Source organism: bacterium, assembly GCA_019637795.1.
Lineage (GTDB): Bacteria > Desulfobacterota > Binatia > HRBIN30 > CADEER01 > JAHBUY01.
The window spans coordinates 1-113,752 of the sequence record JAHBUY010000006.1; the positions used below are offsets into that span (position 1 = coordinate 1).

General features: G+C 73.0%; 103 protein-coding genes, 2 tRNA genes, 1 other RNA gene and 2 pseudogenes (1 of these 108 cut by a window edge). 42 read left to right on the forward strand and 66 right to left on the reverse strand.

Annotated features, from left to right (window positions below; translation table 11 throughout):
• The 11 genes and pseudogenes from KF840_19885 to KF840_19935 all read right to left on the reverse strand — a co-directional run.
• Positions 1-474, reverse strand: a 474-nt coding sequence (locus KF840_19885) for a nucleoside deaminase (protein ID MBX3027167.1), incomplete at its 3' end; no start/stop codon positions are given.
• A 92-nt stretch (positions 475-566) separates the two neighbouring features.
• Positions 567-1,382 (reverse strand): hypothetical protein, encoded by an 816-nt coding sequence (locus KF840_19890; protein ID MBX3027168.1) that lies wholly within the window; start codon positions 1,380-1,382, stop codon positions 567-569.
• Positions 1,383-1,414: 32 nt separating this feature from the next.
• Positions 1,415-1,825, reverse strand: coding sequence for a hypothetical protein (locus KF840_19895; GenBank protein MBX3027169.1), 411 nt, complete (start codon positions 1,823-1,825; stop codon positions 1,415-1,417).
• Between the two features lie 18 nt (positions 1,826-1,843).
• Complete coding sequence (locus KF840_19900; protein ID MBX3027170.1) at positions 1,844-2,260, reverse strand: hypothetical protein; 417 nt, start codon at positions 2,258-2,260, stop codon at positions 1,844-1,846.
• A gap of 24 nt (positions 2,261-2,284) precedes the next feature.
• Positions 2,285-3,385 (reverse strand): integron integrase, encoded by a 1,101-nt coding sequence (locus KF840_19905; GenBank protein MBX3027171.1) that lies wholly within the window; start codon positions 3,383-3,385, stop codon positions 2,285-2,287.
• A gap of 593 nt (positions 3,386-3,978) precedes the next feature.
• A complete protein-coding gene (locus tag KF840_19910; protein ID MBX3027172.1) occupies positions 3,979-4,353 on the reverse strand; it encodes a four helix bundle protein in 375 nt (124 codons plus the stop codon).
• A 64-nt stretch (positions 4,354-4,417) separates the two neighbouring features.
• Positions 4,418-7,102, reverse strand: a pseudogene (locus KF840_19915) (error-prone DNA polymerase).
• A 17-nt stretch (positions 7,103-7,119) separates the two neighbouring features.
• The gene (locus KF840_19920; protein ID MBX3027173.1) at positions 7,120-7,524 is read right to left on the reverse strand and encodes a GxxExxY protein; all 405 of its coding nucleotides are present in this window, start codon (positions 7,522-7,524) and stop codon (positions 7,120-7,122) included.
• A 38-nt stretch (positions 7,525-7,562) separates the two neighbouring features.
• Positions 7,563-9,041: a DNA polymerase Y family protein gene (locus tag KF840_19925; GenBank protein ID MBX3027174.1), complete on the reverse strand. Its 1,479-nt coding sequence runs from the start codon at positions 9,039-9,041 to the stop codon at positions 7,563-7,565.
• A gap of 187 nt (positions 9,042-9,228) precedes the next feature.
• On the reverse strand, positions 9,229-9,960 hold the full coding sequence (locus tag KF840_19930; protein MBX3027175.1) for a hypothetical protein: 732 nt from the start codon (positions 9,958-9,960) through the stop codon (positions 9,229-9,231).
• A 15-nt stretch (positions 9,961-9,975) separates the two neighbouring features.
• A complete protein-coding gene (locus tag KF840_19935) occupies positions 9,976-11,355 on the reverse strand; it encodes an MFS transporter (GenBank protein MBX3027176.1) in 1,380 nt (459 codons plus the stop codon).
• A 150-nt stretch (positions 11,356-11,505) separates the two neighbouring features.
• On the opposite strand from KF840_19935, the gene KF840_19940 reads away from it, so the two are divergent.
• The 3 genes from KF840_19940 (at position 11,506) to KF840_19950 (ending at position 19,502) form a co-directional block, all read left to right on the forward strand.
• Positions 11,506-17,184, forward strand: a complete 5,679-nt coding sequence (locus tag KF840_19940; GenBank protein MBX3027177.1) for an alpha-2-macroglobulin — start codon at positions 11,506-11,508, stop codon at positions 17,182-17,184.
• Positions 17,181-19,292: a penicillin-binding protein 1C gene (gene pbpC, locus KF840_19945; protein ID MBX3027178.1), complete on the forward strand. Its 2,112-nt coding sequence runs from the start codon at positions 17,181-17,183 to the stop codon at positions 19,290-19,292. The genes KF840_19940 and pbpC overlap by 4 nt, the downstream gene beginning before the upstream one ends.
• A gap of 69 nt (positions 19,293-19,361) precedes the next feature.
• Complete coding sequence (locus KF840_19950; protein MBX3027179.1) at positions 19,362-19,502, forward strand: hypothetical protein; 141 nt, start codon at positions 19,362-19,364, stop codon at positions 19,500-19,502.
• A 221-nt stretch (positions 19,503-19,723) separates the two neighbouring features.
• Here the strand turns inward: KF840_19950 and KF840_19955 are convergent, their stop codons facing one another.
• The 5 genes from KF840_19955 to KF840_19975 form a co-directional block, all read right to left on the reverse strand.
• On the reverse strand, positions 19,724-19,990 hold the full coding sequence (locus KF840_19955; GenBank protein MBX3027180.1) for a hypothetical protein: 267 nt from the start codon (positions 19,988-19,990) through the stop codon (positions 19,724-19,726).
• Positions 19,987-20,595: a hypothetical protein gene (locus KF840_19960; GenBank protein MBX3027181.1), complete on the reverse strand. Its 609-nt coding sequence runs from the start codon at positions 20,593-20,595 to the stop codon at positions 19,987-19,989. Before KF840_19960 ends, KF840_19955 begins: the two co-directional genes overlap by 4 nt.
• Before the next feature lie 114 nt (positions 20,596-20,709).
• Positions 20,710-22,056: a sigma-54-dependent Fis family transcriptional regulator gene (locus tag KF840_19965; GenBank protein MBX3027182.1), complete on the reverse strand. Its 1,347-nt coding sequence runs from the start codon at positions 22,054-22,056 to the stop codon at positions 20,710-20,712.
• The gene (locus tag KF840_19970; GenBank protein MBX3027183.1) at positions 22,056-23,573 is read right to left on the reverse strand and encodes a HAMP domain-containing histidine kinase; all 1,518 of its coding nucleotides are present in this window, start codon (positions 23,571-23,573) and stop codon (positions 22,056-22,058) included. The genes KF840_19965 and KF840_19970 overlap by 1 nt, the downstream gene beginning before the upstream one ends.
• 94 nt (positions 23,574-23,667) lie before the next feature.
• On the reverse strand, positions 23,668-24,249 hold the full coding sequence (locus KF840_19975) for a riboflavin synthase (protein ID MBX3027184.1): 582 nt from the start codon (positions 24,247-24,249) through the stop codon (positions 23,668-23,670).
• 62 nt (positions 24,250-24,311) lie between these two features.
• Between KF840_19975 and KF840_19980 the strand changes: the two genes are divergently transcribed.
• Positions 24,312-25,658 carry a sodium:alanine symporter family protein gene (locus KF840_19980; GenBank protein ID MBX3027185.1) on the forward strand — a complete coding sequence of 449 codons (1,347 nt, stop codon included), beginning with the start codon at positions 24,312-24,314 and terminating at the stop codon, positions 25,656-25,658.
• Between the two features lie 57 nt (positions 25,659-25,715).
• On the opposite strand, the gene KF840_19985 is transcribed toward KF840_19980, so the two are convergent.
• Positions 25,716-26,591 (reverse strand): alpha/beta hydrolase, encoded by an 876-nt coding sequence (locus tag KF840_19985; protein ID MBX3027186.1) that lies wholly within the window; start codon positions 26,589-26,591, stop codon positions 25,716-25,718.
• A gap of 142 nt (positions 26,592-26,733) precedes the next feature.
• Between KF840_19985 and KF840_19990 the strand changes: the two genes are divergently transcribed.
• The 3 genes from KF840_19990 to xylA all read left to right on the forward strand — a co-directional run bounded on the left by KF840_19990 (position 26,734) and on the right by xylA (position 30,348).
• Positions 26,734-27,318: a DNA-3-methyladenine glycosylase I gene (locus tag KF840_19990; GenBank protein MBX3027187.1), complete on the forward strand. Its 585-nt coding sequence runs from the start codon at positions 26,734-26,736 to the stop codon at positions 27,316-27,318.
• Between the two features lie 250 nt (positions 27,319-27,568).
• Positions 27,569-29,035, forward strand: a complete 1,467-nt coding sequence (gene xylB, locus KF840_19995) for a xylulokinase (protein ID MBX3027188.1) — start codon at positions 27,569-27,571, stop codon at positions 29,033-29,035.
• Positions 29,032-30,348, forward strand: coding sequence for a xylose isomerase (gene xylA / locus KF840_20000; protein MBX3027189.1), 1,317 nt, complete (start codon positions 29,032-29,034; stop codon positions 30,346-30,348). Before xylB ends, xylA begins: the two co-directional genes overlap by 4 nt.
• Positions 30,349-30,417: 69 nt before the next feature.
• Here the strand turns inward: xylA and KF840_20005 are convergent, their stop codons facing one another.
• The 3 genes from KF840_20005 to KF840_20015 form a co-directional block, all read right to left on the reverse strand.
• Positions 30,418-31,059 (reverse strand): alpha/beta hydrolase, encoded by a 642-nt coding sequence (locus KF840_20005; protein ID MBX3027190.1) that lies wholly within the window; start codon positions 31,057-31,059, stop codon positions 30,418-30,420.
• The gene (locus tag KF840_20010; GenBank protein ID MBX3027191.1) at positions 31,056-31,949 is read right to left on the reverse strand and encodes an alpha/beta hydrolase; all 894 of its coding nucleotides are present in this window, start codon (positions 31,947-31,949) and stop codon (positions 31,056-31,058) included. Before KF840_20010 ends, KF840_20005 begins: the two co-directional genes overlap by 4 nt.
• Before the next feature lie 67 nt (positions 31,950-32,016).
• Positions 32,017-33,498: an FAD-dependent monooxygenase gene (locus tag KF840_20015; GenBank protein MBX3027192.1), complete on the reverse strand. Its 1,482-nt coding sequence runs from the start codon at positions 33,496-33,498 to the stop codon at positions 32,017-32,019.
• A 932-nt stretch (positions 33,499-34,430) separates the two neighbouring features.
• Between KF840_20015 and KF840_20020 the strand changes: the two are divergent.
• The 3 genes and pseudogenes from KF840_20020 (at position 34,431) to KF840_20030 (ending at position 38,302) form a co-directional block, all read left to right on the forward strand.
• Positions 34,431-34,505: pseudogene (locus KF840_20020) on the forward strand (DUF4215 domain-containing protein).
• Between the two features lie 1,798 nt (positions 34,506-36,303).
• Positions 36,304-36,981 carry an HAD family hydrolase gene (locus KF840_20025; protein ID MBX3027193.1) on the forward strand — a complete coding sequence of 226 codons (678 nt, stop codon included), beginning with the start codon at positions 36,304-36,306 and terminating at the stop codon, positions 36,979-36,981.
• A 109-nt stretch (positions 36,982-37,090) separates the two neighbouring features.
• Complete coding sequence (locus KF840_20030; GenBank protein MBX3027194.1) at positions 37,091-38,302, forward strand: CoA transferase; 1,212 nt, start codon at positions 37,091-37,093, stop codon at positions 38,300-38,302.
• A 55-nt stretch (positions 38,303-38,357) separates the two neighbouring features.
• On the opposite strand, the gene KF840_20035 is transcribed toward KF840_20030, so the two are convergent.
• The 3 genes from KF840_20035 to KF840_20045 form a co-directional block, all read right to left on the reverse strand.
• Positions 38,358-40,226 (reverse strand): beta-propeller fold lactonase family protein, encoded by a 1,869-nt coding sequence (locus tag KF840_20035; protein ID MBX3027195.1) that lies wholly within the window; start codon positions 40,224-40,226, stop codon positions 38,358-38,360.
• 101 nt (positions 40,227-40,327) lie between these two features.
• Positions 40,328-40,747 carry a VOC family protein gene (locus KF840_20040; protein MBX3027196.1) on the reverse strand — a complete coding sequence of 140 codons (420 nt, stop codon included), beginning with the start codon at positions 40,745-40,747 and terminating at the stop codon, positions 40,328-40,330.
• Between the two features lie 23 nt (positions 40,748-40,770).
• Entirely contained in the window at positions 40,771-42,309 is a 1,539-nt protein-coding gene (locus tag KF840_20045; protein MBX3027197.1) for an AMP-binding protein, read from the reverse strand.
• 130 nt (positions 42,310-42,439) lie between these two features.
• Here KF840_20045 and KF840_20050 point away from each other — a divergent pair, with 130 nt between their 5' ends.
• On the forward strand, positions 42,440-43,939 hold the full coding sequence (locus KF840_20050; GenBank protein ID MBX3027198.1) for a multicopper oxidase domain-containing protein: 1,500 nt from the start codon (positions 42,440-42,442) through the stop codon (positions 43,937-43,939).
• Between the two features lie 21 nt (positions 43,940-43,960).
• On the opposite strand, the gene KF840_20055 is transcribed toward KF840_20050, so the two are convergent.
• The 9 genes from KF840_20055 to KF840_20095 all read right to left on the reverse strand — a co-directional run bounded on the left by KF840_20055 (position 43,961) and on the right by KF840_20095 (position 55,123).
• Positions 43,961-45,715, reverse strand: coding sequence for a DUF1446 domain-containing protein (locus KF840_20055; protein MBX3027199.1), 1,755 nt, complete (start codon positions 45,713-45,715; stop codon positions 43,961-43,963).
• 30 nt (positions 45,716-45,745) lie between these two features.
• On the reverse strand, positions 45,746-46,516 hold the full coding sequence (locus KF840_20060) for an enoyl-CoA hydratase/isomerase family protein (GenBank protein ID MBX3027200.1): 771 nt from the start codon (positions 46,514-46,516) through the stop codon (positions 45,746-45,748).
• A gap of 94 nt (positions 46,517-46,610) precedes the next feature.
• A complete protein-coding gene (locus KF840_20065) occupies positions 46,611-48,593 on the reverse strand; it encodes an ATP-grasp domain-containing protein (GenBank protein ID MBX3027201.1) in 1,983 nt (660 codons plus the stop codon).
• Positions 48,594-48,621: 28 nt separating this feature from the next.
• Positions 48,622-50,217 (reverse strand): acyl-CoA carboxylase subunit beta, encoded by a 1,596-nt coding sequence (locus tag KF840_20070; GenBank protein MBX3027202.1) that lies wholly within the window; start codon positions 50,215-50,217, stop codon positions 48,622-48,624.
• Between the two features lie 100 nt (positions 50,218-50,317).
• Positions 50,318-51,088, reverse strand: a complete 771-nt coding sequence (locus KF840_20075) for a DUF1365 domain-containing protein (protein ID MBX3027203.1) — start codon at positions 51,086-51,088, stop codon at positions 50,318-50,320.
• Positions 51,085-52,365 carry an FAD-dependent oxidoreductase gene (locus KF840_20080; protein MBX3027204.1) on the reverse strand — a complete coding sequence of 427 codons (1,281 nt, stop codon included), beginning with the start codon at positions 52,363-52,365 and terminating at the stop codon, positions 51,085-51,087. The genes KF840_20075 and KF840_20080 overlap by 4 nt, the downstream gene beginning before the upstream one ends.
• Before the next feature lie 7 nt (positions 52,366-52,372).
• Positions 52,373-53,623: a class I SAM-dependent methyltransferase gene (locus KF840_20085; protein ID MBX3027205.1), complete on the reverse strand. Its 1,251-nt coding sequence runs from the start codon at positions 53,621-53,623 to the stop codon at positions 52,373-52,375.
• 111 nt (positions 53,624-53,734) lie between these two features.
• Positions 53,735-54,148, reverse strand: a complete 414-nt coding sequence (locus tag KF840_20090) for a hypothetical protein (GenBank protein ID MBX3027206.1) — start codon at positions 54,146-54,148, stop codon at positions 53,735-53,737.
• A gap of 33 nt (positions 54,149-54,181) precedes the next feature.
• Positions 54,182-55,123, reverse strand: coding sequence for a MerR family transcriptional regulator (locus KF840_20095; GenBank protein MBX3027207.1), 942 nt, complete (start codon positions 55,121-55,123; stop codon positions 54,182-54,184).
• A 232-nt stretch (positions 55,124-55,355) separates the two neighbouring features.
• On the opposite strand from KF840_20095, the gene KF840_20100 reads away from it, so the two are divergent.
• The 4 genes from KF840_20100 to KF840_20115 all read left to right on the forward strand — a co-directional run bounded on the left by KF840_20100 (position 55,356) and on the right by KF840_20115 (position 59,201).
• Positions 55,356-55,700, forward strand: coding sequence for a hypothetical protein (locus KF840_20100; protein ID MBX3027208.1), 345 nt, complete (start codon positions 55,356-55,358; stop codon positions 55,698-55,700).
• Positions 55,701-55,771: 71 nt separating this feature from the next.
• A complete protein-coding gene (locus KF840_20105) occupies positions 55,772-56,776 on the forward strand; it encodes a class I SAM-dependent methyltransferase (protein ID MBX3027209.1) in 1,005 nt (334 codons plus the stop codon).
• Positions 56,777-56,845: 69 nt separating this feature from the next.
• Complete coding sequence (locus KF840_20110) at positions 56,846-57,901, forward strand: hypothetical protein (protein ID MBX3027210.1); 1,056 nt, start codon at positions 56,846-56,848, stop codon at positions 57,899-57,901.
• Positions 57,902-57,905: 4 nt separating this feature from the next.
• Complete coding sequence (locus KF840_20115) at positions 57,906-59,201, forward strand: MFS transporter (GenBank protein MBX3027211.1); 1,296 nt, start codon at positions 57,906-57,908, stop codon at positions 59,199-59,201.
• A 155-nt stretch (positions 59,202-59,356) separates the two neighbouring features.
• Here the strand turns inward: KF840_20115 and KF840_20120 are convergent, their stop codons facing one another.
• The 3 genes from KF840_20120 to KF840_20130 form a co-directional block, all read right to left on the reverse strand.
• The gene (locus KF840_20120; protein MBX3027212.1) at positions 59,357-59,752 is read right to left on the reverse strand and encodes a type II toxin-antitoxin system VapC family toxin; all 396 of its coding nucleotides are present in this window, start codon (positions 59,750-59,752) and stop codon (positions 59,357-59,359) included.
• Positions 59,749-59,988 (reverse strand): hypothetical protein, encoded by a 240-nt coding sequence (locus KF840_20125; GenBank protein MBX3027213.1) that lies wholly within the window; start codon positions 59,986-59,988, stop codon positions 59,749-59,751. Before KF840_20125 ends, KF840_20120 begins: the two co-directional genes overlap by 4 nt.
• 107 nt (positions 59,989-60,095) lie before the next feature.
• Positions 60,096-61,034 (reverse strand): 2-dehydropantoate 2-reductase, encoded by a 939-nt coding sequence (locus tag KF840_20130; protein ID MBX3027214.1) that lies wholly within the window; start codon positions 61,032-61,034, stop codon positions 60,096-60,098.
• A 49-nt stretch (positions 61,035-61,083) separates the two neighbouring features.
• Between KF840_20130 and KF840_20135 the strand changes: the two genes are divergently transcribed.
• From KF840_20135 to KF840_20145, 3 genes are read left to right on the forward strand one after another with little or no spacing between them, the layout of a single operon-like run.
• Positions 61,084-61,701 (forward strand): DUF1614 domain-containing protein, encoded by a 618-nt coding sequence (locus KF840_20135; protein ID MBX3027215.1) that lies wholly within the window; start codon positions 61,084-61,086, stop codon positions 61,699-61,701.
• Positions 61,701-62,582, forward strand: coding sequence for a rhomboid family intramembrane serine protease (locus tag KF840_20140; GenBank protein MBX3027216.1), 882 nt, complete (start codon positions 61,701-61,703; stop codon positions 62,580-62,582). The genes KF840_20135 and KF840_20140 overlap by 1 nt, the downstream gene beginning before the upstream one ends.
• A gap of 32 nt (positions 62,583-62,614) precedes the next feature.
• Positions 62,615-63,283: an EthD domain-containing protein gene (locus KF840_20145; protein MBX3027217.1), complete on the forward strand. Its 669-nt coding sequence runs from the start codon at positions 62,615-62,617 to the stop codon at positions 63,281-63,283.
• A 51-nt stretch (positions 63,284-63,334) separates the two neighbouring features.
• Here KF840_20145 and KF840_20150 read toward each other — a convergent pair whose 3' ends face one another.
• On the reverse strand, positions 63,335-64,177 hold the full coding sequence (locus KF840_20150) for a tetratricopeptide repeat protein (GenBank protein ID MBX3027218.1): 843 nt from the start codon (positions 64,175-64,177) through the stop codon (positions 63,335-63,337).
• Between the two features lie 52 nt (positions 64,178-64,229).
• On the reverse strand, positions 64,230-65,114 hold the full coding sequence (locus KF840_20155; protein ID MBX3027219.1) for a Ku protein: 885 nt from the start codon (positions 65,112-65,114) through the stop codon (positions 64,230-64,232).
• 85 nt (positions 65,115-65,199) lie between these two features.
• Here KF840_20155 and ligD point away from each other — a divergent pair, with 85 nt between their 5' ends.
• Both ligD and KF840_20165 read left to right on the forward strand, forming a co-directional pair.
• The gene (gene ligD / locus KF840_20160) at positions 65,200-67,722 is read left to right on the forward strand and encodes a DNA ligase D (GenBank protein ID MBX3027220.1); all 2,523 of its coding nucleotides are present in this window, start codon (positions 65,200-65,202) and stop codon (positions 67,720-67,722) included.
• Between the two features lie 32 nt (positions 67,723-67,754).
• On the forward strand, positions 67,755-68,261 hold the full coding sequence (locus tag KF840_20165) for a sigma-70 family RNA polymerase sigma factor (protein ID MBX3027221.1): 507 nt from the start codon (positions 67,755-67,757) through the stop codon (positions 68,259-68,261).
• 31 nt (positions 68,262-68,292) lie between these two features.
• On the opposite strand, the gene KF840_20170 is transcribed toward KF840_20165, so the two are convergent.
• Both KF840_20170 and KF840_20175 read right to left on the reverse strand, forming a co-directional pair.
• A complete protein-coding gene (locus KF840_20170) occupies positions 68,293-69,759 on the reverse strand; it encodes an SLC13/DASS family transporter (protein MBX3027222.1) in 1,467 nt (488 codons plus the stop codon).
• A 55-nt stretch (positions 69,760-69,814) separates the two neighbouring features.
• Positions 69,815-70,021, reverse strand: a complete 207-nt coding sequence (locus KF840_20175) for a hypothetical protein (GenBank protein ID MBX3027223.1) — start codon at positions 70,019-70,021, stop codon at positions 69,815-69,817.
• Between the two features lie 347 nt (positions 70,022-70,368).
• Here KF840_20175 and KF840_20180 point away from each other — a divergent pair, with 347 nt between their 5' ends.
• Positions 70,369-70,929: a hypothetical protein gene (locus KF840_20180; protein ID MBX3027224.1), complete on the forward strand. Its 561-nt coding sequence runs from the start codon at positions 70,369-70,371 to the stop codon at positions 70,927-70,929.
• A complete protein-coding gene (locus KF840_20185) occupies positions 70,926-71,363 on the forward strand; it encodes a hypothetical protein (GenBank protein ID MBX3027225.1) in 438 nt (145 codons plus the stop codon). The genes KF840_20180 and KF840_20185 overlap by 4 nt, the downstream gene beginning before the upstream one ends.
• Before the next feature lie 84 nt (positions 71,364-71,447).
• On the opposite strand, the gene KF840_20190 is transcribed toward KF840_20185, so the two are convergent.
• Positions 71,448-72,587: an MFS transporter gene (locus tag KF840_20190; GenBank protein ID MBX3027226.1), complete on the reverse strand. Its 1,140-nt coding sequence runs from the start codon at positions 72,585-72,587 to the stop codon at positions 71,448-71,450.
• 162 nt (positions 72,588-72,749) lie between these two features.
• On the opposite strand from KF840_20190, the gene KF840_20195 reads away from it, so the two are divergent.
• The gene (locus KF840_20195; GenBank protein ID MBX3027227.1) at positions 72,750-73,697 is read left to right on the forward strand and encodes an MBL fold metallo-hydrolase; all 948 of its coding nucleotides are present in this window, start codon (positions 72,750-72,752) and stop codon (positions 73,695-73,697) included.
• Positions 73,698-73,734: 37 nt separating this feature from the next.
• Here the strand turns inward: KF840_20195 and dinB are convergent, their stop codons facing one another.
• Complete coding sequence (gene dinB, locus KF840_20200) at positions 73,735-75,018, reverse strand: DNA polymerase IV (protein MBX3027228.1); 1,284 nt, start codon at positions 75,016-75,018, stop codon at positions 73,735-73,737.
• A gap of 85 nt (positions 75,019-75,103) precedes the next feature.
• On the opposite strand from dinB, the gene KF840_20205 reads away from it, so the two are divergent.
• On the forward strand, positions 75,104-75,490 hold the full coding sequence (locus KF840_20205) for a GFA family protein (GenBank protein ID MBX3027229.1): 387 nt from the start codon (positions 75,104-75,106) through the stop codon (positions 75,488-75,490).
• A 124-nt stretch (positions 75,491-75,614) separates the two neighbouring features.
• Here KF840_20205 and KF840_20210 read toward each other — a convergent pair whose 3' ends face one another.
• From KF840_20210 to KF840_20235, 6 genes are all read right to left on the reverse strand, one after another.
• A complete protein-coding gene (locus KF840_20210) occupies positions 75,615-76,541 on the reverse strand; it encodes an OmpA family protein (protein MBX3027230.1) in 927 nt (308 codons plus the stop codon).
• Between the two features lie 264 nt (positions 76,542-76,805).
• Positions 76,806-77,405: a recombination mediator RecR gene (gene recR / locus KF840_20215; GenBank protein ID MBX3027231.1), complete on the reverse strand. Its 600-nt coding sequence runs from the start codon at positions 77,403-77,405 to the stop codon at positions 76,806-76,808.
• A gap of 43 nt (positions 77,406-77,448) precedes the next feature.
• Complete coding sequence (locus tag KF840_20220) at positions 77,449-77,769, reverse strand: YbaB/EbfC family nucleoid-associated protein (protein MBX3027232.1); 321 nt, start codon at positions 77,767-77,769, stop codon at positions 77,449-77,451.
• Positions 77,766-79,424, reverse strand: a complete 1,659-nt coding sequence (dnaX, locus tag KF840_20225; protein ID MBX3027233.1) for a DNA polymerase III subunit gamma/tau — start codon at positions 79,422-79,424, stop codon at positions 77,766-77,768. Before dnaX ends, KF840_20220 begins: the two co-directional genes overlap by 4 nt.
• A 33-nt stretch (positions 79,425-79,457) precedes the next feature.
• Positions 79,458-79,556: signal recognition particle sRNA small type (gene ffs, locus KF840_20230), an RNA gene on the reverse strand.
• A gap of 88 nt (positions 79,557-79,644) precedes the next feature.
• Positions 79,645-79,730 (reverse strand) — tRNA-Ser (locus tag KF840_20235).
• Between the two features lie 128 nt (positions 79,731-79,858).
• Between KF840_20235 and KF840_20240 the strand changes: the two genes are divergently transcribed.
• From KF840_20240 to KF840_20250, 3 genes are all read left to right on the forward strand, one after another.
• On the forward strand, positions 79,859-80,548 hold the full coding sequence (locus KF840_20240; GenBank protein MBX3027234.1) for an RDD family protein: 690 nt from the start codon (positions 79,859-79,861) through the stop codon (positions 80,546-80,548).
• A gap of 44 nt (positions 80,549-80,592) precedes the next feature.
• On the forward strand, positions 80,593-81,471 hold the full coding sequence (locus KF840_20245) for a TIGR03620 family F420-dependent LLM class oxidoreductase (protein ID MBX3027235.1): 879 nt from the start codon (positions 80,593-80,595) through the stop codon (positions 81,469-81,471).
• A 62-nt stretch (positions 81,472-81,533) separates the two neighbouring features.
• Positions 81,534-81,809 (forward strand): hypothetical protein, encoded by a 276-nt coding sequence (locus KF840_20250; GenBank protein MBX3027236.1) that lies wholly within the window; start codon positions 81,534-81,536, stop codon positions 81,807-81,809.
• An 11-nt stretch (positions 81,810-81,820) separates the two neighbouring features.
• On the opposite strand, the gene KF840_20255 is transcribed toward KF840_20250, so the two are convergent.
• Entirely contained in the window at positions 81,821-82,969 is a 1,149-nt protein-coding gene (locus KF840_20255; GenBank protein ID MBX3027237.1) for a hypothetical protein, read from the reverse strand.
• Complete coding sequence (locus KF840_20260) at positions 82,966-83,310, reverse strand: hypothetical protein (GenBank protein MBX3027238.1); 345 nt, start codon at positions 83,308-83,310, stop codon at positions 82,966-82,968. The genes KF840_20255 and KF840_20260 overlap by 4 nt, the downstream gene beginning before the upstream one ends.
• A gap of 845 nt (positions 83,311-84,155) precedes the next feature.
• Here KF840_20260 and KF840_20265 point away from each other — a divergent pair.
• The gene (locus KF840_20265) at positions 84,156-84,488 is read left to right on the forward strand and encodes a hypothetical protein (protein MBX3027239.1); all 333 of its coding nucleotides are present in this window, start codon (positions 84,156-84,158) and stop codon (positions 84,486-84,488) included.
• Positions 84,489-84,558: 70 nt separating this feature from the next.
• On the opposite strand, the gene KF840_20270 is transcribed toward KF840_20265, so the two are convergent.
• From KF840_20270 to tadA, 3 genes are all read right to left on the reverse strand, one after another.
• Positions 84,559-85,425 carry a hypothetical protein gene (locus KF840_20270; GenBank protein MBX3027240.1) on the reverse strand — a complete coding sequence of 289 codons (867 nt, stop codon included), beginning with the start codon at positions 85,423-85,425 and terminating at the stop codon, positions 84,559-84,561.
• A 129-nt stretch (positions 85,426-85,554) separates the two neighbouring features.
• Positions 85,555-85,641: transfer RNA gene (locus KF840_20275), tRNA-Ser, on the reverse strand.
• A gap of 42 nt (positions 85,642-85,683) precedes the next feature.
• Positions 85,684-86,163, reverse strand: a complete 480-nt coding sequence (tadA, locus tag KF840_20280) for a tRNA adenosine(34) deaminase TadA (GenBank protein MBX3027241.1) — start codon at positions 86,161-86,163, stop codon at positions 85,684-85,686.
• Between the two features lie 210 nt (positions 86,164-86,373).
• Here tadA and KF840_20285 point away from each other — a divergent pair, with 210 nt between their 5' ends.
• Positions 86,374-87,804 carry a hypothetical protein gene (locus KF840_20285; protein ID MBX3027242.1) on the forward strand — a complete coding sequence of 477 codons (1,431 nt, stop codon included), beginning with the start codon at positions 86,374-86,376 and terminating at the stop codon, positions 87,802-87,804.
• A 19-nt stretch (positions 87,805-87,823) separates the two neighbouring features.
• Here the strand turns inward: KF840_20285 and KF840_20290 are convergent, their stop codons facing one another.
• Both KF840_20290 and KF840_20295 read right to left on the reverse strand, forming a co-directional pair.
• A complete protein-coding gene (locus tag KF840_20290; protein ID MBX3027243.1) occupies positions 87,824-88,501 on the reverse strand; it encodes an NnrU family protein in 678 nt (225 codons plus the stop codon).
• Between the two features lie 7 nt (positions 88,502-88,508).
• Complete coding sequence (locus KF840_20295; GenBank protein ID MBX3027244.1) at positions 88,509-89,012, reverse strand: flavin reductase; 504 nt, start codon at positions 89,010-89,012, stop codon at positions 88,509-88,511.
• 139 nt (positions 89,013-89,151) lie between these two features.
• Between KF840_20295 and KF840_20300 the strand changes: the two genes are divergently transcribed.
• Positions 89,152-90,537: a hypothetical protein gene (locus tag KF840_20300; GenBank protein MBX3027245.1), complete on the forward strand. Its 1,386-nt coding sequence runs from the start codon at positions 89,152-89,154 to the stop codon at positions 90,535-90,537.
• On the opposite strand, the gene KF840_20305 is transcribed toward KF840_20300, so the two are convergent.
• From KF840_20305 to KF840_20325, 5 genes are all read right to left on the reverse strand, one after another.
• The gene (locus tag KF840_20305; protein ID MBX3027246.1) at positions 90,476-91,180 is read right to left on the reverse strand and encodes a hypothetical protein; all 705 of its coding nucleotides are present in this window, start codon (positions 91,178-91,180) and stop codon (positions 90,476-90,478) included. The two genes, KF840_20300 and KF840_20305, sit on opposite strands and share 62 nt — an antisense overlap.
• 9 nt (positions 91,181-91,189) lie before the next feature.
• On the reverse strand, positions 91,190-91,822 hold the full coding sequence (gene can, locus KF840_20310; GenBank protein MBX3027247.1) for a carbonate dehydratase: 633 nt from the start codon (positions 91,820-91,822) through the stop codon (positions 91,190-91,192).
• 80 nt (positions 91,823-91,902) lie between these two features.
• Positions 91,903-92,358, reverse strand: coding sequence for a hypothetical protein (locus KF840_20315; protein MBX3027248.1), 456 nt, complete (start codon positions 92,356-92,358; stop codon positions 91,903-91,905).
• A gap of 6 nt (positions 92,359-92,364) precedes the next feature.
• The gene (locus tag KF840_20320; protein MBX3027249.1) at positions 92,365-92,736 is read right to left on the reverse strand and encodes a carboxymuconolactone decarboxylase family protein; all 372 of its coding nucleotides are present in this window, start codon (positions 92,734-92,736) and stop codon (positions 92,365-92,367) included.
• 28 nt (positions 92,737-92,764) lie between these two features.
• Positions 92,765-93,109 (reverse strand): transporter, encoded by a 345-nt coding sequence (locus KF840_20325; GenBank protein ID MBX3027250.1) that lies wholly within the window; start codon positions 93,107-93,109, stop codon positions 92,765-92,767.
• A 135-nt stretch (positions 93,110-93,244) separates the two neighbouring features.
• On the opposite strand from KF840_20325, the gene KF840_20330 reads away from it, so the two are divergent.
• The gene (locus KF840_20330) at positions 93,245-94,198 is read left to right on the forward strand and encodes a PDZ domain-containing protein (GenBank protein ID MBX3027251.1); all 954 of its coding nucleotides are present in this window, start codon (positions 93,245-93,247) and stop codon (positions 94,196-94,198) included.
• Between the two features lie 17 nt (positions 94,199-94,215).
• On the opposite strand, the gene KF840_20335 is transcribed toward KF840_20330, so the two are convergent.
• From KF840_20335 to zwf, 3 genes are read right to left on the reverse strand one after another with little or no spacing between them, the layout of a single operon-like run.
• Entirely contained in the window at positions 94,216-95,034 is an 819-nt protein-coding gene (locus KF840_20335) for a methyltransferase domain-containing protein (GenBank protein MBX3027252.1), read from the reverse strand.
• 48 nt (positions 95,035-95,082) lie between these two features.
• Positions 95,083-96,069, reverse strand: coding sequence for a glucokinase (locus KF840_20340; GenBank protein MBX3027253.1), 987 nt, complete (start codon positions 96,067-96,069; stop codon positions 95,083-95,085).
• A gap of 6 nt (positions 96,070-96,075) precedes the next feature.
• Positions 96,076-97,692, reverse strand: coding sequence for a glucose-6-phosphate dehydrogenase (zwf, locus tag KF840_20345; GenBank protein MBX3027254.1), 1,617 nt, complete (start codon positions 97,690-97,692; stop codon positions 96,076-96,078).
• A gap of 109 nt (positions 97,693-97,801) precedes the next feature.
• Here zwf and KF840_20350 point away from each other — a divergent pair, with 109 nt between their 5' ends.
• The 3 genes from KF840_20350 (at position 97,802) to KF840_20360 (ending at position 99,584) form a co-directional block, all read left to right on the forward strand.
• Complete coding sequence (locus tag KF840_20350) at positions 97,802-98,884, forward strand: hypothetical protein (GenBank protein MBX3027255.1); 1,083 nt, start codon at positions 97,802-97,804, stop codon at positions 98,882-98,884.
• Between the two features lie 150 nt (positions 98,885-99,034).
• Complete coding sequence (locus KF840_20355; protein MBX3027256.1) at positions 99,035-99,322, forward strand: BrnT family toxin; 288 nt, start codon at positions 99,035-99,037, stop codon at positions 99,320-99,322.
• 58 nt (positions 99,323-99,380) lie between these two features.
• Entirely contained in the window at positions 99,381-99,584 is a 204-nt protein-coding gene (locus KF840_20360; GenBank protein ID MBX3027257.1) for a hypothetical protein, read from the forward strand.
• 208 nt (positions 99,585-99,792) lie between these two features.
• Here KF840_20360 and KF840_20365 read toward each other — a convergent pair whose 3' ends face one another.
• A complete protein-coding gene (locus tag KF840_20365) occupies positions 99,793-100,662 on the reverse strand; it encodes a VOC family protein (GenBank protein ID MBX3027258.1) in 870 nt (289 codons plus the stop codon).
• Positions 100,659-101,618 (reverse strand): MBL fold metallo-hydrolase, encoded by a 960-nt coding sequence (locus tag KF840_20370; GenBank protein MBX3027259.1) that lies wholly within the window; start codon positions 101,616-101,618, stop codon positions 100,659-100,661. The genes KF840_20365 and KF840_20370 overlap by 4 nt, the downstream gene beginning before the upstream one ends.
• A gap of 130 nt (positions 101,619-101,748) precedes the next feature.
• On the opposite strand from KF840_20370, the gene KF840_20375 reads away from it, so the two are divergent.
• Positions 101,749-102,372: a hypothetical protein gene (locus KF840_20375; protein MBX3027260.1), complete on the forward strand. Its 624-nt coding sequence runs from the start codon at positions 101,749-101,751 to the stop codon at positions 102,370-102,372.
• Between the two features lie 73 nt (positions 102,373-102,445).
• The gene (locus KF840_20380; GenBank protein ID MBX3027261.1) at positions 102,446-103,057 is read left to right on the forward strand and encodes a superoxide dismutase; all 612 of its coding nucleotides are present in this window, start codon (positions 102,446-102,448) and stop codon (positions 103,055-103,057) included.
• A gap of 13 nt (positions 103,058-103,070) precedes the next feature.
• On the opposite strand, the gene KF840_20385 is transcribed toward KF840_20380, so the two are convergent.
• Complete coding sequence (locus KF840_20385) at positions 103,071-104,558, reverse strand: TolC family protein (protein MBX3027262.1); 1,488 nt, start codon at positions 104,556-104,558, stop codon at positions 103,071-103,073.
• 34 nt (positions 104,559-104,592) lie between these two features.
• On the opposite strand from KF840_20385, the gene KF840_20390 reads away from it, so the two are divergent.
• The 6 genes from KF840_20390 to KF840_20415 all read left to right on the forward strand — a co-directional run bounded on the left by KF840_20390 (position 104,593) and on the right by KF840_20415 (position 112,263).
• The gene (locus KF840_20390) at positions 104,593-104,865 is read left to right on the forward strand and encodes a hypothetical protein (protein ID MBX3027263.1); all 273 of its coding nucleotides are present in this window, start codon (positions 104,593-104,595) and stop codon (positions 104,863-104,865) included.
• Between the two features lie 79 nt (positions 104,866-104,944).
• A complete protein-coding gene (locus tag KF840_20395; GenBank protein MBX3027264.1) occupies positions 104,945-105,886 on the forward strand; it encodes a biotin/lipoyl-binding protein in 942 nt (313 codons plus the stop codon).
• A gap of 1 nt (position 105,887) precedes the next feature.
• Entirely contained in the window at positions 105,888-108,206 is a 2,319-nt protein-coding gene (locus KF840_20400; GenBank protein MBX3027265.1) for an FUSC family protein, read from the forward strand.
• Between the two features lie 61 nt (positions 108,207-108,267).
• Positions 108,268-108,645, forward strand: a complete 378-nt coding sequence (locus KF840_20405; protein ID MBX3027266.1) for a hypothetical protein — start codon at positions 108,268-108,270, stop codon at positions 108,643-108,645.
• A 284-nt stretch (positions 108,646-108,929) separates the two neighbouring features.
• Positions 108,930-111,269 carry a hypothetical protein gene (locus KF840_20410; protein MBX3027267.1) on the forward strand — a complete coding sequence of 780 codons (2,340 nt, stop codon included), beginning with the start codon at positions 108,930-108,932 and terminating at the stop codon, positions 111,267-111,269.
• A 19-nt stretch (positions 111,270-111,288) separates the two neighbouring features.
• Complete coding sequence (locus tag KF840_20415) at positions 111,289-112,263, forward strand: LLM class flavin-dependent oxidoreductase (GenBank protein ID MBX3027268.1); 975 nt, start codon at positions 111,289-111,291, stop codon at positions 112,261-112,263.
• A 139-nt stretch (positions 112,264-112,402) separates the two neighbouring features.
• On the opposite strand, the gene KF840_20420 is transcribed toward KF840_20415, so the two are convergent.
• On the reverse strand, positions 112,403-113,752 hold the 3' portion of the coding sequence (locus tag KF840_20420) for a cation-translocating P-type ATPase (protein ID MBX3027269.1). It continues 1,224 nt past the right edge of the window; 1,350 of the gene's 2,574 nt are visible here — the last part of the coding sequence; the start codon falls outside the window, past its right edge; the stop codon is at positions 112,403-112,405.

The following is a 113,752-nucleotide window of genomic DNA, read 5'->3' on the forward strand; positions in this document are numbered from 1 at the left end:
GGCGGCGCCCCACCAGTTGAGCCTGCGGTGAAGTGCCAACCCATCTTCCTCGAGGAGAGGCCCGAGAACCTCAACCAGATGATGGGGTCGCTGGAGGATCTGCCGACAGGGGACTGCCATGCCGCCACCGATCAAGTCGCGAAGACCCTGACCGGAGCACGCGTAAACGACCTTCGACACGCGCGTACGGCAGATGGCGCCGGCACACATGGCGCAAGGTTCGGTGCTGGCATACAACGTCGCGACGCGCAACGTTTCTCGAGGCAGCGATCGTGCCGCTTGACTGACGAGGTTGAGTTCCGCGTGGCGAGTTGGGTCGTGCTCCCGAGTCACGGTGTTACTGGCCGACAGGACGATCGCGCCGCTGACGACGAGCACGGCACCAAAGGGCTCGTCGCCCTGGGCATGCGCCTGCTCGGCGAGTGCAAGAGCCTCGCGGAGAAACGTTTCGTGAGTACCGTGGCTAGCGCTCATCGTTTCGGCCGCCTAACGCCAGCGGTCAGCCGCGCGGGCCGCAGGCCCGCGTCGGCTGCACCGCGTTGTTAGCCTGTCGTCAATCATCTTGCCTACGTCCCTCTCTCGCAATTGGCCAAGAGCAACTCACCAGCCTCAGCTAAGATCGCCTCAGAAAACGGAATCGGATGCGACGAAATCGCGAAGTGCGTGTCGTCGAAATTATGCGCGTTCACCAGCCAACACCCCAGTTGCCAGACAAGGTATCGATTCGCGCCATCTCCGTTGAAAGGGATCTGCCAATAGGCGGCAGGAAGATCGTGGAACGCTACCAGGGCACCTGGTTGGCTCTTATCAGCGAAGGCCTCCGCGGCTGCACTGCTCGACGGATAGAGGAGCAGGTCGGCGTCCGAGTCGTGTCCTGTCGCGGCGTCGCAGTAGATCCTGTACCCGTTCTCCCTGGCGTACGCGCCCCGCAAGAATGGACCGGGACTGTCCCACGTGCACTTCGCATCGACGACTCGGTCGAGCGCCGCCACTACCGGGTCCGGGTCCGGGGTACGGGTCACCGTAGGTGTTCTCGTAAAGCTGGGCGAGGGAGCCGGCTCGGTCAGTGTCGGCGTCGCGGGGCATCCGCGCAGTGCGTTCCCGACGGAGCGCAAGATGAGCACCACCGGCACGCACTCTGGCAGAGAACAGGCATACTCGGGGCAGGCCGCAACTGGCTCGCGCTCCAACGCAATATTCACAGCCAAGAGCAACTCGGCGATTTCAACCACGCCGTCGCTGTCGCAATCGCCGTGACAGGTCTCGCTTGCCCACAGAGGCGGCGCGGCGGCGACAATTGCAGAGGCAAGGAGCATGGCGCTCAGCGGGCGGGCGGCCCCAAGCAAGTTCAACGCAACTGAACTACGGAAGAACAGTGTCATGGCAGCATCTGGAGAAGGGCTAACGCCAGCGGTCAGCCGCGCGGGCCGCAGGCCCGCGTCGGCTGCACTGCGTTGTTAGACGCTTCCTCGGCCGCAATCTCGACCCGCTTCACGGTTCGGGTCTCAAGATCCACGCAAAACATTCGGCTGTGCTCGTCGGTGATCACGAGGCTGTTGCCCTCGAGCACCATCGAACGGATGAAGATCCACTGAACATCCTCCTCGGTGAACGGCCAGGTCCATACGCGATAGATGGTGAGATCCCAGAGCTTGCGGCCGGTGGCTTCGCCGTACGCTTCGATATACCCGCGAGTGCCGTCATCATTGGGAACCACTATGTGAGCGCCTTGATAGATCGCCGGCTCGATCACCGGGGGCGGGGCGTGCTTCGCAACGGCGGCAGTGGCGACGACGATCGCAGCGAGCGAGATGACAGTGCGCATGGCGTCTAACGCCAGCGGTCAGCCGCGCGGGCCGCAGGCCCGCGTCGGCTGCACCGGTTTGTTAGACGCTGCCTCGGCCGCAATCTCAACCCGCTCCACGGTTCTGGTCTCAAGATCCACGCAAAATACGCGGCCATGCTCGTCGGTGATAGCGAGGCTGTTGCCCTCGAGCACCATCGAGCGGATGAAGATCCACTGAATGTCGGTCTCCATGAATGAGAACGGCCAGATCCACACCCGATAGATCGTGAGATCCCAGAGCTTGCGGCCCGTGGCTTCACCGTACGCTTCGATGTAGCCGCGAGTGCCGTCATCATTGGGAACCACTATGCGGGCGCCTTGGTAAACTACCGGCTCGATCACCGCGGGCGAGGCGTGCTTCGCAGCCGCGGCAGTGGCTACGACGATCGCAGCCAGCGAGAGAAACGTGCGCATGGCGTCTAACTACATTTATCCAGACTAACGGTTTTCATGACCCCCGCCTGTGCGGGGCGGGATAACGGGATCGGACCGTGTGGGAGAATAGCGCCGAATTCGACGCTGGTCCAACAACTTCCGTGGCGCTGGTGCAGGTGGCGCTGGAGATGGCATAGCCGCCTGGCCAGGCGGCATAACGGGCGAAGCGCAGAGTCGATCGGCCGGGCTCGAGACGCCGCGACCGCCGCGGTTGAGAACGTGCGTGTAGATCATCGTGGTCTTCACATCGCGGTGGCCGAGCAGCTCCTGCACGGTGCGGATGTCGTAGCCGTCCTCCAGCAGATGGGTGGCGAAGCAGTGCCGGAGCGTGTGCGGCCCGACGGCTTGCGCCAGGCCCGCACGGCGCGCGGCGGCGTGGATGGCCTTCTGGATCGCGGTCTCGTGCAAGTGATGGCGGGTCGGCGGGCCAAAGCGCGGGTCGGTACAGATGCGGGCGGCCGGGAAGACCCATTGCCAGCCCCATTCGCGGCCCGCACCCGGGTACTTGCGCCCCAGGGCATTCGGCAACCTGGCCTCGCCATAGCCAGCGGCAAGATCGGCGGCGTGGCGGCGGCGCACGGCATCGAGGTGCGTCGCCATGGGTCCCGCCAGAGCGGCCGGCAGTACCGTGACGCGATCGCGGCCACCCTTGCCGTGGCGAACGAGGATCTCGCCACGCTCGAAGTCGAGGTCGTGCACACGCAATCGGAGGGCCTCGATGACCCGCAGGCCTCCGCCGTAGAGAATCATGGCGGCGATCCACATCGTCCCGTCGAGCGCGGCGAGCAGTCGGGCAACCTCAGCCCGCGTGAGGACGACCGGCAGGCGCTGCGGCCGCTTCGCCCGCACGACCTCGTCGATCCAGCCGGGATCGCGGCCAAGCACCTCGCGGTACAGGAACAGCAACGCCGCCAGGGCCTGGTTCTGGGTCGAAGCGCTCACCTGCCGTTCCACCGCCAACGCGGTCAGGAAGCGGCGGATCTCGCCCTCCCCCATCTCCGCCGGGTGACGCGTGCCATGGAAGAGGATGAACCGCCTGATCCAGGCGACGTAGGCCTGCTCGGTGCGATAGCTGTAGTGGCGCACCCGCACCGCGTCGCGCACCTGGTCGAGGAGGCGCCGCGGCCGTTCGGGCGGCGCCGGGTCGGTGCGGAGCGTCGACACGGTCTCCTCCCTCCCCCATCACCGGAAGTCGTGCGACTTCGGCAGCGGCGGCGGCTCGTCCTCGGGGGTGAGGCGCATGCGGTAGCCGCGGCCGGTCTGATCGATGCGCTGCTCGGGCAGTTGCAGCGGGGCGAAGCGGCGGGCGCGGACGTGGACGACGTCGTCGACGCGCTGCACCGGACCCTCGACGAGCAGCAGCGAGGCGGTGTGGACGAGGCTGCGATGACGCTCGAAGACGTCAGGCGTGACGACGGCGTTGCCGATCCCGGTCTCGTCCTCGAGGGTGAGGAAGCAGACGCCCTTGGCGCTCCCGGGGCGCTGGCGGACGATGACCAGGCCCGCGATCCTCACCACCGTGCCGTGTCGGGCGCGCCCCAGGTCGCGGGCGGAGAGGACGCCCCGTGCAGCGAGGTCGGAGCGGAGGTATTGCATCAGATGCGGGCCAGCGGTGAGGCCGAGGGTGGTGTAGTCGGCGAGGGTGCGGTCGAGCGGCGACATTTCAGGCACGTTGTTAGTTGTTAGGTTGTTAGTTGTTAGGCTCGAGGGCGTTGCAGAGACTGGATGAGCCGGTTCAGGAGTCGCGCGATCGAGTCCACCTGGCGAAGAAGCGGCAGCACTTGCGCGCTCGAGGCGAGGTGGACGGTCGGAAGCAGGAGCAGATATGTCTCCAGCTCCCTCAGGCTGCCCTGAGCGATGCGAAGGAAGTTCACGAAATCCTTCCGCGTCCCCCTTCCGCTCCCCTCCGCGATATTCGCCGGCACCGATATGGCCGCTCGCCACATCTGGCTCGCGAGCCCGTATCGCTCTTCTTTCGGCAGACCGCGCGTCAGGTGATAACACGCCTGTGTCAACCGCATCCCCTGCTGCCACACGAGAAGTCCGCGGTACGATCTGAGATCGCGCGCCATGGACAGCTTCAGTACCTTCTGTCTCCGGCACTGCGTAGGCTGCTCGACTCGTCTCGCGGAATCGAAGCAATGCACCCTTGGGGATGGCAGCAGCTTGCCACATGGCCTGACGGCGGGTGAGGCCGAACGGCGCCAACGCACCGGCATGTGCCAGTACTTGAAGCTCGTCGTCGCGCAGATCCGCGCGAATGGCGACGTCGGCCACCGATTCGAACGGCGCACACTGACGGGCAGCCACGATGCGGTGGCCGGCCTCCTCCCGCAACCCCGACACGTAACGCAGCCCCAACCTGAGGGCGGGGTTCGGCGCGGCCCTGTCCATCGGCGGTTCGTCGGCCGTACCCCGTTCACCTCCTTCTGACCTACCAACGTAACAACCTAACAACCTAACAACCTCGCTCTCCAGCGTGCACGTCCACTCCGACCGCGTCACGTCCACCGGGCGCACGCGCAGGCCGTGGCGCTGGGCGTCCTTCACCAGGGTGGCCGGGTGGTAGAAGCCCATCGGCCAGTTGTTGAGCAGGGCGCAGGTAAAGGCGGCGAGGTGGTGGCGGCGCAGGTAGGCCGAGGCGTAGGCGAGCAGCGCGAAGCTGGCGGCGTGCGATTCGGGGAAGCCGTAGAGCGCGAAGGAGGTGATGCTCTTCACGATCGACTCCTGCGCCGCGCCGGTGATGCCGCGGGCGGCCATGCCGGCGCGCAGGCGCGCCTCGATCTCGCGCATGCGCGCCAGCGAGCGCTTGAAGCCCATGGCGCGCCGCAGCTCCTCGGCCTCGCCGCCGCTGAAGCCGGCGACCGCCATCGCCATGCGCAGCAGTTGCTCCTGGAAGAGTGGCACGCCGAGCGTGCGCTCGAGGATCGGCTCGAGGTCGGGATGCGCGTAGGTCACCGGTTCGCGCCCCTGGCGGCGGTTCAGGTACGGGTGCACCATCTGGCCGACGATCGGGCCGGGGCGGATGATCGCCACCTCGACCACCAGGTCGTAGAAGCGCTCCGGCTTCAGGCGCGGCAGGGTCGCCATCTGCGCCCGGCTCTCGACCTGGAAGACGCCGATGGTGTCGGCGCGGCGCAGCATGTCGTAGGTCGCGGGATCGTCGGGCGGCAGGCGCGCCAGGTCGACCTCGATCCCCTCGTGCTCGCGGATGAGCGGGATCGCGTCCTCCAGCACGGCCATCATGCCGAGGCCGAGCAGGTCGACCTTGATGATGCCGAGGTCGGCGCAGTCGTCCTTGTCCCACTGCACCACGACCCGGCCCGGCATTGCCGCCGGCTCGAGCGGCACCACCTCGTCGAGCCGCCCGGCCGCGATCACCATGCCGCCCGAGTGCTGGCCGAGATGGCGCGGCAGGTTCTGGATGCGGGCCACCAGATCGACCAGCAGGCGCACCCGCGGCGCCCGCGGATCGACGCCGCCGGCGCGAAGCTGCTCCGGCAGCTCGTCGAGGTCGTCGCGAAACTCGAAGCGGCGCAGCAGCTTCGAGAGCCGGTCGACCTGCGACTCGGCGAAGCCCAGCACCTTGCCCACCTCGCGCACGGCGCTGCGCGTCCGGTAGGTGATGACGTTGGCGGTCATCGCCGCGCCGCGCGCCCCGTAGCGCTGGTAGACGTACTGGATCACGCGCTCGCGCTGGTCGCCGCTCGGCAGGTCGAGGTCGATGTCCGGCCACTCGCCGCGCTCGACCGACAGGAAGCGCTCGAAGAGCAGCTTCATGCCGATGGGATCGACGGCGGTGATGCCGAGCGCGTAGCAGACCGCCGAATTGGCCGCCGAGCCGCGCCCCTGGGCGAGGATGCCGGCCTCGCGGCAGAAGCGGACGATGTCCCAGACGATGAGGAAGTAGCCGGCGAGATCGAGCCGACCGATCACCGCCAGCTCGTGCTCGAGCTGACGGCGGACCGGGTCGGTGAGGCGGCCATAGCGCTGCACGGCGCCGGCCTCGGCGAGGGCGCGCAGACGGCCGAGCGGCGTCTCGCCGGGCGGCAGCGGATAGTCGGGAAAGCGATAGCCGAGGTCGGCGAGCGTGAAGGCGCACTGCTCGGCGATGCGGCGGGTGTTGCGCAACGCTTCGGGGTGGTCGCGGAAGAGCGCCGCCATCTCGCGCGCCGGCTTGAGGTGGCGCTCGGCGTTGGCGAGCAGGCGGCGGCCGGCGGCGTCGAGCGTGGTCTTCTCACGCAGGCAGGTGAGGACGTCGAGCAGCGGCCGGCCGTCGACGGCGGCGTGGCGGACGTCGTTGGTCGCCACCAGCGGCAGGCCGTGCCGCGCCGCCGCGGCGACGAGGACGCGGTTGTGCCGCTCCTCGGCGGGATCGAGATGGCGCTGCAGCTCGAGGTACAGGCGGCCGGGGAAGAGCGGCGGCAGGCGATCGAGCGCCGCGACGTCGCGAGCGAGGCAGACGAGGCCGTCGCTGCGGCCGTCGAGGTCGTCCCAGGCGACGGTCGCCTGGCCCTTGGGCGCCCGCAGCTTGCCGTCGGTGAGCAGGCGGCAGAGGTTGCGATAGCCGGCGCGCTCGCCGACCAGCACGTAGAGCGTGCCGCCGCTCTCCATGGTCAGCGTGCAGCCGACGATGGCGCGGATCCCGGCCTTCACCGCCGCCTGATGGAACCGCGGCGCGCCGTAGACCCCGTCGCGGTCGCCCATGCCGATGACGCCGTGATCCAGCGCCGCCGCCCGCGCCACCAGATCCTCGGGCAGCGAGGCGCCGGCGAGAAACGAAAAGGCGCTACAGGAACGCAGCTCCACGTACTCAGCCAACCGTGCCTCCGGATTTTTCACACGGAGGGAACAGAGGAACGGAGAAGAAGAGGATTGAGATACCGGCGGATCCCATCCTTCAGAAGTGGAACATTGAAGTTGATGAGGAGTCCAAAGGGCTTCTGGGTGAGGCGGAGATACGTGACGACCTGCGCTGCATGAATCGGCAGAATCTTCCCGATAGCCTTCAATTCGACGACTACGAGATCATCGATGAGAAGATCGACCCTCAGATCCGCTCCAAGGCATCGTCCCTTGTAGACGAGCGGCACCGCATATTGCCGTTCGACAGAAAACCTTCTGAGGCCGAGCTCTTCGGCCAGGCATTCCTCGTAAATACTCTCCAGTAACCCTGGCCCGAGCGTGCGATGCACTTCGATCGCAGCTCCAATGATTCCCTCCGTCACCTCTGTTCCCATCATCTCCGTTCCTCCGTTCTCCGTGTGAAAAACACCTGTGGTCAGTCGTACACGCCATCGAGGAACCATCCGTTCGCGGGGTAATCGAAGTAGAGGCGGTAGACGCCGCCGTCGGTGAGGTGGGCGTCGTAGTAGTCGCGCTGGAGGAGGTCGCCGGGGCGCCACCAGTCGCCGGCGAGGCGCCAGGGGCCGGCGAGGGAGACGACCCGCCCCTGGCAGGCGTCGCCGCGCACGAACTCCGGCTGGTCGCGCTGGCAGAACACCTCCAGCGGCCGCGGCGGACGGACGGCGCGCAGCGCCAGCGGCAGCGCCAGCGGCGCCGGCGTGCTGGCCGGCGCGCCCGTCGGGGCGGCGAACGGCGCGACGCCGTACGCGTCCGGGCGATGCGAGTCGGCGACCTGCGGCGCGCCCACCGCCGCGTCGCCGCACAGCGCGCCGAGCCGCGCCAGCGTCGCCGCGAGCTGCGCCGGCGGCGGCCCGGCGGGGCGGAACAGGTCGAGCTGCGCGGCGCGCAGGCGCTCGGGGACCGCCGCCAGGCGCACGATCTCGACCGCGGCGCGCGGCGGCCGCGCCTCCAGGTGCACGCGCACCAACGTCAGCAGCGCCTTCAGCGCGTTGCTCGGCGCCGCCACCGTGACGGTGCGCTCGTCGCGGCCGCGGTCGGCGAGGCCGAGTGACAGGCGCAGATCGCCGCACACCAGGCCGCGCACCGCGAGCCGCGCCAGCAGGCGGTCGAGCAGGCCGCGCACCACGAACAGGAACGGCTCCAGCGCGTCGACGCCCCATTCGAGCTCGGCGACCTCCTCGAACTGCAGCGGCAGCGGCCGCGGCGCCAGCGGGTGCGCGTCCTCGCCGCGGGCCCGCCGCGCCAGCGCCGCCGCCTCCGGCCCGAGGCGGGTCGCGAGCGCGCTGGCCGGCAGCGCCGCCAGATCGCCGAGGGTGCGGATGCCCCAGCGCCGCAGCGTCGCGCGCAGCCGCGGCGGCGGCGCCAGCAGGTCGAGCGACAGCGGCGCCAGCACCCGCCACTCCTCGCTCGCCGGCACCACGGCGCACCCGCCGCCGCCGCGCGCCGCCAGCTCGGCGCTCACCTTGCTGCCGGCGATGCCGATCGCCGCCTCGAGCCCGAGCGCCGCGGCGCGGCGCAGCGCCGCCTGCGCCAGCTCGCGCTCGCTGGCGAAGCGCTCGCCGAGGCCGCCGGCGTCGAACCAGACGGTGCCCGGCGCGCCGTCCTCGACCCGCGGCGAGAACGAGTAGGCGACGTCGCCGAGCGCCGCCTGCGCCGCCCGCTCCGCCTCCACCGACGCGGCGCGCAGCGTGAGATCGCTGGCGATCGCCTGCGCCTGCGCCGCGGTCATCCCGATGTCGACGCCACGTCCGCGTGCCGTTGCCGACACCGCGACGATGCGGGCCCGCGGCGTCGCGCCATCGGCGATCGCCACCGCACCGCCGCGCAGCTCCGGATCGGCGCGCAGCCAGGCGGCGAGCGGGACGTCGAGCACGTGCAGGCAGGCGATGCGCATCGGCAGCCTGTCGCGCTCACGCCCGATCCACGGATGAGCACCGCACCGCCCCACGCCGCTCCCCGATGCACGCCACGCCGCCCCACCCCGCTGGCCAGCACGGGACGCATTGCCCTGGGGAGGCGGGAAGATTCGCACGCGTCGGGGCGCGGCGGGTGGGGTCGGTGTTCATCCGTGGATCCGTTCGTCACCGCGCCGCCGACGACCAGCGCCGGCTGACGATGGCCAGCTCGCGTTCGAAGCCGGCGATCTCGTCGCCGACGCTGATCGTCGCGATGCGCTCCGCGCCGCCGAAGCGGCTGCGGCGCACGGTGGCGGTGGTGGTGAGGCCGTCGAACAGCCGATCGTGCCAGTGGACGCGGCGGGCGCGCAGGCGCAGGGCGACGGCGGCGGCGGCGCCGGTGTGGCGGCGGCCGGCGAGGACGAGGGCAGCGGCGTCGGCGCGGCGCGCCGCCTGCGCCAGGCGCAACCAGGCGGCACGCGGCACCGGGCGGGTGGTGGCGGCGGCGCGATCGAGATCGAGCGCCACCAGCGCGAAGCCGCCGGCGGCGAGGATCAGCTCGGCGCACTGCAACGCCGGGCGCGGCCCCGGCGGACGCACCCAGAGGATGCGCTCGAGCACCGCCCCGGCGCGCGCCAGGCTGGGCGGATCGAGCGCGTCGGGCAGATCGACCAGCGCCGCCACCGCGCCGGCGCGCGTCGTCGCGGCGAGCAGCGCGTGCAGCACGGCGGTGCGGCCGCTCGACGGCGCGCCGCTGATTTCGCTCAGGTGCCCGCGCGGCAGCCCGCCGTCGAGCAGCGCGTCGAGCGCGGCGATGCCGATCGGTAGGCGGCGCACCGGTTCGATCGACGGCGCGCCGAAGCGCACCGTCCCCGGCAGCGTCAGGGCGGCGAGGCGTTCCCGTGCGGTGAGGGGCACGGGAGGGATCTTCGCCTAATTTTCGCCTGCCGGCAATTCGGAAATCGTTTCCGCCGCCGCGCGCCGCGCCGCCAGTGCCGCCTGCACCGCCGCCACGTCGGCCTCCTCGAAGCGGATGCGGCGGAAGACCAGCAGGCCGAGCAGCGTCACCAGGCTCTGCAGCGGCCCGACCAGCATCACCAGCCACCACAGGGTGGTCGGATCCTGGGTCGCCTCGGGGACGTAGCCGACGCCGTCGAGCAACACCCCGGCGAGAAACTGGCCCACCGCCACCGCCAACTTGAGCCCGAAGGCCCAGATGCCGAAATAGGCGCCGGCGCGCTGCTCGCCGGTCCGCAGCTCGTCGACGTCGACCACGTCGATCGCCTGCGACCCGAACAGCGTCAGGCACCCGGTGGCGACGCCGGCCACCACCATGAACGCCAGCATCGCCGCCAACTGTCCCGGCTGCACGAGCACCCAGCCGAACGGCGCCACGCAGCCGCTCAGCAGCCCGATGCGCATCGCCCGCGTCTTGCCGATGCGCCGCGACAGGCCCAGCCAGAAGGGAAACGACAGCGCGAAGGCGATGCCGAAGGTCAGCGCGATGAGCGGAAACTGCGCCTCGAGGTTCAAGCGGTACTTCACCACCACGATCTGGATGGCGGTGCCCATCGCCGCCGACACGGTCATCAGACAGAAGGTGATGAAGATCAGGCGGAAGTCGCGGTTGGCGAAGGTGTGCCCGAGGCCCTGGAGGAAGTGGGCGAAGCTCGCGGCCGGCAGCCGCTCGCGGCCGTCGTCGGACACCGTCAGCCCCGGCACCAGCGCCGCGGCGGCGACCGCCGCGCCGAGCAGCAGGCCCATCTGCGCGAAGCCGGAGCGCGGATCGGCGGCGCCGGTGACGAACATCAGCGGCACCGAGGCGCCGGCGACGCCGCCGACCAGCCCGAGCAGCGACCGCACCTGCACCACCGCGGTGCGCTCGTGGTAGCCACGCGCCAGCTCGGCGCCCCAGGCGAGGTAGGGAATCGTGAAGACGGTGAAGCAGGTGTAGAGCGCCAGGCAGACGGCGAGCAGGTACCAGAGCAGCCCGCCCTGGCTCAGCGTCGCCGGCGGCGCGAACAGCAGGTAGAAGCAGGCGCCCATCGGCACCGCCCCGAGCAGCACGTACGGCCGCCGCCGGCCCCAGCGCGAGCGGGTGGTGTCGGAGAGGTAGCCCATCGCCGGATCGGTGAAGGCGTCCCAGCCCTTGCCGAGCAGCATCATCAACCCGACCGCCGTCGGGCTGACGTGCAGCGTGTCGGCGTAGAAGAACATCAGGTAGCGGTTCACCACCTCGTTCTTGAGGCTGGTGCCGAGCTCGCCGAAGCCGTAGCGGACCTTGGTGCCGACCGGCACCTCGCGGACAGACATGAGCGGTCACTTCTAGCGGAGCGGCAGGAGGAGAAAAAAGACACACCGCCGATTGCGCGGATGGCGCCGATCCGCAGGCGCGATCATCCGTGCACCCTTCCTTGCGGTTTTTCCCGCGCCGGGACAGTGTGCCGCGACGTGGGGAGAGCGATGCGATACGCGGCAGGCTGGCTGGCGATGGCGCTGGTGGCGGGAGCGGGCCCGGCGCGGGCGGTGACGGTCGAGCGCTTCACGCCGCAGGGGGTGGTGAAGCCGGTGCGGCAGGCGACGGCGCTGTTCTCGGAGCCGATGGTGCCGTTCGGGGATCTGCGCGCCGTGGCGCCGCCGTTCAGCGTCGCCTGTCCGGTCGCCGGCAGCGGCCGCTGGGTCGACGCCCGCACCTGGGCCTACGACTTCGAGCAGGACCTCCCCGGCGGACTGCGCTGCACCTTCACGCTCCGTCCGAATCTGACCAGCCTCGCCGGCGAGCCGTTTTCCGGCGGCGAGACCTTCGAGATCTCCACCGGCGGCCCGTCGGTGACCGCCGCGGTGCCCGGCGACGGCAGCGAGAACATCGACGAGCGGCAGGCGTTCGTGCTGTCGCTCGACGGCGAGGCGACGCCGGAGTCGATCGCCGCCCACGCCGGCTTCGAGGTCGAGGGCGTCGCCGAGCGCATCGGCGTCGACGTCCTCGACGAGCCGACGCGCGACGCCGTCGTCGCCGGCCTGCCCTACTGGCTGAAGCCGGCGGCGCCGTTCGTCGTCATCCGGGCGCGCCAGACCTTCGCCAACGACGCCAAGGTGCAGCTCGTCTGGGGCGCCGGCATCGCGGCGCCGAGCGGCGTCGCCACCGACACCGACCAGCGCTTCGACTACCAGACCCGGCCGCGGTTCACGGTCGAGAGCCGCTGCGAGCGCGAGAACGCCAAGGCCGATTGCACGCCGCTGACGCCGCTGCGCCTGCTGTTCTCGGCGCCGGTGAGCTGGGCCCAGGCGCAACAGGTGCGCCTGGTGCCGGACCGCGGCGCGAGCCTGGCGCCGGCGGCGCCGGACGAGCCGAGCCCCTACGTCAGCCAGCTCACCTTCGCCCCGCCCTTCCCGCCCGACACCACCTATCGCGTCGAGCTGCCGGCCGATCTGCGCGACGACGCCGACCGCCCGCTCGCCGCCACCCAGCCGCTGACCCTGACGACGGCGCCGTTCCCGCCGCTGGCGAAGTTCGCCGCCCGCTTCGGCCTGCTCGAGGCGCACGCCGATCCGGCGCTGCCGATCACCATCCGCAACCTCGACGCCGACACCGCCGGTCAGGAGGTGCGCACCACCCGCCAGCGGCCCGGCCCGTGGCGCGCCGCGGCGCAGGATCTCTACGCCCGCCTCAGCGGCTCGGTGACCAAGATCGACGCGCCCGAGGACGTGCTGCCCTGGCTGCGCCGCCTCGCCTTCGCGCGCCGCGGCCGCTCGATGTTCGCCGATCTGCCGGCGGGCGCGACGCCGCGCCGCTTCACCCTGCCGCAACCGGACGGCCCGCAGGCGATGCAGGTGGTCGGCCTGCCGTTCGACGGCCCCGGGCTCTACCTGGTCGAGATCGCCAGCCCGCGGCTCGGCGCCGCGCTGCTCGCCAGCGACGAGCCGATGTACGTGCCGGCCGGCGCCCTGGTCACCAACCTGTCCGTGCACTTCAAGTGGGCGCGCGAGAACGCCCTCGCCTGGGTGACCACGCTCGCCACCGCGGCGCCGGTGGCCGGCGCGCAGGTGACCGTCCAGGACTGCCACGGCACCGTGCTCGCCACCGCGACCAGCGACGTGCGCGGCATCGCCCGCTTCACCGGCCTGCCGAAGCCCGATGCCGCCCCCGCGTGCGACGACGCGGACAACCCGTTCGAGGGCTTCGACACCCTCGACTACCGCGACTACTACTCGGCGCCGGCGCTCACCAGCCTCGACGGCGGCCTGCTGGTCGTCGCCCAGACCACCGGCGACATGAGCTTCGTGCACTCGTCGTGGCAGCGCGGCATCGAGCCCTGGCGCTTCAACCTGCCCGCCGAGCGCTGGGACGGCCCCGCCATCGCCCACACCGTGCTCGACCGCGCCCTCTTCCGCGCCGGCGACACGGTGCACATGAAGCACGTCCTGCGCGCCCAGGTGCTGGCCGGCTTCGCCGCGGTGCCCGAGGAGGAGCGACCGATCAAGACCGTGATCCGCCACCTCGGCAGCAACGAGACCTACGAGCTGCCGCTCGCCTGGGACGACCAGGGCCTCGCCGAACAGGAGTGGCCGATCCCCGCCGGCGCCAAGCTCGGCACCTACGACATCTCGCTGGTGCGCCGCAACGATCGCAGCATGCCGTCGGGCAGCTTCCGCCTCGAGCAGTTCCGCGTGCCGCTGATGCGGGCGACGGTCACGCTGCCGCCGACGCCGCTGGTCGCCGCCCGCGAGGCGCCGGTCGACATCGCCGTCCAGTATCTCGCCGGCGGCGCCGCCGCCGACCTGCCGGTGGTGCTGCGCAGCCAGATCCGCGATCGCGCCCTGCCCGACAACGACGCCTACGAATCGTTCACCTTCGCCAACGGCCCGCAGGCGGTGGGCATCGAGCGCAGCAGCGAGTCGGACGACCGCGAGGCGAGCGAGAGCGGCGCGGCGCCCGCGGTGCATGCGAAGCAGACCCTGACGCTCGACGGCTCGGGCACCGCGCGAGCGACGATCGGCGACCTGCCGGCGGTGCAGACGCCGCGGCAACTGCTGGCCGAGATCGAGTACCGCGACCCCAACGGCGAGGTGCAGACCGCCGCCGCCACCGTGCCGCTGTGGCCGGCGGCGCTGGTGCCGGGCATCGCCGCCGAGAGCTGGGCCGGCGTCAGCGACGGCCTGACCGCGAAGGTGGTGGTGCTCGACACCGCGCTGGCGCCGGTCGCCAACGCGCCGGTGACCGTCGAGGCGCTGCGCCGCGTCTACTACTCGCACCGCAAGCGCCTGGTCGGCGGCTTCTACGGCTACGAGCACGTCGAGGAGACCACCGCCATCGGCACGCTCTGCACCGGCACCACCGACGCCCAGGGTCTGCTCGTCTGCCGCGTCGCGCCGCCGGCGACCGGCAACCTGATCGTGCAGGCGCGGGTCACCGACGGCGAGGGCCGCAGCGCCGTGGCGCACGCCGACGTCTTCGTCGACGCCCCCGATCCGCTCGGCTTCCCGGTGGAGGCGAGCGATCGCATGGACGTGCTGCCCGAGCGGCGCACCTACGAGCCGGGCGAGACGGCGCGCTTCCAGGTGCGCATGCCGTTCCAGCAGGCGACGGCGCTGGTCACCGTCGAGCGCGAGGGCATCGCCGAAGCGCGCGTGGTGCCGCTGTCCGCCGGCGCGCCGCGGGTCGAGATCCCGGTCGACGGCGCCTGGGCGCCGAACACCTTCGTCTCGGTGCTGGCGGTGCGCGGCCGCGTCGCCGGCACGCAGCCGACGGCGCTGGTCGACCTCGGCAAGCCGGCGTTCAAGCTCGGCGTCGCCGAGATCCGCGTCGGCTGGCGCGACCACACGCTGGCGGTCGACGTCAGCGCCGACCGCGACATCTACCACGTCCGCGACACGGCGCAGGTGAAGGTGGCGGTGCGCACGGCCGGCGGCGCGCCGCCCCCCGCCGGCAGCGAGGTGGCGATCGCCGCCGTCGACGAGGGCCTGCTCGAGCTGCAGCCGAACCCCACCTGGAACCTGCTCGAGGCGATGATGGGCCGGCGCGGCTACGACGTCCGCACCGCGACCGCGCAGATGGAGGTGATCGGCAAGCGCCATTACGGCCGCAAGGCCATCCCCTCCGGCGGCGGCGGCGGCCGTCAGGCGACGCGCGAGCTGTTCGACACCCTGCTGCTGTGGGCGGGGCGGGTGCCGCTCGACGCCGACGGCAACGCCACGGTCGAGGTACCGCTCAACGATTCGCTCACCGCCTTTCGCATCGTCGCCGTCGCCACCGGCGGCCTCGGGCTCTTCGGCACCGGCTCGACGGAGATCCGCTCGACCCAGGAGCTCATGCTGCTCTCCGGCCTGCCCCCCCTGGTGCGCCACGGCGACCGCTTCCCGGCGCAGTTCACGCTGCGCAACACGACGCCGCAGTCGCTGTCGGTGCGCGTCGCGGGGCGCATCGTCCCCGCGGGACAGGACGAGGGCACGCCGCTGCCGGAACAGGAGGTCGAGCTGCCCGGCGGCACCGCGCTGGTGGTCGACTGGCTGCTCGAGGTGCCGTCATACGGTGACACCCTGCGCTACGAGATCGAGGCGAGCGCCGGCGGGGCGACCGACCGGCTCGCGGTCACCCAGCAGGTGCGCGACGCGGTGCCGGTCCGCACCCTGCAGGCGACGCTGCTGCGCGCCGAGCAGCCGATCGCCATGCCGATCCAACGCCCGGCCGATGCCGAGCCCGATCGCGGCGGGATCGACGTCGCCGCCGCCGCGTCGCTGGGCGGCCTGAGCGAGGGCGTCCAGGAGTACCTGCGCGGCTATCGGTACGGCTGCCTCGAGCAACAGACCTCGGTCGCCGTCGGCCTCGACGACGACGCGCGCTGGAAGACCATCGCCGCCAGCCTGCCCTCGTACACCGACGGCGACGGGCTGCTGAAGTACTTCCCCGACATGAGCGCCGGCAGCGAGGTGCTCACCGCCTACGTCCTCTCGGTGGTCTCCGCCCAGGGCTGGGAGATCCCGACCGCCAGCCGCGACAAGATGATCGAGGGGCTGGAGGGCTTCGTCGCCGGCCGCATCAGCCGCGACAGCGTGCTGCGCGCCCCCGATCTCAGCCTGCGCAAGCTGGCGGCGATGGAGGCGCTGGCGCGCGTCGGCCGCTTCGCCGCGGACCAGCTCGACAGCATCACCATCGAGCCGGCGCTGTGGCCGACGTCGGCGGTGCTCGATTGGTGGAGCATCCTGCTGCGCAGCGCGGACGTGCCGGGGCGCGAGGCGCGGCTTGCCGCCGCCGAGCAGGTGCTGCGCGGCCGACTGAACCTGCAGGGCACGACGATGGGCTTCTCCAGCGAGCGCGGCGACCAGCTCTGGTGGCTGATGGTGTCGGGCGACGTCAACGCCACCCGCCTCCTGCTGCTGCTCTCCGAGTTCCCGCGCTGGCCCGACGACGTCGGCCGCATCGCCCGCGGCGCCCTCGGCCGCCAGCAGCGCGGCCACTGGGACACCACGCCGGCCAACGCCTGGGGCGCCGTCGCCCTGCGCCGCTTCGCCGCCGCCTTCGAATCCCAACCGGTGACCGGCACCACCCGCGTCGACCTCGGCGACCAGTCGCGGCCGCTCGACTGGTCGGGCGCGCCGCCGGCGCCGGCCCGCTTCGAATGGCCGGAGCGCCAGGAGCAGCTCGAGATCGCGCAGCAGGGCACCGGCGCCCCCTGGATCACCGTCGCCTCGCGCGCCGCCATCCCGCTCGCCGCGCCGCTGTCGAGCGGCTACCGCATCACCCGCAGCGTCACCCCGATCGATCCCCGCCAGCCCGATCAGTTGAGTCGCGGCGACCGGCTGCGCGTCCGCCTCGAGATCGAGGCGCAGACCGACATGAGCTGGGTGGTGGTCGACGATCCGCTGCCGGCCGGCGCGTCGCACCTGGGGACCGGCCTGGCGCGCGACAGCCAGCTCGCCGCCGGCGACGGCGGCGCCCTGGCGACGCCGACGTTCGTCGAGCGCCGCTTCGACGCCTGGCGCGCCTACTTCGACTGGCTGCCCAAGGGCACCACCGCGGTCGAGTACGACATCCGCCTGAACCAGAACGGCCGCTTCGCGATGCCGCCGACGCGGGTGGAGGCGCTGTACGCGCCGGAGCTGTTCGGCGAGATCCCGAACGCCATGGTGGAGGTCAGACCCTGAGCCGTCGCCAGCCCGATCGGGGCGGCGCCGGGCGCGCGCCCGCCGCGCTGGCGGCGCTCGCCGTGATCGCCGTCCTCGCCTGGCGTTCCGCGCCCGGCGCGCCGCCGCCGCCGGCCTTCGCCGACGTCCGCGCCGCCGCCTGCCCGTCGGAGGCGCGGCTGCTCGACCGCCACGGCGACGTGCTGCACGAGCAGCGCGTCGATCGCACCCGGCGGCGCCTCGCCTGGACCGCGCTGGCCGACGTCTCGCCGGCCCTGCGGCGGGCGGTGATCGCCTCCGAGGACCGCCGCTTCCAGGCGCACGCCGGCGTCGACCTCCGCGCCCTCGGCGCGGCGCTGTGGCAGCGCCTGCGCGGCGGGCCGCCGCGCGGCGCCAGCACCATCTCGATGCAGCTCGCGGCCCTGCTCGATCCCGCCCTGGCGCGCGCCGGGGCGCCGCGCACGCTGGCCGACAAGTGGGCGCAGATGCGCGCCGCCTGGGCGCTCGAGCGCGCCTGGAGCAAGGACGAGATCCTCGAGGCCTACCTCAACCTCGTCAGCTTCCGCGGCGAGCTGCAGGGAGTGGCCGCGGCCGCCGAGCTGCTCTTCCACAAGGCGCCGCACGGCCTCACCATCGCCGAGGCGAACGTCCTGGCGGCGCTCCTGCGCGGTCCCAACGCCGACCGCGCCACCCTGGCGCGGCGCGCCGCGGCGCTCGCCGCCGCCGACGACCCGGCGCTCGACGCCGCGGTGCGCCGCGCCGTCGACGCCCCGGCGACGGCGCCGCGCCGCACCACGCTGGCCCCGCACGTCGCCCGCTACCTGCTGCCCGCCGACAGCAGCGGCTGTCGGGCCGCCGAGACGACGCTCGACGGCGCCGCGCAGCGCGCCGCGCGCGACGCGGTGCAGCGGCAGATGGCGGCGCTGCGCGGGCGCGGCGTGCGCGACGCGGCGCTGCTGGCAGTGGACAACGCCAGCGGCGACGTCCTCGCCTACGTCGGCTCGAGCGGCGCGCTCAGCAGCGCCGCGCAGGTCGACGGCGTCCGCGCCCGCCGCCAGGCGGGATCGACGTTGAAGCCGTTTCTCTACGGGCTCGCCATCGAGCGCCGCCTGCTCACCGCCGCGACCCGGCTCGACGACGCCCCGCTCGAGATCCCGGTCGCCGGCGGCCTCTTCCGGCCGCGCAACTACGACGACGTCTTCCGCGGCCCGGTCGCGGTGCGCACCGCCCTCGCCGCCTCGCTCAACGTGCCGGCGGTGCGCGCCCTGCAACTGGTCGGCGCCGACGACTTCGCGCAGCGCCTGCGCGACTTCGGATTCGACGGCATCAACCGACCCGGCGGCTACTATGGACCGGCGCTGGCCCTCGGCGCCGCGGAAGTCACCCTCTGGCAGCTCGTCGGCGCCTACCGGACGCTGGCCAACGGCGGCGCCTGGTCGCCGCTGCGCCTCAGCCAGGGCGCCGCCGCGGCGCCCGCCGCGACGCGCCAGGCCCTCACGCCGGCGGCCGCGTTCATCGTCGGCGACATCCTCGCCGACCGCGACGCCCGCGCCGTCACCTTCGGCCTCGAGAGCCCGCTCGCCACCCGCTTCTGGACGGCGGTGAAGACCGGCACCAGCACCGACATGCGCGACAACTGGTGCGTCGGCTTCTCGCGCCGCTACACCGTCGGCGTCTGGGTCGGCAACAGCGGCGGCGCACCGATGCGCGATGTCAGCGGCGTCACCGGCGCGGCGCCGATCTGGGCGGAGATGATGGACTGGCTGGGCGACGATGGCGGCGCCGCCGCGCCGGCGCCGCCGGCCCCGGCCACGGTCGAGCGCGTCGGCGGCGACTGGTTCCTCCCCGGGACGGCGCCGCTGCCCCTCGCCCCGCCGGCCTCGCGCCCGCGCATCCTCTCGCCAACCGACGGCGAGATCATCGCCCTCGACCCGGACATCGGCGAGGCGCGCCAGCGGGTGTCGCTCGCCGCGGTCGGCGGGGCAGGCCTGCGCTGGCAGGTCGACGGCCGCGAAGCCGGCGCCGCCGCGACCCCGCTGCTGTGGCCGCCCAGCCGCGGCGCGCACGAGGTGGCGCTGCTCGACGCCGCCGGCCGCCGCGCCGCCAGCGCCCGCTTCACCGTTCGCTGAGCCGCCGACCGGCCGCGCGCGCGGCGGGCGACGCGATCGTCAGCGGATCTCCGTCGACGTCCCCGCGGCATGGTCGGGGACAGTGTCGTCTCCACGTCGACCACGCCGTCGACCGTGGGAACGGTCGCCAACCCCCTCGTCCCCAGCCACCTCGACAGCGCCGCCTTCCATGCGGTGACGCGCGCGCTCACCGGGCGCGCCGCTGCGTGATCAGCGCGCCCAACGCGGCGGCGCCGGCACGGGGAGCGCCACGTCAGCCGCCGGCGTGTTGGAGGGGCAACACGCCGGCGGCTGTCCCATCCACCACCGCATTGGCTGGGCGAAACGATGGTCGGCGCCGCGGGCGTGGTGGGGGCCACGCCAACGCGGCGCGACGCGGGCACCCGTCTGGGGGGACGGACGGGTGCGACGCAGACGCACTCAGAGGGGGGTTAGTGCGCCTGCGAGGACGACCGCTGAGGGTGGGCGGTCGATGAGGATGCGGTCTTCTGCTCCTGGCACTTGTGCACGGTCTTGCTCGAGACCTTGAACTGCTTCTCGACCGATTGCATCGACTGGCCGGATTTCAGCGCCGCGTTGATCTTGCTGCAGGTGGACTGGTGGTGGGTGGCCTTGTTGGTCGTCGTGGCGTCGACGTGGCCGGCGGCGAGCATCCAGACTGCCGCCATCAGGGCCGCTGCGGTGACCATGCGTTTCATGCCGGGAACCTCCTTCGTTCGTACGGTTGTTCCCCTGTTTCGAAAGCAATGGCGATGCCACCGCGGCCGCATCGGGGCCTTGGCGCGCCACCGTGCCCCGCGGCACGCGACTGGGTCATTCGGTCCCAGGGAAGCGGGATGTCCGGTCCCAGGTCGGCGGTACGCCGCACCAGTAGCGGCACGCTGCTGCCCAACAGCCAGGCGAGCCGCCGGCGCAGCGCGGAGAGCGCCCGATCGTCGAAGTCGTCCGGGACCGCGACGTCCAGCGTGGCGCCGGTGGGCGCCTGGCGCAGGTCGTCGGCCAGGGCGGCGGCGAAGGTGGGGGTGAGGGCGCCGACGCGGACGACGTTCACCTGCGGGGCGCGCAGGCGGGCGCGGACGTAGAAGTCGGCGCCGCCGGCGAGCTGCTCGTTGAGCGCGTCGCGGGTGGCGCGCAGCAGGTCGCGGTAGGTCCGCAGGTGGCGCAGGCGATAGAGCGGGAAGGCGATGCCGAGGACCTCGCCCAGCGCCAGCGCGAGATCGATCATCGGCAACTGATCGATCAGCGCGGCCGAGACGCCGAGCTGTTGGACCAGCAGGGCGCGGATGTCCTTCTCGGTTGCCATGCGTTGCCACCTCCAGATCGCTGGCGCGGGTAGAGCAATGGCCGCGCCAGCCGCGCGACGCCGGGGGCCGGGGCGCGGGCGCCCGTCGCCGGCGGCCCGCAGTGGGACCGGCGGTCACTCCTCGGTGACCCGATGGGCGATCTCGTAGCGGCGCAGCATCCGGTACAGCGAGCGGCGCTCGATGCCGAGCACGGCCGCGGCGCGACTGACGTTGCCGGCGTGCAGGTCGACGACGTGTTGGATGTAGCGGCGCTTCAGCTCCTCGAGCGTCGGCAGATCGGCGGTGAGATCGGCCGCCGGCGCCGGCGCCCGGCCGTGCAGTGCGCTCGGCAGATCGTCGACGTCGAGCACCGAGCCGCGCGCCAGCGCCACGCTGCGTTCGAGGACGTGCGCCAGCTCGCGCACGTTGCCCGGCCAGTCGTAGGCGCCGAGGGCCGCCAGCGCGGCGGCGGACACGCCGCCCACCGGCTTGCCGCACTGGGCGGCGGCGCGGTGGACGAGGTGGTCGACGAGCAGCGGGATGTCGTCGCGCCGTTCGCGCAGCGGCGGCAGGCGCAGGGTGACGACGTTGAGGCGGTAGAACAGGTCCTCGCGGAAGCGGCCCGCCGCCACCGCCGCCGCCAGGTCGCGGTTGGTGGCGGCGACGATGCGCACGTCGACCGCCCGCCACTGCGTGCCGCCGACCGGCCGCACCTGGCGCTCCTGCAGCACCCGCAGCAGCTTAGCCTGCAGTGGCAGCGTGATGTCGCCGATCTCGTCGAGGAAGATGGTGCCGCCGTCGGCCTCGAGGAACAGCCCGGGCGCGTCCTGCACGGCGCCGGTGAAGGCGCCGCGCACGTGGCCGAAGAGCTCGCTCTCGAGCAGCGACTCGGTGAGCGCGGTGCAGTCGACGGCGACGAAGGGGCGCTCGCGGCGCGGGCTGTGGCGATGGATGGCGCGCGCCGCCAGCTCCTTGCCGGTGCCGCTCTCGCCCAGCACCAGGACCGTGCTCATCCCGGGCGCGACGCGCGCGATGGTGGTGTAGACCTCGACCATCGCCGGCGTGCGGCCGACCATGCCCGTGGCCGGCTCGGCGGCGCCCGCGGCCGCGGCCGCGTCGGCCGGTCGCGCCAGCGCGCGGCGCACCGCGGCGCGGATCTCCTCGACGTTCATCGGCTTGCTGACGTAGTCGATGGCGCCGAGGTTGAGCGCCTCGACGGCGCTGTCCATCGAGCCGAACCCGGTCATGATCATCACCGGCAGCTCGGGCGTGTCGGCGCGCAGCCCCTGCATCAGCGCCAGGCCGTTCATCTGCGGCATGCGCATGTCGAGGATCGCGAGGTCGAAGTGCCGCCGGCGGGCGAGCGCCAGGGCGGCGGTGGGCTCGCTCTCCCACGCCACCTGCACGCCGTCGCCCTGCAGCACCTCGGCCAGCAGCCGGCACGAGACGGCGTCGTCGTCGACGATCAGCACCTGCGCCATCAGACCTCCAGCGGCAGCCGCACGCGCACCGTGGTGCCGCGGCCGGGCGCGCTGTCGACCGCGATCGTCCCGCCGTGCGCGCGGACGATGTGATCGACGATCACCAGGCCGAGGCCGGTCCCCCGCCCCGGCGCCTTGGTGGTGTAGAACGGCTCGAAGGCCTGCCGGCGCTCGCTCTCCGACATGCCGTGCCCGCTGTCGGTGACCGCGATCTCGACGCCGCGCGGCCGCGACCCGTCGCCCTCGAGCAGCGCGGCGCCGACCGTGATGGTGCCGCCGTCGGGCGTCGCGTCGATGGCGTTGGTCAGCAGGTTGAGCAGCACCTGGCGCAGGCCCACCGCCTCCGCCGGGACCGGGGGGAGCCCGGGCGGAACGGTGGCGCGCAGGGTGATGCGGCGTCCGGCGGCGCGGCTGGAGACCAGCGCGATGGCGTCCGCGATCACCGTCTCCACCGCCAACGGCGCCCGCCGCAGGGGCACGTCGCGGGTGCGGTCGAGGATGCCGCGCATCTCCTCGATCATCCGCTGCAACTGCGATTCGATGATCCCCAGCTTCTCCCCCTGGCCGGGGGCGAGCGGCTCGCGCCGCAGCAACTGCACGTAGCCGAGCACGGAATTGAGGGGCGTGCCCAGGCCGTGCGCCAGGGTGCCGGCCATCTGTCCGAGCGCCGCCATGCGGTCGCTGCGGCCGAGCTCGAGCTGTGCCGCCCACAGGCGGTCATTGGCGGTCTGCAGCTCGACGTTGCGCTCCGCCAGATCGGCGGTGGCGCGCCGCACCTGGGCGCCGAGGTCGGTGGTCAGCGCCTCGAGCCGCGCCGCCATGTTGTTGAACTGCTCGCTGACGAACTGGAACTCGTCGTCGGTGCGCGCCGTCAGGCGCGCCGAGAGATTGCCGCCGGCGAGGGCGCGCAGGCCGCCGACCAGGTCGCCGATCGGCCGGCCGACGCGCCGCGACAGGAAGAGCGTCAGGATGCCGGAGATGAGCACGATCGACGCCAGCAGCACGACGGCGTCGATGGTCAGGATGCGCTGCTCCAACCGCGACACCTCCTGCGATCGCAGCTCGACCTGGGCCGCCGCCCGCACCGCGCCGTCGAGCGACAGCGGCACGCTCACCCGCCAGCCGGCCCCCTCCTCCCCGGGAATCGGCCGCGTCACCTCGGCGCCGCGCTCGAGCTGCCGCACCTGCGCGGCGTCGAGCGCGACCGCCTCGTCCAGCGCCTCGGGCCGGGTGGTGAATTCGATCTCCGAGCTGTCGCCGTCGAGGCGCAGGATGTCGATCGCGTCGACCTCGCGGTCGCCATAGACGATCGCCGCCAGCTTGCCCCTCAGGTCGGCCGGCGGCGTGGTCGTCCACAGCAGGCTGACCGTGCGCAGCACCAGCTCGGCGCGCTCGCGCGCGTCCTGCTGCACGGCGCGCGTCGTCAGGTGGCTGTCCACCGCCTGCGACACGGCCAGCACCGCGGTCACGGTGATGACCACGATGGCGATGATGTGGGTGTACAGCGACCGGCGCATCGGGTGGTGCTGGACCCGAGGCTACCGGAATCCCTCCGCCCGCGCGAATGCGCCGCGCGGGTCGGGCGGCCGCCGCGGCACCCGCGGTCGCCGGCTACGCCCGGCTCGCCAGCAGGGTCTCGACGTAGCGGGCCAGGATGTCGGTCTCGATGTTGACCGGGTCGCCGGGCCGCTTGTCGAGCAGCGTGGTGTGCGCCTGCGTGTACTGCACCAGCGACACCGCGAAGCAGTCGGCGGTCTTGTCGATGATCGTCAGGCTGGCGCCGTCGATGCACACCGGCCCCTTCACCACCATGTAGCGCAGCAGCTCCGCTGGGGTGGTGAAGCGGGCGATGATGGCATCGCCCTCGGGGGTGAGGGAATGGACGGTCGCCTGGCCCTCGACCACGCCGCGGACGATGTGGCCGCTCAGGCGATCGGTTGGGCGCAGCGAGCGTTCGAGGTTCACCCGATCGCCGGCGCGCAGCCGGCCGAGGTTCGAGCGCCGGTAGGTCTCCGGCATGACGTGGGCGAAGAAGGTGTCGCCGCGCATCTCGGCGACCGTGAGGTCGACGCCGTTGATGGCGATCGAATCGCCGAGCTTGGCGTCCTGCAGGACGAACGGCGCCTGGATGCGCAGGGCGCCATCCGCCGCCTCGACGACCGTGCCGACCTCTTCGACGATGCCGGTGAACATGCTGCTGCTCGTAGCACGATTCCCGGTCGCGCGGGACCGAGGGGCCCGCTATACGCGGCCGCATGCAAGCGGAGCTGCTCGGCATCCTCACCGCGGTCAGCGACTGGGTCTGGGGGCCGCCGACCCTGATCCTGCTGGTCGGCACCGGCGCCTACCTGACCTGGCGGCTGCGCGGCCTGCAACTGCGCATGCTCTGGCACGCCCTCTACCTGGCGCTGATCGTCCGCCGCGAGGCGGACGACGAGCCGGGCGACATCTCCCACTTCCAGGCCCTGATGACCGCCCTGGCCGCGACCGTCGGCACCGGCAACATCGCCGGCGTCGCCACCGCCATCGCCACCGGCGGACCGGGCGCGCTCTTCTGGATGTGGGTCACCGGCCTGGTCGGCATGGCGACCAAGTACGCCGAGGCGGTGCTGGCGGTGCGCTATCGCCGCCGCGACGCCAACGGCCAGATGTGCGGCGGGCCGATGTACTATCTGAGCGAAGGGCTCGGCCTGCCATGGCTGGGCACGCTGTTCGCGATCTTCACCGCCCTCGCCGGCTTCGGCATCGGCAACATGGTGCAGTCGAACTCCGTCGCCCACGCCGCCCAGGAGACCTTCGGCATCGCCCCGTGGGCCAGCGGCCTGGTGATGGCGGTCGCCACCGCCATCGTCATCCTCGGCGGCATCCGCTCGATCGGCCGCGCCGCCAGCCTGCTGGTGCCGGTGATGATCATCTTCTACCTCGCCGCCTCGCTGGTGGCGCTGGCGATCTTCGCCGACCGCCTGGTTCCCACCGTCGGCCTGGTCCTGGCGCAGGCGTTCACGCCGACCGCCGCCAGCGGCGGTTTCGCCGGCGCGGCGGTGATGCTGACCATCCGCATGGGCGTGGCGCGCGGCGTGTTCTCCAACGAATCGGGCCTGGGCAGCGCGCCGATCGCCGCCGCCGCCGCCAAGACCCGCTATCCGGTGGCGCAGGCGATGGTGTCGATGACCCAGACCTTCATCGACACCATCGTCGTCTGCACGATGACCGGCCTGGTCATCCTGGTCAGCGGCGAGTGGGACAGCGGCGCCACCGGCTCCGCCCTCACCGCGCAGGCGTTCAGTCGCGCGCTGCCGGGCAGCGAAGGCGGCATCGTCGTCGCCGTCGGCCTGATCCTCTTCGCCTACACGACGCTGCTCGGCTGGAGCTACTACGGCGAAAAGGCCGTCGAGTACCTGATCGGCGAACGCGCCATCCCCTGGTACCGCGCCGCCTGGTGCCTGCTCATCGTCGTCGGCGCCGTCGCCCACCTCGACCTGGTGTGGACGTTCGCCGACGTGATGAACGGCCTGATGGCGCTGCCCAACCTGATCGGGCTGCTCGGCCTGTCGGGCGTCGTGGTGAGCGAGACCCGCACGTACTTCGCCGGACGGCGATGAGCGGCGATGGCCAGCGAGCCGAGGGCGCGCCCGCAGCGCGGCGCGGCCCCGCGCTGCTCATCGCGCTCCCAGGAACTCCCGCACCAGCCGCAGGAAGATCGCGAGCTGGTCGTGGTGCACCCAGTGGCCGGCCTTCTCGATGTTGAAGAAGGCATAGTCCCGGAACGCCTTGGCGCGACCGTCCAGCTCGGGATCGGAGGCCCACGACTCGGTGCCGCGCAGCAGCAGCACCGGGCAGGTGATCTGCTTCCAGATGTCGAAGGCGTCGATCATGTTGAAGAGGTACGGCGACGAGGCGCGGACGTAGTTGTCGAACTTCCACAGGTAGGTGCCGTCCTCGTCGCGGTAGGAACCGTAGATGGTCAGGTGGCGCGCCTGCTCCGGCGTCAGCCGCGGGTTGGCCTCCTGCATGCGCGCCACGGCCTCGTCGAGGCTCGCGTAGCGGTGCGGGTGGCGGCGCGCCAGGGCGCGCATCTCGCCGATCCACACCTTCATCCGCTGGTGCGCCGGCGGTTGCTCGCGCAGCATCTCGGGCGGCGGGCCGAGGCCCTCGATCGCCACCACCTTCTCCACCCGCTCCGGGTACGTCCCGGTGTACTGCAGGGCGATCGAGCCGCCGAGCGAATGGCCGATGATGGTGATCCGCTTGATGTCGAGCGCGCGCAGGAGCTGGTCGACGTCGAGCGTGTAGTCGACCATCGCGTAGCTGCCGCCGACCGCCCACTGCGAGTCGCCGTGGCCGCGCAGGTCGGGGGCGATGATGTGGAAGTCGCGCCGCAGGTCCTGCGCCACCCAGTCCCAGTTGCGGGCGTGGTCGCGGCCGCCGTGGATCAGCAGCAGCGGCGGCTTCTCGGGATTGCCCCAGTCGACGTAGTGGAGCTTCAGCCGCTGCGAGTAGAAGTAGTGCGAGGTCGGGCCGAGCAGCGCGTCCATGGTCCTCGGCATAGCGCGCCGCCCCGGGCGACGCCACAAAGCGGACACGGATCGCCGACGCGGACGCGTCGACCGTGCTCGCCCCGGCGCGCCGGCGCGCGCGCCGTGGTTTCTGGTCCGCCGGGTTGCTACACAGCGCCGCATGCGCGCGCGCAGCCGCTGTCCCTGGGCCGGCACGGAGGAAGGGTCCGACTACATCCGCTACCACGACGAGGAGTGGGGCGTGCCGGTGCACGACGAGCGGCGGCTGTTCGAGCTCCTGATCCTCGAGGGCGCGCAGGCGGGTCTGAGCTGGTCGACGATCCTGCGCAAGCGCGCCGCCTACCGCGCCGCCTTCGCCGACTTCGACTGCGAGGCGGTGGCTCGCTTCGGCGCCCGCGACGTCCGTCGCCTGCTCGCCGACCCCGGCATCGTCCGCAACCGCCTGAAGATCGCCGCCGCCATCGACAACGCCCGCGCCACCCTGGCGGTGCGCGAGCGCGCGGGCAGCCTCGACCGCTACCTCTGGCGCTTCGTCGACGGCCGGCCGGCGCAGAACTGCTGGACGTCGCAGCGCCAGGTGCCCGCCGCCAGCGACGCGTCGCGCGCCATGAGCGCCGCCCTGCGCCGCGACGGGTTCCGCTTCGTCGGTCCGACGATCTGCTACGCCTTCATGCAGGCGACCGGCATGGTCAACGACCACCTGGTCGACTGCTTCCGCCACCGCCAGGTGTCCCGCCTGCGCTGAGACCCGGCGGACGGCCCGACGACGGCCGGCGGCGCGGAAACGCGGCCCGCCAAAAGCAAGCGAGGGCCCCGGATTCCCGGGACCCCCGTGCTGGAGCTACCCCCCTCCGAGCTTGGGCACTGAAGGGCTGGGCGAAGAAAGGAAGAGATGATTCATGGCTATTGGCGCCAGTGAAGTTAGTCAACACGAATCCGAATGGCGCCTTCCGGCGCGGCTTTCCCTCTCGGTTCACGCCATCTAAACGACACCCATGTTTCTCGGCCTCGACCTCGGCACCTCCGCCGTCAAGGCGGCGCTGGTGGACGACCAGCAGCGGGTGATCGCGCAGGCGAGCGCGCCGCTGACGGTGCAGCGGCCACGCCCCCTGTGGGCGGAGCAGGATCCCGAGGCGTGGTGGCGGGCGACCGAGCAGGCGGTCGGCGGGGTGCGCGCCGCCGCCGCGGCGCCCTTCGCGACGGTGCGCGCCATCGGCCTCTCGGGGCAGATGCACGGCGCGGTGCTGCTCGACGCCGGCGACCGCGTGCTGCGGCCGGCGATCCTCTGGAACGACGGCCGCGCCGACGCCGAGTGCGGCGAGCTCGAACGGCGGGCGCCGCGCCTGCGCGCCGTCACCGGCAACCTCGCGATGCCGGGCTTCACCGCCCCCAAGCTGCTGTGGGTGGCGACGCACGAGCCGGCGTGCTTCCGCGCCACGGCGCGCGTGCTGCTGCCCAAGGACTGGCTGCGCCTGCGGCTGAGCGGCGAGCACGTCGCCGAGATGTCCGACGCCTCCGGGACGTTGTGGCTCGACGTCGGCGCGCGCGCCTGGTCGGCGGAGTTGCTCGCCGCCAGCGGCCTCGACGAGCGCGCGATGCCGCGCCTGGTCGAGGGCAGCGAGCCGTCGGGGCGGCTGCGCCCGGCGCTGGCCGCGGCGTGGGGACTGGCGCGCGACGTGGTGATCGCCGGCGGCGGCGGCGACAACGCCGCCGGCGCGATCGGCGTCGGCGTCGTCCGCCCCGGCGACGCGTTCCTCTCGCTCGGCACCTCCGGCGTCTACTTCGTCGCCGGCGACCGCTTCGCCCCCGCGCCCGCGACCGCGGTGCACGCCTTCTGCCACGCCCTGCCGAACACCTGGCACCAGATGTCGGTGATCCTCAGCGCCGCCAGTTGCCTGCGCTGGCTCGCCGCCGCCTGCGGCGGGGTCGACGAAGCCACCCTGCTGGCCGAGGCGGAGGCCGCCGCCGGCGACCCGCGCCTGCTCTTCCTGCCCTATCTCTCCGGCGAGCGCACGCCGCACAACGACCCGCACGCCACCGGCGCCTTCGTCGGCCTGACCCATGCCACCGGCCGCGGCGATCTCGCCCGCGCCGTGCTCGAAGGCGTCGCCTTCGCCCTCGCCGACGGCCAGGACGCCCTGCTCGCCTCGGGAACGACGATCGGCAGCGTGTCGGTGATCGGCGGCGGCGCCCGCAGCCGCTTCTGGGGACGCCTCCTCGCCAGCGCGCTCGGCCGGCCGCTGCGCTACCACCCCGACGGCGACATCGGTCCGGCATTCGGCGCCGCCCGCCTGGCGCGCCTGGCGGCGGACGGCGAGGACCCGATCGCGGTCTGCGGCGCGCCGCCGCTCGCCGCCACGGTCGCGCCCGAAACGGCGCTCGCCGACGCGTTGCACGCCCGCCGCCGCCGCTTCCGCGACCTGTACCCGGCGCTCAACCCCCGCCAGAGGACCGAGCCATGAACGACCGCTACTTCGCCGTCGACCACATCGCCTACGAGGGTCCGGAGACCGCCAACCCCCTCGCCTTCCGCTGGTACGATGCCGAGCGCCTGGTGCTCGGCAAACCGATGGCCGAGCACCTGCGCTTCGCCGTCTGCTACTGGCACACCTTCTGTTGGCCGGGCATCGACATGTTCGGCGGCGAGACCTTCGACCGCCCCTGGTTCGGCGGCGGCGAGCCGATGGCGGCGGCGGCGCGCAAGGCCGAGGTGGCCTTCGAGCTCTTCACCGTGCTCGGGGCGCCGTTCTTCACCTTCCACGATCGCGACCTGGCGCCGGAAGGCGACAACCTGGCGGCGACCAACGCCAACCTCGATCGCCTGGTCGAGCAGGTCGCCGCCCACATGCAGCGCACCGGCGTCCGCCTGCTGTGGGGCACCGCCAACCTGTTCAGCCACCGCCGCTATGCCGCCGGCGCCGCCACCAACCCCGACCCGGAGGTCTTCGCCTACGCCGCCGCGCAGGTGAAGAAGGCGCTCGAGGTGACGCACCAGCTCGGCGGCGCCAATTACGTGCTGTGGGGCGGCCGCGAGGGCTACGACACGCTGCTCAACACCGATCTGCGGCGCGAGCGCCGCCAGCTCGCGCGCTTCCTGCGCCTGGTCGTCGAGCACAAGCACGCCATCGGCTTCCCCGGCACGCTGCTCATCGAGCCCAAGCCGATGGAGCCGACCAAGCACCAGTACGACCACGACGCCGCCGCGGTGCACGGCTTCCTGCTCGCGCACGGGCTGGAGGGCGAGCTCAAGCTCAACATCGAAGCCAACCACGCCACCCTCGCCGGCCACAGCTTCCAGCACGAGCTCGCCTACGCGGTCGCCAACGACCTCCTCGGCAGCGTCGACGCCAACCGCGGCGATCCGCAGAACGGCTGGGACACCGACCAGTTCCCCAACAGCGCCGACGAGGCGGCGCTGGCGCTCTATACCATCCTGCGCGGCGGCGGCTTCACCAGCGGCGGATTCAACTTCGACGCCAAGCTGCGCCGCCAGAGCGTGGCGGCGGACGATCTCCTGCACGCGCACATCGGCGGCATGGACGCGATCGCCCGCGGCCTGCTGCGCGCCGCCCGCATGATCGAGCGCGGCGATCTCGCCCGCGCCGTCGAGCAGCGCTACGCCGATTGGGATGGCGCCCTCGGGCGCGCCATCCTCGACGGCGGCGCCTCCCTCGCCGACCTCGAGCGCCTCGTCCTCGATCGCGGCATCGACCCGCGACCCCGTTCCGGCCGCCAGGAGATGCTGGAGAACCTGGTCAACCGCGACGCGCTCTGAGACGCCGATCGGCAGCGATGGCCGCGGAGGCCCGCCGACGCATCGGCGGTCCTCCGTGGCCATCCGCGCTCATCCGCGTCGCAACCGCTCGAGCGCCTGCGCCCAGGTGCCGCGCACGACCTCGCCGTGCGCGCGCGCCGCGTCCCACCACGGCGGGCGCGGGGCATCGTCTTCGAGGAGGAGCAGACGGGACGCGGCGGCGGCGAAGCGCGCGGCGTACTCGGGCGGGCGCGGGTCGAGGTCGAGCGCGCAGCACAGCGGGTCGCAGCCGGCCGGCAGCGGCGGATGCTCCGACGGGGTGAGCCCGGTGAGGAAGGGGCGGTCGAAGTCCGGCTGCGGACCGCCGCCGGCGAGGCCGCGTCCGGGCAGCAGCAGCGCCGCCGGCACCGCCTGCGGCCGGCTGCCGGCGAGCAGCAGCGCGATGTAGGCGCCGAGCCCGGCGCCGGCGACCGCGGCGGGCGCGATCTGCTCGAGCGCGACGTCGGCATCGCCGAGCAGGAGCTCCGGCCAGTAGGCGCCGCCGGGCAGCGGCGGCGAATCGCCGTGGCCGCTGAAGTCGACGCCGATCACCCGCCCCGGCCAGGCCGCGGCGTCCTGGCGCCAGTCGGCGCTGCTGCCGCCGAGCGGATGCAGGACGAGCAGCGGCAGGCCGTCGCCGTGCGCCAGCTCGTGCAGCGCGATGGTGGTGCGGGCGTGGCGCAGGCGCATCATCGGGGCTCGAGGAAGTCGAGGATCAGCCGCGCCGTCGCCGCCGGCTGCTCCATGTGGACGAAGTGCCCGGCGCCGGCGACCGTGGCGCGGTCGAGGCGGCGCACGCCGGCCAGGCGCGGACCGACGATCGCCTCCGGCAGCGGGCCCCAGGTGTCGGGCTCCGAGCCGACGATCGCCAGCATCGGTTGCGTCAGCCGGGCGTAGCCGGGCGCGATCCAGTCCGGCCGCCATGGCCCGAAGCCGTGCGCCAGCAACGGATCCGCCTTCCAGCGCCAGCCGTCCGGCCCCGGACGGGCGCCGTGGAACACGAAGTAGCGCAGCCAGTCGAGCGCCAGGCGCGGGTTCTGCGCCCGCCGCCGCTCCACGAGCTGCTCGAAATCGGGATACGGTCGCCAGTCGCCGCGCTGCGCCGCGAGCCGGCGCGCGTCGAGAAACGCCGCGGCGCGCTGCAGCAGCCCGGCCTCCTCCTCGGCGGTCAAGGGCGGCGGCCCGAAGCCGTCGATGTTGACGATGCGCCGCACCAGCTCCGGCACCGCCCGCGCCGCGTCGGTGACGTGGCCGCCGCCCATGCTGTGTCCGACCAGTTGCACCGGCCGCCCGAGGCGGCGGATGACGTCGACGACGGCGTGGATGCTGGACTGCCACGTGTAGGCGCCCGCCCACTGCGAATCGCCGTGGCCGCGCGCGTCCATCGCCAGGACGCGAAAGCGCGCGGTCAGCAGCGGCGCCAGGCTGGCGAAGCTGCGCGCGTGATCCCAGAAGCCGTGGCAGCAGAGCAGCGGCGGCGCCTCGGGATCGCCCCATTCCACGACGTGGATGCGCAGGCCGAGCGACTCGAGGAACCACTCGCGCTCCGGCTCGCGCGCCGCGGGATGGCTCGGCGGATGCACCGCGCGACCCTATGCAGCGGCCGGCAACGGAGCAACCGGGGTCGACGCGCGTCGCAGGGGATCGCGCCTACGGCGCGCGCACCAGGTACGAATCGAGGTGCGCGATGACGGACGCGGCGCGCGCCGGCCCGAGATAGCCGATGTAGGTGTCGGGGCGGACCACGCCGGCGACGCCGGCGCCGAAGAGCGCGGGCGGCACCTCCCGCGCGTCGCACAGACCCGGGAACGCGGCATCGACCGCGGCGGCCAGCGCGGCGCCGCCGGGCGGCAGCAGGAGCGTGTGCCGGTCGCCGCGCAGCGGCAGCTCGGGCAGGCGATCGCCGGCGCGCCGCCCGCGGCGCGGCGGGCGCGGCCGCTCGTCGCGCACCAACGGGCTGGCGCGGTACCGGATGGCCGTCTCGGTGAGCACGGCGGTCACCGCGTCCAGGGCGCGCGGCAGGCGGCCCAGCGCGCGCAGCGCGAGATCGCGCAGGCCGCGGGCCAGCGGGTGGCGCAGCGTGCCGAGGCGGGTCAGGGCGCCGGCGCCGCGGACGATCATCGCCCCCACCGGGTGGCGCTCGGCGTCGTACGAATCGAGCAGCGCCGGCTTCGCCCGCCCCTGCAGCGTCAGGGCCAGCTTCCAGGCGAGGTTGAAGGCGTCCTGCATGCCGGTGTTCATGCCCTGCCCGCCCGCCGGGCTGTGGATGTGGGCCGCGTCGCCGGCGAGGAAGACGCGGCCGACGCGATAGGTGGGGACCTGGCGATCGTTGATGCGGAAGCCGGACAGCCACAGCGGATCGTGCGCCACGAGACCGCGCGGGCCGCGCCGATCGAGCAGCGCCTGGACGTCGGCCATCGTCGGCTCCGGCGGATGCGCGCCGCGCGCCGGGCCGAGGTCGCCGATCAGCCGGAAGCGATCGGGGGGAATGGGGAAGATCGCCAGCACGCCCTCGGGATGGAGATGGATCGCCACCTCGTCGCGGGCCAGGCCGCCGCCGACGTGCACGTCGGCGAGCATCCAGTCCTCGTTCTCCGCCGCGCCGGCGAAGCCCAGGCCGAGCGCGTGGCGCACGCTGCTGTGGGCGCCGTCGCAGCCGACCAGCCAGGCGCAGGCGAGCTCGCGCGCGCCGCCGTCGGCGGCGCGCAGCGCGATCCGGACGCCATCCGCCGCCGGCGCGATCCGCAGCACCTCGGCGCCGCGCCACAGCTCGGCCCCGGCGGCCAGCGCATCGGTCTCGAGCAGGCGCTCGGTCTCGCTCTGCGGAATCATCAGCGCGCTGGCGAAGGCGCTGTCGGCGCGGGTGAAATCCAGATGCGCCAGCGGCCGCCCGCGGCTGAAGATGCGTCCCCCGACGGCGGGCGAACCGGCGGCCAGGAACGGCGCGACGGCGTCGACGCTCTGCAGCAGCTCCAGGGTGCGCGGCCACAGCACCAGCGCCTTCGACTTGTCGGTGCGCGCGGCGGCGCGGTCGATGGCGAGGCAGCGCGCCCCCTGGCGCGCCAGCAGCCCGGCGAGCGTCAGCCCGACGGGGCCGGCGCCGACGATCACGACGTCATGGACGGGCGACATGGCGCGCAGGGTGCCACGCGACCGGTGGGCCGGCCACCGGAAAACCCTTTCGCGCCGGCGCCGCGCGGCTTCCACTTGCGCCGGCGGATGGCTAGTGTGGCGCATTGTCGCAGGGTCGGGGGGATGCCGTGACGAGACGATCGACGATGAGCGTGCGGGGGATCATGGCGCTGGCGGGGGTGCTCTGCCTCGCCGCGGACGGTGCGTACGGCCACGGGGCGCCGGCCGACCTCGGCGTGTGGGGCGGGTTCAACCCGCAGGTGGCGCGCTGCCAGCGCAGCATCGCGCGCGCCGCCGCGCTGTGCGCCGGCCGCACGCTGCAGGCGCGCACGACGTGCAACGCGGCCGAGCTCCAGGGCGCGCCGTGCGACAACGCCGCCCTCGACGCCGCCATCCAGGCGGCGCGGGCGCGCGCCCGCGACATCGTCGCCCGCGACTGCGACACCGTGCAGCTCACGACGCTCCGCTACGTCGACCTCGGCGACGCGCAGGCCGACGTCATCAACGTCTGCCGCCAGCTCGACATCGCGGCGAGCAGCGCCGCCTTCGCCCCGGCCTCGTTCGGCGGCGCGATCACGGCCATGGCCGGCGACGACCAGCGCTGCGTCGCCGCCACGGCGCGCGCCGGCAACGCGCTGCTGCGCTACGCGATGCGCGCCCGCCAGCGGGCGCTCGACGGCATCGCCGCCACCGTGCTGCCGGCGGAGGCGAAGACCGCCCTGATCGCGCGCAGCGCCGACGCCATCGGCCGCGCCCAGGCGCTGCTGCAATCGCGCCTCGCCGCCGCCTGCCGCGGCGGCACCTTCCGCTCGCTGTACAACCAGGAGATCCCCACCCTGCTCGGCCGCATCGCCGGCCGCGCCGACTGCCTGGCGCAGTCGGTCTACGTGCAGAACGCGGTGAGCTGCCCGCCGGCGCAGTGCGGCGACGGCATGCAGGTGGTGCCCGACGAGGAATGCGACGACGGCAACGACTACGACGGCGACGGCTGCCGCTCCGACTGCACGCGCAGCGAGTGCGACGTCTTCCCGACCACCTTCGACCTGATCCAGAAGGCGATCTTCGACAACCACGGATGCAACGACGACGCCTGCCACGGCAGCGCCCGCTCGGGCGGGCTCGATCTGCGGGCGGGAAATTCGTACGCCAGCCTGGTCGACGTCGCCGCCGGCTCGGTCGAGGGCATGAAGCGGATCGATCCCGGCAGCAAGGACACCAGCCTGCTGTGGATCAACCTCGCCGCCCGCACCCTGCCGAACCAGGTCAAGGCGCCGCTGCGCGGCATGCCGATCGGCGGCGCGGCGCTCTCCGAGGACGAGCTCGAGGCGCTCGGCATCTGGATCGAGAGCGGCGGCGCGGCGCGCGACGCCAACCTGCCGCGCGCCGCCAGCCTGCTCGCCGCCTGCGTCCCCGAGCCCAAGCCGGTGAAGATCGATCCCCTGCCGCCGCCGGCGCCGGGCACCGGCGTGCAGCTCCACATGCCCGTCTACACGCTGAACGCAAAGAGCGAGACGGAGGTCTGCTTCACCAGCTACTACGACTTCAGCGGCCAGATCCCGGCCAACCTGCTCAGCGCCGACGGCAAGCGGTTCCGCTACAAGAGCGTCGAGATCCGCCAGGACCCGCTCAGCCACCACCTGATCGTCGACGCCTACAAGGGCGCCGCGCCGCCCACCGACCCGGCCTGGGGCGCGTACAAGTGCCGCGGCGGCGACCTGGACGGCATGGGGTGCGATCCGCTCGAGCTCGGCGTCTGCGGCAGCGGCGACTGCGCCACCGATCCCGACCCGACCACCATCGCCTGCATCGGCTTCGGCCCGGTCGAGGGCTTCGGCACGCTCGGCAGCGGCGGCTTCGCCTTCGCCCAGGAGACGACCGCCCACTTCCGCTTCCCGGCCTCGGTCTACGACGAGCTGCCGGTGAAGGGGAACATCCTGTGGAACTCGCACGCCTTCAACCTGACGCGGCAGAGCGGCACGCTCGAGGCATGGGTCAACATCTACTTCCCGCAGGACGACGAGCAGGACGACCGGCAGCAGCAGATCTTCGACATCAGCCGCATCTTCTGGAACGAGAACTTCCCCCCCTTTCCGCAGGTCCAGTTGCCGCCGTTCGCCGCCCAGGAGTACTGCAACCTGCACACCTTCGGCGCCACGGGCGGCATGTTCGGCGGCTCGGTGCTGCAGCCCGACGAGACCGCGCACGTCTTCGAGCTGAGCGGCCACATGCACCGCCACGGCAAGCGCTTCCAGATCTACCGCGGCGCCTTCACCTGCGCCGGCGGCAGCCGCGCCGGGCGCGCCTGCAACCCGGCGGCGCCGGAGATGTGCCCGGCGTCGGCCTGTCTCGATCCCACCGGGCGCAATCCGCAGCAGTCGCTGCTCTACACCAACTTCGTCTACAACGACCCGGTGGTGCTGCGCTTCGATCCGCCGCTGCTGCTCGACGGCGCGGCGCCGCTCGCCGACCGCACCTTCACCTACTGCGGCTACTACGACAACGGGGCGGTCGATCCGACCTTCGTGAAGCGGCGCTCCACCTCGCCGCCGGCCGGCGTCATCTTCGGCTTCCCGCTCGGCGGTCCCTGCGCCCAGACCGCCACCGTGTGCATCGGCGGCCCGCGCCACGGCCAGTCGTGCAACGGCGTCGACGCGCTGTGCGAGAGCAGCCCGGGCGCCGGCGACGGCGACTGCGATGGCTGCCCGCTCACCGGCGGCTTCCGCACCGAGGACGAGATGTTCATCCTCTTCGGCAACTACTGGGTGACCAAGACGCCGTGAACGCTCCGCCGGCCGGGGATTCGACGTGACGCGCGCGGTCCTGTTCGACCTCGGCAATACGCTGCACCACCTCGACCACGGCTGGATCGCCGCCTGCCTCAGCGCCCATGGGCACCCGACCACGGGGCGCCAGGTGCACGCGGCGGAGTATCAGGGCAAGGCCGCGATCGACGCCCGCTTCCGCGCCCGCGCCGATCCGGGCAGCGATGCGAGCCGCCAGACCGACTACGTCGGCATCATCCTCGACGCCCTCGGCGTCCCACCCGCCCGGCGGCCGGCGATCGCCGCGGCGCTGCACGCCGAGAACCAGCGCGCCTCCCTGTGGCGGGTGATGCACGACGACACCCCGGCGGTGCTGGCGGCGCTGCGCGACCGCGGCCTGCGCCTGGCCGTGGTGTCGAACGCCGACGGCCGCGTCGCCGCGGCGCTCGCCGCCTCCGGCATCGATCGCCACTTCGCGGCGATCGTCGACTCGCACGTGGTCGGCGTCGAGAAGCCCGATCCGCGCATCTTCCACCTCGCCCTCGCGGCCTGCGACGTCGATCCCTCGGAAGCCCTCTTCGTCGGCGACATCTACGAGATCGACGTCGTCGGCGCCCGCAACGCCGGCATGGAGGCGGTGCTGATCGACCAGCTCTCGCTGTACGGCGAGGTCGACTGCCGCCGCATCGCCCACCTGCGCGAGCTGCTCGCGCTGGTGTGACGCCCCCGCGGGCCACCGGATCGCCTGCCCCGCCGCGCCGCTCCGCGATGGAGGCCCGCGCCGCGGCCCATGGTTGACCCATGCGCCTGACGGTTGGTAGCGCACTCGCATGACGACAGTTCCGCAGGGCGCGCTCGCCGGGGTGCGCGTGATCGACATGTCGCACCAGGCCGCCGGCCCCTGGTGCACCACGCTGCTCGGCGACATGGGCGCCGACGTGATCAAGGTCGAGAAGGCCGGCCGCGGCGATTCGATCCGCCACGCCGACCGCTCGGGCAAGCTGCCGCCGCACATCGGCGGCCCCAACTTCCAGGGCCTCAACCGCAACAAGCGCGGCATCTGCGTCGACATCGGCGAGGCCGCCGGCGTCGAGCTCATCCGCCGTCTGGTGCGGGACGCCGACGTCTTCGTCGAGAACTTCCGCCCCGGCGTCATGGACCGCAAGGGCCTCGGCTTCGAGGATCTGAAGCGCATCAATCCGCGCCTGGTCTACTGTTCGATCACCGCCTTCGGCGAGACCGGCCCGATGGCGCAGAAGCCCGGCATGGACCTCATCCTGCAGGCCACCGGCGGCATCATGGCGCACACCGGCGAGGAGGGCGGGCCGCCGATCAAGTCGGCGCCGCCGGTCGCCGATCTCAACACCGGCATCTACGCCGCCTACGCCATCCTCGGCGCCCTGTTCGCGCGCCAGCGCACCGGCGAGGGCCAGCGGGTCCACGTGGCGATGCTCGACGCGGTGTTGTCGCTGTTCGCCGACAACGCGGTGAACGTGCTGATGGAGGGCACGCACTTCGGCCGCTTCGGCAGCGGGCATCCCGATCTCGTGCCCTACCAGGCCTTCCCCGCCAGCGACGGCTACTTCATCGTCGCCTGCCTCACCAACGCCTTCTTCAAGCGCGTCTGCGTGGCGCTCGGCCGCGAGGACTGGCTCAACGACCCGCAGATGGCCACCAACCCGGCCCGCGTCGCGCGCCGCGCCGAGGTGGTGGAGACGCTGAGCGCGATCTTCCGCCAGAACACCTGCCAGCACTGGATCGACCTCATGGAGCAGCACGACGTCCCGAGCTGCAAGGTCATGGCGCTGCACGAGATCCTCGCCGATCCGCAGATCGCCGCCAACGGCCTCATCCACCGCTTCGACGATCCGACGCGCGGCCCCATCACCACGCTGGGGCCGCCGGTGCGCATGTCGGGCACCCCGACCCAGCACACCCGCGTCGCCCCGATGCTCGGCGAGCACACGGCCGAGGTGCTGCGCGAGCTCGGCCTCGACGACGGCGAGATCGCGGCGCTGCGCGCGGGCAACGTGATCAACTGAGCGCGCGGGAGGGCACCCCCGGCGGGGCGCCCTCCCGCGCGCGACGGCTCGTCGCCTACGGCGTCTTCGCCTTGAAGGTGCTCCCGCTGCTGGTCACCACGTTGCCGGCGGAGAAGCTGGCGGCGACGCAGAAGCCCGAAGCGGTGTTCACGAGTTGCGCGTCGACCGGGAAGGCGAGCGAGCCGAGGGGCGGGTCGGGGAGGTTGTTGCCCTTCCCCTTCAGCACCACCTTGGCCTTGCCGCCGCTGCCGCTCTTCACCAGCGCCTTGAGGATGCCGCCGGGCGAGCCGGCGGGATCGCTGTACTTGTAGCCCTTCCCGCCCCCCGTCCACCTGGCCCCCGCCGGCAGCGCGGCGGAGGCCATCAGCGCGCCGCCGGTGTACAGGCAGAGCGCGTAGTCGGCCGACGCGGTCGGATCGGCGAGCTGCGCCGGGGTGATCGCCCCGCCCTTGATCCACTTCCACAGCAGCTTGTCCTTGCCGCCGCCGTTCTGCTTGAGGAGCAGCAGCGACTGCGGCGCGGCGACGCAGCCGCCGCGCGGCGCGTCGTCGTACACGCAGCCGAGGGCGTCATCGCAACTGTCGGCCGTGCACCCATCGCCGTCGTCGCAGTCGAGCGGCGTGCCCGGCAGGCAGGCGCCGGCGCCGTCGCACGTCTCGTCGCCGTCGCACAGGGTCGCATCGGCGCAGGAGCTGCCGTTCGCCTCGAAGCTGCAGGTGGCGGAACAGCAATCGCCGCCCACCGCGTTGCCGTCGTCGCACTGCTCGCCGAGCTCGACCATGCCGTCGCCGCACACCGCGCCCGAGGCGAAGACGATCCCGGTCGCCGCCGAGGTGACGCCGCGCGCGAACGGCGAGCCGGTGACCGACGTCAGCGCGCCGCTGACGCCGTTGATGCGGTAGACGCTGACGCTGTTGGCGGCGACGTTGAAGAAGCCGTTGGCGACGAACACGTAGCCGAAGGCGCTGGCGACCCCGCCCGGCGACACCGCGTCGGTGGTGAAGGGCGAGCCGGCCACCGGCGCCGGCACGCCGCTCACCGGGTTGACGGCGTAGACGCCGAGCCGGTTGGTGGCGTAGTTGGCGCCGATCAGGAACTCGCCGCCGGCGGTCATCGCCAGATCCGAGGCGGCGGTGGCGAACGGCGAGCCCGCCATCGGGGTCAGGGCGCCGCCGCCGCCGACGGCGTAGCCGCTGATCGAGGCGCCGAGGTTGGCGACGTAGTAGAAGGCGCCGTTGGGGCTGAGGACCGCGCCGTGCTCCATGGCGACGGCGGCGAACGGCGAGCCGGCGACCGGCGTGAGCGCGCCGCTGCCGTCGATGTCGAAGACGCCGATGTTGGCGGAGTTGTCCTGGCTGACGAACAGGCGGCTGCCGGCGGCGTCGATCTCGAGGTCGAACGGACTGAGCGAGCCGATCGGCAGCACGTACGGGCCCGCCGCGTTGACGGTCATCGCGCCGGTCGCCGGATTGACGTCGAAGATGGTGATGGTGTTGGCGCAGAAATCGGCGACGTAGAGATGCTGGGCGTCGGGCGTGCACGCCAGGCCGGTGGGACAGGCGCCGGTCGGATACGGCGAGCCGGCGGCCGGCGTCAGCACGCCGGTGCCGCCGGCGAGCGTGAACACCGAGACCGTGTTGCCGCCGCCGTTGCTGGCGAACAGCAGGTTGCGACAGACGGCGATGCTGTCGATGTCGGCGTTGAATCCGCCGACGCCGCCGGTGGCGAAGGGCGAGCCGGCGAGCGGCGTCAGGGCGCCGCTGCCGAGGTTCACCGCGTAGCCACTGACCGAGTTCACCGTTGCGTTGTTGTTGACGTAGAGAAACTGCGCGCCCGCCGGAGCGGCGAGCACCACGCCGATGGCGGCCCAGCCGAGGCACAGGCAACGCGCCGCGCGGCGGCGCGGCGGACGGTCTCCGATCATTCGCTGGTCCCCCTCCCCGCCCTTCTTAGTCCGCCGCGCCCCCATTTCGGAAGCGGCGGATGTCGCGCCGGGCACCGAGCCGGGGCGCGCGGTGCCGCCTCCTACGCCTCGGTGAGGAGCCCCTTGCCGGGGACGTGGTTGATCTCCAGCCGGATGCCGTCGGGGTCCTCGAACAGCACCGAGTAGTAACCCGGGGCCCAGGCGCCCTCCTCGGGCGGGTGGACGATGGTGGCGCCGCGTTCGCGCAGGAAGGCGTGCGCGGCGTCGACGTCGGCGCGTTCGCGGGCGCGGAAGCAGACGTGGTGCAGGCCGACCCGCTGTTGCACGAAGCGCTCGCCGCGCCGCTCCGGCGCCGCCGGCTGGATGCCCACGGCGGTGCGGCCGCCGACGCAGTACAGCAGCCCGTCGAACTTCATCACCGTCTGCAGGCCGAGGAAGTGGAGCAGCGGCTCGTAGAACGCGACGGCGGCGTCGAAGCTCGACACCGTCAGGAAGATGTGGGCGACGCCGTTGATCTCCATGCTCCCTCCAATGCGCCCGGCCGTCACGCCGGCGGCCGGGCGTAGCGCTCGATCAGCTCGCGCTTGCGCACCTTGCCCTGCGGCTCGCGCGGCAGGCTGGCGACCAGCTCGACGCGGCGCGGACACTTGTAGTGCGACAGATCGCGGCGGCAGAAGGCGATCAGGTCCTCGGCGGTCGCGGTGGCGCCGGACCGCAGCTCGACCACCGCCAGCACCGACTTGCCGAGGTCGGGATCGGGGACGCCGATCACCGCCACATCGGCGACCGCGGGATGGGCGGCGAGCACGCCCTCCACCTCGGCCGGGTAGACGTTGGCGCCGCCGCTGATCACCAGGTCGGTGCGGCGATCGGCGATGAAGAGGTAGCCGTCGTCGTCGAGCCACCCGAGGTCGCCGGCGGTGAACATGCCGTCGCGGAATGCCGCCCGCGTCTGCTCCGCGGCGCCGCGGTAGCGGAACTGCATGCCCGGCGCGCGCACGTAGATGAGGCCGACCTCGCCGCGCGGCAGCGGTCGGCCGGCGTCGTCGAGGATGTGGATCTCGTGCCCCGGCCAGGGGGTGCCGACGCTGCCCGGCTTGCGCAGCCACTCCTCGGCGGTGATGCGGGTGAACCCGCCCTCCGAGGCGCCGTAGAATTCCGTCACCGTGCCGGGCGGGAAGACCTCCAGGATGCCGCGCTTCACCGCCGCCGGACAGGGCGCCGCGGAGTGCATGATCAGCCGCACCGAGGACAGGTCGTGGCGCGCCCGTTCCGCCGCCGCGAGCTGCAGAATGCGGCTGAAGTGGGTCGGCACCATGAAGGCGTTGGTGACCCGGTGGCAGGCGATCAGCTCGAGCGCCGCGGCGGCATCGAAGTGCGGCATGATCACCACCGTGCCGCCGATCAGCAGGTGCACCTGCGCGTAGCTCGCCGGCCCGGTGTGGTAGCAGGGGCCGGCGACGAGGGTGACATCGCCCGGGCCGAGGCCCCACATGCGGGCCATGCCGAACAGGGCCAGGTGCGCCGTCGCCGGATCGGCGGCGCGCTCGATGCCCTTCGGCCGGCCGGTGGTGCCGGAGGTGTAGATCATGGTGTTGAAGCCGCCGCCGACGAAGGCATCGGCGAGCGGCGCCTCGTCCTGCGCCGCCAGCACCGCTTCGTACGGCCGGCCGCGTTCGGCGGCGCCCACCACCCAGCGATGCGCGTCCGGCCAGTCGATCTCCGCCGCGGCGCGGTCGACCTCGGGGGCGAGCGCCGCGGCGGCGAGCAGGACCTTGGCACCGGAGTCGGCGAGCATGTAGGCGATCTCCGGCCCCTTGAGGCGATAGCCGATCGGCACCAACTGGGCGCCGAGCAGGCCGACCGCGTTCAGCAGCTCGAACCACTCGCAGCCGTTCGGCAGCGCCGCGCCGACCGCGTCGCCGACCCCGACGCCGGCGGCGCGCAACGCCCGCGCCAGCCGGTTCACCCGCCCCGCCAGCTCGCCGTACGTGCGGCGCTCGTCGCCGGCGATCAGCGCCACCGCCTGCGGCCGCGCGCGCGCGTGGTACGCCAGGCCGAGCGCGTCGACGGACAGCGACATGCGGCGCTTCTACGCAGGGACCACCCGCCTGTCGAGGACCCGCGACACGGCCGCGCCGGCGCGGCGCGGACCGTCCCCCCTGTTCGCGGGCCGCGCGGTGTGAGATGCACGGCCTGGCGAGGAGGTGGCGATGCGGAGCAGAGCGGGAATGTCGCGGCGCGCGCTGCTGCGGGCGGGCGCCGCCGGTGCCGCCGGGCTGGCGCTGGGAACGACGGCGCGCCGGGCCACGGCGCACTCGCCGGCGGCCTACGTGCCGAGGCCCGATCCCACCCAGTACGTGTTGCGGGTCGGCGCGACGATGCAGAACCCGGACGGCGCGCGGGCGGTGCCCGCGGTCACCGCCGACGGCGCCCTCCCCGGCCCGACCATCCGCGCCCGCGAGGGCGATCTGCTGCGCATCCAGGTCGAGAACCACCTCGCCGATTCGCCGACCAGCATCCACTGGCACGGACTGCTGGTGCCGGCGGCCATGGACGGGGTGCCCGACGTCTCCACCCTGCCGACCGCGCCCGGGCGGGTATCGGTCTACGAATTCCCGCTGCGGCAGAGCGGCACCTACTGGTGGCACTCGCACTGGGGCTTCCAGGAGCAGGTCGGCCTCTTCGGCCCGCTGGTGATCGACGCCGCCGACGCCCCCGCGCCGGCGCACGATCCGGTGGTGATGCTCAGCGACTGGCTGCACCGCAGCCCGGCAGCGGTGTTCGCGGCGCTGCGCGGCGCCGCCGGCGCGGCAACGCCGGACGCCAGGCCGATGGCGGCGATGAAGCAGCCGATGGCGGGCACGGCGGGCGGCAGCGAGGCGATGGCCGGCCGGCCCATGGGCGGCATGGACACGCCCGATCTGTCCGACGTGACCTACGACGCGTTCCTGCTCAACGGGAAGGGCCGCAACGCGCCGTGGAGCTACGCGGCGCCGGTCGGCGAAGCGATCCGCCTGCGCCTGGTCAACGCCGCCGGCTCGACCTACTTCAGGGTTCGCCTGGACGGCCACCCGCTGCGCATCACCCACGCCGACGGGCTGGCGGTCGAGCCGCTGGAGGTCGATCACCTGCTGATGGGCATGGCGGAATGCTACGACGCCGAGGTCGTCCTCTCCACGCCCGGAGCCTACACCCTGCACGCGGTGGCGCAGGACGGCTCAGGCCAGGCGGTCGGCGTCCTGCACACGCCGGACGTCGCGCCGCAGGCGAACCTCGCCATGCCGGCGTTCGACGGCCGGGCGCTCGGCTATGCCGCGCTGCGCGCCGCGGCGCCCACCACGCTCCCCGACGGTCCCCAGCGCGCCTTCGACCTGCCGCTGCAGGGCGACATGGCGCGTTACCGCTGGATGATCGCCGGCCAGGCGTATCCCGACGCCGACCCGCTGCCCATCCGCGAGGGCGATCGGGTGCAGGTGACGATGAGGAACGAGACCGGGATGTGGCATCCCATGCACCTGCACGGCCACTTCTTCCGCCTGCTGCAGGGCGGCGGCGATCGCTGCCCGCTCAAGCACACGGTCAACGTCGCCCCCGGCGAGACCGTGCGCATCGAGTTTCTCGCCGACAATCCCGGCAACTGGTTCTTCCACTGCCACAACGTCTACCACCTCGAAGCCGGCATGGCGCGGCAGTTCCAGTACGCGGTGTAGCCGCGGCCCGCGTGGTCGCGGCTACAGCAGGCTCTCCGGCACCTCCACCACCTTGGCGCGCAGGTACTCGCCGAGGGTCTTCGCCTGCGGGTCGCTGCGCAGCGAGGCGGCGACGCCGTCGCCCAGCAGGCCCCGCACGACGAAGTTGAGCGCCAGCAGGTTCGGCAGCTCGTACCGCTCGACCGGCAGCTCGCGCGCCTCGGCGATCAGCTCCCGCACGCGCGCGACGGTGAGGAACGACGCCAACCAGGCGTAGGCCTCCGGCGTGCGCGCCCAGACGCCGACGTTGGCGTTGCCGCCCTTGTCGCCCGAGCGCGCGCCGCAGAGGACGCCGAGCGGCACGGCGCGCGTCGGCCCGCCGGGCGCGCGCGGCAGCGACGGCGCCGCCGCCGCCGGCGGCGTGAACGCCGCCGGCAGCGTCACCGGCGGAATGGCGATCGCCTCGTCGCCGATCACGACGCGATGCTCGAGGGCCTGCGAGGCCACCAGCGCCGGCCAGAAGACGCCGACCTGCGAGGCGTCTCCCGGCGGGCCCGTGCCGGTGAAGCCCGGATAGCTGGCGAGCGCCATCTCGATGGCGGCGCCGCTGAAGCGCCGGCCGACCTTCTGCTGGTCCGCATCGCGCACCGCGATCGTGAGGTAGGCGAACGCCTCCTCGTTGCTGCCCGGATCGGGGCGATCGCCGCGGCGCAGGGTCACCCGCGACTCGGCGAACTGCGCCCGCCCGCCGAGCAGGTCCCACAGGGTCTCCTCGGCGAGCCGCGCCTTGGCCTCGATGTCGAGGCCGGTGAGGATGAAGGTCATCGCGTTCTTCCAGCCGCCGGCGTGGTTGATGCACACCTTGGTGGTCGGCGGCGGCGGCTCGCCGCGCACGCCGCGCACCAGCACCCGATCCGGGCCCTCCTGCTCGACCGCGATGGTGTCGAAGCGCGCCGTGACGTCGGGGTTGGCGTACGCCGGGCCGCCGATCTCGTACAGCAGTTGCGCCGTCACCGTGCCGACCGACACCAGGCCGTCGCTGCCCGGGTGCTTGGTGATGACGCAACTGCCGTCGGCGCGCAGCTCGGCGATCGGGAACCCCGGGCGGTGCAGGCGCGGCACCTCGGCGAAGAAGGCGTAGTTGCCGCCGGTGCACTGGGCGCCGCACTCGATGATGTGGCCGGCGACGACGGCGCCGGCGAGCGCGTCCCAGTCGTCGCGCCGCCAGCGGAAGCGCCAGGCGGCCGGACCGACCACCAGCGCCGCGTCGGTGACCCGCGGACAGATCACCAGGTCGGCGCCGCGCTCGAGCGCCGCCGCGATGCCGAACCCGCCGAGGTAGGCGTTGGCGCTCATCACCGGCGCCTGCAGGTCGGCGAGCGGCACGCCCTTGTCGAGATGGACGAAGCGCTCGCCCGCCGCCTGCAGCGCGTCGAGCCGCGGCATGAGATCGTCGCCCTCGACGTGCGCCACCGTGGCGCGCAGCCCCAGCCGCTCGTACAGCGCGCGCGCCGCCGCCGCGCAGCCGGCCGGATTGAGCCCGCCGGCGTTGACCACGATCTTGATGCCGCGCTGCAGGCAGCTCGCCGCCACCTCCTCGAGCTGGCGCAGGAAGGTGCGGGCGTAGCCGAGGTTCGGGTCGCGGAAGCGGTCCTTGAGCAGGATCAGCAGCGTCAGCTCGGCGAGGTAATCGCCGGTCAGCACGTCGATCGGCCCGCCCTCGACCATCTCCCGCGCCGCGCTCAGGCGATCGCCGTAGAAACCGGAGCAGTTGGCGATGCGAAGGGCGTCGGTCATGGGGCGCTCATCCCGCCGCGGACGCGGCGGTCATTCGGCCTCCGCCCACGACGGCTTGCGCTTGCCGGCGAACGCCATCATCCCCTCGGCCGCCTCGGGCGACGAGAAGAGCGCGGCGATCTTCTCCTGCGTGTAGGCGAAGGCGTCGTCCATCGACAGGTGGGGGACGGTGCGGACCAGCCGCTTGGCCTCGCGCACGGCGTTGGGGCCGCCGAGGGCGATGGCGTCGACCACCGCCTGCACGGCGCTGGCCAGCCGGTCGGCGGGCACGACCTCGTGGACCAGGCCGTAGCCGCGCGCGTCGGCGGCGGTGAACGTCTCGCCGGTGAGGAAGAGTCGCATGCCGTTCTGGACGCCGATCTTCGGCAGCACCACCACCGAGATCATCGCCGGGATGACGCCGATGCGCACCTCGCTGAAGGCGAACTTGGCCGACTCGACGGCGATGGCGATGTCGGCCACCGCGGTCAGGCCGACGCCGCCGCCGAAGGCGTGGCCGTTGACGGCGGCGATGACCGGTTTGGGCCCGTCCCAGATCAGGCGCAGGATCTCCACGAACGGGTTGCGCGCGCCCCCGCCCTGCGCCGCCTGGCCGCCGCCCGCCTTCAGGTCGGCCCCGGCGCAGAAGGCCGGCCCCGCGCCGGTGAGGACGACGGCGCGCACCGCATCGTCGTCCATGGCCTGACGCAGACCCGCCTCCAGGCCCTGGAGGATCGACCCCGACAGGGCGTTGCGGCTCTGCGGCGCGTTGAGCGTGATCCACGCCGCGCGCCCGCGCTTCTCGTAGAGAACGTCACTCATACTCACCCCAGGAGATTCCACCGCAGAGGCGCAGAGGCGCGGAGACAATCTGCGTGATCTCCGCACCTCTGCGTCTCTGCGGTGAAACGATGGATCACTCCAGCGCCTCCAAGACGACCATCACCGCGTCGGGGTCGACCATCTGTCCGACCTCGACCCGCACCGCGGTCACCGTCGCCGGCGCATTGGCGGTGAGCGGGTGCTCCATCTTCATCGCTTCGAGGACGACCATCACCGTCCCCTTCTCGACCCGGTCGCCGGGCTTCACCAGCACCTGGCGGACGATGCCCGGCATCGGCGCCAGGCAGCCGCTCGTCAGCTCGTCGCCGGCGCGCGGCGGGAAGCGCGGCTGCTCGACCAGGGTCGCGCCGCCGAGCGGCCCGTGCAGGTAGATGGCGTCGCCGTCCACCGCCACCGCGAAGCGGCGGCGGACGCCGTCGATCTCCAGCGCGATCGCCTCCGGGTCCCACGCCGCACAGAGGACGCGGCCGCCGCGCTCGCCGCAGGCGACGGTGAAGGCGCCGTCCGCCTCGGCGACGTACTGCACCTCCAGGCGCTCGCCGGCGCACAGGAACGCGACGTCCTGCGGCCGCCAGCGATTGTTGCGCCAGCCCGACGGCAGGCTCGCCGGCAGCGGCGACTCGCCGCCGCGGCGGCGCCGCTGGTGGCCGTCGATGGCGGCGGCGATGGCGTGGATGCGGTCGGCCTGCGGATCGCGCCGCGGCGCGCGCGCCGACGCCGGCAGGTGGCGGTCGATGAAGTGGGTGTCGATGGCGCCGGCGCGCAGCTCGGGATGGGCGAGGAGCGCGAGCAGGAAGTCGCGGTTGGTGGTCACCCCGCCCACCGCCAGGCCGCGCAGCGCCGCGATCAGGCGATCGATGGCGACGGCGCGGGTCGGTCCGTGGGCGATCACCTTGGCGAGCAGCGGATCGTAGTGGACGCTCACCAGGCTGCCGCGCTCGACGCCGCTGTCCCAGCGCACGCCGGGCACCGCCGGCGGCTGCCACAGCGCCAGTCGGCCGGTGGCCGGCAGGAAGTCGCGCTCCGGCGCCTCGGCGTAGAGCCGCGCCTCGATGGCGTGGCCGTCGATCGTCAGCGCGTCGAGCGCCGCCGGCAGCGGCTCGCCCTCCGCCACCCGGATCTGCAACGCCACCAGGTCGAGGCCGGTGATCGCCTCGGTCACCGGGTGCTCCACCTGCAGCCGGGTGTTGACCTCGAGGAAGTAGAATGCGCCGCGCTGGTCGACGATGAACTCGACGGTGCCGGCGCCGACGTAGCCGATCGCCCGACCGGCGGCGACCGCCGCCTCGCCGAGGCGCGCCCGCAGCGCCGCGTCGACCACCGGCGACGGCGCCTCCTCGATCACCTTCTGGAAGCGACGCTGGATCGAGCACTCGCGCTCGAAGAGGTGGAGCACGCGGCCGTGCGCGTCGCCGAAGATCTGCACCTCGATGTGGCGCGGGGCGTCGAAGTAGCGCTCGAGCAGCAGCGTGTCGTCGCCAAAGGCGCGCTGCGCCTCGCGACGCGCCGCCGCCAGCGCGTCGCCGAGCGCCGCCGCCTCGCGCACCAGGCGCATGCCCTTGCCGCCGCCGCCGGCCGATGCCTTGATCAGCAGCGGGAAGCCGACCCCTTCGGCGGCGGCGCGCAGGGCCGCGTCGTCGAGCCCGGCGCCGGATGCGCCGGGCACCACCGGCACCCCCGCCGCGGCCATGATCTCGCGCGCCCCGACCTTGCTGCCCATGCGGCGGATCGCCTCCGGCGGCGGGCCGATGAAGGTCAGGCCCGCGGCGGCGCAGCGGGCGGCGAAATCGGCGTTCTCGGCCAGGAAGCCGTAGCCGGGATGGACCGCATCGGCGCCGGTGGCCGCGGCCGCGGCGAGCAGGCGATCGATCGAGAGGTACGACTCGAGGCTCGGCGCCGGGCCGATGCGCACCGCCTCGTCGGCCTCGTCGACGTGCGGCGCGCCGGCGTCGGCGTCGGAAAAGACGGCGACCGTCCGGATGCCGAGGGCGCGGCAGGTGCGGATGACCCGGCGCGCGATCTCGCCGCGGTTGGCGATGAGCAGTGTGCCGATCATCGGCGCCGCTCCCTGGCCGGCTCGCTCGTCACATCCGGAACACGCCGTAGCCGGACGTGCCTCTGATGACGTTCGAATGGATCGCCGACAGCGCGATCCCCAGGACGGTGCGGGTGTCGCGCGGGTCGATGATGCCGTCGTCCCACAGCCGCGCGGTGGCGAAGAAGGCGGACGACTCCTGGTCGATCTGCTCGGTCACCATCCGCCGCATCATCGCGTCGCCGCCCTCGTCGAAGGGCTGGCCGGCGCGCTCGGCGGCCTGGCGGCGGACGATCGACAACACGCCGGCGAGCTGCTCGCCACCCATCACCGCGATGCGGTGGTTGGGCCAGGAGAAGACGAAGCGCGGGTCGTAGGCGCGGCCGGACATGCCGTAGTTGCCGGCGCCGTAGGAGGCGCCGATCATCACCGTCAGGTGCGGCACGCCGCTGTTCGACACCGCGTTGATCAGCTTGGCGCCGTCCTTGATGATGCCGCCCTCCTCGTAGCGCCGGCCGACCATGAAGCCGGTGATGTTCTGCAGGAAGAGGATCGGCGTATCGGTCTGGTTGCAGAGCTGGATGAACTGGGCGCCCTTCTCCGAGGACTCCGAGAACAGGATGCCGTTGTTGGCGAGAATGCCGATCGGATAGCCGTGCAGGTGGGCGTAGCCGGTCACCAGCGTCGGTCCGTACGCCGGCTTGAACTCGTGGAAGCGCGAGCCGTCGACGATGCGGGCGATGACCTCCTTGACGTCGAACGGCTTGCGGACGTCGATCGAGGCGACGCCGAGCAGCTCCTCGGGGTCGTACAGCGGCGCCTCGACGGCGACCCGCTTCGACCAGCCGAGCTTGCGCCAGTTGAGCTGGGCGACGATCTCGCGACCGAGGCGGATGGCGTCGCGCTCGTCCTGCGCCAGGTAGTCGGAGACGCCGGACACCCGGCTGTGCATCTCGGCGCCGCCCAGCTCCTCCTCGCTCGAGTCCTCGTGGATGGCCATCTTCACCAGCGGCGGTCCGCCGAGGAACACCTTGGCGCCGCCCTTCACCATCACCACGTAGTCGGACATGCCGGGCACGTAGGCGCCGCCGGCGGTCGAGTTGCCGAACACCAGGCAGACGGTGGGAATGCGCTCCGCCGAGCGGCGGGTGATCTCGCGGAACCCCTTGCCGCCGGGCACGAAGGTCTGCGCCTGGAACGGCAGGTCGGCGCCGCCCGACTCGGTGAGGTTGATGATCGGCAGCCGGTTCTGGGCGCAGATCTCCATGGTCCGCGCGCTCTTCATCAGGCTGTACGGGTTGAGCGTGCCGCCCTTCATGGTCGGCTCGTTGGCGGTGATCACGCACTCGACCCCGGACACCACGCCGATGCCGGAGATGACGCCGCCGCCCAGCCCGAACTCGGTGCCCCAGGCCGCCAGCGGCGCCAGCTCGAGGAAGGGCGAATCGCGGTCGAGCAGCAGCTCGATGCGCTCGCGCGCCATCAGCTTGCCGCGCGCCAGGTGGCGCTGGACGTACTTCTCGCCGCCCCCCAGCCGCAGCAGCGCCAGTTGCTCGTTCAGGTACCCGATCTGCTCGAGAAAGCCGGCGCGGTTGGCCTGGAAGGCCTCGGAACGGGGGTCGGCGTGGCTGCGCAGGACGTCCATGGGGTGCGAATCGGCCGCTTACAACGCCACGCCCGCCCGGCGAGGTCAAGGCGCCGCCGCGGCCGGCATCGCCCATCGCCGCGCCCGCGCAGGGTCCCGTTCACGACGCCGGATGCGGGTGGAACGGCAGGCCTTTCCACCACAGGCGCAGCGCCTGCCAGTAGATCGCCGCCGAGACCGTCGCCGTCATCGCCGGGAAGCGCGCCAGGGCGCGCGTCAGGGACGCCGTCGTGAGCGGGCGCCGCTCCAGCGCCAGCGTGGCGTCGAACACCCGCTCGCCGGCGCGCCAGTTGCGCATGTGCACCGCCAGGCGGCGCCCCGGCGTCGTGAAGCGCCACTCGTAGTCCTGGTCCATCGGCATGAAGGGCGAGACGTGGAAGCGCTTGCCGAAACGGAAGCGCAGCATCCGCTCCGGCCCGACGGCGTCGTCCGCCCGCAACACGTACGCGTGGCGCTCGTTCCACGGCGTGTTGGTGATCTCGGCGACGATCGCCGCCGGCGCCGCCCCGCCGCCGTCCCAGCAGTAGTAGAAGGTCACCGGATTGAAGACGTAGCCGCAATAGCGCAGGTGGGTGAGCATGCGCACCGGACCGTCCGGGCGCGACCCGGTGCGGGCCGCGACGAGATCGCGTACCGCCTCGCCGAGCGGCTGTCGCCGATCCCCCAGGTAGTCGGCGCGATGGAAGGCGGCGACGCCGCGCCGCTCGTAGCGCCACAGCCAGCGCCCGGTGAACAGCGCGGGGAGCTCGTCGAGATCGAGGTAGAGCATGAACAGCCGGTAGCTGAAGACGTGCGGCCGCGGCGCGTGGCGCCGGTGCCGCACGCGGCCGACATAGAGCGCGCTCGCCGGCGCCGCGGTCGCGGCGCTCATGCCGCGCGGGTCAGCGCCGTCGGTCCGTCCACCGCGAGCGCCGGCGCCAGCCCGAGCTGACGCGCCACCGCCAGGCCGCTGCGCACGCCGTCCTCGTGGAACCCGTAGCCCCAGTAGGCGCCGCAGTAGAAGGTGCGATTGACGCCGCTGATCTCCGCCCAGCGCCGCTGCGCGGCGACGCTGGCGCGGGTGGCGGTCGGGTGGTGGTAGGTCATGCGGGCGATGACCCGCGCCGGGTCGATCGCCGCGGAATGATTGAGGGTGACGCAGAACGGCTCCGGCGATTCCAATCCCTGCAGCAGGTTCATGTTGTAGGTCACGGTCGCCGCCTCCGGCGTGGCGGCGAGCAGGTGGTAGTTCCATGCCGCCCAGGCGCGGCGACGGCGCGGCAGCAGGCGCGCGTCGTGGTGCAGGACGGCCTCGTTGCGCTGATACGGCATGGCGCCGAGGATGGCGCGCTCGGCCGGGGAGGGGTCGGCGAGCAGGCGCAGCGCCTGGTCGCTGTGGGTGGCGATGATCACCGCCTCGAAGCGCTCGCTGCCGGCGGCGCTGGTGACGCGGACGCCGTCGGCGCGGCGTTCGATGCGCGACACCGGACAGGCGAGGCGGATGCGCTGGCGGAAGCCGCGGGTCAGCGGCTCGACGTAGCGCTGCGAGCCGCCGCTGACCACTCGCCAGCGCGGCCGGTCGCGCACCGACAGGAAGCCGTGGTTGGCGAAGAAGCGGACGAAATAGCGGGCCGGACACTCGTGGATGGCGGCGGGATCGGCGGACCAGACCGCCGCGCCCATCGGCACGATGTGCTGCTCGATGAAGCGCCGCGAGTAGCCGGTGGCCGCCAGGTAGGCGCCGAGCGTCAGGTCGTCGCCGGCGTCGAGCAGGCGCGGCGCCTCGCGGTAGAAGCGCAGGATGTCCGCCACCATGCGCAGGAACGATGGCCGCAGCAGGTTGCGGCGCTGCGCGAAGAGGCGGTTGAGGTCGGTGCCGTTGTACTCCAGGCCGTCGCGCTCGTCGCGGACGCTGAAGCTCATCGTCGTCTCGTGCGAGGCGACGCCGAGGCGCTGCAGCAGGCGGCAGAAGTTGGGATAGGTGCGTTCGTTGAAGACGATGAAGCCGCTGTCGACGTCGTAGCGGCGCCCGAAGCGCGCGATGCGATGGGTGTGGGTGTGCCCGCCGACATGGTCGCCGGCCTCGAAGACCACGAGGTCGTGCGCCGACGCGGCGAGCGCGGCGCTGACCAGTCCGGAGATGCCGGTGCCGATGACGGCGATGCGCATCGCGCCCTCAGGCCACGGTCAACGGCCGCCGCATCACCAGTTGCAGGTCGCTCAGGTAACGCACCGCGAACGCCGCCTCGCAACTGGCGAGGTAGAACTCCCACAGGCGCAGGAAGCGCTCGTCGAACCCGAGCCGGCGCACCGCGTCGCGGCGCGCCAGAAAGCGCTGCCGCCAGTCAGCGAGGGTGCGCGCGTAGTCGGGCCCGATGTCGCGCAGCGATTCGATGCGCAGGCGCGTCACCCGTCGCAGCGAATCGGTGATGCCGTGCAGCGAGGCGAGCAGGCTGCCGGGGAAGATGTACTTGCGCAGCCAGTCGTAATCCCGCCGGTAGCGCGCGAAGCCCTGGTCGGGGATGGCGATGGTCTGCAGGAAGAGCGTGCCGCCCGGCGCCAGCAGCCGCTCGCAGGCGGCGAAAAAGGCGTCGTAGTAGGCGAAGCCAACCGCCTCGAACATCTCGATCGAGACGAGGTGGTCGAAGCGCCCGCGCATGGCGCGATAGTCGCGCAGTTGGATGTCGACCCGGTCCCGCAGGCCGGCGGCGGCGACCCGCTCCGACGCCAGCCGCTGCTGCTCGGCGGACAGCGTCAGCGACGTCACCCGGGCGCCGTAGTGGGTCGCGGCGTGCAGCGCGAACGACCCCCAGCCGCTGCCGATCTCCAGCACGTGCTGGCCGGCGCGCACCCCGATGGCGCGGCAGATGCCGTCGAGCTTCTCGCGCTGCGCCTCGGCCAGCGTCGCCCCCGGCCGCGCGTAGACCCCGGCGCTGTAGGTGAGCGACTCGTCGAGGAAGAGGCGGAAGAAGTCGTTGCCGAGGTCGTAGTGGTGGCGGATGTTGCGCCGGCTGCCGCGCCGCGTGTTCGCCTCGCGCAGGCGGCGCACGGCGTGCACGAGGCGCGACCCGAGCCGCCACGGCGAGGCGTCGTCGAGCACCGACTGGTCGCGCACCACCAGGGCGCACAGCCGCACCAGGTCGCTGCACGACCAGTCGCCGTCGACGTAGGACTCGCCAGCCCCGATGTCGCCGCCGAGCAGCAGGCGGCGGAAGAACCGCCATTCGTGCACGTGCAGGGCGAGCGGCTGCTCCCCCGCCGCCGGCACGCCGAGCTCGCGCACGCTGCCATCGGGCAGGGTCAGCGAGAGCCGCCCCTCGCGCCAGCGCGCCAGGCGATCGAGCACCACGCGCGCGGCGAGGCGATCCAGTTTTGGCAGCGACCGCTCGCGCAGGGCGTAGCCGGCCGTGGAGTGAAGTGAGGACATCAGACGTTGCTCTCGGGCCCGCGACCGCCGGGGACAACCCGGCGGTCGCACGCGGTGGGGTCGGGAAGTGGACGCGGCGCCGCGGGGTCGCCGGACGGCGCCGCCGGCGGGTCAGGCCGCCTGGCGATAGAGGAAGCTGATCGGCTTGCGCTGCTCGAGCGGCACCCGCACCCAGGCCGCGACGACGCCGCGCACCCAGCTCACCTCGAGGCCGAACAGGTGGCAGAGGCGCACGAAAGAGAACGGCCACTCGACGTCGTCGAGCGCGATCCACTCCAGCGCTTCCTCCACCCGCCGCCGGTGGGCGAGATTGCCGTGGTGGTCGCGAATCTCGACCAGCGCCGACGCCAGCACCGCGGCGGCCAACTTCTTCTCCGGCGTCCACTGCGTCGCCGCCGGCAACTGCGCCGGCAGCAACTCGCCGCCGGCCATCAGATCGTCGATCACCGCCAGGCCGGCGCTCAGGAACGAGCCGCGCGGCGCCTCGCTCGCCGGCGATGGAACTGGGCCTCCTGCGATCTCCATGACATGGCTCCTCTCTCGCGGGTCGCCCCGCGCTCAGGCCCCGCCGCGCTGGGCGCGCAGGCGAGCCGTTTCCGTCTCCAGCACCGACATCCGGTCGATGACCACGGCGCGCGTGGCGCCGAGCAGCGCCGCCGCAGCCGCCGCCTGACGGCCGCCGAGCCAGAGCTCGGTGGTCGCCGGCAGATCGCGCTCCACGCGCCGCACCTCGGCGACGCTCGCCTCGAGGCTCTCGGCGTTCGCCACGCCGAGCCCGACCACCGCGGCGTGCGACCGTCGCGCCGCCGCCGTCACCTCCGCCGCCGGCAGGTCGACGCCGAGATAGCACAGGCCACAGCCCGCCTCGGCGACGACCAGTCCCGCCATCAGCAACCCCAGCTCGTGGCGCTCGCCGCTCGCGGTCGCCAGCAGCACCGTCGGCTGTCCCGAACGCCCGCGCGTGCGGAGGACGCCAGCCAGCACGTTCTGCACGAGACCGGAGACCAGGTGCTCGTCGGCGACCGACAGCCGGCCGTCGCTCCAGCGCTCGCCGACGTCCACCATCAACGGCGCCGCGACCTGCTCGACGAACGCGCGCGCGCCGAGCGCCATCAACGCGTCGCCGACACAGCGATCGAGCGCCGCCCAGTCGAATCGCTCGAGAGCGTTCACCGCCTGCGTCAGGATCTCGCTGCTCGCCCCCGTCGCCGTCGCCGACGACCGGCTGGCCGGCTCCGCCGCCCCGACCAGGTCCTGCAGCGCCACCCGACTGAGCCGCGCCACGTCGCCGATCGCCCGCCCCGAGGACACCGCGCGCCGCAACAGACGCAACTGCGCGACATCCTCGGCGCTGTAGAGCCGCGCCCCGCGCGGCCCGCGGGTCGGAGCGACCACCCCGTAGCGCCGCTCCCAGGCGCGAATGACGTCGGCCGTCAACCCGGTCAGACGCGACACGGTCCGCAATGGCAATGCGTCGTGGCCGTTCTCCGACTTCGTCACCGCAGCGTCCATTTCCGTCCTGCCCCTCACAGCTCATCCACTAGCCTGCGGCGAAACATCTGTCAATCTTTGTCTGTCTCTGTCACCCTTCTGTTCTCGATAAAGTCAGGTTTAGTCAGGTTCTGACCTTGACCGATTGCAAATGCCGGATAGAGTCGATCGAGTCGGCGGTAGGGAGGGCGGCGGGGTGGCGGAAGGCCCGCGGCGTGCCGGCAGCGAGAGTGGAGAGCGAATGAGGGTCGTCGTCAGCGGAACGAGCGGACGCTTCGGGCGTCCCCTGGTCGGACGGGTGCGCGCGATCGCCGCGGTGCCGTCGCGCCAGCGGCCGCGGGCGCTGGTCGCCGCGTCGGTCATCGGCGTGCATGACGATCGGCAGCACCGCAGTGCCTTCACGGCCCACGCCGGCGGCACGCTGGTGCGCGACCGGGTCCGCTATCGCCTGCCGTTCCGTGCCCTCGACGATCTCATCGCCGGGGGGCCGGCCGCCCGCGACCTGCAGCGTATCTTCGACAACCGGCGCGGCGCCGTCGCCGCGCTCTTCGCCGCGCCGGTGGCAGACACCCAGGAGGCATCGTGAGCTCGCTCATCGCTTCACCGCGGCGCGCGGTCGCGGCGCCGCTCGACGCCCTCGTCCGCGCCGCCGTCGCCATCGGCGAATCCGGCCTGGTGCCCGATCCGCTCGCCCGTTTCGCCATCCGCCGCCTGTGCGCCGAGCGCCTGCGCGACGAGGGCCGGCGCGCCGACGGCGACGGCCATCGCGACGTCCTGCGCAGCCTGCGCCACGGACCGCTCGCCCTGCACGTCGACGCCGCCAACGCGCAGCACTACGAGCTGCCGCCGGCCTTCTTCGAGCGCGTGCTCGGGGCGCGGCGGAAGTACAGTTGCGCGCTATGGAGCGACGGCATCGAGAACCTCGACCACGCCGAGGAGGCGATGCTCGACCTGAGCTGCCGCCGCGCCGGGCTCGAGGACGGGATGCGCGTCCTCGACCTCGGCTGCGGCTGGGGCTCGCTGACCGAGTGGATCACCGAGCGCTACCCGCGCTGCCGCGTCGTCGCGGTGTCCAACTCGCGGCCGCAGGGGGAGTTCCTGCGGGCCCTGCTGGCGCGCCGCGGCCGCGGCGACGTCGCGGTGGTGACCGCCGACGTCAACGACTTCGATCCGGGCGCCCGCTTCGACCGCATCCTCTCGATCGAGATGTTCGAGCACCTGCGCAACTACCAGGAGCTGCTGCGCCGGGCCGCCTCCTGGCTGGCGCCCGGCGGCCGCCTGTTCGTCCACGTCTTCGCCCACCGCGCCTACGTCTATCCCTTCGAGCCGGCTGGCGCCGGCGACTGGATGGCCCGCACCTTCTTCACCGGCGGACTGATGCCGTCGCACGATCTGTTCGCCCACTTCCAGGACGATCTCCGCCTCGAGGACCAGTGGTGGCTGCCGGGCTGGCACTACCAGCGCACCAGCAACGCCTGGCTGCGCCGACTCGACGCGCAGCGCGATGCCGTGCGCCAGCTCTTCGCCGCCACCTACGGCGCGGGGGAGGCGCGCCGCTGGCTGGCGCGCTGGCGTCTCTTCTTCCTCGCCTGCGCCGAGCTCTTCGGGTATCGCCGCGGCCGCGAGTGGGGGGTGTCGCACCATCGTTTCGCGCCGCGGTGAGGCGGGCGACCGCGACGCCGCCCGCCGCCCGTTGAGTCCGCCGCCGCATTCGGCATATGCACTCGCCGCATGTCGCGCGATCCGGTCCTCGAACGCTGTGCGCTGGCGGCGCTGGCGGCCGGGCGGGCCATTCGCGACGCGGTGCACGCGATGCCGCCCGCGGCGCGCGGGCACCCAGCGCCGGCGGCGCTGAAACCGGGGGAACAGATCGTCCTCGCGGTGGATGCCGCCGCCGAGGCGATCGGCCTGGCGCACCTCGAGCGGTTGAGCGCCGAGATCGGCTGTCCGATCGCGCTGCTGGCCGATGCCGCGCGCGGCGCGCTGCTCACCGTCGGTTCGCGTGGGGGCGGCGAGCGGATCTACGCCATGCTCGACGCCGTCGACGGCACGATCAAGGTCGGCGGTCTCGGCAACGCCGCCGACGGCAGCGCGGTGCGCGTCGCCAACGACGGCGGCTGGGGCGTCGGCTTCGCCTGCACGGCGCCGACCCGCGCCGCACTCGACGCGCTCACCCTCGGCGACTTCGCCGTCGCCGTCGTGGTGGACGGCAACCCCACCCGGGTGCGCGTCCATCCGCACGAGGTGGTGGCGCTGCCGGACGACGCCGGCCCTGCGGCGTACGACCTGTCGGACCGCCCGGCGGTGCGCGCCGCCCTGCGCCGCGCGCCGCGGGTGTTCACGTCGACGCAGACGACGCTGGCGCAGGCGGTGGTCTACCTCGACGGCTTCCAGGCCTTCGACCGCCAGTCGGCGCTGGCCGGCGACGAAGCGTTGATCGTCGAGCTCTACCGCCGCCTGCTCAACCGCCACGAGGGCGGCGCCTTCGACGTCTGGCGCCAGTACGGCAACCTCAGCGCCCTGCTGCGCCTGCTGCTCGGCTGGCGCGGCGACCGGCCCTGGATCGAGTCGCAGGGCGGCGGCTTCGTGGTGGTGAACGAGAACCTGGCCAACCTGGTTCCGGCGGTGCCGCTGATCCTCGCCGCCGGCGGCTGCTCGGTCGACTTCACCGGCCGCCCGCTCGCCGAGCGGCGCCTGGTCGATGGCCGCGCCAGCGTCATCCACGCCGCCAACGAAGTGCTCTGCGCGCGGCTGCTCGCCATCGTCGGCGCCGCCGCCGGAGCCTGAGGCGATGCCGCCCGCCGCGCGCGCGCCGCTCTTCTACGGCTGGTACGTCCTCGCCGCCAGCGTGGTGATCGAGCTCTTCGGGCTCGGCTTCGGCATCTTCGCCATCACCACCGTCTACCCGTACATCATCGACGCCTTTCCCGATTGGTCGCGCAGCACGGTATTCCTGCCGACGTCGCTGATCATCCTGATCGTCGGCCTGATGAGCCCGCTGACCGGCTGGTTGCTCGACCGCTACCCGATCCGCTGGCTGTTCACCGTCGGCATCGTCGTCCAGGGCGTCGCGCTCTACCTGTTCGCGCACGTGCAGACGCCGGCGCAGTACGTCGGCAGCTCGCTCCTCCTCGGGCTCGGCATGTCGGGGGTGACCATCCTCCCCAATCAGGTGCTGGTCTCGCGCTGGTTCCACGCCCGCGTCGGCCTGGTCAACGGCATCGTCCTCGCCGCCACCGCGCTCGGCGCCGCCCTGGCGCCGGCGTTGATCACCCGCCTGATCGAAGCGCTCGACTGGCGCCGGGCGTTCATGATCATGGCCGCGATCGCCAGCCTGCCGCCGCTGGCGGTGGTGCTGCTGGTCGTCCGCGGCCGGCCCGAGGAGATGGGCCTGCAGCCCTACGGCAGCGACCGGCCGGCGGCAACGGCGAGGCCGGCGCCGCTGACGGGCATCGCGCTCGCGGACGCCATCCGCCTGCCGGTGTTCTGGGTGTTCGCCGCCGCCATCTTCCTCGGCGGCATGCCCTGCTACGCGTTCAACAAGCACATCCTCGTGTTCCTGAAGGAGCTCGGGTTCGATCCGGTCAGCGCCGCGGACCACAAGAGCTTCTTCTTCTTCGTCTCCGCCTGCGCGCGCCTGGTGTTCGGCGCCCTCGCCGACCGGATGGACCGTCGCAACCTGCTGCTCGCCGAGATCGTGCTGATCGCCGCCGGCTTCCCGATCCTCTTCCTGGTGCCGGCTCACCCGCAGGTGCTCGTCCCGGCGCTCCTCCTCTTCGGCGCCGGCTACGGCGGCCTGCTGCCCTCGATTCCCATCCTCTCCGTCCACTATTTCGGCCGCCGCCACCTCGGCGCCATCCTCGGCGCCTACAAGGTCAGCTACGACCTCGCCGCCGCCGGCGCGCCGCTGTTCACGGCGATGCTCTACGATCACTACGGATCGTACGCCGTGGCCATGGTGGCGCTGACCGCGATGGCATGGCTCGCCGCCGCGTTGGTGGCGGTCGCGCTGCCGCACCAGATCCGCGCCGGCGCGATCGACGCCGTCCGTCGCGCCGACGCGACGGACGCGATCCCCGGTGGCTGACGGGCTACCGGCCCGCTCGGTCACTGCCAGCGTTCGCGGCAGCGTGGCGCGCGGAGCGTCCGCGAGGCGGCGCCCCCCACGGCGGCACGCCCCTGCCGGCCGCGGTTACGGACATGGCGGCGAAGCGCTGGCCGATCGATCTTCGGGACCTCCCCTCATCGCTCGCGCACACTCACCGTCCCCAGCTTCAGCCCCGGCACGCGCTGAAAGTGGTCGCGATTTCGCGTCAGCAGGGTTCCGCGATGCACGAGAACGATCCCGGCGATCAGGCTATCCCCCATGCCGATCGCCTTCCCCTGCCGCTCCAGGGTGCGTCGCACCAGCGCCGCCCGGTCGGCGGCGGCCGCGTCGAGCGGGAGCGTGGGCAGGGCGGCGAGCAACTCGGCGATCATCTTCTCCTGGCGGGGCGTCCGCGCGCCCGCCAGCAATTCGAAGCGGGTGACGGCAGTGGTGCGCAGCGCCGCGTGCTCGATCTCGAGCGCGATCCGATCGGCGACCGGATTGGCGTCCGAGAGAAAGTCGATGAGCACATCGGTGTCGGCGATCATCATCGCCACGACCCTCGGATGCTCGCCGCCGCCTCGCGCAGCCGCTTCGCGTCCTTCTCGTCCAGCACGCCGCGCAACAGGAGCGCTCGCCGGCGCGTATCGTCCGCCCGCGCATGCGCGTCGAGGTAGAGCTCGAGCGCCTCCTGGACCAGGTTCGAGAAGCCCTTTTCCCCCCGCCGCGCCGCCAACTCGAGCAACCGGGCGCGCTGCTCCTGCCGGATCTCGATCGTCGTCCTCATGTTCGGACCGTGACATGCATGTGCATGCACATCAAGATGAAGCGGATCAGGATTCGCCGCAGCGCCCCTCCGCCCATCGACACGGCGCCGCCGCCACGCGCGGGCGGCTACGGGCGCGGGTCGAGCACCGCCAGGAGGTCGTGGAGAACGCGGTTGACCGGCGTCGGCACGCCGTGGCGGGCGGCGGCGCGCAGCACGGCGCCGTTGAGCGCGTCGTACTCCAGGCGGCGGCCGCGCTGGCGGTCCTGGAGCATCGAGGTCTTGAGCGCCGCCAGCTCCTCGGCGCTGTGGCGGAGCGACGCGTCGACCCGCGCCGCCGCGAGCGGCACGCCGTTGGCCTGCGCCACGGCGACCACTTCCAGCATCGCCGCCCGCACCAACGCCCGCCCGTCCGCGTCCGCCAGCAGCGCGCCGACCGTGCGTTGGGTGACGGCGGTGGTGGCGTTGAACGCGGCGTTCCAGGCCAGCTTGTCCCACAGCATCACGGCGATGTGACGCGAGGCGCGGTGGTCGACGCCGGCGGCGGCGAACAACGCCTCCAGGCGGGCGACGCGGGCGCTCGGGCGGCCGTCGAGCTCGCCGAAGATGATGCGCCCGCCGGAGTCGAGCTGGACGACGCCCGGCGCCACCAGCTCGGCGCCGATGTGCGTCAGACCGCCGAGCAGCGGCGGCAGGTCGAGCGCGGCCGCGAGCCGGGCCTCGTTCTCGATGCCGTTCTGCAGCGAGAGCACGATGGTGTCGGGACCGACCACCGGCCGCAGCGCCGCCGCCGCGGCATCGGTGTCGTACGACTTCACGCACACCAGGACGACGCTGCGCGGCCCCGCCTCGGCGGGCGTGGCGACCGCCCGCAGCGGGGCGACGCGCTCGACGCCGCGCGCCGATGCGATGCGCAGGCCGTCGCGGCGCAACGCCTCGAGGGTGGCCCCGCGGGCGACGAACACGACGTCGACGCCGGCCTGCGCCAGGCGGCCGCCGAAGAAGACGCCCAGCGCCCCGCTGCCCATCACCAGCACCCGCTCCCGCGTGCGCCCGTCGTCCTTCATGGCTGGCCAGTGCTACAGTCGCGCGTCACGCCTGCAGAGGTAGCGCGGAATGCCGATCCAGTCACCCGAACGCTCGCCGATCCTGATCCTGTTCACCCTGGCCCTCGCCCTGACGGTCGTGCTGCTCGAGATCGGGGCCATCGCCTACGCCTACGAGCGCATCGGCATCGACTCCCGCTACCTGATCAGCCTCCTCGCCCTGTCGCTCATGGGCAGCGGGCTCAACCTGCCGCTGGCGCGCTACGGCGATCCCGACGAGGCGGGCCGGCCGGCGAACCTGCTGGCCATCAACGTCGGCGGCGCGCTCATCCCGACGGGACTCTCGCTCTACCTGCTGGCGCGCGGCGCGGCGCCGCCGATCGCGCTCCTCGCCGTGGCGCTGGTGGCGCTGGTGGTGCACCGCATCGCCCGGCCGCTGCCGGGGATCGGCATCGCGGTGCCGGTCATCGTGCCGCCGTTGATTGCCGCGTGCGGCGGCCTGCTCCTGGCCCCGCACGCGGCACCGGCCGTCGCCTACGTCGCCGGCTCGCTCGGCACGCTGATCGGCGCCGACCTGACGCACCTCGGCACGCTGCGGCGGCTGGGCGGACCGGTGGCCTCGATCGGCGGCGCCGGCACCTTCGACGGCATCTTCGTCACCGGCATCCTCGCCGTGCTCCTCGCCTGATGGACGAGCCACAGGTCGTGCGCGTCGGCGCGCAGCGCCGCGCGGTCGAGGACTGGAGCCTGGCGCTCGCCGCGATCGGCGTCGACTCGCGCATCGACTGGAGCCCGCAGCACGGCTACCTGCTGCTCGTCGCCGCCGCCGCGGCCGCGCGCGCCCGCGCCACGCTCGACGCCTACGACGAGGAGAACCGACCCCGCCCGGCACCGCCGCCACCGCCCGAGTACGGCCGCGGCATCGCCGCGCCGCTGCTCGCGGCGGCCCTGTGCGCGCTGTTCGTGCTCACCGGCCCGCGCGCTGGCGGACACCCGTGGTTCGCCGCCGGCGGCGCCGACGCCCGCCGGATGCTGCGCGACGGCGAGTGGTGGCGCGCCGTGACGGCACTGACGCTGCACGCCGACTTCCCGCACATCTTCGCCAACGCGGTGGTGCTGCTGCTCTTCGGCACCTCGCTGTGCACCATGGTCGGCCCGGGCGCCGGCCTCTGGCTCATGCTGCTGTCGGGGGCCGCCGGCAACGCGATCAACGTCCTGGTCCGCGGCGCGCCGTACGAAGGCATCGGCGCCTCGACGGCGATCTTCGGCGCGCTCGGCGCGCTCGCCGCCATCCGGGTCGTGCAGCGGCGCGCCGGCGCGACGGTGTCGCCGTGGCGCGCCTGGGCTCCCTTCGCGGCGGCGCTGGCGCTGCTCGGCATGCTCGGCTCGTCGGCGCGCAGCGACGTGCTGGCGCACCTGTTCGGCTTCCTCGCCGGCGTCGGGCTGGGCGGCGCGCTCGCCGTGCTGCGGCCGCGCCCCCTGCCGCCGGCGGCGCAGCGCGGGCTGATCGTCGCCGCGGCCCTGGTCGTCCTCGGCTGCTGGCTGCTGGCGCTGAGCGACGGCGCTTGACCGCGCCGCGGCGGCCACGGCAGATGCCCGGCATGGTGAAGCTGATCTTCCTCTGCCGCCGACGACCCGACATCACGCACGAGCGCTACGTCGATCGGCTGCTGCAGGGACACGTACCGATCGCCCTGCGCCACCATCCGACGCTGCGCCGTTACACCGTCAACATCGTCGAGCGCGGGCCGGACAGCGAAGCGGCGCTCGACAGCATCGGCGAGCTGAGCTTCGACTCGCTGGCCGACTATCGCGAGCGCCTCTACGACTCGCCGGAGGGCGAGCGCGTCGTCGGCCGCGACGTCGCCGGCTTCATGGGCGGCGCGGACGCCTACGCGACCACCGAGATCGTCCAGCGCTCGACCGCGCCGCGGCCGCTCGGGCAGCGCGCCGCCGGGGTCAAGATGTTCTGCCCGCTGCGCCGCCGGCCGGACCTGACGCACGAGGAGTTCGCCCGGCACTGGCAGACGGTCCACGTGCCGCTCGCCCTCACCCACCACCCGCACATGAGCCGCTACGTCACCAACATCGTCGACCAGCGCCTCTCCCCCGAGGCGCCGCAGTGGGACGGCTTCGCCGAGATCACCATCGACCCGACGCAGCCGCTGTTCGCCTCGCCCGAGGGCGAACGGATCATCCGCGAGGACATCGCTCGCTTCATCGGCCACACGTTCCCGTACGTGGTCGCCGAGTACGTGCAGAAGGCGTGATCGCCCCCCGCCGCGGCCGGCCGTTCGCCGAACGCGGGCAGGCTGGGAGCGCTACTTCCTGCGCATCAGTTGCCGATACCGCACCATGTGCCGCACCGCTTCGTCGCGGCGGCCGAGGCGCGACAGGAGCTGCGCCAGGTTGTAGTGCGCATCGGCGAAGCCCGGGTTGAGGGCGACGGCGCGGCGATAGTGGGCGGCCGCCTCGGCGCTCTTCTCCAGATCCTCGTTGGCCAGGGCGAGATTGAAGTGCGTCACCGGATCGGTGTCGTCGCGCAGCAGCGCCTGGTGATAGCAGCGTGCCGCCGCGGCGGGATCGCCGGCCTCGTGCGCCAGGCGGCCGAGGTTGACCCAGGCATCGGCGTGCCCGGGATCGATCCGCACGGCGCGCTCGTAGGCGGCGCGCGCTCCCTCCACGTCCTCGTCCTCGAGCGCCACCCCGCGCTCGAACCAGTCCGTGGCCGACTCGCCGGACGGCGGCGGGGCCGCCCTGGACGGCCGCGGCGGCAGCGCCCGCGGCGCGGCGGCGCGCCGCGCCAGCTCGTCGACCGTGAAGGCGAACTGGAGCTGGCCGCTCTCCGGCTGCCAGACGCGGTCGCCGCTGCGCGCCACCACGCGGCCGCCGGCGGCGACGATGCGCACGCCCGACAGCGGCCGGTCCGCGGGCAACTGCCGCAGCAGCTCGCGCAGGGCGCGGCGCACCCGCGCCGCCGGCACCCGCGCCTGCCGCAGGCCGAGCGCCGTGCGCAGCAGCACGACGTCCTGGAAGGCGAAGCGGAACTGGCGGCCGTCGCGCCCCGGCCGGCACCAGCCGGCGCGCACCATCGCCCGCACCCGCGCCGGCGGAACGGCCAGCACGCGGGCGACGTCGGCGGTGCGGAGCGGCGAGCTGTTCACGGCGATGGCCAGCGCTGCAGTCGGACGCGCTGGATCGCGCGCCGGCCGCGCATCACCGGCTCTTGCGCCCGCGCTCGCCGCCGCTGGCGACGCTCTTGGCGGCGCCGGCGGCGCTCTTGGCCCGCGCCGGCCGCCGCTCCGGGACCGCGGCTGCGGGCTCCCCACCGCGGCTGGCGAGGCTCGCCTTCAGCGCCTCCATGAGGTCGATGATCTGGCCCTTGGCGGCGCGCGCCGGTCCGACCACGATCTCCTCGCCGGCGACCTTCCGCTCGATCAGCGCCAGCGCCCGTTCGCGGTACTCGTCCTTGTATTTCGTCGGATCGAACTCCGACGATGCCAACTGCTCGATCAGTTGGATGGCGAGCTGCAGCTCGCCCGGCTTCACCGTCACCTCGTCGCCGCGCTCGATCTCGCCGAAGTCGCGCACCTCGTCGGCGTAGAACAGCGCGTGCATCATGAGCCCGCCCTGCGCCTCGCGCAGGAGCACGAGCTGCTGCTTGCCGCGGGTGGAGAAGCGCGCCACGGCGCCGCGGCCGGCGCTGTGCATCGCCTCGCGCAACAGCCGATACGCCTTGTTGCCCCCCTTGTCGGGCCCGAGCAGGTAGGTCTTTTCGAAGTAGATCGGATCGACGCTGGCGATGGGCACGAACTCCTCGATCTCGATCGACTGGTCGCTCTGCTGCTCCAGGGCCTTGAGCTCCTCGCCGCTGAGCACCGCGTACTGGTCCTTGGCGTATTCGTAGCCCCGCGTCATGGCGTCGCGCTCGACCACCTCGCCGCAGGTCTGGCAGACGTACTGCTGCCGCAGGCGCGAGTTGTCCTTGGCGTGCAGCATGTTGAAGGACAGGCTCTTCGACTGGGTGCCGCTGAACAGCTTGACCGGAACGGACACGAGCCCGAAGCTGATCGTCCCGGATGCAATTGCGCGTGGTGCCATCGGCGGGTTCCTTTCGCGACCGCGCCGCACTGTACCATCGCGACGCGGTCCGGGCGAGCGATTTTGTGCTATGAGCGAGCATCCGATGGGCGCCTCCCGTTCGCTCGACCCCTACCGCCGCAAGCGCGATCCGGCCCGCACCAGCGAGCCGTTCGGGGCCGCGGCGGGGCGCTCCCCGGCGGCTGCGGCGCAGCGCTTCGTGGTCCAGCAGCACGCCGCGCGGCGGCTGCACTGGGACCTGCGGCTGGAGATCGACGGCGTGCTGGTGAGCTGGGCGATCCCGCGCGGCCCGTCGGTCGACGCCAGCGCGCGCCGTCTGGCGGTGCAGACCGAGGATCATCCCCTGGAGTACGGCGGCTTCGAGGGCCTGATCCCGGCCGGCAATTACGGCGCCGGCGCGATGATCATCTGGGACGCTGGGCGCTACCGGCTGCTCGACGGCAGCGAGCCCGGCGCGGCGCTGGCCAGCGGCAAGCTCGATCTCGAGCTGATCGGCCACAAGCTCCGCGGCCGCTGGGCGCTGGTGCGGACCAAGGGCGAGCAGGGCCGGCAGTGGCTGCTGTTCAAGAAGCCGGACGCGGCGGCGGGCGGCGCCGATCCGGTCGCGACGATGCCGCAGTCGGTGGTGTCGGGGCTGACCGTCGGCGAGCTGCGCGACGGCGTCCGCCGCGATGCCGAGCTCGCGGCCGCCGCCGACGCCGCCGGCGCGCCGCGCGGCGCCCTGTCGGCGCGGGCGCTGTCGCCGATGCTCGCCGAGGTGAGCGAGAAGCCATTCAGCCGCGCCGGCTGGCTCTTCGAGCTCAAGTACGACGGCATCCGCGTCCTGATCGTGCGCCAGCACGGCGCCGCGCCGCGGCTGCGGGCGCGCAGCGGCCGCGACGTCACGGCGGAGTTCCCCGAGATCGCCGCCGCGGCGGCGCATCTGCCCTGCGACGACTTCGCGATCGACGGCGAGCTGATCGCGCTCGACGAGCGCGGCACCGGTTCCTTCGAGCGGCTGCAGGGGCGCCTCGGGCTGGTGAACGCGTGGGACGTCGAGCGCGCCGCGGCGGCGATCCCGGTGCAGGTGTTCGCCTTCGACCTGCTGGCGGTTGCCGGTCGCGATGCGCGGGCGCTGCCGCTGACCGCGCGCAAGGCGCTGCTCGAGCGCCTGCTGCCGGCGCGCGGCGTCATCCGCTACACCGACCACGTCGATGCCGACGGCGAGGCGTTCTACGCCGCCGCGGCCGAGCACGAGGTCGAGGGCATCGTCGCCAAGCGCGCCGATTCGCCCTACCGCAGCGGCCAGCGCAGCCGCGACTGGCAGAAGATCAAGCGCCCGCGCCGCGGCCGCCTGGCGGTCGTCGGCTACGTCCCCGGCAAGGGCGCGCGGGCGCCGCTCGGCGCGCTGATCCTCGCCTGGTGGCGCGACGGCGAGCTGGTGCACGCCGGCAACGTCGGCAGCGGCCTCGGCGAGGCGCAGGTGCGGGCGCTGCGTGCCGCGCTCGAACCGGCGCGACGGGCGACGCCGGCGTTCACCGTCGGCGCCGACCCGCTGCCGCGCGGCGCGGTGTTCGTCGCGCCGCGCCTGGTGGCGCGGGTGCGCTACACCGAGGTCACCGAGCGCGGCATGCTGCGACAGCCGGTGCTCGAGGACATCCTGGCCGACGTCCCGGTCGCAGACGCCGACCACCGGCCCGGCGCCAGCGCGGCGACGCGCGACGCCGCGCCGCCGCCGCCAGGTGACGACGCGCCGCCGCCGCGCTTCGCGCCGAGCAACCAGGGCAAGGTGTTCTGGCCGGCCGACGGCTACACCAAGGGCGATCTGCTCGCCTACTACGGCGCCATCTGGCCGGCGATCGCGCCCTACCTGCGCGACCGACCGGTGGTCCTCACCCGCTATCCGGACGGCATCGAGGGCAAGTCGTTCTTCCAGAAGAACGCCCCCGACTTCGTGCCCGACTGGGTGCCGACCTGCCGCGTCGAGGACACCGAGTACTTCCTCTGCAACGAACGCGACGCCCTGCTGTACGTGATCAACATGGGCTGCATCCCGCTGCACGTCTGGAGCGCGCGCCGCGGCAGCATCGAGCGGCCCGACTGGGCGATCCTCGACCTCGACCCCAAGGGCGCGCCGCGGCGCGACGTCATCGCCGTCGCCCGCCAGATCCATGCCCTGCTCGCACCGCTCGGCGCCCCGCACTACATCAAGACATCGGGACAGCAGGGGCTGCACATCCTCATTCCGCTGGGAGGAGCGCTCACCCACGACCAGTCGAAGACCTTCGCCGAGGTGCTGGCGCGGCTGGTCGCCGAGGCGCTGCCCGCGATCGCCACCGTCGCCCGGTCGCTCGGCGACCGCGGCGGCAAGGTCTACGTCGACTACCTGCAGAACGGCTTCGGCAAGACCATCGCCGCGCCCTTCTCGGTGCGTCCGCTGCCCGGGGCGCCGGTGTCCACGCCCCTCGCCTGGAGCGAGGTCACGGCCCGGCTCGATCCGGGGCGCCACACCATCCGCACCGTCCCGGGGCGGGTCGCCGAGCGCGGCGATCCGATGCGCGCGGTGCTGGAGACGCGGGCCGACATCCCATCCATCCTCGCCGCGCTGCGGCGGCAGGTGCGCGACTGAATTCCCTCCCGCGTCGATCGTCCGAGCGCGTCGTGTCGGAGCCCAGCGACCGCGACCTCGTGCAGCGCGCCAACCGCGGCGAGGTCGAGGCCTTCGAGGCGCTCTACCGCCGCCATCGCGACTGGGTGGTCGCCCTCGCCGAACGCTGCACCGGCAATCGCGACGACGCGCTCGACGTGTTGCAGGAGACCTTCGCCCACCTGTTCCGCCGCTTCCCCGACTTCGAGTTGACGGCGCAACTGCGGACGTTCCTCTACCCGGTGGTGCGCCACCTGGCGCTCGATCGCGTCCGCCGACGGCGGCCGGCGGTCGACGTCGAGGCGCTGGCCGACGCGCTGCCGGCGCCGCCGCCGTCCGCCGGCGGCGATCTCGGCCGCCTGCTGGCGGCACTGCCGGCCGGGCAGCGCGAGGTGCTGCTGCTGCGCTACGCCGACGACCTGTCGCTGGCGCAGATCGGCGATGCGCTCGGCATCCCGGTCGGCACCGTGAAATCGCGACTGCACGCGGCACTCGCCGCCCTCAAGGCGCGCGCGCGGTAACCGGCCAGGCAGCGGACACCGCTCCGGCGGCTCAGCGGATGACGTAGCCGAACCACAGCGTCAGCGCGGCGATGCCGATCAGATCGAGCAACAGGCCGTAGCGGATCATCTGCCGCTGCGAGACGTAGCCGGTCGCGTAGGCCATGGCGTTGGTGGGCGTGGACACCGGCAGCATGAAGCCGAAGGTGCAGGCGGCGGTCGCCGCGATGCCGAGCCCGATGACGTCGGCGCCCACCTGGGTGCTCACCGCCAGCACCACCGGCACCACCATGTTGGCGCTGGCGGTGTTGGAGGTGGTCTCCGACACCACGATCGCGAGCAGCGAGAAGGCGAACACGAGCCACGGGCTGTGCCCCGCCGGCACGTAGGAAGCGAGCAGCGTGCCGAGCGACGTGGCGACGCCGGTGTCCATCATGAGCTGCCCGAGGCACATGCCGCCGCCGAACAGCACCACCACCGGCCAGTCGATGCGCGCCAGATCCTCGATTTCCAGGATGCGGCGGGTCGATCCCCCGCCCTGCGGCAAGCAGAACAACGCCCCGGCGACCACCACCGGCACCACCGACTCCGGCAGGTGGGCGTTCAGGTACTCGCTCAGCGCCGGCGCGAACAGCGACAGGATCGACGGCGTGATCCACAGCAGCGCCGTGACCAGCAACGCCGCCACCACCCGCCGCTCGACGCCCCGCCAGGGGCCGAGGGCGGCGTAGCGCCCGGCCATCTGCGACCGGTCGTAGGTGAGCGCCGCGGCATCGTGGCGAAACAGCCAGGCGAGATAGGCGATCATCGCCAGCAGGACGAGGAAGGTGACCGGAAATACCTCGACCACCCACGCGCCGAAGGCGATGCGCCGGCCGGTGGCCTGCTCGATCAGTCCGATGCCGATCAGATTCGGCGGCGTCCCCACCGGGGTGAACAGGCCGCCGATCGAGGCGGCGTAGGTGACGATGAGGACGAAGGCGGCTCCCATTCGGCGCGGCGGCGTGTGGTCATCGGACATCGCCACCAGGACCGACTGGGCGATCGGGAGCATCATCGCGGTCACCGCCACGTTGCTCATCCACGCCGACAGCGCCGCGGTGGTGAGCGCCAGGACGACGAAGGCGCGGATCGGCTCGCTGCCGATCGCCCGCAGCGACAGCACGCGGTAGGCGATGCGCTCGTTCAGGCGATGCTTGAAGGTCACGCCGGCGAGCAGGAAGCTGCCGATGAAGAGCATCAGGATCGGATTGCCGAAGGCGGCAAAGGCCTGGCTCGCCGGCGTCGCCCCGACCAACACGGCCAGCGAGGGACCGAGCAGCGCCGTGACCGCGATCGGCAACGCCTCGCTGAGCCAGAGCGTCACCACCACCAGCAGGACGGCGGTCAGCCGGCGGCCGCTTTCCGGGATGTCGGGCAGCGGCCACGCGTACACCGCCGCCGCCAGCCCGATCGCGACCGCCCACACCGCCGCCTGCTGACGCCCGGTCAGCGCCGCTCCGCCGCCCTCCTCCGCCATCGGCGCCGTCTTAGCGCCGATCGGATCGTCGCTCCAAACCGAGACGCCGCCAGTGTCAGAAGCGGTGGGCGCGCACGACCTGCAGGCAGCCGAGAATCGCCATCGTCGTCGCCCCGCTGACCACCAGCTCGGCGAGCCACCAGTCGGGCGGCACATAGCCGGGGCCGAGCCAGGCGGTGGCGAGTCGGCTGCCTATGCCAGCCAGCAAGGCGAGTGGCATGCTGACGTCGAACCCGAACAGCAGACGCAGAAGCAGCGCCATGATCGCTCCTTCGAGTGCGGGTTCGACTTCGGGCATTTCGGCTCTCGCTCCCGCCCCCGCTGCCCGCGGTGGCTGTGGGTTCAACCCTCGTGCCTAGCAATCGCGATGCTCACGGCACGCCACCGTGATCGCCGTCCGCCGGGTCAACGCCTGGTGTGACACAGGACATGCGGGTGTTGGTTTTCTGCCGCTGCGGTACTGGTTGCGTCGACTCCAGCCACCGTCTTGACGCACAAAATGGGCGCCCGGCGCCGCGTTGCGGCACCGGATTCTGCCCGCCGCCGACGGCTTTCGGTGAACCGTTTCGCGCCCTCGGACGCTACAGGGGTGATGCCCCGGGTTCCGCGATGACCGACCATCACCTCGACCTGCTGGACCTCGATGCCCATCGCGCCGGCGAGCCGCTCGCCGCCGCGGCGCGAGCCCACCTCGCATGGTGTCGCGAATGCCAGAGCGACCTCGCCGAGCTGCAGGCGCTCGCCGAGGCGTTGGCCCTGCCGCCGCCGCCGGTTGACGTGCCACCGGAGCGCGAGGCCGCCCTCCGGACCCTCGCCGAGCAGCGGGCGGCGATCGCCCGCGCCGCCCATCGCCGCCGCCCGCAACTCGGCCCGGCCGCCCGCTGGACCGCGGCGGCGTTGCTCGTGCTGGCGATCGGCGCTCTGGTTCTGCGGCAGCGCCAGGCGCTCCCACCCTCGCCGGGGCAGGCGGCCGCTCCCGCCGTCCGCCCGACCCTGACCCTGGCGCAGGCCGACCTCAACGGCGACGGCCGGGTCGACATCCTGGACGCCTTCGTGCTGGCGCGCGCGGTCACCCGCGGCACGCCGCGGGTCGGCGACGCCGATCGCCACGATGTGGACCGCATCCTGGCGCTGGCGGTGTCGCTCGACCACCCCGAGGGCCAGCCATGAACGCCCGGCCCATCCGATGCCTCCTGGCGGCGCTGGCCCTGCTCGCCAGCAGCGCCGCCGGATCGCCGGCGCAGCGCTACCAGCCGGTCGAGGTCTACATCGACAGCGGCGACGCGCCGCTCGCCGCCTACCAGGTCGAGGTGACGATCGAGGGCGACGCGATGATCGTCGGCGTCGAGGGCGGCGACGCTCCCGCCTTCGCCCCGCCGCCGCACTACGACCCGCGCGCCCTGGCCGGCGGACGGATCATCATCGCCGACCTGGACGTCGGCAGCGAGCTGCCGCGCGGCCGCACCCGCGTCGCGACGCTGCACATGCGCGAGACCGGGGCCCAGCCCACCTACCGCGCCACCCTCCAGGCCGCCGCCGACGCCGACGGCACGCCGATCCCCGCCATCGTCCGTCTCGAGGTCGACAGAGGAGACCCCGCATGATCCCCGGGATGTCGACGCGGCCGGCCGCGCGGCGGCGGGCGACCGATCCACCGGACACCGCACCGCAGATCGCCCGGGTGGCACTCAGTGGGGGCGCCGGCGCGCGCCGGCGGCGAAGATCGCGGCGGCGACGAGCGGGGCGAGCGCGGCGAGCGAGAACATCGTCCGGTAGCCGGAGCGCTCGGCGACGATCCCGAATGCGAAGGCGCTGCCGGTGACGCCGAGGTTGAAGGCGCCGTTGAACAGCGCCTGGGTGCGGCCGAGCTGGGCCTCGCTGGCGACGTCGACCAGAAAGGCGTGCAGAGTCGGATAACTGAGGCCCTGCGCGACGCCGAACAGGGCGCCGGCGGCGACCAGGCTGATCAACCCCTCAACCCGCCCGAGCCAGAAGATCGCCCCCCCGAGCAGGAGCAGCGAGGGCAGGATCACCCGCGCGCGGCCGACGCGGTCCGAGGCGCCGGCGCCGATCAGCCGGGTGAGGATCGCCGTGCTGGTGTAGGCGGCGAAGAAATAGGCGACACGGCCGAGCCCGTGGCTGGTGACGTAGGTCGGGATGAAGGTCATGACGCAGCCGAACCCCATGCCGGCCAGTGTCATCGTGGCCGCGACCAGCCAATGGATCGGCTGCAGGCGGCGCGCGCCGGGCGCCACCGCGAGGGCCACGTGACGCGGCTCCGGCAACGGCGCCGCGATCACCAGGGCGATCAGCGAGCACACCGCCGCGGCCGCGAAGAGCGCCGGGAATCCGGCCCGCCGCACCAGTTCCTCGCCGAGGCCGGGCGCGATGGCATGAGTGAGCATGGTCGAGAGCCCGAACACGCCGAGCGCGCGCGCGCGCCGCGCTCTCGGCGCGAGCTCGGCGGCAAAGGTGGTGGTCGCCGTGAACGCGGCCGCGAAGCTGGCACCCTGCAGGATGCGCAACGCGAACGCCGCCGGCCCGATGGCGTGCACGAACTGGAACCCGATCGATGCCGCGCTCATCGCCGCCGCCCCGGCGAGCAGAAACGGCCGGCGGCCGACGCGATCGATCGTCGTCCCGACCAGCGGCAGCACCAGCAGCGACGCCAGTCCCGAGCTGCCCATCACGGCGCCGATGCGGCCTTCGCTGCCGCCCAGCCCATGCAGGAAGAGCGGCAGGAGGAAGTAGGATGCGAAGCTGAGGAAGAAGAAGAAGTTCGCGAGCGTGGCGCGGAGAAACGGGCCGCTGAGGAGACGATCGGACATGCGACAGCCGCCGCCGGTCGTATCGGCTCGCCAGCACGCACACAACCGCGCCCCGGTTGTCGCGCCATCCGCGCCGCGGCAGTATGCAGCATGGTGCGCCGTCGACTGCGTTCCGCCGCCGTCGTAATCGTCCTGCTGGCGCCCACGGGAGGATCCACCGCCATGGCTCAGATCGGCGCCCCGCGCGACGGCGACCGCTTCGTCAACCTCGCTGGGCCCCGCCCACGCGCCGGCGCCGCCGCGATGCTGCCGTTCCTGCTCGGCAAGGTGTGGACCTCGATGTCCGGCCGGCCCGGCGCCGCGCCGCGCGTCGCCGTCGACCCCGACGCCATTCGCCACAACCCCAGCATCACCTGGATCGGCCATGCCACCTTCCTGGTGCGCATGGACGGCGTCACCTTCCTCACCGATCCGATGTTCTCGGCGCGCGCCAGCCCGGTCTCGTTCGCCGGCCCGCCGCGCCTGGTCGAGCCCGGCGTGCCGCTCGACGCGCTGCCGCCGCTCGACTTCGCCCTCGTCTCGCACGACCACTACGATCACCTCGACCTGCCGACGATCACCGCGCTGGCGCGCCGCGGCGTGCCGATCTTCGTCCCGCTCGGCGTCGGCCCCTTGATCCGCGACGCCGGCGGCACCGCCATCGAGCTCGATTGGTGGGACTCGCGCGCCGCCGGCCGGGTGCGCATCCACTGCGTGCCGGCGCAGCACTTCTCCGGCCGCACGCTGAGCGACACCGATCAGCGGCTGTGGGCCGGCTGGGTGGTCGAGGGCCCGACGCGGCGCTTCTACCATGCCGGCGACACCGGCTACTTCAGCGGCTTCGCCGAGATCGCGCGGCGCATCGGGGCGCCCGACCTCGCCGCGCTGCCGATCGGCGCCTACGACCCGGCGGCGATCATGCGCTTCGTGCACATGAACCCCGAGGAAGCGATGCAGGCGGCGGTCGACCTGCAGGCCGGGATCGCCGTCGGCATGCACTACGGCACCTTCGACCTGACCGACGAGGCGCCCGACGAGCCTCCACGCCGCTTCCATGCCGCCGCGTCGCAACGCGCCCTCGATGGCGTCGCCGCGTGGACGCTGAAGATCGGCGAGACGCGGCGCTGGTAGACGGGCCGTCGGCGCGGCGGCGCGCCGACCAGCGCTCTCACTCGTCCGCGTCTCCCTGCCGGCGTCGTCGGGAGCGCTTCCCGTCCAGCGTCGCGCCGCGGCTCACGACGTCGGGGCCGAAGCGCTCGACGAGCGCATCGAGCGCGCGCGCCACGCGCCGCGAGCGCTCGACGCCCGGGGGGTCGAAGAGTGACATCTGCGGCTCGCCTTCGAACAGCGACACCGACACGCCGACCAGGCGGATCGGCTGCGCCCCGTCGTCGGCCCTGGCGAGCAGGCGCTCCGCGACCGGCCAGATCACCTCGGTGGTGTCGGCTGCTGACGGCAGCGTCTCCTGGCGGGTGAGCGTCGAGAAGTCGGCGCGGCGCAGCTTGAGCTGCACGACCTGGCCGCGCAGCCCGGCGCGGCGCAGCCGCCGCGCCACCTCCTCCACCAGCCCGAGCACCGTCCGCCGCACCACGGCCCGATCGCGCACGTCCGCGAGAAACGTGCTCTCGTGTCCGACCGACTTGCGCCGCCGGTCGGGCACCACCTGACGCGGATCCTCGCCATGCGCCAGGGCGTGGAAGTGCGCGCCCAGCGATTCCCCGAAGGTCTCCACCAGGCGCCCACGCGGCAGGCGCGCGACGGCTCCGATCGTCGACGCGCCGAGTTGGCGGAACCCCTGCATCGCCCTCGGTCCCGCCCCCCACAGGCGATGCACCGGCAGCTCGGCGAGGAATTCCGCGACGCCGTCGGGCGGCACGACGACCAGCCCGTCGGGCTTGCGGAGATCCGAGGCGATCTTCGCCAGGAACTTGCTCGGCGCGACGCCGATCGAGGCGGTGAGGCGCTCCTCGTCCCGTACCGCGTCCTTGATGCGGCGGGCGATCGCGGCGCCGTCGCCGAACAGGGCGCGACTGCCGGTGACGTCGAGGAATGCCTCGTCGATGCTGAGCGGTTCGATGAGGTCGGTGTAGCGTTCGAGAATCGCCATGAAGCGCGCCGACACCGCCGCATAGAGCCGCATGCGCGGCCGCAGGTACACGGCATCGGGACACCGTCGGTACGCCTGCGAGATCGGCATCGCGGAATGGATGCCGAAGGCGCGCGCTTCGTACGACGCCGCGGCCACCACGCCGCGGCCGCGCCCGCCGCGCGGATCGGCGCCGACGACCAGGGGTCGGCCGGCGAGCGTCGGGTTCTCCCGCGCCTCGACCGCGGCGTAGAACGCGTCGAGGTCGACGTGGAGGATGGTGCGCGGCCCGGCGGTCAGCGGCGCCACCTTGGAGCGACGGGGAGGCTGTGGTCTAACGCGGACATGACGGCGCTCGGCGAACATTCCCTCCCGCCACCGGCGCGGCAGGTCAAGGTCGCCGCCCCCGGGGCGGTGCGCGCGCCTCGTCCGTCGGCGCGGAGGAGAAGCGATGAACGTCCATGAGGGCGGGTGCCACTGCGGGGCGGTCCGCTTCCGGGTGACCGTCGAGCGCTACGAGGCCCTCGAATGCAACTGCTCGATGTGCCGCAAGAAGGCGCTCCTGCACCTCATCGTGCCGCGGGATCGCTTCACCCTGTTGTCGGGCGGCGACCGGCTGAGCACGTATCGCTTCAACACCGGCATCGCCCAGCACACCTTCTGTCAGACCTGCGGCATCCATCCATTCTACGTCCCGCGCTCGCATCCGAACGACATCGACGTGAACGTGCGCTGCCTCGACGGTGACGCGATGGCGCGCTTCGCGATCACGCCGTTCGACGGCGCGAACTGGGAAGCGACGGTCGCCCGCATCCAGGGCACGGACGAGTCGCGCTGAGCCGCCCCCGCGTCCCCGCCGTGAGCAACCCGCCCGCGGGGCGCGGGATGGACCCAGGCAGCGCGCAAAAAAAGAGGGCGAGGCGCTGTGCGCCTCGCCCTCGTGTAGCCGATGGATCGTGACGTTACTGGTTGGTGACCACCAACTCGGTACGGCGGTTCTGGGCCCGACCCTCCGCGGTATCGTTGCTCGCCACCGGATTCCGCTTGCCGAAGCCCTTGGCCGTCAGGCGCGACGCCGGGATGCCGCACTTGATCAGCCAGTTGCGCACCGCGTCGGCGCGACGCTCGGACAGCTTCATGTTGTAGGCATCGCTGCCGATGCTGTCGGTGTGGCCCTGGCAGGAGACGTCGATCGAGGGCTCCGCCTTGAGCTGGCTGCACGCCTGCTCGAGGATGGGCACCGCGTCGGGACGGATGTTGTACTTGTCGAAGTCGAAGTTGACGCCGCGGAGGACGATCTTCTTCTTCATCGGCGCGGCGGCCGGGGCCGGCGGCGGCGGCGGCGCCGGAGCGGGCGGCGGCGGCGGCGCCTCCTGCGACTGCTGCACCATCAGCTCGATGCCGGTGGTGACGAAACGGACGTCGCCGACGCCGTGCACGCGCTGGTACTGACGCGTCCAGTTCCCGAACAGGCCGAGGCCGACGTTGTCGTTGATGTTGTAGTTGATGCCACCGCCGGTCTGGAAGCCGCCGGAGGTGTCGCTGATCGCGCTCGGCGCGCTGGCGAAGCCGGTCATGCCGCCGCCGAGGATGTCACCATAGATCTCGAGCGGGCCGACCGGCAGCGACAGGCGCGGGCCCGCCAGGTAGCTCACCGCCCAGGTGTCGTTGTCGTTCAGGCCGCGCGTGCAGCCGGTGCAGGGGCTGGCCCCGCCGCCGATCAACTGCAGCTCGCCCATCAAGCCCAGGTTGAGCTGCAGATCCTTGTCGTCGAAGAACTTGTACCCCATGAACGGGGCGAGCGAACCGCCGGTCTGTACATAACGGTCGAGCGCGTTGAGCGGCACCATGACGCCCGCGTCTACGCCGCCGAACCACCGCCCCTGCATCTCCTCGGCGATGCCGACCCGTGGTGTCGAGGCAACGAGTGCCCCGAGAACACCTACCGTGGCCAAGTACCTAAGAGTTTGTCTCATCTGCCACCTCCTCCGCGATGGATGATCCGGTGTGTCGTGATGACAACGTTTTGCGCTTTGCCACCGCTGACGGCGCCTTGTCAAGCGATCAACTTGCGCGATCCTCCGTCATGTTACGGCCCGCCTTGTCAATTGACACACGGACAGCCGGCGGGCAATGGGGCGCCTAAATTTTTCTCACATGTCGCGTCGCCCTTCGAGGGCGCGGCCGAGGGTCGCGAGATCGGCGTACTCGACGTCCCCCCCCATGGGAATGCCGTGGGCGATGCGGGTCACCCGCACACCGAGCGGCTTGATGAGGCGCGCCAGGTAGAGCGCCGTCGCCTCCCCCTCGGTGGTCGGATTGGTGGCGATGATCACCTCCTGCACCCCGTGCTCGCCCAGGCGGCGGAGGAGCGACGTCACGTTCAGATCGTCGGGGCCGACCCCGTCGAGCGGCGCGAGGGTGCCGCCGAGCACGTGATAGCGGCCGCTGAAGCCGCCGGACCGTTCGACGGCGGCGAGGTCGGCGGATTCCTCGACGACGCAGAGGACATCACCGCGACGCCGCGGATCGCCGCACAGCTCGCACGGATCGCTGCCGGCCAGCGCGCAACACTGCGAACAGGTCCGCAGGTCGTCGCGCAGCGCCGCCAGGGCCGCCGCCAGCGCCTCGACATCGCCCCGCTCGGTGCGGCTGAGGTGAAAGGCCAGCCGGGTGGCGGTCTTCTCACCGATGCCGGGGAGTTTCGTCAGCTCTTGAATGACCCGCGCCAGCGGCGCCGGTACCGTTGCCATCGGTGTTGCCCTCCTCCACCGCCCCGAGTCGATCGCGCAGCGCTCACCCCATGCCCGGCAGCTTGAGCCCACCCGTGAGCTTGCTCATCTCGTCGGCCATCTGCTGCTGCGCGCTGCGCAGCGCCTGATTCACCGCCGCGATCACCAGGTCCTGCAGCATCTCCACGTCGCCGCCGGCGAGGGCGGCGGGCTCGATCTGCAGGCGCACCAACTCGAGACGGCCGTTCACGGTCGCGCGCACCATGCCGCCGCCGGCACTGGCCTCGACGCTGCGCGCCGCCGCCTCCTCCTGGACGCGCTGCAACCGCTCCTGGAGATCCTGCGCCTGCTTGAACAGATCACCGAGCCCCGGCACCTTGCTCATTTCCCCTCCCGGCGGCGCGGCCGCCGCTCGCGCACTTCCGCCACCTCGCCGCCGAGGATCTCGACCGCGGCCTTGACGGCGGGATTCTGCAACGCGGCGCTGGTGAGCTCGGCGGTGCTCGGGCGCGGTGGCTCAACGGGCGCGTTGCCGTTGCTGGCGTCGCCGACCTCGACCTGGACGCGCAGCGGCCGCCCGAAGAAGCGGCCTGCCAGCTCCTCGATCAACGACAGATGATCGCGCCGCGACAGGTAGTCGAAGCGGAATCCGCGCGGCACCGCCAGGATCGCGACGTCGGCATCGAGCTGGCGCACCGCGCACTTCGCGAGATGATCGGCCAGCGTCGGCCGCTCCGCGTGCGCGAACGCGACGAAGTCCTCCCACCCCCCGTTTCCGGCCGACGCGGGCACCGGCGGCGGCGCGGATGGCGCGGTGGTGGCCGCGCGCGCCGCCGGCGCGGCGGCCGCCGGGCGCGGCGCCGGCGCCGACGTCGCCGCGCGCGCCGGCGCACCGCTGCCGCCGCGCAGGCGTGCCTCGAGATCGGCGAGCCGCTGCAGGACCTCCTCGATCGGCAGCAGGGCCGGCAGCGTCGCCAACTTCAGCAACGCCATCTCGAGCACCAGCTTCGGATACGGCGTGCGCGCCACCTCCTCGTCGGCCGCGAGCAGCACGTGGAAGGCGCGGTCGCAATCCACCGCCGCGGCGCGCGCCGCCTGGGCGCGCAGCGCCGCCAACTCGTCGTCGGCCATGTCGGGCAGAACGGCGCCGTTGCTCACCTTGGCCACCGCGAGATTGCGGAAGTGCTCGAGCAGGTCGCGGGTGAAGCGGCGGAGGTCGCAGCCGCGCTTGTAGGCGTCGTCGAGCGGCGCCAGGACGCGCGCCGGATCGCGATCGATCACGGCGTCGGCCAGCGCCGCGATCACCGCGCGATCGGCGAGCCCGAGCACGTCGAGCACCGCCGCGTCCGCGACGTCGGCGCCGGCGAGCACCTGGTCGAGCAGCGACTGCGCGTCGCGCATGCTGCCCTCGCCCTCGCGGGCCAGGGTGAAGAGCGCCCGGTCGCTGATCGCGACGCCGTCGGCGTCGACGATCTGGCGCAGGCGGGCGACCACCTGGCGCAGCGGAATGCGGCGGAAGTCGTAGCGCTGACAGCGCGACTGCACCGTCGCCGGCAACTTGTGCGGGTCGGTGGTGGCGAAGATGAACTTGACGTGCGGCGGCGGCTCCTCGAGCGTCTTCAACAGCGCGTTGAAGGCGCTGTTGGAGAGCATGTGCACCTCGTCGATGATGTAGATCTTGAAGCGGCTCTTCGCCGCCTGGTAGCGCACGTTCTCGATGATCTCGCGCACGTCGTCGACGCCGGTGTTGGAGGCGCCGTCGATCTCGAGCACGTCGACCGCGCTGCCGGCGGTGATCTCGCGGCAGTTCGCGCACTCGTTGCAGGGGGTCGGCGTCGGCCCGCGCTCGCAGTTGAGCGCCTTGGCGAGGACGCGCGCCGCCGTCGTCTTGCCGACGCCGCGCACGCCGGTGAAGAGGAAGGCGTGCGCCACGCGGCCGGCGCGAATGGCGTTGCTGAGCGTGCGGGCGACGTGCTCCTGACCGACGAGATCCTCGAAGGTCTGCGGCCGCCACCGGCGGGCCGACACGAGATACGTCACTTCACCCTCGCCCTCGCCGGAGTGGGTACCAGTGATAGCTAGGCTTCCCCGCGGCACAGAGAGGGAGTCGGTACCGCTGCTTCCTTCCGGACCTGACGGGGTTCGCGACGCTCCCTTGCGCGGGACCTAGCTATCACTCGTACTCACGCGTACTCACTCGCGACGCCTCCATTGCTACTCCCACCCCATCCACGGCGCAACCGCGCGCGGCGCGCGCGAACGGAGAGGGTGGGATTCGAACCCACGATACCTTTTGGGTATACGCGCTCTCCAGGCGCGCCCCTTCGACCACTCGGGCACCTCTCCATGCGCCGCGGTACGGTGCCCGTTCGCCGTCGCGACGTCAACGGGGTGGCGACGGCGACTCCCGCCGATCATCGCGTCGCGGCCTGCGTTGACCTGCGCGGCGGCGCGCACTAGATCGGCGCGGCGTCATGACCGTCCCCTGCCCCGCGTGCGGCGCGCCGACGTCGGCCGGCGATCACACCTGCGCGCGGTGCGGGCAACGGCTGACCACGGCGGCGCCGCTGCCCGAGGGCATCGCCACCGGCCCCGGCATGCTGGTATCCGCGGGCTTCGGCCGACGCACGCTGGCACGGCTGCTCGATCTCGTGCTCACCGGCTTCCTCGGCGGCGCGCTGGCCGCGGTGATGCTGCTGGCGCTGGGCGGCGACGAGGCGCTGCTCGACCGCAACCTGCCCGCGGCGGGATTCGAGATGTGGCTGGCGCGGACGCTGATGATGCTCACCTACCACGGCGTCGCCGAATCGCTGGGCGGCGCGACGCTGGGCAAGCTCATCTTCTCCCTCGACGTGGTCGGCGAGGACGGGCTCCCCATCTCGCTCGGGCGCGGTCTGTTGCGCAACCTGTGGGTCCTGGTCGACAGCCTCGCCTTCGGGCTCGTCGCCTACGTCGCCATGCGCCGCTCGCCGCGACACCAGCGGCTCGGCGACCGCCACGCGCGCACGCTCGTCGTGCACCGCCGCGATCTGCCCGCCGCCGCCCGCCGCCGCCCGGCGACGGTGGCGCACGGCATCCTGATCGGCCTCGCCTTCGCCGCCGCGATCTGCGCCCTCGCCATCCTGCTCGCCGGCGCCGCGGCGCCGACCGAACCCACGGCTTGATCGCGCCGCCGTTCGCAGGCAGGGAGAGCGCGGAGGAGCGCCGCATGGATCTCGGCCGTCTCGGCGTCTGGACCTTTCTCGACCTGATGAGCGCCGGCGAGGCCGCCGCCTTCGCCCAGCGCGTCGAGGCGCTCGGCTACACGACCCTCTGGCTGCCGGAGGCGATCGGCCGCGATCCCTTCGCCCTGCTCGGCTTTCTCGCCGCGCGCACCACACGGCTGCAGCTCGCCACCGGCATCGCCAACATCTACGCGCGCGACCCGATGACCATGCGCGCGGTCCAGCAGACGCTGGCCGAGCTCTCGGGCGGCCGGTTCATCCTCGGCCTCGGCGTCTCCCACGCGCATCTGGTGAGCGGCGTCCGCGGCCACGAGTACAAGCAGCCGATCCCCGCCATGCGCGAGTACCTGGACGCGATGGCCGGCGCGCTCTATCGGGCCGTCGAGCCGGCCGAGGAGGCGCCGATCATGCTCGCGGCGCTGCGGCCGGCGATGCTACGCCTGGCGCGCGCCCGGGCGCGCGGCGCGCATCCGTACTTCACCACCCCGGAGCACACCGCCCGGGCGCGCGAGATCCTCGGCCCCGATGCCTGGCTGGCGCCGGAGCAGAAGGTCCTCCTCGACACCGACCCGGGGCGCGCCCGCGCCACGGCGCGGGCGACGATGCAGATCTACCTCGGGCTGCCGAACTACCAGAACAACCTCCGCTGGCTCGGCTTCACCGACGACGACATCGCCAACGGCGGCAGCGACCGCCTGGTCGACGCCATCGTCGCCTGGGGGGACGAGCAGGCGATCCGCGATCGCATCCGCGCCCACCACGACGCCGGCGCCAATCACGTCTGCATCCAACCCCTGCGCGTCGATGGCGTCCCCGGCCCCGATCTGACCGTGCTCGAGGCGCTCGCGCCGGCACGCCGCTGACGAAAATCGCGGCTGCGGCGCCGCCGGGCCTCTGCTAGTCCTGACGCCCGAGAGGATCCGCGATGCGCCGACTCGCCCGTACGATCACCCTCCTGGCCGCCGCCCTGCTGCTGACCACCACGCCGGCGCTGCGCGCCCACGCGGTCGAGGGCGGCAACGCCGACACCGACATCGACGACGACGAGGGCGTCGACGTGCCGTCCGGCAAGGTCCGCGATCCCGACGAGATCGCGCCGCCGGACGCCAAGCCGCGCGCCCACGACGAGATTCCGTTTCCGGACGCCAAGCCGCGCGCCCACGACGAGATCCAGCCGCCCGACATCACGATCCCGCAGTAGCCGGGGCGCGGTCAGCCGCCGCCGCAGCCGTCGAGCGCGCGCGTCACCGCCGCGACCAGCTCGTCGATCGTCACCACGCCGTCGACGTTGCCGTCGACCGCCGCGCACAGCGCCGCGCCCGACTCGCCGAGGGCGATCCGCACCGCGGTGATCAGCTCGTCGATCGACACCGTGCCGCCGAAATCGCAGTCGCCGGCGCAGGCCGCGTCCGGCGCCAGGCGCCAGCCCATGTCGGTGAACGCCGCCGCCGCCAGTCCGACCTCGTGCAGCGACGACTCGAAGAACGGCTCCATCAACTCGAGGGGCGCCAGCGCATCGCTCCAGTGACTCGCCGAGGACCCCGCCTGCGCGAACGCCGGCGCGTACATCTGGACCCGCCCCTGGCCGTCGGCGCCGGCGGCGAGCACGCCGCTCGCCGCCCGCACCGTCGCGCCGTTCCACAGCAGCGACCCGGTGGCCTCGATCGCCGACCGCCGCTGGGCGTTGGTCATGGTGTCGAGCGTCTTGTTCGAGCGCGCGTCGAGCAGGAAGGTCAGGAAGACGTCGTCGCGCCCCTGGAAGCGGGCGCCGGTGTCCACGTCGACGAAGGTGATGAACCCCAGGCCGTGTCCGAGCTCGTGCAACACGACGGTGACGAAGTCCGAATCCTCGCCCGGCGCGTTGCCGTCCAGGCCGTAGTACCAGCCGGCGGGAAACGGACAGGTGGTGCCGAAGGCGCTGTTGAAGGTGGCGTCGATGTCGTCCTCGTCCGGCGCCAGATCCATGCCCGCCAGGCTGTCGGCCAACGCCGAGGGATAGAACGTGTTGGCGCGCGGCGCGCCGGCAAAGTCGCGGAACACGCTCACCGGCCCCGCCACCCCGAGGGTGGTCGACGCGGCCGTGCAGTTGAGCGGGTCGAAGGTGGCGGAGATGCGGATCTGCACCGGGCTCAGCACCGTCGCCGCCCACAGCTCGGCGGCGTACTCGAAGGCGATGAAGCGCTGCTCGCCGAGCGTCGCGCCGCGATTGCCACCCACCGGCGTCACCGGCGTCGGATCATTGAAGCCCTCGCCGGCGCCGTCGCGCGAGATGACCAGGACCGATGCGGCATCGCAACGACCCGCGACCAGGGCGCCCGCGGCGGCCAGAACGGCCGCGGCGAGCCAGGCACCTCCCCTCACCGGCCGCCCTCGCCCTCGATGCACTCGTGCAGCGCCGGGCCCCCGGGGTCGGCATGGCGCACCACCGCCGGCCGATGGCTGCCGCGCAGGTTCACCTTCACGCCGCCCGCCGGCGCCTGCACCGCCTCCTCCTCCCCCGGCTGCTCGGCCGCCGCAGACGCGGGCGCCGCGGCCGCCTCCGCCTGCAGCGCGGCGGCGCTCGGTCGGCCGACCACGCCGGTGTCGGGATCGCGGTACAGACGCATGGCGCGCTCGCCCGCGGCATCACCGGCGTGCGCCGGCGGGGCGCCCATCGCGAGCGCGGTGACCAGGACGAGAAGGGCGAACGGACTCTGGCGCATGGAGAGGATCCTCGGCGGTCGGAGTGAGGCGGACATCGCGTCACCGAACATGCCAGCAGGATGCAGCAATGCCTATCGCTGCTGCGCGGCCCCCGGACGGCTGAACTTGAAGAAGATGACTGAGAAGGGGGGGCGGGCCGCCCTGGACAGTTGGGCGACCCGCCGGCTGGAAGGGGGAACAAGGAGGATATTCCAGCTTGCGCGAGGATACCGAAACCGTCTCGCGCTGTACAGGTGGCATCCTCCTTATCCGCCTAGGTATTTTCCCTAACCCACCGATACCCTGGCAGATTGCATCCGGACATCACGGCACCCGCGGGCCACCCGGGGCGCCGCCCGATGACTCCCTCGGCGATCGCGGGCATGACAGCGGTCGCCCATGACCTTTCCTGCCCGGGCGCTCACGGAAGCGCTGGAAACGCATCGCGTTTTTTCAACCGCGACCAGGTGGCCTCGAGGCGACCCGGGCGTCGGTGGGGAAAGCTGCCCGGGGATAGCCAGCGCTCGGAGGGGAGAAAACAGCGGAGAGGGGGGAGTTCGTACTCTCCGCCGAGACCGGCAGGAAAATCGGGGCGTTGCGTGTTCAGCCGACAGCGGCTGCTACCGTTTTGCTACCAGCGCCGAGCACGGCGTCCGCGAGCCCGCACATCGCCTCGCGGTTCTTTTCCTCGGCGTCCCAGAACCAGTGGCTGTAGACGCTGAGCGTGATGGTCGGATCCAGTGGCCGAGCAGCTTCGCGACCTGCGTGACGCGTCGCCCCTGCATGATGAGGAGGCTCGCGAAGGTGCGCCGCAGGCCGTGCAAGTTGATCACGGGCCAGATCTCAGTGATGCCGCTCGACATATGTGAGGGAGGCGCTTGGCGCGTACAACCAGCGCCTCTACCTCGCGTGCACGGTGATGATCGGCGTGGCATCGGAGGCGATCGTGCTCGAAGCGGCCACCGCCCTCGCTAAGCTACCGGGTACGGAGAAGCTACGGGAGGAGCTGTCCAGCCGCCGCGTGTTCAAACGTGCGGGTTTCGGAAGGCGCTCGCCGCACGGGACGACGTTCCAGCGGGTCTCCGCGACGGAATGGACCTGGTCGTCCACGTTGCCGATCTCTTGCGAGCTGGCCGCAACGACGCAGGACACCCAACTGGCCACGGGCCACAGGCCGACGATTGCTTTACGTCGCTGAGCCTCTTCCCGCACTTTGCAAAGAGGCTCTACGCGCATCGGGACCGTTTCGTCTCTCTCGGTCCAACGGCCTAGTCGTCGAACGGACCCAAATCTAACTCAGTCAGCACGTGCCTTGGCGGATAAACAGGTCCCTTCTCGTAGTTCCAGAAATGGTGCCCCTTGAAGGTGTCTTTAAGCGCGTACCGAAGCATCTTCTCGAATCGGTAGTTTGAGCGCCTCGCCACGCAGAACGCCTCGAACATTCCGCGCGTCAGGTCCTTCAGCGCCTGTGTCGTTTCTGGACCGGCGATCAATTCCACCTCCACACGGTCGACTGGGACGAGACCCCATTGCTGGTGGAAGGCTGCGACCTTTCGTTGCAACTGCCTCTGCTCCAGCGCTCGCTGGTCCATCACCGACAGGAGTTCGTGAAAATGGCCGTCGCCCACAGATAGGTAGTGAACCAAGTCGGCGTGGGACCCTTCGAGGAGGAAATAGAGGGACTCGATGTTGAGGCTGGGACGCCTGACTACTCCGAGTGCCGCCGCGACCGTCCAGGCATTATCGCCCTCGGCGGCGACGGCGCGCAGGTGCTGACGCTCGAGTCCGTAGAGGATAGCCCGCTGTTCCAACAGGACCGCAAGAGCGCTCGTTCCATCAGCAACTCGCCGCCGGCGCTCCTCGGAACGGTCTCGCCGGATTTGGAATTGATAGGCGGCCAAAGCGCCCGCGAGCGCGCCGCCAAAACCCGAAACCAATGTCCCGAGTACGCTGCGGTCCTGCATCGCATCCAAGCCGGGCGCTCCAGCTTCGAGGTACAGCGCGAGGATCAGCACGGCCGCACCGCAGCTCACCACGTAAGATGCGATGCTGTGCTCGAGGAGCAGAATCGTCCCGCCGGCGAGAATCATCAGGGCCAGCGCCAGCAGGAAATGAGGGTGGACCATGTAGGGCATCAGCGGCGCCCTGCTACCACCCTGCTACCGCTCCGCGCCAATCCGGCAGAACCAGCAGCACCAGCGGGGCGAAAAAAGCCCCGATTTCCCTACCATACTGAGCCAGGCTGACTCAGGGAGAGATACAAGCGGAGAGGGGGGGATTCGAACCCCCGAACCCTTGCGGGTTACACGATTTCGAGTCGTGCCGTTTCAACCGGGCTCACGCACCTCTCCGCAGAGGAGGCGCGAGGTGTATAGCCGGGGCCGACGGGTGGCTCAAGACGAGGCGGCAGGGCCGCGGCGGGCCTGAAAGAATCGACGCAGCAGGGTCTGCGCCTCGTCGGCGAGGACGCCGCCGACGACCGCGAAGCGATGGTTCAGGGGAGCCGCAGCGGTGGCGTCGAAGAGGCCGCCGAGCGCCCCGCCCTTGGGATCGGAACACCCGTAGACCACCCGCCGCAGTCGCGCCTGGACGATGGCGCCGACGCACATCAGGCACGGCTCGACGGTGACGTAGAGCTCGCCGCCGGTGAGGCGGTAGTTGCCGAGCGCCTGGCCGGCGGCGCGCAGGGTGAGGATCTCGGCATGGGCGCTGGGGTCGTGCGCGGCGATCGGACGGTTGTGCCCGCGGGCCACGATCCGCCCGTCGAGCACCAGCACGGCCCCGACCGGCACCTCCCCCTCGCCTTCCGCCGCCGCCGCCTGGCGCAGGCTCTCGCGCATCCATGCGACGTCGGCGGCCGTCCCGGCGCTCATCCGGCGCACCGTTCCCGGTCCGCAGCCAGCGCGCCGGCAGCGCTGCGCGCCGCTGATGGCGCACGCGGCACGCGACGTACCGCATCAGCCGGCATGCCCTCCGCATCGCGCCGGCCGGCCGGCGCCGGACGCCTGGCGCGGCTCAGCAAACTTATCCTTCCGCACATCTCACGATCTGTGATAGCGACGGACATCCCACTTTAGAAGCGAATGATCGACGTCCCGGGCGATAGTTTTCTCCTGTCGACCAACCAGATCCTGGTTCGACGGACACGCGTCATCCTGCTGATCTGTCTCGTCGGCTCGGCGATCTTCACCGCGCTGCAGATCGCCGCCTGGCAGGATGGCTCATGGCCCGGCGTCGCCATCCACCTGCTCGGATTCGCCAGCATCGTCGCCGGCCTGATCGTGCTGCAATCCACCTGGGCGGTGCGGCACGCCTGGCTGGTCACCATCAGCACGGTCAGCGTCGCCTACCTGTTCACCGCCCTCGGCCGCTCGCTCAGCATCTCCGGCGAGTACGCGACCACCGCCATCCTCTTCGTCGGCGCGGCGCTGATCACGGCGACGATCATTCCCTGGGGCATCTGGGTGCAGGCCCTGACCGTCATCATCGGCGGCGCCTCGCTGCTGGCAGAGATCTGGCACCGCGACCGCAGCTTCGCCATCGTCGCCAGCGACGCCGCGGCGGCGGTCATGGTCGGCTTCGCCCTGTCGCTGATCGCGGCGCGCGAGATCACCAACTATCGCCTCGCCCATCGCCGCGAGCTGATCGATCGCAAGCGCGCCGAGCGCACCGTGCGCCGCCTCGCGGCGCGTCTCGAGCAGCGGGTGCTGGAGCGCACGATCGCGCTCGAACGCGCCCACGAAGCGCTGCACCGCCACCAGGCGGAGCTCGCGCACGCGCTGCGCCTGCAGACCATCGCCGAGTTGGTCTCGACGCTGGCGCACGAGATCAACCAGCCGCTGTGCGCGATCGCCAACTACTCCCGGGGCGCCGTGCACCGGCTCCGTCAGGGCATCGTCGACGTCGACGACCTGCGCCGGGCCTGTGAGGCCATCGCCCACGAGGGGCTGCGCGCCGGCGAGATCCTGCGCAACATCCGCGCCCTGGTGCGGCGGGAGTCGACGATCAGCGCCGACGTCGACGTCAACGCGCTCGCCGCCGACGCGCTGCGCGTCATCCATCCGCAGGCGCGCGAGCACGGCGTCACGGTGCGCCTCGAGAGCGGCGCCGACGTGCCGCGCGTGCAGGCCGACGGCACGCAGATCGAACAGGTGATGGTCAATCTGATGCTGAACGGCGTGCAGGCCGCGGCCCTGGCGCGGGTGGCGCCGCGCGAGGTGGTGGTGGCGACGACCGTCGAACGCGGCGAGGTGCAGGTCGCGGTGCGCGATACCGGTCAAGGGTTCGCGCCCAGCGTGCGCGACCGCCTGTTCACGCCGTTCCTCACCACCAAGGCGCACGGGCTCGGGCTCGGCCTGGTGATCAGCCGCTCGATCGTCGAATCGCACGGCGGCCGCCTCTGGGCCACCTCGCGCGACGAGGTCGGCACCACCTTCCGCTTCTCCCTGCCGGCCGGCGAGGTCGACGCCGCCGCGCGACGCGCCGGCGAGCACGGCGCGGCGCCGGTCGACTGACCGCCGAGCGGCCCGCTCGTCACCACGCCGGCGCGCCGAAGAGGCGGCCGTGGAAGAGCAGCAGGGCGGCGTACGCGGCGATCGCCGCGGCCGCCCGCCAGGCACCGATCTCGTCGACGCGCAGCGTGTTGCGGCCGGCCGCGATGGCGGCGAAGGGCAGCACCGACGTCTGCTCGGCAAAGCGGCGCCAGCGCCCGCCGAAGGCGCGCTGCCGCTTGGCGTCGATCGACGGCGGGCCGATCGACGCCAGCGTCAGCAGGGCGCCGAACAGCACCAGCGACGCGCTGTCGCCGTTGACCAGCAGGTGCAGCGCCGCCCACAGCGCGACGCCGCAGAGGAACGGATGCCGGGTGACGCGCAGGATGCCGCGCGCCGCGTCCGCGCGATCGAGCGCGCCGGCGCCGCCGGTGGCGGTCGGACTGGGCGTCGTCAACCCGATCACCACCAGCGCCACCGCCGCCGTCATGAGCGCGATCGCGGCGACGCGCAGCGGCGCCGGCGCGTGCCACAGCAACACCCGCGGCGCCGCCCGGTAGGCGAGGATCAGCCAGCCGAGGCTGGCGATCGAGAGCAGCGAGAACAGCCCGAGATACGCCTGCTCGCCGATCGCCGCGACAATGCGGTCGCGCAGCCGGGTGCCGGCGATGAACAGATGAATGCCGACGAACACGGCGCCGGCCAGCCCCAGCGACGCCATCGCCGACTCAGCCGCCGTAGAACGTCTTCTCTCCGAGGTCCTTGAGCCACAGGGTCGCATCGTCGGGGCGACCGCTGATCTCGCCGGCGACGCCGGCATCGACCACCTCACCGACGAACACCGAGTGGTCGCCGAGCTCGACCGTCGCGCTCAGCCGGCACTCGACGTACGCCGGCACCGACGCCAGGATCGGCGCGCCGGTGCTGCCGCGGCGATAGGCCTCGCCGTTGATCCGATCGCCGTCCCGCGCCGCCGGCTTGAAGAACGCGAAGGCCGCGGCCTGCTGCCCCTTGCCGAGAACGTTGAGCGCGAAGGCGCCGCTGGCCTTGATCACCGCGTGCGCGCCGGAGTCCGTCTTGACCCCGACCGCGACCAGCGGCGGCTGGAACGACGCCTGCGTCACCCAGTTCACCGTCGCCGCCGCCACCGTCCCGTCGGCATCCTCGGCGGTCAACACGTAGAGCCCGTAGGGAATCATGCGCAGGGCGGTCTTCTTGGCGTTGGCGTCCATCGCGGTCCTCCGGCGCCGGAGTAGAACGCAATCGCCGTGCGGGCGCAATCGCCGCGGCGCGCGCTGCTCGCGGTGTCGCGCATGGACGCCGGCGACGCGGACCGCTAGAGACGCCTGGCGCCGTCGGCGGCGCCCATCGATGCCCACCCCCTTCACCGCCCTCTCCGCCGGCGAGCGCGCCGCCGCGCTCGCCGATCCCGGGACGCTGCAGATCCTCGGCGCCGATCCCGGGGTCGGCATGGTCACCGCGCAGGCGGCGATCGACGGCCGGCGCGTCCTGCTCGCCGTCAGCGACGGTCGTCTGCGCGGCGGCACGGTCGGACACGGCGAGGCGCGCCAGCTCGGCGATCTGATCGCGCGCGCCGAGCGGCGCCGCGGCGCCGTGGTGCTGTGCTGGAACACCGGCGGCGTGCGGGTCCAGGACGGCCCGGCGGCGCTCGGCGAGGCCTCGGCGCTCGGCGTCCGCCTCGCCCGCCTGGCGCTCTGCGGCACGCCGGTGGTCAACCTGGTGAGCGGGCCGCGCGGCTGCTTCGGCGCCCCGTCGGTCATCGCCGCCGTCGGCCACGCCACCCTGCTGACCCGCGACGCGCTGTGGGGACTCACCGGACCGCAGCTCCTCGAGGGCGGCGCCGCCGAACACGACGTCGCCCGCGCGGTGATGGCGGCGCCGGCGCGCCGGCGCGCCGCGCACGCGACCGGTCTGGTCGAGGACAGCCGCGCGGCGGTGCGCCAGGCGATCGCGGGGGCGCTCGCCACGCCGCTGCGGCGCGTCGGACCCGCCGCCGCCCTGGCGCAGGGACTGGCGATCACCGGCCATCTGCTCGCCCAACTCGACCCGCCCGAACCACCGGCTGCCGCCGCGCGGGCGCGCCGGCGCGACCTCTTCGCCTACTCCTTCCGCGGCCAGTGGCACGCCACCGAGCCGAGCGTCCGCCTCGGCCTGGTCCACGCCGCCTGGGGCGATCTGCGCGGCGTCCGCACGCTGGGCATCATCGTCGGCCCCGACCGCTCGCCGCACGGCATCGGCGTCGCCGAGGCGCACGCCGTGCTGCAGGCCGTGCACCAGGCGGTCCGCGCCGCGCCCGGGGCGCCGATCATCACCTTCCTCTTCTGCCGCGGCCACGCCAGCGATCTGCGCCAGGAGCGAGCCGGCATCTCGCGCGCCCTCGCCGAGTGCCTGCGCGGCCTGATGGTCGCGCGCCTCGCCGGCCACCCCCTGCTCTGCGTGCTCGGCGGCGGCGCCTACGGCGCCGCCTATCTGTCGATCGCCGCCCCCAGCCACCGCATCCTCGCCATCCAGGGCACGACGGTGGCGCCGATGGCGCCGCGCGTCCTCGCCACCTTCCAGCAGTTGCGCGACCTGCGCGATGCGGCGCCCGCCGGCGACAACCTGGCGGCGATGATCCCCGGCATCCGCATCGTCGACAGCGTGGTGCGCCTGCCGCGCGCCCTCGGCGAGGAATTCACCGCCGTGCGCGACCGGGTCGGCGAGCAGCGGCGGAGCCGCCTGGCGCTGGCGCCCTGAGGGCGCGGCAGCGCTCGACGGCGACCTGCACGCCGAGCGGGGTCGCCGCCAGCACCGGCGTCGCGAGATCCGCGAGCCGCTCGATGGCCGGCGCCATCGAGACCTGCCCGAGCACCACGACGTCGACCGCCGGCGCCGCGGCGCGCGCCGCCGCCGCGGTCGCCGCGGCATAGGCGGCGAGGTCGCCCGCCACGAAGCGCGGCCACGCCGCCGCGCACAGCACCGGCGCGATCGCCACTGCCCGCCCCTGCTCGCGCGCCACGGCGCGCAGCAGCGCCACCGTCGCCGCCAGCGCCGTGTCGAGCGCCGCCACCACGGCGACGCGCGCGCCGCGCCGCACCGCCGCCTCGGCCATCGGCCGGTCGATGCGCAGCACCGGCGCCTGCGGCCGCGACGCCGCCTCGGCGGCGTCGCCGATGGTCGAGCAGGTGCACACGACCACCCGCGCCCCGGCGGCGCGCAGGGCGTCGACGCGCGCCGCGATCCGCGCCGCCAGCGCGGCGTCGACGCCGCCGGCCGCCGTCGCGGCGGCGAGCAGCGGCGCCTCGACGGCGTGGCGGCACGACAGCGCGGGATCGGCATCGCGCGCCAACCGCTCGAACGTCGGCACGTGCGACGCGGCGGTGTGCAGGAAGCCGAGCACGGCGCGCCGTCAGTCGCAGACGCGGTAGATGGGCGGGATCTGGTCGACGCCCGTGACGCGGAAGCCGAGATCGCGCAGCAGGCCGTCGTGGATGTCGTAGATGAAGCCGTGCACCGACAGCGCGGCGCCGCGCCGCCAGGCGTCCTGGACGATGGTGGTGTGGCAGACGTTGGCCACCTGCTGCATGACGTTGAGCTCGCACAGGCGGTCGACCCGCTTCCCCTCGTCGGCGATGGCGTCGAGCGCGTCGCGGTGCTGCTGGTAGATGTCCTTGATCGAGCGCAGCCAGTTGTCGATCAGCCCCAGCTCGGCGTGGCCCATCGCCGCCCGGACGCCGCCGCACCCGTAGTGGCCCGTCACCATGATGTGGCGCACGCGCAGCACGTCGATCGCGTACTGCAGCACCGAGAGGCAGTTCAGGTCGGTGTGGATGACGACGTTGGCGACGTTGCGGTGCACGAAGAGCTCGCCGGGCAACAGCCCGACGATCTGGTTGGCGGGCACGCGGCTGTCGGAGCAGCCGATCCACAGGTACTCCGGGGCCTGCTGCTGCGCCAGCTTGCTGAAGAACTCCGGATCCTCCGCCGTCATGCGCTCGGCCCAGAGGCGGTTGTTCGCGAACAGTTGCTTCAGGAACGGCATGGCGGACCCGATCTAGCCGCGAACGCGACCGCGAGGCAACACGCCCGGCGCGCCGAGACGAACATCCGGCGCGGATGTCCCTAGCGCCCGACCCCGGAGAGCTGGAGCGCCAGGAAGGCGGAGATGGCGGCGAGGCAGACGAGATGGTCGCGCCAGATGGCGCGCGCCAGGGCGCTCTGCCGGGTCACCGGGTCGCGCCGGCTGCCGAGGCGCTTCGCGTTCGGCAGGACACGCCCGAGGGCGAGCGCGATCGGGACGGCGGCGAGCGCCAGCGAGACGATGGTCACGCCCGCCGGCGCGCCACCGGTCTGCCACTGGCGCAGCAGGGCGAGGATGCCGATCAGCATCACCGCCGCGACGGCCTGCGACATCAGCCACGCCTCGCTGGTGACGCGGCGGTAGTAGCCGGCGATCGATGCCAGCACCGGCTCCGGCAGATCGCCCTCCGGGTGCCGTCGCACCTGGACGTCGAACATCAGGTCGAACCACAGCACCGCGAGCAGGAAGCCGCCGCAGGCGGCCGGCAGCGACGCCATCGCGGCTCAGGCGCCCGGCGGCGGGGCATCGCGCTCGGCGCGCAACTGGCGCACCACCTGGCTCGCCACCGCGGCCCCGGGCCAGCCGCCGTAATGGGCGACGTGCAGGATCAGCTCGTCGATCTCCGTGTCGGTGAGCTGCTGCTGCCGCATCGCGGCGCCGAGGTGCAGGCGCAACGCCATCTCGTTGCCGAGCTGGATGAGGATGGTCAGCGTCGCGATCCGCCGGTCGCGCAGCGCCAGGCCGGGCCGCGCCCAGACGTCGGCGAACAGGTGATCGACGGTCGCCGCCACCAGCGGATCCGGCGGCGCCAACGGCGCCGGCATGCCCATCACCCGCTCGAACCACTCGCGACCGCGCTCCCGGTCTCCGCTCATCGTCGCGCCTCCGTCGTCGTGCCGCCGCTCACGCGAAGCGGATCAGCAGGACCAGCGAGCCGATCGCCATGGCGATGCCCGCGACCTCGTAGCCACTGACCGGCTCGTGGAAGAACAGGATGCCGATGGCGCTCAGCAACAGCACCATCGACACCGAGTACACGACGCCGATCGTCGCCAGCTTCAGGTGCCGCATGACGAACACCCAGCCGAAGGCCGTCGAGGCATAGACCGCGAAGCCGATGGCGAACCACCGCGAGCGCAACGCCCGCGGCTCGGCGCTCGCCAGCTTGAGGAAGTAGTCGCCGCACACGCCGACGAGGCTGAAGGCGATGGTCACCACGACCGCCAGGGTCCTGCCGCCGTTCTCCATGCGCCGACGTACATGACACGGGCGCCGCGCGTCGTCGATGCTCGACGGCCGCCGGTCGCCCCGCCGCCAGGCGCACCGCGCCACCGTTGCAAGCCGAGCGGAGGGCAGCGACAATCGCCCCAGCGTCGGAACCGCATGCCCAGGATCGTCAGCCTCGTCGTCGCCTTCGCCGCCGGAGTCGTGGTCGCGACCGTGGCCGGATGGCTGCAGGTCCCCGAGGCCCCGCCCCCGCCGCCACCCCGTCCGCCGCTGACGGCGCGCGGCGTCGACCCCCCCGGCGGCCGCGCCGGCGGCGGCGATTCGGCGCAGCGCCAGCGCGACCTCGAGCGCCGGCTGGAGCAGGAGACCGCGGCGCGCCAGCGCGCCGAACAGCAGCTCGCGGAGCTGCACGATCACCTGCAGGCGCTGGGCGACGCCGCCGCCGCGCCGCCGGCGGAGGCGCAGGCGCCGCCGCTCGCGGTGGCCGCGGCGCCGCCGCCCGTCGACGGCGCCGCCGCCAACGCGGAGGCGGCGGCGGACGCCGTGCCGACCCCGGTCGACTATTCGAAGAGCGAGATGGAACGCGCCCTGATCGCCGGCGGCATGGACGCCAACCAGGCCGCCGACCTCAAGCGCCGCGCCGATACGCTCGCCCTGGCCGAGATGTATCTGCGCGACCAGGCGACGCGCGAGGACTGGGTCGACACGCCGCGCTACCAGGAGGAGCTCGACTCGCTGCACCAGCAACAGGTCTCGATCCGCGACGAGCTCGGCGACGACGGCTACGACCGCTACCTCTTCGCCCTCGGCCAGACCAACCGGGTGCGGGTGGACGACGTGATGACCGACTCCCCGGCCGCGCAGGCCGGCCTGGCGCAGGGCGACGTCATCGTGCGCTACGGCGATACCCGCGTCTTCGCCCCCGCCGAGCTGGTGACGCAGACGCAGCTCGGCGAGCCGGGCGAGTGGGTCCAACTGCTCATCACCCGCCAGGGCGTGCCGATGACCGTGCAGGTGCCGCGCGGACCGCTCGGCCTGCGGGTCAACGCCACGCAGACGATGCCGATGTCGACCGCCGCGGACGGGCGGCAGCCGCGGGACAGCGGCTGAGGTCCGCGGCCGGCGGCTCAGCCGTCCGGCGCCCGCCCCCAGGCCTGCACGATGCGCGGCAGGCTCATCACGGAGTGTGGATCGCGGGCGAAGGCGTGCAGCGCCTCGGCCAGCGACGCCAGCTCGGCGCGCGTCGCCAGACCCGCCGCCGCGGCGCGCGCGGCGATGCCCTCGGTGGTGATCGCCGCCATCACCTTCACGTCGGGATCGAAGCCGGCCGGCTGCACCACCTGCATCGCCACCGCCTCGCAGCCGGCGGCGCGCAGCAGGTCGGGGAGGCGAGGGCCGATGAACGGATCCGCGCCGGCGGACTGCACCACCGCGGCGTAGAGCGCCGTGTACCGATCGAAGGCGGCGTTCGCCGGGTGGCAGAAGTGGCCGCGGAAATCGATGTCCTCGAGCACCAGCACGCCGCCGGGGCGCAGATGGGCGCGCATCCAGGCGACGGCAGCGGCCGGATCGCGCAGATGGGTGAGCAGGAAGCGCGCATACCCGACGTCGAATTCCGGCGCCGTGGCGCCCTCGCCGGCGAGGCCGACGCGGAATTCGACGTGCGCGAGACCGCGCGCCGCGGCGGTGCGGCGCGCGAGATCGACCGCGGCGGCGTCGGCGTCGATGGCGACCACCCGCCCGTCCGGCGCGACGAGCCGCGCCAGCTCCGCCGTGCTGTCGCCGCCGCCGCAGCCGACGTCGAGACACGCCATGCCCGGGCCGACGCCGGCGCGTTCGAGCAGCGCCCGCGTCGTCGGCGCCACCACCCGCCCGAGGATCCGCAAGCGGTCGACGCCGCGGGCGCCGCCGTGGATGACGTAGCGGCGCGCATCGTCCGCGCCCATGTCACGCCTCCCTTCGGCGCGCCGGCGCCGGCCGCGGCGAGCGCGGCGTCACAGCATCTCCGCGGCGACGTGGGCGGCGCCGAGCAGCGACGCCTTCGGCGTCAGGATCACCGACAGCGGCATGCGTCGCAGCAGCGCCTGGTGCGGCGCCTTGTCGAGGAAGGCGCGCAGGAAGCTGCCGCCGGTGATCTTCGGCAGCAGCTTGGTGACGATGCCGCCGCCGACGTAGACCCCGCCCACCGCCAGCGCGCTGAGCGCCAGATTGCCGGCCTGCGATCCGTAGAGCGACACGAACAGCTCCACCGCCTCGACGCACACCGGGCACCCGCCGGACACGCCGAGCTCGCCGATGACCGCGCTCGCATCCCCGGCGGCGAGCCGCGCCTGCACCGCGGGCTCGATGCGGCGCCCCTCGCCCTCGACGAGAAACGCGAAGAGGTTGTGCAGACCGGGGCCGGAGAGCACGCGCTCCCAGGTGACGCGCCCGACCCGCGGCCGCAGGAACTGCGCCAGCGCGTCCTCGCGCGCGTCGCGCGGCCCGAAGTCGACGTGCCCCCCCTCGCTCGCCGACGGGTGGTAACGGGCGCCGTCCCAGAACAGCAGCCCCTGCCCCAGCCCGGTGCCGGCGGCGATGACGGCGCGGTTGCCGGGGAACGGCGAACCGGCGCTGAGCACCAGCAGGCTCGCGTCGTCGAGGTGCAGCGCGCCGTAGGCGGTGGTCTCCAGATCGTTGAGCAGGCGCACCGCGGGACAGCCGATGCGGCGCGCCAGCGCCGGCGCCTCGACGTGCCACGGCAGGTTGGTGACGTCGACGACGCCGCCGAGCACCGGCCCGGCGATGCCGAAGGCGGCCGCGGCGACCGCCTCGCCGCCGGCGGCGAGAAACTGTCCGATCAGCGCCTCCAGGCTCGCCGCGCCGCGGCTCGGCAGCGAGGCCTCGCGCCCGAGCGTCAACGCCCCCGACGCCGCGACCCCGTAGATGGCGAGATTGGTCTTCGTGCCGCCGACGTCGCCGGCGAGAACCCAGCGCGCCACGGATCCTCAGCAGGGCCCGCCGCTGCGCGCCGCCGACGCCAGGCTGCGCCAGTGCGCCGTGCCCGGCATGAGGTGGCTCGCCTCCTCCGGTCCGTCGCTGAACGGGTAGTAGTTCGGAAACGACGGCCGCGGCATCTGCGCCCAGCCCTCGAGCACCGAGGTGGCGAAGCGCCAGGCGTACTCGACCTCGTCGGAGCGGGTGAACAGGGCCGCGTCGCCGCGCAGGGCGTCGAGCAGCAGCCGCTCGTAGGCCTCGGGCGACCGCTCGTCGAAGGTGGTGTCGTAGAGGAAATCCATCGTCACGTCGTCGAGCTGCATGCGCATGCCCGGCCGCTTGCTGGCGAAGGACAGGCTGATGCCCTCGTTCGGCTGGATCCGCAGCACCAGGTAGTTCGACCGCGGCTCCGGCGGCGCCACCCCCTCGCGCTGCGCCATCTCGCTGAACAGCAGCATCGGCGGCCGCTTGAAGCGCACCGCGATCTCCGACACCTGCGCCGCCAGGCGTTTGCCCGAGCGCAGCAGGAACGGCACGCCGGCCCAGCGCCAGTTGTCCACGTAGGTGCGCAGGGCGACGAAGGTCTCGGTGGTCGACTGCGGATCGACGCCCTTCTCCTGGCGGTAGCCGGGGACGATCTCGCCCCGGCACTGGCCGACGCCGTACTGGCCGCGCACCGTCGCCTGCGCCACCTCCTCCGGCGACATCGGCAGCAGCGCCCGCAGCACCTTCACCTTCTCGTCGCGCACCGCCTGGCCATCGATCGCCGCCGGCGGCTCCATGGCGAGCAGGCAGAGGAGCTGCATCATGTGGTTCTGCACCATGTCGCGCAACACGCCGGCGGTGTCGTAGTAGGCGCCGCGGCCGCCCTCCATGCCGAGCGTCTCGGCGACGGTGATCTGCACGCTGTCCACGTACCGGCGGTTGAACAGCGGCTCGAAGATCGAATTGCCGAAGCGGAAGGCGAGGATGTTCTGCACCGTCTCTTTCCCGAGGTAGTGGTCGATGCGGTAGATCTGGCTCTCGTCCAGGACGCGACGGATGTCGGCGGTGAGCGCGATGGCGCTCGCCAGGTCGCGGCCGAACGGCTTCTCGATGATCACCCGCGACCACTGCGGCGCCGACGGCGGGCGCAGCAGGCCGCCGCTGGCGAGGCCGGCGACGATGCGCGGGAACAGCGCCGGCGCCACCGACAGGTAGAAGAGGCGGTGGCCGGGCAACTGGCGTTCGCGCTCGATCGCCTCGACCCGCGCCGCGAGCGCCGCCATCGCCGCCGGATCGTCGCCGGCGCCGGCGTGGTAGTGGAGCGCCTGCAGCAGCGGGTGCTGGCGATCGACCGCCCGGCCGGTGCGCTCGCCCAGCACCTCCGCCATCGCGTCGCGGTAGACCTCGTCGGACATCGGCGTGCGCGCCATGCCGACGATCGCGAAGCGCTCCGGCAGGCAGCCCGCCTCGCAGAGGTGGTAGAGGGCCGGCATCAGCTTGCGCTTGGCGAGATCGCCCGAGGCGCCGAAGATCACCACGGTCATCGGGTCCTCGGCGCGCGGCATCGGCGGCCCGCCGTTCGCCGCCCGCTCACCGATCCGCACCGACACCGCGCCGGCACCGCCGGCTCCCGGAGCATCCATGCCCTGCCCTCCTGGCCCGTGGCCACTGGCGTATGGCACATGGCCGCCGGCTCGCCGCCGCGAGCCAACGCCATCGCCTTCAGCTATACGCGATCCGCCGCCCGCTGCCATGCCCTCCCCGCGCCGCCCCGTCCTCGTCGCCGCCGCCGGCTATGCCGGCTTCACGCTGCTCGCCCTGGCGCTGCACGGTGGCTCGCCGCTGTGGTTCGTGTGGATCGGCGAGCGCTGGAGCGAGGGGGTGGTCGACGGCCGCACCGGCTACGATGGGCAGTTCGTGTACTACCTGGCGCGCGACGGCTGGGCCGCGATCCCCCATCTCGACGCGCCCGGCTACCGCATGGCGCGCATCCTCTACCCGCTGCTCGCGGCCGGCCTGAGCGGCGGCCACCCGGCGCTGCTGCCGTGGGCGATGCTGGCGATCAACTACCTCGCGGTGGTCGCCGGCACCGCGCTCCTGGCGCGCTGGCTGGCGGCGCGCGACACCTCGCCGTGGTGGGCGCTCGCCTATGCCGGCGGCGCCGGACTGCTATTCGCCTACTCGCGCGACTGCACCGAGCCGCTGGCGTACGGGCTGGCGGCGGCCGGCGCCATCGCCTGGCTCGAGCGCCGGCTCCGCGCCGGCGGCATCCTGCTGGCGCTGGCGCCGCTGGCGCGCGAGTCGGCCGTGCTCTTCGCCGCCGCGCTGGCGGCCGCCGCCCTGGCGCGGCGGCGCTGGGGCGACGCCCTCGCGCTCGCCGCCACCGCCCTGCCGATCCTCGCCTGGCAGGCGTACCTGATCGCCGCCCTGCCGGGGCCGGCGACCGGCGTCGCCAGCCTGCTGCAATTGCCGCTCGCCGGCGCCTTCCCGATCGCCGACGCCGATCCCGGGCGGCTCGCGGCGCTCGTCCTGGTCGCCCTGCCGCTCGCCGCGCTCGCGCCCGGCGCCCTGGCGTGGATCGTCCGCGAGCCCGCAAGCCCGTTCGCCTGGCTGATCGCCCTCAACGCGCTGCTGGTGCTGAGCGCCCCGGCGCAGACCTACCTGCACGTCCTCGCCCTGGCCCGCGTCGGCCTCGGCGCCCAGGTGGCCCTGCTGCTCGCCTTCCCGCTGCTGTCGCGCGAGCTGCGCGCCGCCGTCGCGGCCTTCGCCGTCGCGCCGATCCTGATCTGGCTCGCCCCGATGCTCTGGTGGGCCCCGTGGACGGCGGTCCGCTAACCCGGGCCGACCCCATCGCCCCCCGTCGCCCGGGAACGCCGACCGGGGGAGCAACGCCGCGCTCGCCGCCCAGCGGGCGGCGATGCCACACGGACCGAACGTGTAGTGTTTGACGCTACATCCCTCCCTTGGTAGCGTCTGCGGCGGCGCATGGCGCAGGTCGTCTTCGACTGGGATCAGTGGAACGTCCAGAAGAACGAGGCGAAGCACGGCGTGTCCCGCCTCGAGGCGGAGAGCGCCTTCTACGATCCCCACGTTCGCCTGTTCGAAGACCGGCAGCACTCCAGCGTGCGCGAGGCGCGCTACATCCTGTACGGACGAAGCCTCGAAGCTCGAGTGCTGATGGTCGGCTTCACCCACAGGGGCGGCCGGGTCCGCGTGATCACGGCGCGCCCCGCCTCGCGAAGGGAGAGAACGATCTATGAAACGAAAGCCTAGCGCCGCGACGCGGCGGCGGCCGGCGATCACGGATTACGATACGCGAGACACCTCGGGCATGGTCGACACGACGAAGCCCCTGACGCTGAAACAGATCGGGCTCGAGCTGCCGCCCGTCCCCCCCACCCAGGTGGTGTCGATCCGGCTGCCCTCGGCGCTGCTCAACCAACTGAAGGCGTACGCTTCGGCGCGGGACGTTCCCTACCAGGCGCTCATCAAGCTGCTCCTGGACGAATCGCTGCGGCGCCGGCGCGCCGCGTGAGCAGCCCTCCAGGGCCCGGCGGCGGTGGCCTGATCCCGCGGCACCCGATCTCGCGAGCGGCGCCGCGCCGGCGCGCTGCCGATTTCGCCATTGGCGCGTCGGACAGGGCGGACCGGCGGCACGGAGACGAGTCGCATCCGGCGCGCGTCGTGGCCGCGCCGCGGCGCCAGGGGCGGCGCCCACGGACGCGGCGGCGGCTCGCCGGACGTCAGGGGGCGGCGGCGATGAGGAGCGTGGCGACGCCGTGGGTCTCGCGGCGGACGGTGCAGACGCGCGTCCCCGGTTTGTGGCCGGGGCGCGCCTCGGAGACGTCGAAGCCGGCGGCGAGCAGGCGGGCGCGCGCGGCGTCGATGTCGGCAACGCGGTAGGAGATGCCCCAGAAGCGATCCGGCGCGGCCGCGGCGCCCAGCGGCGCCGCCAGCTCCACGGTGATGCCGGCGAGGCGGAAGAAGAGGAGCCGCACCCCGCGCGGCTCGAAGGTGCGGTCGAACGCCAGGCGCAGGCCGAGGCGATCGCGGTAGAGCGCGATCGCCGCCTCGGCATCGGCGGTCATCACCACGACGTGGTCGATGCCGTCGACCGCCGCCCGCGGATCGCCGGCGATCGCCGCCGGCGGCAGCGCCGCGGACGGCGCGTCGTGCTGGATGATCAGGAGCGGCACGCCGCGCGTGTCGGCGGGCGGCAGGACGACGGTGCGCCAGCGCCGTTCGGCGCCGCTCGCCGTATCGCGCCCGCTGCCCGGCGTCGGGTCGCCGGCCGCGATGCCGGCGGCGCGCAGCGCGGCGGCGCAGGCCGCCGCGTCGGCGGTGGCGAACGCGAGGGCGTACGGCCCCTCGCCGTGGACCTCGAGGTGGCCGCGCAGCGCCGCGGCGAGCGGCCCCTCGCCGGCGGGCGCGATCAGCTCGACGTAGGTGTTGGCGAGGCGGAAGAGGACGTTCGCGGTCCCCCACCCCGGGTGCACGCCCTGCCACGAGGAGGCGCGGCCGTAGAGCGCGCCGTAGGCGCGCGCCGCGGCGGGGAGATCGCGGACGGCGACGACCACGTGGTCGAGGGCGCTGAGCCCCGGCGCCGCGCTCACTGCCAGCTCTCGACGCCGCTGCGCTCGAGCGACAGTTGATCGTGCGACACCAGCGGGACGGCGTGCGCCTCGTCCTCGAGCCGCTTGAGGAAGCGGCGCAGCTCCTGCTGGCGGGATTCCGACTCGGGGATGATGAAGGTGCGGTAGACCCAGGGCTTGGGAATGTCGTGTTCGATGCCGTCCGCGTTGTTGACGATGTCGCCGACGAACACGTAGCGCCGCTGTCCGTCGCCGCTGCCCACCTGGGCGATGACGATCTGGCTGCCGGGCGTGTGCCCGCCGGCGTCGATGACCGAGACGCCGGGGAACCCGGGCACCGGCATCAACGGCCCGCCGTCGAGACCCACCGGCCGCGCGCAGGCGGCGTCGCGGATCTGCGCCAGCCCGGGGCGGGTGGTGTAGTTGGGGCGCTGCGCCTGGGCGATGGTCATGAACACGGCGACGTCGTGGTCGACGCGCGCGCAGAGCGCGCCGATGCCGCCGGTGTGATCGGTGTGCGGGTGGGTGAAGATGACGCCGCGGACGCGCGCCGCGTCGATGCCGAGCGCCTCGGCCGTCGAGCGGTGGGGCTGCATCGGCTGCGCATCGCGGATCATCTCGATCGGCTTGCCGAAGGCGATCGCCTGCTCGGCGGTCATGCCGGTGTCGATGAGCAGGATGCGGCCGTCCGCCCATTCGAGGACGAACGACGGATGGCTCATGACGAAGGGCGCGCCGGGATCGGGATCGCGGTCGGCCTCGAGCACCCCGGCGCGCGCCATCGGCTGGCTGGCGGTATTGATGATCGACAGGCGCAGCGGCGGATCGTCGACCGGGCGCGCGCCGGCGATGTCGGCCACCGCCGGCAGCGGCGCCCGTTCCGCGTCGATCGCCCGGTGCGCCCACCACAGGCCGCCGGCCGCGAACAGGATCAGACCGATCAGCGATCGCAACAGCCACCGTCCGATTCGTCGCACGCCTCGCCCCTCCGCCGGCGTCTTTGGCACCCCACGGCGCCGGCCGTCAAAGCGCCGCCCACGCTCGTCGGATCGTCGCGCGGACGCAGCGGTTGTCGTCGCCCTCATCATGGACTAGACGGCGAGGCGCATGGCCCAGCCCGCGCCCACTGCGACCTACGACGCCGGCGGCGCCTCGTTCCGCCGCGGCTGGCCGCTGACCCTCACGGCGACCGTCCTCACCGCGACCGTCTGCAGCTTCGCCTACACCCTGCTCGGCGGCGGCCTCGAGGGCTGGCACGCGGTGGTGCGCACCAGCGCCAAGACCTCCCTGCTCTTCTTCCTCGCCGCCTTCGTCGCCTCGTCGCTCCGCCCGCTGTGGCGCACGCCGTTCACCGCCTGGCTGCTCGCCAACCGACGCTACGTCGGGGTGTCGTTCGCGACCTCGCACGCCATCCATCTCGTCGGCATCCTGATGGTGGTGGCGCTGTCGCCCGACTTCTCGCGCGGCGCCACGACCCTGATCTTCGGCGGCCTCGGCTACGTGCTGCTGTTCGCCATGGCGGCGACGTCGTTCGACGGCGCCGTCGCCTGGCTCGGCCGCCGGCGCTGGCAGCTCCTGCACCGGACCGGCATGTACTACCTCTGGCTCATCTTCGCGATCTCGTACCTGCCGCGGGCGCTCGTCGAATCCGCCTGGTACGCGATTCCCGCCGGCGCCCTGCTCGCCGCGCTCGCCCTGCGCTTCGCCGTCTACCGGCGGCAGCGCCGCTGAGAAAAGCGCGGCGCCGTCGTCGCCATCCGTCCCCCGGGGTGTACGCTGAGAGACACCCACGAGAGGAGACGCGATGACCTACACGCTGCCGGACCTGCCGTACGACTACGCGGCGCTCGAGCCGCACTACGCCGCCAGGGTGCTCGAGCTGCACCACGACACGCACCACGCGGCCTACGTGAAGGGCGCCAACGCGACCCTGGAGACACTGGCGGAGGCGCGCGCCCGCGAGGATTTCGCCGCCATCAATCAGTTGCAGAAGAACCTGGCCTTCCACCTCTCCGGCCACGTGCTGCACTCGCTGATGTGGAAGAACCTCTCGCCGCGCGGCGGCGGCCGCCCCGAGGGCGAGCTGGCGGCGGCGATCCACGAGGCCTTCGGCTCCTTCGAGGCCATGCAGCAGCAGGCGAGCGAAGCGGCGAAGAACATCCAGGGCTCGGGCTGGAGCACCCTCGCCTGGGAGCCGGTGGGCCGGTGCCTGGTCGTCGAGCAGGTGCACGACCACCAGGGCAACATCGGCAACGGCACCGTGCCGCTGCTGGTGCTCGACATGTGGGAGCACGCCTACTACCTGCAGTACCAGGCCGCGAAGGGGGACTGGGTGCGCGCCTTCTGGAAGCTCGTCGACTGGCCGGACGTGAGCCAGCGGTTCGCCAAGGCGCGCGCGCTCGACCTCGGCCTCTGAGCACCCTACCCGCTCACGGTTTCACGGCGCCGGCGGCGTAGGCGACGGCGGCGGCGGTGGTGAGCATCTCGGCCCGCGACAGCACGACGGTGTAGCGGGCGGCGGCGAGATCGCGGGCGGCGGTGAGCAGCTCGACGATGTCGCTGAGGCCGACCTTGTAGGTCGCGAAGGTGCTCGCATAGGCGTCCTCCGAGGCGGCGAGCAACGCCGCCGCGAACTCCACCTTGCGCACCGCGGCGCGATAGTCGTGATAGCTGCGCCAGACGCCGGCCACCGCATCGAGCTCGCTCGCCGCCAGCTCGGCGCGCGCCGCGGCGGTGGCGTGCTCGGCTTCGCGCAGCGCGTTGGCGCGCTCGAAGCCGGTGAACAGCGGCCAGTCGAGGGTGAACAGGGTGTCGTAGGTGGGCTCGTTGGCGCGCAGGTTCGACATGGCGGCGGCCTGGTAGTTCCAGATCTGCTGGCCGTAGGCGCCGCGGAAGCCGATCGTCGGCAGGAAGTCGGCGCGCGCCTTCGCCACCTGGGCCTCGGCGGCGCGCAGCTCGGCGGCGCGCGCCGCCAGGTCGGGGCGGTCGCGCAGGGCGTCGGCGATGACCGATTCGACGGCCTCGGCGAGCGTCTCCGGCGCCTGCGCCGCCAGCGGTTCGATGCGCAGCGGCCGATCGGCGCGGACGCCGAGCGCCAGCGCCAGGTCGGCCTCGCCGTTCTTCACCCCGACCACCGCGTTCTCGACGTCGTAGCGGGCCTGGGCGTCGAGCTGGCGCGCCAGCAGGACCTCGGGCTTGGTGGCAAGCCCGACCGCCAGACGCTGCTCGGACGCTGCCAGCACCGTCCGCGCCAGATCCAGGTTGCGGTCGGCTGCCGTCTCCAGGCCCTTCGCCGCGTCGAGCCGGTAGAACGCGCGCTGCGTCGCGAACACCACGTCCTGCAGCCGCCGGTTGAAGCGGAAGTTGGCCGCCAACAGTTGCTGGCGGGCGCGCTCCGCCGACTGCGCCGTGCGACCGAAGTCGAGCAGCGTGTAGGTCAGGGCGATCTCGGGTTCGAAGGCGTGCAGGTGCACGGTCAGCGGCGCGTCCGGCACCGCCTCGAGATTGCGCTTCACCGGCCGGGCGCCGGCCTCGGCGCGCAGCGTCGGGTAGTACGGCGCCAGCGATCGGCCGTAGGCGGCGGCGGCCTGGCGCGCCGACTCCCAGGCGGCGCGGGTGTCGGGGTTGTTGCGCAGCGCGAGGTCGATCAGCGCCGGCAGGTCGTAGACCTCGGCCGGGTCGGGCGGCGCCTGCAGCGCCTCCCGTGAGGCGTCCGGCGCCGGCCGCGGCGCCGCCGCCGGCTCGCTCGGCTGCCAGCTCTCGTGCGCCCGCGGCGGCGCCAGCGCCTCCGGCGCCCAGGCGCGGCGCACGTCGGGCGGCGCCTGCCAGACCCCACAGCCGGCGAGCAGCGCGCCGAGCAGCGCCGCCGCGGCGCGGGCTTTACTCCGCCCGAGCGTTCGTGTCTCTAGAGTCGCCATGTTCGCCGGGACGCCTCGCCCACCCGCCACCGCCGTGCGGCGCCGTGCATATACGACGGCGGCGCGGCGGCCAATCCTCGCCGCGGCGGCGCTGGTGCCGGGCTACGATCCGCTCTTCGACCTCGAGGGCGCGTTCTTCCCGTCGTGGATGCTCTGTCTGCTGATCGGCATCGCGCTCACCGTCGCCTTCCGCCTGCTCTTCGCGCGCCTCGGCCTCGAGCCCCACCTCGGCCCGTTGCCCGTGGTCTACGGCTGCCTGGCGCTGCTGCTCGGCATGAGCGCCTGGCTGCTCTTCTTCCGGGCCTGACGTGGCGGCGGCGCGCGACACCGTGCTGCGCCTCACCGGTCGCCTGCTCGGCGCCGGCATCGTCATCGCCACCATCGCCATGGGCGCGGTCGTCTACCGCCTCCTCTACGACGAGCCGCGCACCGACGACGCCTACGTCCGCGCCAACACCATCGGCATCGCGCCGCACGTCGGCGGGCCGATCGTCGCCCTGCCGATCGTCGACAACCAGCGGGTGCAGGCCGGGGATCTGCTCTTCGTCGTCGACCCGCGCCCCTACGAGGCGGTGCTCGACCAGGCCCGCGCCCAGCTCGCGCTCACCGATCTCGAGATCCGCGGCTATCAGCAGGCGGTCGACGCCGCCGCCGCCACGGTGGCGGCGCGCGAGGCGGAGGCGCAGTACGCCGACGACTACCTGCGCCGCGTCGAGCCGCTGCTCGCCAGCCAGTTCGTCACCCGCGACCAGGTCGAGGATGCGCGCAGCAAGGCGCGGGCGGCGCGCGCCGCCGTCGCCGCCGCGCGCGCCGAGCTGCGCCGGCAGCAGGACCTGCTCGGCCAGCTCGGCGACGTCAACGCGCGCCGCCAGGCGGCGCAGGCGGCGGTCGACGACGCGGCGCTCAACGTCGGCTACTGCTCGGTGCGGGCGCCGTTCGACGGCTACGTCACCAATCTGAACATCGCCGTCGGCCAGTACGCCAACAAGGGCGAGGAGGTGTTCGCGCTGGTGGACGACCGCGAGTGGTACGTGATGGCCAATTTCCGCGAGTCGTTCCTCACCCACATCGCGCCCGGCATGCCGGCCGAGGTCTACCTGGTGAGCTACCCGGCGCGCCGCTTCCGCGGCCGCGTGCAGGGCATCGGCTGGGCGCTCTACCAGCGCAACGGCGCCAGCGTCGGCGTCCTGCCGGCCACCGAGCCGACGTTGAACTGGGTGCGCCTCGCCCAGCGCTTCCCGGTGCGCATCGTGCTCGAGGAGCGCGATCCGGACCGCCCGTTCCGCATGGGCCAGACCGCGGTGGTGACGGTGCGCGGCGGGCGCTGACGTGCCGCGTCCGGCGCCCCTCTTCCCCGCCGCGCTGCGCCAGGAGCTGGCGCCGACGCCCGGCCGCTGGCGGCAGTCGCTGCTCGTCGCCGCCTGCTCGAGCGTCGGCCTGCTGGTGGCGACGGCGCTGCAGTTCGCCACCTTCCCGGCGCCGCTGCTGGCCTTCCGCGGCGCCCTGCCGACCACCGCCCACAGCGTCGCGCTGCTGCTGCTGCGCCTGGCGGCGATCGCCGGCGGCGGCATCGCCGGCGTCTGGCTCGCCGGCGTCGCCGTGCAGGTGCCGTGGCTGCTGCTGCCGGCGTTCTTCCTCGTCATCACCGCCCTCATGTACATGGTGCCGATCCGCCAGAATCCCGTCGCCGGCTACTGCCTGGCGCTGATGGTGGTGGTCGTCACCTACGGCGGCATCTTCGCGCCCCTGCGGATCGGCGAGACGGCGCTGACCCTCGGCGTCGGCTTCGCCATCGGCATCCTGGTGTCGGCGGGCTTCTGGTTCCTGCGCGCCCTGCCGCCGCCGCGCCAGCGGCTGGCCGTCGCGCTGGCGGCGCACTTCACCCGGCTGCGCCGGGTCCTCGCCGCGGCCGGGGCGCGCTTCCGCGCCGCCGAGCCGCTGCCGACCGGCGCCGAGACGCCGCCGCTGTCGGCCCTGGCGACGCACCTGCAACTGCTGTCGCTTGTGCGCATGCAGCACGGCGACCCCGAGCTCGCGCGCGCCTTCGTCTCGCTCATCACCGCCGGCGAGCGCCTGGCGCTGTTCGTCGAGACCGCCGACCAGCTCTCGCGGCTGCCCGGCGGCCGCACCATGCGCCGCCTGTGCGATCGCGAGCTGGGCGCGCTGCTCGACGCCGTCGACGACGCCCTCGGCGCCTACGCGCTCGCCGCGCACACGCCGACGGCGCTGCTGGCGCACGATCTGGCGCCGGCGGCGCCGTGGCCGGATTTCGACGCCCTGGTCGCCGCCCTGCTCGCGCGCGAGCAGGCGTCTGCCGGGACGCCGGCGGTGGCGACGGTGGACGTCGCCGAGTCCGCCACCTTTCACGGCTTCGCGCAGGCGTTGCAGGGCGCCGCCGAGGTGCTGCACGCCCCGCCCGAGGCGCGCGAGGCGCTGCCGCCGGATGGCGGGCCGCCGGCGCCGAGACGCCTGCTGCCGCCATTTGACGCCTACGCGGCGCAGTTCGCGGCGAAGATCGGCCTCGCCTGCACGCTGTCGCTGCTGATCGGCGTCGTCGCGCACCAGCCGGCGCTGGAGACCGCGGTGCTGAACCCGCTCATCCTCGCCCAGGGCAGCTACGGGGCGACCCTGCGCCAGACCTGGCTGCGCCTCGGCGGCGTCCTGCTCGGCGGCGTCGTGGCGGTGCTGACCGTCATCGCCTTCATGGCCAACACCAACGACGTCGCCCTGTGGCTGCTCTTCTTCTTCCTGCTGATGCTGCCCTGCGCCTACGTCGCCCTGGGCGGCGTGCGCTATGCCTACCTCGGCCAGCAGAGCGCGATCACGTTCATGATCATCATGGTGGCGCAGCGCCCGGTCACCGATCCGCACGAGGCGCTGTGGCGCTTCTTCGGCACCGTGATCGGCGCCGCGACGCTGTTCGGCGTCTTCGCGATCCTCGCCCCCGACTACGCCGGGCGCCAGATCGTCGGCCGCTTCGCCGACCTGCTGCGCCTGCTGCTCGACGCCCACCCGCCGCACGCGGCGCCGGCGCCGCCGGCGGCCCGCGCCCGCGCCCTGCAGGAGCAGATCACGGCGGCGCTCGCCGATGTCCTGCGCCTGATCGAAGAGGCGCGCTACGAAGGCGCTGCCAGCGGCGTCGACCCCGATGCCGCCGCGCAGGCGGCCGGCCAGGTGCGGCGCATCGCCCACCGCCTCGCCCTCGCCCGCCGTTCGCGCCGCGACCGACCGCCACTGCCCGCCGCCGCCGCGGCGCCGCACGCCGTCCTCGACGCGGCCCTCCGCGCCCGCCTGCAGCGCCTGCTGGCGATGCTCGACGCCCGCCACCATCGCGACCGTCCCGGCTCGCCGCGCCACGCCGCCGCCTGCGCCGCCGCCCGCGCGGTCGCCGGCGGCGAGCGGCGCGCGCTCGACGCGCCGCTCGCCGCCTTCGTCGCCGCCGCCGATGCCGTGCGCCATGCCCCGCCGAGCGGCTGGACGCGCCAGCACGTCGAGGCGCTGATGGCCGAGGTCGGACACCTGCAGCGCATCTGCGCCCTGTTGCCGGCGCTCGAGGAGCAGCTCGAACGAACCATCCTGCCCGACGCCGCGCGCCTCGCCGCCGGACGGCCGATGCGACCCGGTGTCGCGGCGCTGCTGCCGTCGTAGACCGCCTCGCCGCCCCTGGTGGCTGGCCAGCCGCCAACCCGCCTGGTATGGCGCCGGACGCATGGGGAGGCTGGCAGCGCTCGTCGCCGCGGTCGTCGTCTGGGCGGCGCCGGTCCACGCCGACCAACCCGGGGACTGGGCGCGTCGCATCGAGCTGCCGACCTTCGCCGGCGAGGGCCCCTTCGTCACCGTCCCCGCCAACGTCGTCGGCATGCCGACCATGATCCTGTTCGGCGGCGCCGCCACAGCGGTGTGCACGCCCTTCGACCTGCTGCGCGGCCTCAGCGTCGGCGCCGGCTACGGCACCGTCGCGGCCGCCTGCGCCGGCCGCGCCGGCGAGCTCGCCGGCAGCGCCGCCTACATCATCGGCGGCGCGCCGTTCTGGGTGGCCAAGCAGGTGTTCTGGAACGCCCCACGGGCGCTGATCGGCCGCGGCTGAGCGGCGCGGACGACCGCCCCGGATCGCGACTGAGCCAAGCCGCGCGCGGAGCCGCGGCGGTGGAAACAATCCCGGCGCTGTGATTCGAGTGCGGGATGGGGTCGCTGCAGGCGGCGTTCGCTCGGCTGGCGCCGCCGCCGGCACACGGCAGCGCGGCGACGTGGCCGCCGCGCGCCGGTGAAGGGGAGGCCGAACCGGGCGCATTTCGGGAGATGGCCCCCACCCTCGCCGCAGGTGGCAGACCCCGAGCGCGCCGAGCGCGAGCTGGTCGAGCGGCGCCGGTGATGACGCCCGCCCGTCTGCTTCTCGTCCTCCTCCTCGCCGCCGCCCTCGCCGCCTGCGGCGACTCCGACGCCGCGCCGCGCGCCACCCCGAGCGCGCTGCCCAGCGCGACCCACACCGCGAGCGCGACCGAGACCGCGACCGCGATTCCAACGGCGACCCACGGCGTCACCGCCCGCCCCACCGCCACCGCGCCGCCGAGCGCCACCGCGACGGCGAGCTCGACCGCGACGGCGAGCGCGACGCCGCCGCCCAGCGCGACACCGACCGATACCCCTGACGGGTTCGTCGCGGCGGCGATCGCCCGCCAGCGCCAGCTCGACTACCTGCGCTACGCGACCACCCGGCTGTTGCCCGGCAGCATCACCAACGTCATCGCCCACATGCAGCGGGCTCGCGTCGACCCGACGTTCGCCGTCACTCCCGGCGCGGTGCCGGCGGATGCCTGGGACGCCATCTTCCGCAAGCTCGAGACCCTGCAGGACACGCGCGATTTCGAGGCCATCGAGCTGGTCACCGTGCTCTACGACTACGCCGATGACCCGCTGCTCGCCCCGGGGCTGAGCGAGAAGGTCGAGCAGGCGCTGTTGACGTTCAAGTTCTGGTACACCGAGCCGACCCCCGAGGGCGCGATCGACGAATCCTACTACTGGACCGAGAATCACCAGGCGCTCTACCACGCCATCGAGTACCTGGTGGCGCAGCGCTATCCCGACCGCGCCATCGGCCGCGATGGCCGCAGCGGCGCCGAGCACCTGGCGCACGCGCGCGACCTGCTCCTGCAGTGGCTCGACTTCCGCGCCCGCTACGGCTTCACCGAGTGGCACTCCAACGTCTACTACCAGGAGGATCACGACGCGCTGCTGACCCTGGCGGAATTCGCCGCCGACCCGGCCATCCAGCAGCGCGCCGCGGCGATGCTCGACGTGCTGCTCTTCGATCTCGCCGTCCACACCCACCGCGGCAACTTCGGCGTCACCCACGGCCGCTCGTACAAGAAGGACAAGATGAGCGGGCGCGACGACGACACCTGGAACGTCGTCCGTCTGCTCTTCGACCGCAGCGAGGGCGACTACACCTCGATCGGCGACAGCGCCGCGGTGTTCCAGGCGCGGGCGACGCGCTATCGCCTGCCGGAGGCGATCTGGCGCGCCGGCCGCAGCTCCGCCACGCTCATCGATCGCGAACGCATGAGCCTGCCGCTCGCCGAGAACGGCCCCTACGTCGAGCATCCCGTGGCGCCGGGCGGCTACTCGTTCAGCGATCCGCGCGACCTGCCGATCTGGTGGGGGATGCAGGCGCTCACCGCCTGGGAGGTGGTGCCGCTCACCGTGCAGACCATCGACCAGTACGACCTGTGGGACACCCAGCTCTTCTCGCGCTTCCGCGCCCTGCGGCCGCTGACCGCCGACATCGTCGCGGCGCAGAAGCTGTCGGCGCTGCTCGGCCCGCTGATCAACTTCGGCCTGCTGGAAGAGGTCAACACCTACACGTACCGCACGGCGGACTACCTGCTGTCGAGCGCGCTCGATCACCGTCCGGGGGCGCTCGGCGGCCAGATCCACGCCTGGCAGGCGACCTTCGGCGCCGATGCGATCCTGTTCACGCAGCATCCGGCGGTGCCGATCGTGCAGTCGACCGCCTGGCGCGACGACCCCGATCCCGGCTACTGGACGGGCGAGGCGTCGCTGCCGCGCAGCGCACAGGTCGAGAACGTGGCCATCCACATCTACGCGCCGCAGTACCCGGGCATGAACCCGCCGCCGCTCGATGGCTTCCGCTACGAACCCTACACACACGCCTACGTGCCGCAGGACCACTTCGACGAGGTGGCGCAGGACGGGCCGTGGACGTTCGTCCGCAGAGCCGACGGCTACGCCGCCCTCTACTCGTATCGACCGACCGAATGGATCGTCGTCGACCCGGCGCTGGTGGCGACCAATGGCATGACCCGGCCGTTCGACCTGCGAGCCAACGGCGGTCCGGACAACGTCTGGATCATCGAATGCGGACGCGCCGCCGACTGGGGCAGCTTCGACGCCTTCCGCGCCGCCGTCGCCGGCGCCGCCGTCAGCGTGGCGCCGCGACCGCCGGTGGACGGTCGGCTCGACGGCTTCGACGTCACCTACGATTCCCCCAGCCAGGGACGGCTCGCCTTCGGCTGGCAGGCGCCGTTCACGCGCGATGGCATCGCGCTGCCGATCCGCGACTTCCCGCGCCGCGACAACCCCTGGTCGCAGACCGCGTACGGATCGCCGCGCACGGCGATCGACGTCGAGGGCCATCGCGTCGACCTCGACTTCGAGCTGGGCACCCGCCGCATCAGCGCGGCGGACCACTGAGGCGCACGGAGGAGAGAACATGGAATTCGGAGTGCAGATCAGCAGTGCCGGCCTGGCCGAGATGAAGGCGCTGGCCACCCAGGCCGAAGCCCTCGGCTTCGGCGTCCTGATGCTCGCCGATCACATCGTCTACGAGGGCCCGGAGAAGCAGATCGACACCAGTTGGCCGTCCTACGACGCCATGGTGCGGGCGGCGCTGCTGCTCGAAGCGACCAGCCGCGTCCGGGTCGGGCACCTCGTGCTCTGCAACCTGTTCCGCCATCCGGCGATCACCGCGCAGGGCATCCTGACGCTCGACCACCTGAGCGGCGGCCGCGCCTTCTGCGGCATCGGCACCGGCTGGACGGCGACCGAGTTCGCCATGACCGGCATCCCCTACCCCGACATGCCGACGCGTCTCGAGATGCTCGACGAGGCGCTGACGGTGATGAAGATGCTGTGGAGCCAGGAACGCACCACCTTCACCGGGCGGCATTACCAACTGCGGGACGCGATCCTGTCGCCGAAGCCGGCGCGCCAACCCGAGATCCTGCTCGGCGGCGGCGGCAAGGGGCTGCTGCGGGTCGCCGCCAAGCACGCCGACGTGGTGAACATCATCGCCGCGGTCGGCGCCAACGGCTACATCTCCACCGCCGAGGCGGCCAAGCTCACCGACGAGAGCTTCCGCGCCAGGGTCCGTTTCCTGCGCGAGGAGGCGGCGCGCCACGGCCGCGACGGCGACGCCATCCGCATCAGCAACGTCGCCTTCACCACCATGCTCACCGACTCGGCCGAGCAGACCCGCAACGCCTGCGAAGCGCTGGCCGGCTTCTTCCGCATCCCGGCCGACGCGGTGCCGCGGGCGCCGCTCGCCCTGGTCGGCACCCCGGACGCGGTCGCCGCCGAGATCGCACGCCGGGAGCGCGACTGGGGCGTGTCGCAGATCGTCTTCTCCGCCCGCGAGCCCGGCCTGATCGAGCGCCTCGCCAAGGACGTCCTGCCGCTGGTGCGATAGCGTCGCGGTCCGCCGCGGGATGCCAGCATCGACTCGCGGAGGCGGCTGGCATCCCGCCCGCCCCCAGGGATGCGTCCGGATCCGTGGCGCGGCTCCGCCGTGGTTTCGCGGCGCCGGCCGCGCCGGGACATCCTGGCGTCTACTCGGACGGACCGCCCGCAGGCGGGCGCCGCGGCCGTGGCGCGTCGCCGGAGCGGCGCCTGCCGGCCCACTTCATCACCTCGAACGCGACGGTCGCGGCGGTCGCGGCGCCGACGCAGACCGCGACGTCGAGCGGGTGCAGGACGGTGAACTGAAAGGCGGCGCGCACCGGCGGCAGGAGGATGACGAGGGCGAGCAGCGCGACGGCGCCGCCGCAGACCAGCCAGGCGGTGGGATTGGCGACGCGCAGGGTGCTGAGCAGGCTGCGGTGCAGGGAGCGGTTGCTGAGGATGAGGCCGACGTAGGACAGCACCAGGGTCGCGAAGGTCAGGGTCCGCGCGTCGGCGGGCTCGAGCCCCCGCGCCAGCGCCACCGCGAACACCGCCAGCACGGCGCCGACGACGCCGAGCCCCTGCAGGACCCCGGACGTCACCATGGCGCGCGACAGCAGGGGCTCGCCGGCCGGGCGCGGCGGTCGATCCATGATGTCCGGCTCCTCCGCCTCCGACTCGAACGCCAGCGCGCAGGCGGGATCGATCACCAGCTCGAGAAAGGCGATGTGCAGCGGCGACAGCACCAGCGGCCACTTGAGCAGCAGCGGGATCAGCGCCACGCCGGCGATCGGGATGTGCACCGCGATGATGAACACCATGGCGCGCCGCAGGTTGTCGTAGATGCGGCGGCCCATGCGGATGCCGGCGACGATCGACGCGAAGGCGTCGTCGAGCAGCACCACCGCGGCGGCCTCGCGCGCGACGTCGCTGCCGCGGCCGCCCATGGCGATGCCGATGTGCGCCGCCTTCAGCGCCGGGGCGTCGTTGACGCCATCGCCGGTCATCGCCACCACCGCGCCCGCGGCCTTGAGGGCGTTCACCAGGCGCAGCTTCTGTTCGGGCAGGACGCGGGCGAAGACCTGGGTGGTGCGCAGGCGGGCGGCGAGCGCCGCGTCGTCGAGCGCATCGAGCTCGGCGCCGACCAGCGCCGCGCCCTCGGCGAGGCCGATCTCGGCCGCGATGCGCTCGGCGGTCAGCGGATGGTCGCCGGTGATCATCACCACCCGCACGCCGGCCCGCCGGCTCTCGGCGACCGCCTGCCGCACGTCGGCGCGCGGCGGGTCGGCCAGCCCGACGAGCCCGAGGCAGTCGAAATCGAACTGGTGCGGATCCGCGGGCAGCTCGGCGGCCTCGCAGTAGGCGCGCGCCACGCCGAGCACGCGCAGGCCGTCGGCGGCCATCGCGGCCACCCGCGCCGCCATCCGCTCGCTCGCCGCGGCGTCCAGGTGGCAGAGATCGGCGATCGCCTCCGGCGCGCCCTTGGCGGCGATCAGCGCCCGCCGCGCGTCGGGGGC

Coding starts and splice junctions, on each gene's coding strand:
- KF840_20050 (MBX3027198.1), top strand. CDS start 42,440: ATGCGGAGCAGAGCGGGAATGTCGCGGCGCGCGCTGCTGCGGGCGGGC.
- KF840_19900 (MBX3027170.1), bottom strand. CDS start 2,260: ATGCGCACGTTTCTCTCGCTGGCTGCGATCGTCGTAGCCACTGCCGCG.
- KF840_20120 (MBX3027212.1), bottom strand. CDS start 59,752: ATGATGATCGCCGACACCGATGTGCTCATCGACTTTCTCTCGGACGCC.
- KF840_20415 (MBX3027268.1), top strand. CDS start 111,289: ATGGAATTCGGAGTGCAGATCAGCAGTGCCGGCCTGGCCGAGATGAAG.
- KF840_20285 (MBX3027242.1), top strand. CDS start 86,374: ATGATCGACGTCCCGGGCGATAGTTTTCTCCTGTCGACCAACCAGATC.
- KF840_20130 (MBX3027214.1), bottom strand. CDS start 61,034: ATGAAGGACGACGGGCGCACGCGGGAGCGGGTGCTGGTGATGGGCAGC.
- KF840_20300 (MBX3027245.1), top strand. CDS start 89,152: ATGCCCACCCCCTTCACCGCCCTCTCCGCCGGCGAGCGCGCCGCCGCG.
- KF840_19965 (MBX3027182.1), bottom strand. CDS start 22,056: ATGGCGCAGGTGCTGATCGTCGACGACGACGCCGTCTCGTGCCGGCTG.
- KF840_20115 (MBX3027211.1), top strand. CDS start 57,906: ATGCCGCCCGCCGCGCGCGCGCCGCTCTTCTACGGCTGGTACGTCCTC.
- KF840_19990 (MBX3027187.1), top strand. CDS start 26,734: ATGCGCGCGCGCAGCCGCTGTCCCTGGGCCGGCACGGAGGAAGGGTCC.
- KF840_20395 (MBX3027264.1), top strand. CDS start 104,945: ATGGGCGCGGTCGTCTACCGCCTCCTCTACGACGAGCCGCGCACCGAC.
- KF840_19890 (MBX3027168.1), bottom strand. CDS start 1,382: ATGACACTGTTCTTCCGTAGTTCAGTTGCGTTGAACTTGCTTGGGGCC.
- KF840_20065 (MBX3027201.1), bottom strand. CDS start 48,593: ATGATCGGCACACTGCTCATCGCCAACCGCGGCGAGATCGCGCGCCGG.
- KF840_20045 (MBX3027197.1), bottom strand. CDS start 42,309: ATGTCGCTGTCCGTCGACGCGCTCGGCCTGGCGTACCACGCGCGCGCG.
- KF840_20090 (MBX3027206.1), bottom strand. CDS start 54,148: ATGGAGATCGCAGGAGGCCCAGTTCCATCGCCGGCGAGCGAGGCGCCG.
- KF840_20245 (MBX3027235.1), top strand. CDS start 80,593: ATGGATCTCGGCCGTCTCGGCGTCTGGACCTTTCTCGACCTGATGAGC.
- KF840_20005 (MBX3027190.1), bottom strand. CDS start 31,059: ATGATGCGCCTGCGCCACGCCCGCACCACCATCGCGCTGCACGAGCTG.
- KF840_20250 (MBX3027236.1), top strand. CDS start 81,534: ATGCGCCGACTCGCCCGTACGATCACCCTCCTGGCCGCCGCCCTGCTG.
- KF840_19895 (MBX3027169.1), bottom strand. CDS start 1,825: ATGCGCACTGTCATCTCGCTCGCTGCGATCGTCGTCGCCACTGCCGCC.
- KF840_20085 (MBX3027205.1), bottom strand. CDS start 53,623: ATGTCCTCACTTCACTCCACGGCCGGCTACGCCCTGCGCGAGCGGTCG.
- KF840_20140 (MBX3027216.1), top strand. CDS start 61,701: ATGGACGAGCCACAGGTCGTGCGCGTCGGCGCGCAGCGCCGCGCGGTC.
- KF840_20325 (MBX3027250.1), bottom strand. CDS start 93,109: ATGGAGAACGGCGGCAGGACCCTGGCGGTCGTGGTGACCATCGCCTTC.
- KF840_20145 (MBX3027217.1), top strand. CDS start 62,615: ATGGTGAAGCTGATCTTCCTCTGCCGCCGACGACCCGACATCACGCAC.
- KF840_19975 (MBX3027184.1), bottom strand. CDS start 24,249: ATGTTCACCGGCATCGTCGAAGAGGTCGGCACGGTCGTCGAGGCGGCG.
- recR (MBX3027231.1), bottom strand. CDS start 77,405: ATGGCAACGGTACCGGCGCCGCTGGCGCGGGTCATTCAAGAGCTGACG.
- KF840_20125 (MBX3027213.1), bottom strand. CDS start 59,988: ATGAGGACGACGATCGAGATCCGGCAGGAGCAGCGCGCCCGGTTGCTC.
- KF840_19960 (MBX3027181.1), bottom strand. CDS start 20,595: ATGGCAACCGAGAAGGACATCCGCGCCCTGCTGGTCCAACAGCTCGGC.
- KF840_20060 (MBX3027200.1), bottom strand. CDS start 46,516: ATGAGTGACGTTCTCTACGAGAAGCGCGGGCGCGCGGCGTGGATCACG.
- KF840_20055 (MBX3027199.1), bottom strand. CDS start 45,715: ATGACCGACGCCCTTCGCATCGCCAACTGCTCCGGTTTCTACGGCGAT.
- KF840_20195 (MBX3027227.1), top strand. CDS start 72,750: ATGGCTCAGATCGGCGCCCCGCGCGACGGCGACCGCTTCGTCAACCTC.
- xylA (MBX3027189.1), top strand. CDS start 29,032: ATGAACGACCGCTACTTCGCCGTCGACCACATCGCCTACGAGGGTCCG.
- KF840_19980 (MBX3027185.1), top strand. CDS start 24,312: ATGCAAGCGGAGCTGCTCGGCATCCTCACCGCGGTCAGCGACTGGGTC.
- can (MBX3027247.1), bottom strand. CDS start 91,822: ATGCCGTTCCTGAAGCAACTGTTCGCGAACAACCGCCTCTGGGCCGAG.
- KF840_20100 (MBX3027208.1), top strand. CDS start 55,356: ATGAGGGTCGTCGTCAGCGGAACGAGCGGACGCTTCGGGCGTCCCCTG.
- KF840_19985 (MBX3027186.1), bottom strand. CDS start 26,591: ATGGACGCGCTGCTCGGCCCGACCTCGCACTACTTCTACTCGCAGCGG.
- zwf (MBX3027254.1), bottom strand. CDS start 97,692: ATGGATGCTCCGGGAGCCGGCGGTGCCGGCGCGGTGTCGGTGCGGATC.
- KF840_20220 (MBX3027232.1), bottom strand. CDS start 77,769: ATGAGCAAGGTGCCGGGGCTCGGTGATCTGTTCAAGCAGGCGCAGGAT.
- KF840_20190 (MBX3027226.1), bottom strand. CDS start 72,587: ATGTCCGATCGTCTCCTCAGCGGCCCGTTTCTCCGCGCCACGCTCGCG.
- KF840_19935 (MBX3027176.1), bottom strand. CDS start 11,355: ATGTCTGTCCGCGAGGTGCCGGTCGGCACCAAGGTCCGCTACGGCTTC.
- KF840_20320 (MBX3027249.1), bottom strand. CDS start 92,736: ATGAGCGGAGACCGGGAGCGCGGTCGCGAGTGGTTCGAGCGGGTGATG.
- KF840_19940 (MBX3027177.1), top strand. CDS start 11,506: ATGCGATACGCGGCAGGCTGGCTGGCGATGGCGCTGGTGGCGGGAGCG.
- KF840_20170 (MBX3027222.1), bottom strand. CDS start 69,759: ATGGCGGAGGAGGGCGGCGGAGCGGCGCTGACCGGGCGTCAGCAGGCG.
- KF840_20360 (MBX3027257.1), top strand. CDS start 99,381: ATGGTCGACACGACGAAGCCCCTGACGCTGAAACAGATCGGGCTCGAG.
- KF840_20185 (MBX3027225.1), top strand. CDS start 70,926: ATGAACGCCCGGCCCATCCGATGCCTCCTGGCGGCGCTGGCCCTGCTC.
- KF840_20155 (MBX3027219.1), bottom strand. CDS start 65,114: ATGGCACCACGCGCAATTGCATCCGGGACGATCAGCTTCGGGCTCGTG.
- KF840_20355 (MBX3027256.1), top strand. CDS start 99,035: ATGGCGCAGGTCGTCTTCGACTGGGATCAGTGGAACGTCCAGAAGAAC.
- KF840_20260 (MBX3027238.1), bottom strand. CDS start 83,310: ATGCGCCAGAGTCCGTTCGCCCTTCTCGTCCTGGTCACCGCGCTCGCG.
- KF840_20410 (MBX3027267.1), top strand. CDS start 108,930: ATGACGCCCGCCCGTCTGCTTCTCGTCCTCCTCCTCGCCGCCGCCCTC.
- xylB (MBX3027188.1), top strand. CDS start 27,569: ATGTTTCTCGGCCTCGACCTCGGCACCTCCGCCGTCAAGGCGGCGCTG.
- KF840_20210 (MBX3027230.1), bottom strand. CDS start 76,541: ATGCAGGGGCGGTGGTTCGGCGGCGTAGACGCGGGCGTCATGGTGCCG.
- KF840_20030 (MBX3027194.1), top strand. CDS start 37,091: ATGACGACAGTTCCGCAGGGCGCGCTCGCCGGGGTGCGCGTGATCGAC.
- KF840_20330 (MBX3027251.1), top strand. CDS start 93,245: ATGCCCAGGATCGTCAGCCTCGTCGTCGCCTTCGCCGCCGGAGTCGTG.
- KF840_20015 (MBX3027192.1), bottom strand. CDS start 33,498: ATGTCGCCCGTCCATGACGTCGTGATCGTCGGCGCCGGCCCCGTCGGG.
- KF840_20270 (MBX3027240.1), bottom strand. CDS start 85,425: ATGCCCTACATGGTCCACCCTCATTTCCTGCTGGCGCTGGCCCTGATG.
- KF840_20350 (MBX3027255.1), top strand. CDS start 97,802: ATGCCCTCCCCGCGCCGCCCCGTCCTCGTCGCCGCCGCCGGCTATGCC.
- KF840_20175 (MBX3027223.1), bottom strand. CDS start 70,021: ATGGCGCTGCTTCTGCGTCTGCTGTTCGGGTTCGACGTCAGCATGCCA.
- KF840_20290 (MBX3027243.1), bottom strand. CDS start 88,501: ATGGCGTCGCTGGGGCTGGCCGGCGCCGTGTTCGTCGGCATTCATCTG.
- KF840_20240 (MBX3027234.1), top strand. CDS start 79,859: ATGACCGTCCCCTGCCCCGCGTGCGGCGCGCCGACGTCGGCCGGCGAT.
- KF840_20180 (MBX3027224.1), top strand. CDS start 70,369: ATGACCGACCATCACCTCGACCTGCTGGACCTCGATGCCCATCGCGCC.
- KF840_20040 (MBX3027196.1), bottom strand. CDS start 40,747: ATGGAGATCAACGGCGTCGCCCACATCTTCCTGACGGTGTCGAGCTTC.
- KF840_20070 (MBX3027202.1), bottom strand. CDS start 50,217: ATGGACGTCCTGCGCAGCCACGCCGACCCCCGTTCCGAGGCCTTCCAG.
- KF840_20405 (MBX3027266.1), top strand. CDS start 108,268: ATGGGGAGGCTGGCAGCGCTCGTCGCCGCGGTCGTCGTCTGGGCGGCG.
- KF840_19910 (MBX3027172.1), bottom strand. CDS start 4,353: ATGGCGCGCGATCTCAGATCGTACCGCGGACTTCTCGTGTGGCAGCAG.
- KF840_20205 (MBX3027229.1), top strand. CDS start 75,104: ATGAACGTCCATGAGGGCGGGTGCCACTGCGGGGCGGTCCGCTTCCGG.
- KF840_20080 (MBX3027204.1), bottom strand. CDS start 52,365: ATGCGCATCGCCGTCATCGGCACCGGCATCTCCGGACTGGTCAGCGCC.
- KF840_19925 (MBX3027174.1), bottom strand. CDS start 9,041: ATGCGCATCGCCTGCCTGCACGTGCTCGACGTCCCGCTCGCCGCCTGG.
- KF840_20075 (MBX3027203.1), bottom strand. CDS start 51,088: ATGAGCGCCGCGACCGCGGCGCCGGCGAGCGCGCTCTATGTCGGCCGC.
- KF840_20380 (MBX3027261.1), top strand. CDS start 102,446: ATGACCTACACGCTGCCGGACCTGCCGTACGACTACGCGGCGCTCGAG.
- KF840_20110 (MBX3027210.1), top strand. CDS start 56,846: ATGTCGCGCGATCCGGTCCTCGAACGCTGTGCGCTGGCGGCGCTGGCG.
- KF840_20375 (MBX3027260.1), top strand. CDS start 101,749: ATGGCCCAGCCCGCGCCCACTGCGACCTACGACGCCGGCGGCGCCTCG.
- KF840_19955 (MBX3027180.1), bottom strand. CDS start 19,990: ATGAAACGCATGGTCACCGCAGCGGCCCTGATGGCGGCAGTCTGGATG.
- KF840_20385 (MBX3027262.1), bottom strand. CDS start 104,558: ATGGCGACTCTAGAGACACGAACGCTCGGGCGGAGTAAAGCCCGCGCC.
- tadA (MBX3027241.1), bottom strand. CDS start 86,163: ATGAGCGCCGGGACGGCCGCCGACGTCGCATGGATGCGCGAGAGCCTG.
- KF840_20035 (MBX3027195.1), bottom strand. CDS start 40,226: ATGATCGGAGACCGTCCGCCGCGCCGCCGCGCGGCGCGTTGCCTGTGC.
- dinB (MBX3027228.1), bottom strand. CDS start 75,018: ATGTTCGCCGAGCGCCGTCATGTCCGCGTTAGACCACAGCCTCCCCGT.
- KF840_20335 (MBX3027252.1), bottom strand. CDS start 95,034: ATGGGCGCGGACGATGCGCGCCGCTACGTCATCCACGGCGGCGCCCGC.
- KF840_20315 (MBX3027248.1), bottom strand. CDS start 92,358: ATGGCGTCGCTGCCGGCCGCCTGCGGCGGCTTCCTGCTCGCGGTGCTG.
- KF840_20135 (MBX3027215.1), top strand. CDS start 61,084: ATGCCGATCCAGTCACCCGAACGCTCGCCGATCCTGATCCTGTTCACC.
- KF840_20295 (MBX3027244.1), bottom strand. CDS start 89,012: ATGGACGCCAACGCCAAGAAGACCGCCCTGCGCATGATTCCCTACGGG.
- KF840_19920 (MBX3027173.1), bottom strand. CDS start 7,524: ATGATGGGAACAGAGGTGACGGAGGGAATCATTGGAGCTGCGATCGAA.
- KF840_19950 (MBX3027179.1), top strand. CDS start 19,362: ATGGTCGGGGACAGTGTCGTCTCCACGTCGACCACGCCGTCGACCGTG.
- ligD (MBX3027220.1), top strand. CDS start 65,200: ATGGGCGCCTCCCGTTCGCTCGACCCCTACCGCCGCAAGCGCGATCCG.
- KF840_19970 (MBX3027183.1), bottom strand. CDS start 23,573: ATGCGCCGGTCGCTGTACACCCACATCATCGCCATCGTGGTCATCACC.